The following is a 94723-nucleotide window of genomic DNA, read 5'->3' on the forward strand; positions in this document are numbered from 1 at the left end:
GTTGTCGCCGCCGTTCTGTTGCTCGTGTCCGCGCTCCACGCTGGGTTATGGGGAGTCCTGCGCGACAGGGAACCCGCGCCGGATTTCAAGGGCCTGGTGCCGAGCCTGTCCTATACGCCGTTCGAACCGGGCCATGTCGTCGATCTCAACGTCGACCCCGACAAGATTCGCGCGGACATGAAGAAGCTCTCGACCCTCACGCGAGCGATCCGTTCCTACTCCGCGACGGAGGGCAACGAGCTGGTGCCGCCGATCGCGGCCGAGTTCGGCCTCAAGGTTACGGTCGGCGCATGGATCGACAAGGACGAGGATCGCAACGAGCGCGAGATCAAGGCTGCGATCGAGCTCGCCCGCAAGAACAGCAACGTCGTCGGCGTCGTGGTCGGCAACGAGGTGATCTACCGCGGCGAGCAGAAGGTCGAAGACCTCATCCGGATGATCAAGAAGGTCAAGAGCGCGGTCCGCGTTCCCGTTACGACGGGCGAGATCTGGAACATCTGGCGCGATTTCCCTGACCTCGCCTCCAACGTCGACTTCATCGCCGCGCACGTGCTGCCCTATTGGGAAAACTTCCGTTCGGATCAGGCCGTCGACCAGGCCGTGGACCGCTACAACCTCCTGCGCAATCAGTTCCCGGGCAAGCGCATCGTGATCGCCGAGTTCGGTTGGCCGAGCGCAGGCTATAATTTGCGCAACGCAGACCCCGGTCCGTTCCAGCAGGCGGTGACCTTGCGCAACTTCGTCACCCGCGCCGAAGCGCTCGGCATGGACTACAACATCGTCGAAGCCATCGATCAGCCCTGGAAATTCTTCGAAGGTGGCGTCGGTCCCTATTGGGGCATCCTCAATGCCAGCCGCGAGCCGAAATTCGCCTGGACCGGCCCGGTGGAGAATCCCGATTACTGGAAGCTGATGGGCATTGCGCTCTTGGTCGGCGTGCTGCTGTCTCTACCGATTCTGCGGATCGAAAAGCCGACCGCCAGGCAGGCCTTCCTGCTGTCGGCGACCGCCAACGGCGTCGGCGCCTGGGCCGCGACCGTGTTCGCCTACTGGAACGGCCACTACTTCCTGTTCGGCTCGGCCTTCGCGCTGACGCTCGGCATGATCCTTCTCGTTCCGCTGGTCCTGATCGCGATGGCGCGCATCGACGAGATCGCCGCGGTCGCCTTCGGCCGGCCGCCGCAGCGCCTGATCGCCAAGGACAGGCCGGTCGAGAACGTGCCCGAGAATTACTGCCCCAAGGTCTCGATCCATATCCCGGCCTATTTCGAGCCGGTCGATATGCTGAAGCAGACGCTGGATGCGCTGTCGCGGCTGAACTATCCGAACTACGAATGCGTGGTCATCATCAACAACACGCCCGATCCCGCCTTCTGGCAGCCGATCCAGGATCATTGCCGCGCGCTCGGTGAACGCTTCAAGTTCATCAACGCCGAGAAGGTGCAGGGCTTCAAGGCCGGCGCGCTGCGCATCGCGATGGACCGCACGGCAGCGGATGCCGAGATCATCGGCATCCTCGATGCCGACTACGTCGTCGATCCCGACTGGCTGAAGGACCTCGTGCCCGCGTTCGCCGACCCGAGCGTCGGCCTCGTGCAGGCGCCGCAGGAGCATCGCGACGGCGACCTGTCGATCATGCACTACATCATGAACGGCGAATATGCCGGCTTCTTCGACATCGGCATGGTCCAGCGCAACGAGGCCAATGCCATTATCGTGCACGGCACGATGTGCCTGATCCGCCGCGCCGCGATGGACATGGCCGGCGGCTGGTCGAGCGACACGATCTGCGAGGATTCAGACCTCGGCCTTGCGATCCAGGAGCTCGGCTGGACCACGCACTACACCAACCACCGCTATGGCCAGGGCCTGCTTCCCGACACCTACGAGGCCTTCAAGAAGCAGCGTCACCGCTGGGCCTATGGCGGCCTCCAGATCGTCAAGAAGCACTGGCGCCAATTCCTGCCCGGCAAGAGCCGCCTGACGCCCGACCAGAAGCGCGAATACGGCCTCGGCTGGCTGAACTGGCTGGGCGCCGAAAGCCTCGGCGTGGTCGTGGCGCTGCTCAATCTCGTCTGGGTGCCGATCGTCGCCTTCGCCGACATCGCCATTCCCGACAAGATTCTGACGCTGCCGATCATCGGCGCCTTCATCGTCTCGCTGGCGCACTTCCTGTCGATGTACCGCGCCCGCGTCGCCATCAAGCCCGGCCAGATGCTGGGCGCCATGATCGCGGCGATGAGCGTGCAATGGACGGTGTCGCGCGCCGTGGCGCAGGGCCTGATCACCGAGCACATCGCCTTCGCCCGCACCTCGAAGGGCGGCCTGTCCAGGATGTCGATCGAGTTCCAGGCGTTCTGGGAGGCCGTGATCGGCGCCCTCCTCATCATCGGCGCCGGCGTCCTGATCGCCACCAACAGCTACAAGCAGATCACCGAGATCTACATCTTCGCCGGCGTCCTCCTGCTGCAAAGCCTGCCATTCCTGGCCGCGGTCGCAATCGCCGTCCTCGAGCTCAGCCGCATCAACTCGTTCCAGTTCTGGCGCGACAGCGCGATCCGGACCGCCGAGCTGATCGGCCTCCGCCCGGTGACGCTGCCTCCGGTGGGCGCGCCGCAGGCGGTGCCGAACGAGGTGCGGCGGGAGACGAACTGACGGGCACCCAGCCGGTTGAGACCTCGTGATGAAAAGTCACGTGCTCTTCGACGGGATGGCGGCCCGCCAATCGGGTTGAGAATTCCGGCCTAAGCCGTGGAGCCCGCAAGAAAATCCCCACTCCTGCCGAGACTTTCGGCAGCGCCCCGCACTATTGACCTGCGCAGCCGCTGCCCCTACACAGCGCAGGCCGAGAGCATGATCCGGAAACAGCCGGTTTTTCCTCGCGACGCTCATAGCGTAGCGGCAAGACATGCTTCTCGAATGTCCGAACACGATGGCGATCTCTTTGAAGCCATCAGCGGCCATGGGAGCGCGTAGCTCAGCCGGTAGAGCACGTGACTTTTAATCACGGGGTCCTGGGTTCGAGCCCCAGCGCGCTCACCAAATACAAGCAAGTATTTGCATCGCAACAAGAAGCACACTCGACAGGTTCACTTCTCCAGCGAGCAGGAAGCTCCCGGCAGCGGTGACTGTTCAATCACCCGGCGGCCTGTCTCGGCGCCGCTCCGGTCCAGATCGCGCTGCAGCGAGTGAATGTCGGCTCGCGAGTTCAAAGCGATGGTGGACAGGCACAACTTTTGCGATTATTCACTCATTGATTGCAGTTGGGGTTTGTTACTTTGTCCAGGTTGATCAGCGGCATGAGCTGGCGCCGCTATATCGCGTTTGGCGCGGCCAGCTTGACTTTCGGGCTTTTCCTCGCAGTTGCGATCTTGGCGGTTCTAGATCCGTTCGGACGCCTCCGGCTTAGCGAGGGCGATCAGTTCGGCTTCATCGAGGAGCGCCCCGTGATGGTATCCCGCGCGGTCGCCCCTCAATTCAACTCCGCGATCATCGGCAATTCCTCCTCAATGCCATTGATGCCTGAATCCCTGAGCACATCGACCGGCCAGAGGTTTGTGTCACTCTCGATTTCCGGCACTGCAGCTCCCGCTTCGATCGCAACAATGACGTTCTTCTTGGCTCAACATCCTGACGCCAAGATCATTGTCGCAGCGTTGCTTCCAGAGACATGGTGCGGAGCCGATTTCCAGGAGCATCGGCCCTTCCCGTATTGGCTCTACTCATCAGTGTCGCACTACTTGGTCGGCCTTGCCGGCGAAACGTCCTTCAAGCAGTTCGCAACGATATTCTCGAACCGTCAATCGATGAAAGCCGACGGTTACCGGCCGTGGATTGCAACGGACGGCTATCACCCATTTACCGGGCCATTTGTCCATCATGACATCGACACGGTACGGGCGATCCTGAGTGGCAATGCGAGGCCGGAGAAATCCTCCAATTCGACTGGCCGTTTTCCGGCAATCGAGCGTCTCGCCGAGGCCATCGGTCGCTCATCGCCGGCTTTCTTTGTACTCGTTTGGACACCGCGCTACGTCACCTACATTCCGCGGCCAGGAAGCGATGCCGACAAAACAGACCGTGAATGCAAGAGCACTCTAGTGCAGTCAACGTCAGATCTTCGCCATGTCAAGGTGCTCGACTGGTCTAGCGAGGATCGCCCAGAGAATCACAACGCCGCACACTTCTTCGATGCCATTCACTATCGACGGGCCTATGCGGCACTTATCGAGGACAGCATCGGGCTCGCTATTCCGACCGAACTCAAAGGGCCCTGAACTTGCTCTTCAATTCGTTCGGTTATCTCGCCGTCTTTCTTCCGTCAGCATGGCTCGTCTATGTCGCGTGCTGCAGGTGGCTTCCCAATTGGCGGCTTGAGATTCTACTCGCGCTATCGATGGTGTTCTACGGCTACTGGGATCCGCGCTTTATCCCTCTGATCGCGCTGTCCATCATCATTAACTGGCTCGCCGCGCGCTGGTTTGTCCGGACATCCCAGTCCTGGATCATCTATGGCGCAATCTGTGGCAACCTCTTGGCGCTCGCGGTATTCAAATATCTGAACTTTCTACTCGGCCTTCTGCCTATTCGATGGGTCGCCACTCCGAAGTTCGATATAGCGCTGCCGCTCGGAATCTCGTTTCTTACCTTCCATCATGTCATGTATCTGACGGATTTGCGGCGGAAGCTTGCACCACAATATTCCTTGGTCGAATATGGACTCTACATTGCGTTTTTCCCGCAGGTACTTGCTGGACCATTGGTTCGCTGGCGTGAAGTCATGCATCAGTTCGCGAGGCCTCTTTCGGGTGCCAATGAGCAATGGAAGCGCGCAGCAAACGGACTAATGCTGATCATTCTCGGTCTTTGCCAAAAGACCATGCTTGGTGACAACCTTGCAGCAATCGCCGATCCGGTCTTCAAGGCAGCAGAGACTTCGTCTGTTACACCCGTTGATGCTTGGATCGCGACTCTAGCATTCACCTTTCAGATCTTCTTTGACTTCTCGGGCTATACCGATATCGCGATCGGGTCCGCTCTACTGTTCGGCATCACCCTACCGCAGAACTTCGATGCCCCCTATCGCGCAACCTCACTACAGGATTTTTGGCGAAGATGGCATATGACGCTGTCTCGCTTTCTGCGAGACTATTTGTACATTCCACTAGGCGGCAATCGGCATGGCCTCGTTGTCCAGCTCTGGGCTCTTCTCGCAACCATGGCGCTCGGCGGCCTGTGGCATGGCGCCGGCCTCACCTTCATCGCTTGGGGCATCCTGCATGGAGCAGGGCTTGGAATAGACGTTCTTTGGCGACGGTCCAAATTGCCCATGCCAGCTATAATCTGTTGGCCGTTGACCTTTTTACTCGTTGTCTTCGGTTGGGTGCTATTCAGAGCTCAGCATTTTGACTCCGCGATACGCATCTACAAGGGATTGATCGGAAGCAGGAGCGTGGGCACCGATTCTCATCTAGATCCTATATTGCCTGCGATCGTCATTTGCATCGCGGCAGCGCTAGCCCTATTGCTTCCCAACACGTCCGATCTGGTATCCCGGGTTCAATCGAAGCCAGCGTACGCGGTCGCCTTTGGACTTCTTGCCGCCTGTGCAGTGCTGTCCTTGAACGGCAGCGAGAGTTTCGAGTTCATTTACTTTCACTTCTGAGATCATCACGCAGGGTGGTTGAACTCTTGCAAAACCCATCATTCGTTGCGATCGGCCGCCACTGCGACCGCGATCGGTTTATCTGAGCAATTCTCAAGACTGCGAATAACCAACCGAATTGCCAGCGATCGTTTCGCAGAAACTAAATCGATCCATCCAAGGCGGGTCCAACAGCTCCTTTGTGGCAAGAGAAGCGCCAATTTCCGATAGACTCCAGTAGTCGCCCCGAGATGACTCCCCGCAGCACGCGCCTATTGTGCCCTACCCTTCCAGGCATTTTGGCGATGATCTGCGCAGCGAAAGACAGTCCGCCCGTTCTGATCTGCTCCAAGTGCAGACGGCCGATGACGTTTTTGGCGACCCTGCCCGCAATCCTCACGCTTCCCGCGGAGCATGCCTACCAGTGCCGTCCGTGTCTGCGGGTGGACACCATCCGGCTGGCTTGAGACCGAAATGGCCGAGCGCGCGCCGGGCGCACCATGCTGTCGACTTGCCGCGCTCTGCCATTGCGTCGCACCCGCGGCTGCTCCCGGCCGCCCGAGCCCAAAATGCCGGAAGACAACGGGCCGGAAACGTGTAGGATTCCCCAAAACCGGAGGAACGGCATGTTTGAGATCAACGGTTTCGACACGGCGGGCGTCGTCAACCTGAAGCGGGCGTCACTCGCCGCGGCGCTCAAGAAGGCCAAGGAACTGGTTGAGGACGGCTGCTGGGACGTTCAGGTCGTTGATCCCAACGGCCGCGTCTACACCTCCTTCGAAGAGCAGGCCGCCTAATCCCGAGCGATCACCTGCCGTTATCCGCCTCGGCCGACGTTCGACGAGGCATTGCTCAACCAGCGCTGCGTCGCTCCAGACGGGGACCGCGAAGCGTGCCGGCGGGCTTGCATTCGCGTGCGGCCGATGCACCCTGTCATGGCGCGCGAGGACGATGCGCTGTTGCTGCCTCCACGGCACTGCATGATACGAGCGACAGCCCGACCTACGGAAAGAAGGCACGCATCGGCTCAGCTCCCATCGAGCAATCGTTCCATTATCTGATGTCCCGATCGGGGCACCACCATTGCCAGTCCACTGGTTTGGGCGCAGGCTCTCTGTAGGCGCTTTAAGACGCCTTACGGGAGAGAGACATGAAGGAAGCGGGCCTGGACGGCCGCCATCGCGACAAGGATGGCAGCATCAGCAAGAAGCACGGCAACACGCTGGTCGGCACATTGCGCAAGATCTACGGAAGGGGTTTTGCGGCCGGGTATCCCGATGCGACGCCACTCAGCGAGATCCTCGCCCAGCTGAACGAGACGTCGCTGAGCCAGTTGCGTCGCGATCACGACACCGGGCATTTGGCGCACAAGATCGATCACGCCGCGAAGTGACGAACTGCCAGACCTCACGGCCAATCCCGGGGCGACCTGGTCGATCAGGGACGTTGCGGTCGTCAGCTTTCCGGAGCCGCGGCCGGCACGGTCAACGGAGCGCCGCCAACGGAAACCGGCCCGAGAGGCCCGGCCGGACCGACGGGCCCAACTGGTTTGGGCTCCCGAACCAGCCGCTTGCGCATCGCGGCGGACAGTCCATAGCGGGCATTCGCTCTTCGAATGGAGGACGTGACGTCCGACATCATCGTGGCGCTTTGCAGCGCATCGACCTTCGCAATCAGCGTCGACAGCTGCGATGAGATCTTCTTCACATCGACCCGCTCGTCCGTGATGCTCTGTCGCAGCGACAGCAGCAGCATCGAATCCTGCTGCAGCATAACCGAGTTCTGGTCGGCTGCCTGATTGCTCTGTTGCAGCAACGCAGTGTGTTGCTGCTGGGCCGCCTGAATGTCCTTCAACGCAGCGACAACGGGATCCGGCTTTGGCTCGGACGCTTCCAGGCGCGGAAGCAGTTCGGCCAGGCGGCTGACGTTCAGCGAGGAAAAATCAGATGGCAAGGTATAGATGGCCGCCGCGCCGTTAATGGCCAGGGCACACACCGAAAAGGCCAGGATCGATTTGCGACTGGACCGCTTGACCGGCTCCGGAGCTTCGGGAGTGTCGGATTCAAGCGTTGACGCGGCGTCGGCCAGCGCGACAGCGTCGAGCTCTTCTGCGAAGCTTGCCGTTTCGAATGTCGCGGTCATTTGCGTTGACCCCAATGAGCGAGCAATAGGAAGCCGCCCCCTGGAACGCCCTCGCGACGCACCGTTTACGCAGCACCCATACACAACTGCCTAAAATTGTGAGCATTTTGAATTAATTCCACGTTAGCGACGTGGCCGGCCGACCCCGGCTGAATACGGAGGCCATCGCATCTGGACGCGATTTCGCCTGTGGCCATCCTTCGAGACGCCTGCCGTCGGCGGGCCCTCAGGATGAGGACCGCGTGGACGGCGCCAGTTTCAACGAGCACCGGTGCTGCTTAGCCTCATCCTGAGGAGCCCGCGCAAGCGGCGTCTCGAAGGACGAGGCGTGCACTCAGGTGGTTGCGACCAGCCTGTTTCCCGGATTCAAAACACGTTACGCCACCAGCACTTAGCTACTGTGCATGGGGTTGTTTTCGCAGTTTTTGATCCGCCCTACCCCTCGTCCAGCAGCTCGAACAGCTCCTCCACCCGCTCGAACGGCGCGTCCTGCATCTTGGCGTGATAGACGACGCGATCACCGTCGCGTTGCAGCGACTTGCCCCGCGATTTCTTCAAGCGTCCCGGCAGGAACGTCGCGGCCGCCGCCTCGGGGCCGACATCGAGGCGGATGATGCCGCGTCGCTTGCATTCGAACCTGAGCCTGGCTGCAGCGAAGAAGTCGCGCGCGACCTTCGGCAAAGGTCCGAAGCGGCGGGCGGTTTCCTCCTCGAGGTCTTCGAGGTCGTCCTCGTCGCTGCATCTTGCGGCGCGCGCATAGAGTTCGAGACGCACCGGCTCGGACTGCACGTAGGTCTCGGGCAGCATGTCCGCGACCGGAAGATTGAGGTCGGGCACCCACACCGCCTGTCCCTCGTCGAGCTTCTCCGAAGCCATCTTCAGGAGGTGGCTGTAGAGCACGGGCCCGAACACCTGGACGTGGCCGGATTGCTCCTCCGAAAACAAATCGCCGGCGCCTCGCAGATCCAGGTCGCGCTCGCTGATGGCAAAGCCCGCGCCGGGCCGGCTGAACTCCTCGAGCACGGCCAGCCGCTTCTCGGACTGCCCGGACTGCGTCTCGGTCAGGAGATGGGCGAAGGCGCGGATGCCGCCACGGCCGACGCGCCCGCGCAGCTGATGCAGCTGGGCGAGGCCGAACTTCTCCGGCCAGCAGACCACGATGGTGTTCGCGCGCGGAATGTCGAGCCCGCTCTCGACGATGTTGGTGGCGAGCAGGACGTCGGCCCTGCCCTCGACGAAGCTCATCATGCGATCGTCGATCTCGTCGGCCGCCAATCGGCCGTGCAGGCAGACGATGCGCAAGTCGGGCGCCACCGCCTGCACCCGCGCCAGCATCGGATCGAGATCCTGGATGCGTGGGCAGATCAGGAAGCTCTGGCCGTGGCGGCGCTGCTCGCGCAGCAGCGCGGAGGCAATCGCCGCGTCCGACAGCGGCGCGATCCGCGTCGCGACCGGCAGCCGGTGCACCGGGGGCGATGCGATCACGCTGAGGTCGCGGAAGCCGGCAAGGCCCGCGGCGAGCGTGCGCGGGATCGGCGTCGCGCTCATCATGAGCACGTGGACGTTCTTGGCAAGGCCCGCGAGCTTGGCCTTCTCGGCCGCGCCGAAATGCTGCTCTTCGTCGATGATGACGAGGCCGAGATCGTCGAACCTGACGTCCTTGCCGGTGAGCGCCTGGGTGCCGATCACGATCTTGATCCGGCCGCTGCGCAGGCCCTCCCTGGTCTCGCGCAGCTCCGCGCCCGAGGTCGCCCGCGACAAATTGCCGACCTCGATGCCGAATGGCGCAAAACGCTTCTGGAACGTTGCGACGTGCTGGCGGGCGAGCACCGTCGTCGGCACCGCGATCGCCACCTGCTTGCCCGACAGCACCACGGCGGCGGCCGCGCGCAACGCAACCTCGGTCTTGCCGAAGCCGACGTCGCCGCAGATCACCCGGTCCATGGGATGACCGGATGCGAGATCGTCGAGCACATCGGCGACCGCCTTGGCCTGGTCGCTGGTGGTGAAATAGGGAAACCGCGCGACGAACTTCTCGTAGGCCGATCCCGGCGGCACCAGCTTCTCGCCGCGCCGGCGGCGGCGCTGGCTGATGTGCTTGGCAAGCGCCTTGCCGGCGGCCTGGATTTCGCGCTCGGCCGAGGTGCGGCGGGCCCACCATGTGCTGCCGTCCGCCTTGTCGAGCGAAAGCTTGCCGAGCTCGGCCGCGTAAGGCCACATCAAGGCAAGATCAGGCGGCGGCACGAGCACGGCGTTGTCGCCGGCGAACTTCAGGCGGATCATCTCGCGCAGCGCGCCGCCGCCCGTGTTCACGGTCTGCAGGCCGTCGAGTACGCCGAGGCCGCGCTGGAGATGGATGACCACCGTGCCCTGCTCGGGCACGTCGGCATGCTCGAACGCCGCGCTCCAGGCGCGCGCCATCGGCTGCGGATGATGCGCCCGGCTGCCGAGCACGTCGGAGGCCGTCACCACGACGAGAGGCTTTTTCCCCGGCACGACGAAGCCCGCATCGAGATCGGCCAGCAGTGCCACCTCGCCGCTGCGCCCGCGCGTCGCCTCGTCCCAATCGTCACAGCGCTGCGCCTTGAGGCCGCTCATCCGCTCCATCACGCGCAGATCGTCCTCCTGCGCTGCGACGAGGATCAGTCGCGAGCCGGCGCGCCGCGTCTCCTCGACGAAACCACGCAGCGCCTTCCTAGCGGATGTCAGCTTCGAAAACTCCGGGATGGTCTGGAAGGACGAAGCGCGCGGCAGCACCTTCATGCCCCTGGAGAGCTGCTTCCAGTCGCGCCGTCCGAGATATTCGCGCTCACGCTCCGCACGCGGCGCGGCCTCCTCGATGGTATCGAACCAGCCGTCGGCGTGCACCGGGACGCCCGCATCGGCGATCCATTTGGCAGGCCCGCAATAGTCGAACAGGCTCGCGCGCCTGCTGCCTTTGCCGGCGAGGCCAAGTCGCTCCGACATGGGATCGACGAGAAGCTCCCTGGTCTCGAAGATGATCCTGTGCTCGTTCGGATCGAACGCCACGATCCGCTTTATCGCGCGATCCGAATGCTCGATCCGGAACGGCCCCAGCGCGCCCGCGGGGAATATCTCGAAGGTCTGCCCGTGGAACAGCGCCCCGCCCGGATAATCCGGCTCGTCCTCGAGGTCGTATCCCAAGGCTTCGAGGCGCGCCTCGAGGTCGCTCTCCGAGAAGGCGCCGCCTACCTTCAAGCTCAGGCTCAGGCGCGACAGGCTCGCCGGCGGCGGCAGGCGCTCCATCACGGCTTCCGCCGTCGAGACGAGAAACAGCGGCTTCTTGGATTTTGCGAGGCGCCTCAGGACGGAGGCCCTGCGTCCTGCGAGTTCGTGCGACGGCTCCAGCTGATCGAACGGCAAGGTGTTCAATCGCGGAAACACCAAAACCTCGCAAGCAGGGTCGAGCGCGTGAATGACACTGCCCAGCCGCTCCGCCCTGTTCTCGCTCTCGGCGAGAAAAACGATGCCGCTGCGTCCAGACTGTTTCCATTGGGCAAGCAGATGGAGAGCCAGCAGGCCGAGCGGCGACGCAGACGAGATCGTGCCGCGCTGCGCCGCTTTGCTCCTCCTCGGCGACGTCTTGCCAGGCAACGCCCTCTTCGGCGGCGTCTTCTTCGGGAGCGGCTTCTTCGGGAGCGTCTTGGCCACCCGCGCCTTTTTTGTAAGCCTCACTTGGATCCGTTTCTGGTCGTAAACCGTCGTCAACTGAACGCCAGCCGCCCATATTTCGATTCGGCGACTTCTCGCCCTGCATATGGGATTTGCCCCACGAACGCACGCCTGGTCGCAACGCTCGGCGTGGCGCTGCGATCCCGACATACGGGTTGTTTGATCAGGCTACGGATCGGAACTGGCGCGGCGTGGGATCTGCGTCGCGCGATGCGACGCCTGGCGCGATTGTAGACGTTCTGCGCGCAGGGGCCACGAAAAAGCCCCAGCGCTTGGAGCCACGCTGGGGCGTTTCGTTCAAAATGAATCGGTTAAGCAATGACCTCTTCATAACAGCGGATTCGCCGCGCGCTTGTGAGCTGGTTCACACGCCTTGCAACAGACAAACGACCTCGGGGGACCGAGGTCGCCAACCTTTGTGGGGAAGGTTTTCTCGCGGCCCGGGGGCTTTAGGGGGCTTGGGGGTTGGGCCGAGAGCCAGGATTCGACGCCTGCCGTAAGCAATCGTTCCAAACGCGCCGCCGGCACGCTCCGTCTGCCCATCAAGCCGGAGCGGGATACCGCGCCCCGGTTTGAGTGCGTACGCATCGCGCGCTACGATGGCCTCTTTCACGGAGGCTCATTTGAAACCATTCATTTTCTTCATCGCCGCCATCGCGTTGCTTGCGACCGCTCCCGCCCGCTCACAGCCGCTGGTCGACCCCAAGAAGGTCGCTCCCGAATTCCGCGAGGCGGCCGAGAAGCGCCGGGCCGAGCAGTTGCGCCAGCGCGAATGCGCGCTGAAGGCGGATCTCGAGAAGGTGCTGCCGAGAGACCGCACCGCTTTCCTGAACCATTGCCTGGAGACGATCGCGGCCAAGCAATAACAGCCGACAGCCTGTTTTCAACCGGGACCCTTCCGCCGCCGGCCGCGCGGCCGGCCGACGGCGCTTTGCCGCGCGCCGAAGGTATTCAAGCTTTCTTCAGACATTTGGGATCACCTGACGATCCATTTCAAAAGTCATTGTTGTCCGCGCATGAGTTCGGTCCAGATCCAGTGCACGCGGTGCAAGAACGTGTTTCGCGATCGCGCCGGGCGGTTGCAAGACGGCTATTCCAGGCAATGTCCGGGTTGCGAAGTGGTGCTGTTCTTCGCCGAGGACTCCCAACACCCCTTCATCAAGCGCGCGATGCGAAATGCGCGCAAGGCCCGCAAGGAGATGCGGGAGGCGGATGAGGCAAGACTAGCTGCTCCGGAGCCGCGCGTGGCTCGATCGAGGTCGTTCGCCGGACGGACGCGATCGGCGGAACGCGAGGACTAGCTCACCTGCGCTTCTGCTTCCTCGGAAACAGGCGGTCGCGGATATAGCGCGAGGTCGCCGTCAGACGGATGCCGCGCGGCTTCTGCCAGGCGGCACGGTCGATCTCCTTCTTGTCGCCGATCGCCAACCTGCCCTTGGCCGTCTTGGCAATAAAGATCGCGTCGCTCATCTTGCGGCCGGAGCGCTTGTTCCTCGCCTTCACTTCCTTCCAGAGGCTGATCCTGCCGAGCTTCAGCTTGGGCAGTTCCTCCCTGATCTCCCGACGCAGGCAATCCTTGTCGGACTCGCGCGCACGCTTACGGCCGCCCGGGAACATCCACAGGCCGTCCGACCGGCGCCTGACCAACAATACCTTGCCGCGCCTCGCTGCAACCAGCTTCGAAGACTTCGCCATCGCTGCCGTCAATGAAACAGAATCGTTCCAATCGTAACTTGTCTAGTCGAACAGACAAGTTTGCGACAGACTTTGATCACAGGCCCGCGCGCCGTCGGGACGTGACGAGACAGCGCGGGCAGATCGCGCCACTCCAGGCGAGATCAGCCCTCGCCCGCCCCTGCCCGATCCTCCGTACGGATCCACGCCATCATCATCTCCCAGGCCACCGACAGGATGATCGGCCCGATGAACAGGCCGACGATGCCGTGGGCGAGCGTGCCGCCGATCACACCGACGAAGATCACGATCGTCGGCGTGGTCAAGCCCCGACCCATGACGAGCGGCTTCAACATGGTGTCGATGAAGCCGACCAGGACGAGAAACACGGTGAGCAGAAGCGCCGTGGTGACGTCCTTGGCGGTCCAGATCCAGATGATCACCGGCAGCAGCACGAGGAAGGCGCCGATCTGCACGATCGAGAGCAGCAGCACGATGAAAGCGAGAAGGCCGGCGCTCGGCACCGCCGCAAGCTTGAAGCCGATGCCGGCGAGCAGCGCCTGCACGATCGCGACGCCAATCACGCCCTGGGCCACGGCGCGGATGGTCGCGCCCGCAAGCGACAGGAAATGCTCGGTCTGCTCGGGCACGATGCGAAACAGGAAGCCGCGCCCGGCCGCGACCAGCCTCGGCCCATGCGGAAACAAGAAGCCCGCCACGAACACCGAGACCAGAAACTGGAGCGTACCGACGCCGGCATCGCCCGCAAACGAAAGCAGCGGGCCCGCCAGCGGCTGGAGATAGGGCGCCACCTCGCGCACCACCGTACGGATGTTGGTGTAGGCCTGGTCCCAGAGGTCGTAGAGCCAGGGACCGACGAGCGGCCACGTCTTCAGCTGCTCGGGCGCTGCCTGAAGCGCCAGATCGCCGGTGCCGAGCTGCTGTGCCAGCTCGCGCACGCCGTCCACCGCGCTGATGCCGAGCCAGGTCGCCGGGCCGATGACGATGCCGAGCGTGATCAGGGTCAGGATTGCTGCTGCGGTCTTGGGCCGGCCGCCGAGGACCTTGGCGACCCAGCTGAAGGCCGGATAGAACGCGACGGCGAGCACGCCGCTCCACGCCAGGATCGGCACGAACGGGCGGATGATCAGGAAGGTCCAGATGATCAGCAGGGCGAGCAGGCCGAGCCGGATCACGAGCTGGATGACGTCCTCTCCGGTCAGGAGCTGACGGAGACTTTTCACGGGCACTGCCTTCCTTGCGGCATGAACGCAACTTCCGGTGCTTGCGAGGCCTAGCCGTTATTGCCAGCAACGCATCCGGCGTCAAGGCGAGTGGAACTGCCCGGGCCACGGTAGGGAGCAGTTCGGACCATTCCCCATGGCGAGACGGGCCCACAACGCGGCCGGCTTGGCTAACGCCGGTTAACCGGATTTCCCCGCGCCGGTTTACGCCGCTGCAAACGCCGCGTGACTACCGTGGATCGAGATCCCAAAAAGCATGCGGCGCAATGGCCAACACCATCTGGACGATCGAACAATTCACCTGTGCGGGATGCGGTATGGACTACACCGCGACCAGGGAGGAGCACAGCGAAACCCACGCCGGCAGCTTCAAATGCAGCATCTGCAGCGGCGTCGTGCACACCTGGTCCGGCAAGCATCATTTCTTCAGCTGGCAAGCCGTGAAGACACGGCCGCCCGTGTTCGGGAGGCGCTGGGCGGACGTCGAGTGGTAGGCCTGCCACCACCTGCCGCGGCTCATCCGGGACGGACCGGAGGATCGGCCCAATTGCACCGGCCGCGTTTGGACTCCATTCACCGATCGCCGCTAGATCAGGATGGATCCCTCGCGCCGAACAGCAATCATGGCCGACCTCAACGCCGTCCTTACCAGGCTCAACGACCGCCTGCTCCGCCTCGAGGGCGAGCTGTTCGTGCTGCGCTCGCTCGCGCGCGCCACGCTGACGGCGGGCGACGACCATGCGGCACGCATGCGCAAGCTGGTCGAAGCCGCAAAGATCGCGCTCGACGATGAGGCCAAGCGCCCCCTGGACAAGCCGACGCGCAAATATGTCGATGCAGCCACGGCGCTGGTGGAGGAGTTGCTGGTCGAGCCGACCCCGGCTCGGCCGCTGTTCACCGTGATCGACGGCGGCCGGCGCGACTGAGCGCGCCTGCCCTGGCACGGCGATCGGTTATCGCCCGTACATTCCGGGCGCGCGTGCGCCGTTCGGATAGCACTGCCCCTGCGAATAATTGTAATCGTAGCCGTGCGGACAAAGCCCGCCGCGCTGGCCGTGATACTCGGGTCGCCCATAGGCGCCGGGCGCACGCGCACCATTCGGATAACAGCTGCCGGTCGAGTAATTGTAGTCGTAACCGTGCGGGCACAAGCCGCCACGGCGCCCATAGCCCGGTCCGGTATCCCGGGTATAGACACCCGGTGCATGATGATCGTTGGGATAGCAGCGGCCGTTCGAGTGGTTGTAATCATAGCCGTGCGGACATTGTCCGCCTGGCCCCCCTCTGAACTGAACTTGCTCCACCATGGGCCCCGGCGATGCCGCAGGCACGGTTGCAAATGCAAGCAGGCCAGCCAGCGCAAGCTCGATCATGACGTCTCCTCCAAATCACGTGGACAAGCCTAGCAGGATTCGCGTCCCACGAAACGACCCAGGGATTGAGACATGGCCGGCCTGAACCATGCATGAACCGGTCTCGGACTGCGACGACGCGCCGTCCCCCGAGTGTAGCCCCGCTAGATCGCCGTGGAATTCTCCGCCTTGAGCCGGCTGAGGCCAGCCTCGATGATCGCGATCTCCTCGTCGATCTGGCCGATCGGCAGGCTGAAATCATAGCCGGATTTGCTCTTCAGATCGACCGCAAGCCGCTGCCGGTGCATCATCAGCTCGTCGAGTCCGCGGCGGTTCTTCAGCCGCACATAGCTGTCGACGATCTGCTCAATGGCGCTCGGCATGAAGTCTGTCCCGGCGAAAAGGCCCGCGCGGCGCACCCACGCCGGCGAGACATTTCAGTGTCGCGGTACGCAATACAAATCCGCGACGGATTCGTCGATACGCCAGGCTGGTTGAGATCGTGTTACCATTGGATGATTTCGCGATACGCGGCCATGAAAAGGCCGCTGACGATTGCGCCAGCGGCCAAAGCCGGGTTCAAAAACGGATGCGGGTTGAAATGTCGCCAGCCCCGGTGGGCACACTCTTACCATCCCACCCGGCCTCGCTCGGTTAAAAACGAAACACAGGAACCAACTTATCGGCCGCTTGCCGTCTCACCGGAACCGCGCGGCAACGCTAATCGGTGACGCAGAAGTATGTGCGCGGCAATCTGCGATAGGCGCTGTAGCGGTAGTACGGCCGGTAAGCATAGCCGCGATAGAGCGCTGGCGGCTCCTCGCCGTAATAGGCCCGGTGATAGAAATTGGTCACCGGCCCCCGTGTGCAGCGATAGGTGTCCCAGGTCGGCCCCACGAATGGCGCGATCCCGGTTTCGGGCGGCACGGCCGGGTACGGTCCGCCCGCATGGGCCGGGATGGCTGCAAGCAGTGTCGCGAAAAGGAAAAACCAGGCGCTTCGCATGCCCTCGCTCCCCAACCGGTGCAATGCCCGCCATGGAAGCACCGGAACGGCCGGCAACGCAATCACGGCGTTCATCGCGCGCCGACGGCCCGGCGCATTGTTGATAACCCGCGCAAATGGCGTCCGGGTGGTGACAGGGCGTCGGGACGTGTTATCGGGGGATGACGCAGTTGCGAAAGACCGGATCGGACACCCATGCGCATTACCCTCGTCGGCTCCCGCCATTTCGGCGTGACCACCTTGAACATGCTGCGGGAGCACGGCGTCTCGATCGTCCGGGTCGTGGTGGCCGATGCCGAGGATCGCCTTGCCGCGACCGCCACGGCGGCCGGCATCGAGGTCGTGGTCCAGGCCAACCCGAAGCTGGTGGTGGCCTCCGAGATTGCCCCCGATACCGACCTGATCATCACGGCGCACAGCCACGCCCGGATCGGCAAGGACGCGGTCGCCGCCGCCAAGCTCGGCGGCATCGGCTATCATCCTTCGCTGCTGCCGCGCCATCGCGGCAAGGCCGCCGTGGAATGGACCATCAAGGAAGGCGATCCGATCGCCGGCGGCACGATCTACCACCTCGCCGACCGCATGGACGCCGGCGCCATCGCCGCCCAGGACTGGTGCTTCGTCAAGAAGGGCGAGACGGCGCGCGAGCTCTGGGAGCGCGCATTGGCACCGCTCGGCCTCAAATTGCTGGCCGATGTGATCGACTATGCCAAGGTCCACAAGGCGCTGCCCGCCAAGATTCAGGACGAGCAGTTCGCGACCTCCGCACCAAGCCTGTCCTAGGCCCCTCTTCCGGCGTTTACCCTTAACGTGAAGGCGCGTTGATTCGGCTTCGAAAATTGCCGCTAAAAACCCAAATAAACCATTGTTCCCACATGAACAATTTTCGATTTGGCATCGCAACAAATTTCCGTCACATTTGGTCCAGATAAGCGGCAGCATATCAGACAGATTCAAGGACGGATTTATGCGTTTTGCTCGCATCGCGGTGTTCTGTGCCGCTTCAGTTTTCACCGGCACCCTCGCCGCTTCCGCCTTTGCCCAGACCCCCTATGACGGCAATTGGCAGGTCACGATCGTGACCAAGAGCGGCTCCTGCGAACCCACCGCGAGTTCCATGCTGACCGTTGCCGACGGCAAGATCACAGCGCCCGGCGCTAACGTTTCCGGCACCATCGGTAGCGGGGGACTTGTGAAAGTTTCGATCAATGGTGCATATGCTAACGGTCAACTCAGCGGCAACGCCGGATCGGGGAAGTGGAATGGAGCATCTGCAGGCATACCGTGCAGCGGGCGATGGGAAGCGTCGCGCCTATAAACCAATTGAGGCTGGCGCCCGGAACCGGCGGCTGCTGATTGCGGCCGCCGTTTTGTTTGTGTCCGCGTTCGCGAACACCGAAATTAATGCGCAGTCCGGCCCGTTCGCTCCGCTGGCGGGCAACTGGAGCGGCTCTGGCACTGTGACCCTGGACGACGGCTCGACCGAGCGGATCCGCTGCCGGGCCAAGTACGCCCCGATCGGCCCCACCATGGAGCTGTCGCTGACCTGCGCCAGCGACGCCTACAAGTTCAACTTTTCGGCCAACCTCAAGGCTGAGGGTAGTGCCATCGCCGGGAGCTGGTCCGAAGTCAGCCGCAATATCTCCGGTTCGCTGCAGGGACGTGGCGGCGGCGGCCATTACGAGCTGGTTGCCTCCACCGCCGGTTTCAATGCCAACCTCTCGCTGAAGACAAGCGGCAACAAGCAGAACGTCGCGATACGCGCGGACAGCCAGTTCCGCGGGGCGAACATCTCGTTGTCGAAGTAAGCCAGCAGTCGATCTGACAATCGATCCGGCGGCCCCGCCGGATCGATTTTTTATGCGGCCGGCACGAACGCTGTGACCTCGATCTCGACCTTGGCCCGCTCGTCCACGAGGCCACCGACGTAGAGTAGCGTCGAGGGCGGGATATTGCGTCCGAGCGTTTCCTTCCAGGCGGCACCGATGCCGGCGCCTGCAGCCTCATATTCGCTGCGGCTGGTCAGGTACCAGGTCAGGCGGACGATATGCTCGGGACCGGCGCCGGCCTCGCCCAGGAGCTGGATGATCCGCTTCAGCGCTGTCGCGACCTGCGAGGCCATGTCGGGTGCGTAATTGCCGGCCTCGTCGCCGCCGGTCTGGCCGGCCAGAACCACCCAGCGTCCCGGTCCTTCGACCACGACGCCATGGGAAAAGCCGCGAGGTTTCTTCCATTCGGCCGGCTGCAGGATTTGCATGAGCGGAGCTCTCCCTGTTTTCTCGTTGTTCGATGATGCCTAGCACGACACGCCGCATCGCGGCATCCATAGATTGACCATTGCAAACGGCTGCGATGTCGCCGATACCGGCCGTCCTTTCCGGCTTCCATCCTCCAGCATTTGCCCCAATGAGCGCGACACCGTCCAAAACGATGGCTGCCTTGTGGATGGCCGGCTGGCTGTCGCTGATGCTGGTCATGGCGGTTGCGGGGCGCGAGACCACGCGCGAGCTGAACGTTTTCCAGATCATGGAAGTGCGTTCCGTCATCGGATTCACGCTGCTCCTGCCGATCATCTACCGCGCCGGCGGCTTCAAGGCAGTCGCGACCCAACGCCTGCCGCAACACCTTGCACGCAACGGGGTTCATTATTTCGCGCAGCTCGGCTGGTTCTACGCATTGACGCTGATCGGAATCGGGCAAGTCGTCGCGATCGAGTTCACCATGCCGATCTGGACCGCCGTGCTGGCCGCAGCGTTCCTGTCCGAACGCATGACGATCTGGAAGATCGCCGCCATCGTGCTCGGCATCGTCGGCGTCGTCATGATCGTGCGGCCCGCCACCGGCGAGATCAATCCGGGCCAGTTGATCGCGCTCGGGGTCGCGATCGGCTTCAGCGTTTCCATGATTCTGGCGAAGTCGCTGACGCGGACCGAGAGCACATTATCGATCCTGTTCTGGATGATCGTGGTCCAGGCCGTCGTGGGCCTGCTGCCGACGCTCGCTGTGTGGGTCTGGCCGTCGCCTCGCCTATGGGGTTGGCTGTTCGTCATTGGGGTCTGCGGCACATTCTCACATTATTGCCTCGCCAGCGCGCTCCGGTACGCAGATGCGACCATCGTGGTTCCCATGGACTTTCTACGGGTTCCACTCACCGCAGCGGCCGGCTGGCTGCTCTATTCCGAGCGGCTCGACACCTGGACCGTCCTCGGCGCTGCATTGATCCTGTGCGGCAATCTCCTGAATCTGAAGCCGGCATCCGCGGTTCCCGTTCGCACATAGTGAACCTGGAGCGGCCTTGGGCGACAAAAACAAAGTGGCCGTGTGATTTGGATCACGTTGGGAAGCATTCCCATCGTGCACATTCTGCCACACAGCAGCGGTTTGGATGCGACCTACCTGCCGTTTTGGTGGCACGAAGTCGGGCACTTCGTGTAGGTTCGTTGCCAATTTGTTGCTGCCTGCAATTCGATTCTGTTGGGGATCTCAGATGCGCTATCTCACCCTCCTCGCTTCGCTGATGTGCATGGCCCTGTCGGTTGGTGCCGCGAAGGCCGACCGCCGCGTCGCCTTTGTCGTAGGCAACGGCAACTACAAGAACGTCGCCCAATTGCCGAACCCGCCGATCGACGCCAAGTCGATGGCGGCGACGCTGCGCAATGTCGGCTTCGAGGTGATCGAAGGATCCAATCTCAGCCGCGACCAGATGACGGAGAAGCTGCTCGACTTCGGCCGCAAGGCGCAGGGCTCCGACATCGCGCTGTTCTATTATGCTGGCCATGGCATCGCCGTCAGCGGCACCAACTACCTGCTGCCCGTCGACGCCGACATCAAGTCGGAGATGGACGTCAAGCTGGGCGCCGCCATCAACATCGACCTGACGCTCGAGCAGACCATGGGCGATGCCAAGGTCAAGCTGGTCTTCCTCGATGCCTGCCGCGACAATCCGTTCGCCGCCAAGATCAAGTCGAACTCGGCGACGCGCAGCGTCAACGTGCAGAGCGGTCTCGCCGAGATGAAATCCGGAGAAGGCACCCTCATCGCATTCGCCACCGGTCCCGGCCAGACCGCGCTCGACGGTCAGGAGGGCAACAACAGCCCGTTCACGCGTGCGTTGATCGACAACATCACCAAGCCCGGCATCGAGATCCAGCAGGCGATGACGTCGGTCCGCGCTCAGGTCAATGAAGAGACCCGCAAGGGTCAGCTGCCCTGGGGCCACACCAATCTGACCGGCTCTGTCTATCTCAACCAGGCCCCGACGATGCAGGTCGCCAACGCAGCACCGACCGCTACTGGCATGGTGCCGGCTTCGTCCGGCGGCTCGGACGGCGTCGAGCTCGAATACTGGCGCTCGGTGAAGGAGTCCAACAAACCGGAAGAGCTCAACGCCTATCTCTCCGCCTATCCGAACGGACAATTCAAGGCGTTGGCGCTGGCGCGCCTCGCGGCGATCAAGAGCGGCCCCTCGACCGCGACCCGCGCTCTCAACGCCGGCGTCGATCCCGCAACCTTCACCGATGAGGCGACCCAGGTCACCGAGGATCAGATCGGCCTCGACAAGAGCAAGCGACGCGACGTGCAGCGTCGGCTCACGGCCCTTGGCTTCGACACCCAGCAGACAGGTGCATTCAGCGACGAGACGCGATCGGTGATCAAGCGCTGGCAGACGGCGCGGGGTTATCCCTCGTCAGGCTACTTCAACAAGCACCAGCACAAGGCCCTGCTCTCCGAGATCGTGGCGGCCCCGGCGACCGCGAGCGATAGCAGCCAGAAGGCGGCCCGCCGCGCCGCTGCGCCCGCAGGCAGCAGCGCGCCGGCGCCGGCTCCCCAGCGCAGCAACCCCGGCGATGCTGCCGGTGCGGCCTTCGTGGGTGGCGTCGTCGGCGGCATGATGGGCGGCATGTTCCGCCGCTAAAGACGCGGCGCCCATCTCAGAACACAAAAGCCCGGCTCGCGCCGGGCTTTTTCGTTGATCGTTCTCGCAGAAGAGAGCTAGCGCTACTTCCCCGCAGCCTTTCGCAACGCCTCGTTGATCCGGTCCTGCCAGCCCGGGCCGCCGGCCTGGAAGTACTCCAGCACGTCCTGGTCGAGGCGCAGCGTGACCTGCTCCTTGACACCGGGAACGGCGTTCTGCTTGGGCGGTGCCACGGCGACCTTGGCCGTCACCTTCTTGAACGCTGCCTCCGCCTCGGTCCTGGCATCGCCGAGCGTGCGCGGCCGCCTCGGTGGTTGGTCCGCCATGTGCTAGATTCCCTCAAACAGAGCCGTCGAAAGATACCGCTCGGAGAAGGACGGCACGATAGCCAGGATGGTTTTTCCCGCAGCGTCCGGCCGCTTGCCAATCTGCAGCGCTGCCGCGATCGCCGCCCCCGAGGAGATGCCGCCCGGAATGCCCTCATGCCGCGCCAGCGCACGCGCGGTCTCGATCGCATTCGTCGAGTTGATCTTCACGATCTCGTCGATCACGGCGCGGTCGAGGATGTCAGGCACGAAGCCGGCGCCGATGCCCTGGATCTTGTGCGGCGTATGCTGGCCCCCTGACAGCACCGGGCTCTCCTCCGGCTCGACCGCGACGACGCGCAAGCCGGCCTTGCGCGGCTTGAGCACCTGGCCGACGCCGGTGATCGTGCCGCCGGTGCCGACGCCGGCCACGAAGAAATCGATGTTGCCGCCGGTGTCGTTCCAGATCTCCTCCGCGGTGGTGCGGCGGTGCACCTCCGGATTGGCGAGGTTCTTGAACTGCTGCGGCATCACCGAGTTCGGCGTCGTCTTCAACAGCTCCTCGGCGGCGGCGATCGCGCCCTTCATGCCTTGCGCCGCCGGCGTCAGGACCAGTTCGGCACCGAGAAAAGCCAGCATCTTGCGCCGCTCGATCGACATCGATTCCGGCATCACCAATTTGAGGCGGTAGCCGCGCGAAGCCGCCACGAAGGCGAGCGCAATACCGGTATTGCCGGAGGTCGGCTCGATCAGCACGGTGTCGGGCTTGATGATGCCCGCCTTCTCCATCGCGATGATCATGGCCGCGCCGATGCGGTCCTTCACGCTTGCGGCAGGGTTGAAATATTCAAGTTTTGCCAAAATGGTCGCATTCACGCCCTGCATGCCGGGCAGCCGGCGCAAGCGCACGATGGGGGTATCGCCGAAGGCCTCGACGATCGAGTCGTAGATCCGGCCGCGGCCGGGTTGGTGCGCTGCACCCGTGGTGGACGATGCGTCCATGGTGAACTCCCTGAGGCGACATGCTTCTGTCGCGAACGTTGCGCAGTTACCGACAGCTTGCGGCGACGCGCAAGCGACAATGCGGACGGCCCGGAATTCGTGGCAGGGCAAAACTGCGTGGGCAAGCGGGCTATCTGGCCTTCCGAGCGAGGCCCAAGCCTCGCCGCCAACCGGTTTCGTTGTCAATCCGTTCACGATTGCCGTGCTGAATTGCCGGGCCGGCGCGCAGCCTTCCGATCACCGCTTGCGCCCTAGCCAAATGTCGTCCCGGCAAGCGGCGTCCGCCGCGATCGGCCGATCACGGCCGGCGGGAGCGCAGAGAAGGCCTGATGCAGAGACGGCTGGCATTCATCGATACCCTGCGCGGCATCGCCGTCCTGGCGGTGGTGGTCCAGCATGCGCTCGAGGTCATCGTGCGGGAGCACCCGACCGGCGCCTATCACGCGTTCCTTCACAACGCGATCGGCTACTACATGAATTTCGGCCGGTTCGGCGTCGTGCTGTTCTTCTTCGTCAGCGGCTTCGTCATTCCCTTCAGTTTTCCGGCCAGCGCGTCGCCCGTGAACGACTTCGCGATCAGTCGCTTCTTCCGGCTCTACCCGGCCTACTGGGCCTCGATCGCGATCGGGCTGGTCACGATGCAGGCGGTCGCGTCCAATACGTATCCCCCGTCGCAGATCGCCGCCAACCTCACGATGCTCCAGTCCTTCCTGGAGGTCCCTCACCTCTGGGACTTCTACTGGACACTGACCATCGAGCTATTGTTCTACCTCGTCTGCATCGTTCTCTTCGCGGCAGGACTGCTGAACCGGCGGCTCACGGCGGTCGCGATCGTCGCTGCAAGCGCTGTTGTCGGGACGGCGGCGGCTGTCCTGGTTGAGGACAGAGCGGCCTGGGTGGTGATGGAGGTCGGACTGAACCTGTCGGCGATGTTCCTCGGCAAGGTCATTCGCGACACCGTCATCGGCGGAAGGCTGCGATGGCGGCATGTGGCTCTCTGCACGGCCCTCTACATCCTGTTCGCCATCACGCTGTCCAGCAAACGCTATGGCGGGATCTACCAGGACGATTTCTTCTACAGCTATTCGATCGCGGCAGCCTATGTCTGCGCGGCCGTCGTCTTCATCGCGTTTGCCGCATTCGGAGACAGGATGGCTTGGCGACCGATCGCGTTCGTCGGCGTCATCAGTTACTCGGTTTACCTGATGTCGCCGTTCGCCATGGAGTGGATTCACCACTACGCCTGGCCGGGCGACGGACCGCTGGCGTGGTTCGTCTTCGTCGCCGCGGTCGTGACCTCGTCAATCCTTGTCAGCTGCGTGACATACTCCCTCATCGAGAAACCCTGGATTTCGTTCGCACGCAGGCTCCGCTCGGACCGCAGCAAGGCGGTCGCGCTCGGGCCAGCTCTCGGCCGGCAGAGTGCGGCGCAGTAATTGCGCGTCATGTCGGGTGACGCGGCGGGGCGCATTATCGCAACGCACATGGATTGTTTGCGCTGCGATAACGAGGACGATTACGGCCAGCGAACACGTCGCGGTGACGGCAATTTTATAAAAGCCAGCGCTTTTGTGTTGCGACCTCGTCAAAGACTTCTGCTTATGTTAGACTTACGTCTTAAAGCAGGGAGGTCACCACGATGTCAGCAGTCGCTGAAGTGTTGCCGACCGTCGCGCCGAACCGCGATCCGCGTTGCAGCGAGTTGCCTACCTGTCCCGTCTGCGCCGACTCCATGGTCGCCGCCGAAGCATCCGCCTACGTCTCGGACCACGTCATCAGCTACCTCTGGACCTGCGACAATTGCGGATATGGCTTCGTGACCAAGCACGCCGTGAAGCAACGGTTCGTGTGCAATTGATCTAGCGCGGGGCGATGTCACCCCTCGCCCAGCCCTCGCGCGTACGCCGATAGAACTCGTCGAATTGTCCGTGTGCGATCGCCTCTCTGATGCCCTGCATCAGGAACTGGTAGTACGCGATATTGATCTCGGACAGCAGCATCGCCCCCAACGTCTCGCCCGCCTTGACGAGATGGTGCAGATAGGCGCGCGCGCAGTCGCGCGTTGACGGCCATGAGCTCTCCTCATCCAGCGGACGCGGATCGTCGGCGTGGCGCGCATTGCGAAGATTCACCTGACCAAAACGCGTGAAGGCGACGCCATGCCGGCCATTGCGCGTCGGCATCACGCAATCGAACATGTCGATGCCGCGTTTCACGGCTTCGAGGATGTCGTCGGGCGTGCCGACGCCCATCAGATAGCGCGGACGCTCTTTCGGCAGCACCGGCGCGGTCTCGTCGATCATCGCCAGCATCACCTCCTGCGGCTCGCCGACGGCAAGGCCGCCGATCGCATAGCCGTGGAAGCCGATCCCGACCAGTCCTTCCGCACTCGCATGACGAAGCTGGGGAATGTCGCCGCCTTGCACGATGCCGAACAGCATGTAGCCGTCGGGGGCGCTCTCGAAGGCGCGCTTGCTTCGCTCGGCCCAGCGCAGCGACAATTGCATCGCCCGGTCGATGTCGGCGCGCTCGGCCGGCAGCCGCACGCACTCGTCCATCTGCATGGCGATGTCCGAGCCGAGCAGGCGCTGGACCTCGATCGAGCGCTCCGGCGACAACTCGACCTTGGCACCGTCGATATGCGAGCGGAAGGTGACGGCATGCTCGCTGATCTTGCGCAGGTCCGCGAGCGACATCACCTGGAAACCGCCGGAATCCGTCAGCATGGGCCCGTTCCAGCCCGTGAACCGCTGCAAGCCGCCGAGCGCCGCGATCCGCTCGGCGCTGGGACGCAGCATCAGGTGATAGGTGTTGCCGAGCACGATGTCGGCGCCGGCATCGCGCACCTCGCGCCAGTGCATGCCCTTCATGGCACCGGCGGTGCCGACCGGCATGAAGGCCGGCGTCCGCACCACGCCGTGAGGTGTGGTCAGACGTCCGGTGCGCGCGGCGCCGTCAGTGGCGAGCAATTCAAAGTGATTGGGAAGGTCATTGTCTGGATTCATGGCGGTGCTTATTGCGTGTCGGACCAAGCCGATCAACCCGCCCAACGCACGCCGTGGCCGGCCTGTGCCTCAGGCTGGGACACAAAGTAGATATTCGCGCGGGACCCTTGATAAACAAAACGATACCGTGTAGTTTCATACTGGGGCTGAACGAGATGCCGTGGGCGAATTTGCCGGCGGCGGTCAAACTGTGATCGACAGCCTCCGACAATGCCGTTCCTGTCATGCTCGACCGACGTCTCCAGCCGCTCGCACGACTGGATCAGGCACACAATTGCCCGTCTGACCGGCCTTCTGGTCCTGACGTGCAGCCTGGCGCTCGCCGGTTGCACCTCCCTGCCCCGCACGCCTTATACCGCCGCCGAAGCCAGCACATCGCGCGTGCTCGATATCGACGGCCTCAGACGCTACGCCGACGACCCCGTCACCAAATTCAGCTTCGAGAAGGACACCGGCTCCGCAACGAAGTCCTATCTGGCGCTGTCCGGCGGCGGCGCCGATGGCGCCTACGGCGTCGGCGTCCTCAATGGCTGGAGCGCGGCCCGAACCCGCCCCACCTTTTCCGTCGTCTCGGGCGTGAGCACCGGCGGCCTGATCGCGCCGTTCGCCTTCCTCGGCTCGCAATACGACGACACGCTGAAGGAGGTCTATACCAGCGGCATTGCCGAGAGCCTGTTGAACGATCCGAGCATCATGCGCGTGCTGTTCGGATCCGGCCTGTTCGGCAACACGCGGCTGCGTGAGCTGGTGGCGCGCTATGTCGGGCCGGAGGTCATGGCGCAAGTCGCGCGCGAGAATGCCAAGGGCCGGAAGCTGCTGGTGGTGACGACCGATCTCGACACCCAGCGCACCGCGATCTGGGACATGGGCAAGATCGCCGCGGTCGGCACGCCCGAGGCGCTCAAGCTGTTTCGCGACGTGATGGCGGCCTCCGCCAGCATTCCCCTGGTGTTTCCGCCGATCATGATCGACGCCGAGGGCGAGGGTCGCAAGTTTCAGGAGATGCATGTCGACGGCGGCGTGACCGCGCCGGTGCTGACGCTGCCGGAGGCCCTGCTGTTCCAGGGCAGCCGGTTGCCGGGTAGCGTCAAGCTGGACATCTACATCCTCGTCAACAAGAAGATCGAACGCAATTTCGAGCTCGTCTCCAATGGCACCATCGACGTCGCCTCGCGCAGCCTGTCGGCGATCACCCAGTCGCAGACGCGCTCGATCATCTTCTCGACCTACGATTTCGCCAAGCGCAACCGTCTCGGCTTTCACCTCTCCTACATCGCGCGCGAATATCCGGCGCCGCCATCGGAAGGGTTCGACACCGCCTATATGCGGGCGCTCTATCAATACGGGTACGACAAGGCCGCTTCCGGTCAGGCCTGGAGCTCGACGGTGCCGTGAACGCCGGTGGCGGAACGAGGCCCTGCCGAAACCGTTGACGATACGGCCAATTCGGCCAGATTCGCGATGACGCCTCGGCTCCTGCGCGATATAGGTCGAATGACCATTGTCAGAAACGCGCAGGAATCATTTGGGCATGGGATTGACTGCGACCAAGACCAGACCGGCAGCGTCGCGCCGCGAGGTGCCGAAATCGCGCGGCGGCCGGCCGACGAAGACAGCCGCCATCGAACGCGACCAGCGGCTGATCGAGGTCGCCACCCGCCTGTTCCTGGACCGCGGCTTCGACGCGACCTCGCTCGACGCGGTGGCGGAAGCGGCCCGGGTCAGCAAGCCCACCGTCTATTCCCGCTACGGCGACAAGCGCGGCCTGTTTGCCGCCGTGCTGAGGCGCGAGATCGCGCGCTGGCTTGCCCCCCTCTCCGCCGCGGCGGAGACCCAGCTCAGCAGCCTTGCGGACATCTCGGTCGAGCAACGGCTGGTCGAGATCGGGCGCGAGATGCTGACTTTCACCTGCGGTCCCGATGCCGTCGCCTTCAGCCGCATGATGACGTCGCAGGCCATCAATTTCCCTGACATCGCCAAGCTCGGCAAGGAAGAAGGCTGGCTCAAGGCCGTCGCCACCACGGCACGCTTCTTCGACCTTCTGGTTGCGCAGGGCGCGATCGACGTCGAGGACACCACCATTGCGGCCGAGGTGTTTCTCGACGTGGTCGTCGGCCACACCCACCGCATGGCGACGTTCGGAACGGCCCTCGAGATGAAGGCCGCCGAAAAGCGCATGCGCGCCGCGATCAAGTTGTTCCTGGCCGGCGCGCTTGGGCCTTCCGATCGCGTCCAGGACACCAAGGCCACGCCACGTCGCCGCCCCACCCGCTGACAATTCCGTGAGGTGAGCGCTTTCACCACAGCGGACGCGATCGCGTCCATTGACCGAAATAAAACGATACGGTATGGTTTAGTTATGAGCGATACGGGCTGCTTTTTAACCAGCCCCAAAGGTGGCCCGTACCGCTGAGATCGCCGTGCCGGGTACAGCCCGGTGCGGCGCTCCGCGGCCGGCCGATGCCCAAGGCCGGCCGCGAATTCTTTACGATCATCCGGCACACGCGCTGGCCCGAGGGTTTCGAGCATGACGACAGTCAAACGATGGACCTCAGGACTGCTTGCGATCGCCTTGTCGGCGCACCTCCTCGCCGCACCCGCTCGGGCAATCGTGGCCACGAGCACGCCGACCACGCTTCGCAGCGACACGGATGGTGACGCCGAAGCGGACCGCCAGGCCGTCAGCCGCGAGATCGAGCGCTTTCGCGGCTCGTCGATCTCGATCAGCCAGGCCATGGCGATCGCGGAACGCCGCCACGCCGGCGCCATCACGGCGGATGTGAGTTTCGACGGAGCCTCCGGCGTACCGGTCTACCGCGTCAAGACGCTGCACAACGACCGGATCTGGCGCCACACCATCAATGCTTCGACCGGCGAGCTGGTCGGCGGCGAAGCCGCCCTGCCCCTCGCCGAGCTCGACCACGAGGACCGCGACAACCTCGCAGCGCTCGGCGCGATTAGGCACCGCCTCGCCGATGCCGTGCGGGTCGCCGAACGCGCGGCCTCGGGCAAGGCGATCAGCGGCGGGCTGGTGCGCGAACGCGGCCGGCTCAATTTCGCGATCGTCGTGATCAGCGGCGACGACCTCAAGGAGGTCATCCTGCAGCCGCCGGGCGCCAGAAAATAGCGACTGCCAAATAGCGGCTTCGGCCCCCGGCATCGGCCGGGGCGAAAAGCCATTGACGGCCGCAAGACTCTCCCGCATAAGTCGCCGCCATGTTCACGACCACCAAACGCACGACCAAAACCACCACGGCCTCAGGGGCCCGGGGAGGCGTGCGCGCGTAGTCGTCGACTAGAACGCAATCTGCTCTACCGAAGCCCCGCCCTCGATGGTCCGGGGCTTTTTTGTTGTCTAATTCGCAAATTCAATGGAGGACAAAGTGAGTAACGATCCTGTCGTCGCGATTGTCGGCGTCACCGGTGCGGTGGGCGCCGAATTCATCGCCACCATGGACAAGCGCGGCTTTCGCGTCGGTAAGCTCAAGGCGCTGGCGAGCGCCCGCTCCGCCGGCAGGACGGTATCGTTCCGCGGCCAGCCGGTCGTGATCGAGGAGCTGACCGAACGGTCTTTCGACGGTGTCGATATCGCCCTGTTCTCCGCCGGCGGCAGCATCTCCAAGAAGTTCGCGCCGATCGCGGTCAAGGCCGGCGCGGTCGTCGTCGACAACTCCTCCGCCTTCCGCATGGATCCGAACGTGCCGCTGGTGATCCCCGAGATCAATGCGAGCCGCATCCGCGACCACAAGGGCATCATTGCCAACCCGAACTGCGCGGCAATCACGGCGCTGGTGCCGCTGTGGCCGATCCATCAGAAGAACCGCATCAAGCGCGTCATCATCTCGACCTACCAGGCGGCGAGCGGCGCCGGCGCGGCCGCGATGGAGGAACTGGTCGAATCCACCCGCGCCAATCTCAACGGGCAGGTCTATACGCCCAGGGTGATGCCGCACCCCTATGCCTTCAACCTGTTCAACCACAACACCGCCGTCGACCCCGAGACCGGCTACAACGACGAAGAGACCAAGGTCATCAAGGAGACCCGCAAGATCTTCGAGGACGAGACGATCGCCGTCGGCGTCACCTGCGTGCGCGTGCCGGTGTTGCGCGCCCATTGCGAGGCCATCACGTTCGAGTGCGAGAATCCGATCAGCGAGGACCAGGTCCGCGCCATCATGGCGCAGGCCCCGGGCGTGAAGGTGGTGGACGACCGCGCCAAGAACTACTTCCCGATGCCGATCGACGCTTCGGGCCAGGACGACGTCCTGGTCGGCCGCATCCGCAAGGATCTCAGCGACCCCTCAGGGCATTCGATCTCGATGTTCGTGGCGGCGGACCAGCTCTTGAAGGGCGCCGCGCTGAATGCGGTGCAGATCGCCGAGCTCTTGCCGCAGCGGGTGATGGCGTAGTGGAAGGTGCGTAGGGTGGGCAAAGCGAAAGCGTGCCCACCACCTGCCTCGATCATGAAAAGATGGTGGGCACGGCGCTGTGCGCCTTTGCCCACCCTACGGCACCGCCCGAAACAACAGGCACGCATCTCCGTACGAATAGAACCGATACCCGTTCGAAATCGCGTGCGCATACGCCGCCTTCATCGTTCCCAGCCCGGAGAACGCCGACACCAGCATGAACAGCGTCGACTTCGGCAAATGGAAATTGGTCATCAGGACATCGACGGCGCGGAAGCGATAGCCGGGCGTAATGAAGATCGAGGTCTCCGCCGCGAACGGCTGGATGGTGCCGTCCTCGCGTGCGGCGCTCTCGAGCAGCCGCAATGACGTGGTGCCGACGGCGATGATGCGGCCGCCATTCCTTCGCGCGCTGTTGAGGCGCTCCGCCGTCTCGGCCGAGATCGTGCCCCACTCGGCATGCATCTTGTGGCCTTCGGTATCGTCGACCTTCACCGGCAGGAACGTGCCTGCCCCGACATGCAGCGTGATGCGGTTGAGGCCGACACCGCGCTCATGCAGCGCCCTCTCCAGCTCCGGGGTGAAATGCAGCCCGGCGGTCGGAGCTGCGACCGCGCCTTCGTTCGCGGCGAACATGGTCTGGTAGTCGGCGAGATCCTGATCGTCAGGCGTGCGCTTGGAGGCGATGTAGGGCGGCAGCGGCGGGCTGCCGAGATCGGCGATGGCCTGGTCCAGCGCGGACCCGTGGAACGAGAACGACAGCGTGACCTCGCCTTCGCTGCCCTTCGCCTCGACCTCGGCGTCGAGATGGCCGAGCAGGCACACCTTGCCTTCATTGCCGAAGCGGATGCGGTCGCCGGCGACAAGTTTCTTCGCGGGCTTCACCAGCGCCTGCCAGCGCGAGCCGTCGAGCCGCTTGATCAGCGTCGCCTCGATCCTGGGCTCGGTCTCGCGGCCGATGCGGCGGCCCTTGAGTTGCGCTGCGATCACCTTGGTGTCGTTGACGACGAGCTGGTCGCCCGCCTTCAGCCATTGCGGCAGGTCGGCGATGGTCCGGTCGCGCAGCGCACCGTTCTCCACGACCAGCATCCTTGCGGAGTCACGCGGGCTCGCCGGGCGCAGTGCGATACGCTCGGCGGGCAGGTCGAAATCGAACAGGTCGGTGCGCATGAGCAGGCTCAGAGCCGCACAGTCACTCCTCATCCTGAGGAGCGCGGAACGCGCGTCTCGAAGGATGAAGGCCCGCTGCGGCAGCTCGGCCTTCATGGTTCGAGACGGCGCGCGCGCCTCCTCACCATGAGGGGATGGGCCTATTCCTTGTCCGCGGCCATCCGCGCCTTGACGATCTTGTCGGGGTTCTGCACCGGCTCGCCGCGCTTGATCTTGTCGACGTTCTCCATGCCCTCGGTGACCTTGCCCCACACCGTGTACTGGTTGTCGAGGAAGCGGGCGTCGTCGAAGCAGATGAAGAACTGGCTGTCGCCGGAATCGGGGTTGGCGGCGCGCGCCATCGAGGTGGTACCGCGCACATGCGGCTCCTTGTTGAACTCGGCCTTCAGCTTCTTGCCGGAGCCGCCGGTGCCGGTGCCCTGCGGGCAGCCGGTCTGCGCCATGAATCCGTCGATCACCCGGTGGAACACGATACCGTCGTAGAAGCCTTCGCGCACGAGCTCCTTGATGCGCGCGACATGGCCGGGCGCGAGATCGGGCCGCATCTCGATGGTGACGGGGCCCTGCGTGGTCTCGAGGATCAGGGTGTTTTCGGTGGCGCTCATGCTCGTCTCTCTTGCGTTGAGGGTGAAGTCTTGTCAGGTGACGTTTTGCGGCTGCGGAACTGGATCGCGAATGGACGTCCCGCGGCAGCGCCCGCCATTGCATCGGTAAATGGCATCGGCGTGCAGCGTTGCAACGCCTCCATCACCGCGATCCGGTATTGCAGCCGGTCATTGTCGGAGGCCTCCGCGGATTCGTAGGAGATCCTCGGATGGCCCAGAATGTCGCCGGACCGGTTAAAGCTCACGACGACGGTGATGTCGAGTGGGCGGGCCCTGGAAGGCGGCGGGGGTTTCCAGCAGGTTCGTAGATGCCGGAAGATGTCCTGGATGGTGTTGACCTGCCCATCCTTGGCGGCCGCACCGGAGACGCCGAACAGCAGCAATGCGGCAACCAGCAGGAGCTTGTCGCCACAGCGCGCCATATCGCAATCTCCTATTTGATGTCGGAGGCGACCTGCACCTTCACCATCTTGTCCGGATCGGTCACGGCGCCGCCGGCGGAGCCGGGAGGTGCCTTCTTCAGCTTGTCGACGACATCCATGCCCTGCACGACCTCGCCGATCACGGTGTACTGGCCGTCGAGGCTGCCGCCGTCGGCGAACATGATGAAGAATTGCGAGTTGGCGCTATCGACGCTGTCGCCGCGCCGGGCCATGCCGACGATGCCGCGTGCAAAATGCACCTTGGAGAATTCCTGCTTCAGGTTCGGATATTTCGAGCCGCCGGTGCCGTTGAACTTCTCGCCGTCGCCGGTCTGCGCCATGAAGCCATCCATGACGCGGTGGAACGGCACGTTGTTGTAATAGCCCTCGCGCGCGAGCTGCTTGATCCGCTCGGCATGCTGAGGCGCGATATCGGTGCGGAGCTTGATGACGATACGGCCCTTGGTGCTGTCGATGACGATGGCGTTGGCCTTGTCGAGATTGGCGGGCAATTGCTGCGCCACCGCCGGCACCGCGAACAGAAGCGCGGCAAGAACTGCGAGAACTCGAATCATGACGACTCCGGATCAGAGATGAAGAGAAAGCGCCGTTAAGCGGCGAATTTTGCCTTGAGCTGTGCCGCAACCTGCGGCGGGACGAAGGCCGAGACGTCCCCGCCCATGCCGGCGATCTGGCGCACCAAAGTGGCGGTGATCGGGCGAACCATGGGAGAGGCCGGCAGGAAGACCGTGTGCACCTCGGGCGCCATGGTCCCGTTCATGCCGGCGAGCTGCATTTCGTAGTCGAGATCGGTGCCGTCACGCAGACCCCGGATCATGATGGTGGCACCGTGCTTGCGCGCCGCGGTCACCGCGAGATCGTCGAATGTGACCGCTTCGAGCACGCAGCCGGCCTGGGCCGCCAACGGCCCGCAGACGTCATGGAGCATCTGCAGCCGCTCCTCGGTGGCGAACAGCGGCTTCTTGCCGGGGTGGACCCCGATCGCGACCACGAGCCGGTCGCACAGCGAAACGCTGTGCCGGACCACGTCCAGGTGGCCGTTGGTGATGGGGTCGAAGGAACCGGGATAGAAGGCGATACGCGGCATGGCTCCCTCCTACCGCGCCCGGCCCGGCCCGGCAAGCCGGACCGGTTCCCTGGCCGACACAGGCGAATCTCCGCCAGCCCTGTCGGCAAGGGCCGGTTTGTTTCGTCCGCGGGGCAGCCACGAAACAAAACGGAGCGCGAACGAAACCATTTCCCGCGCCGGCGAAGACGTCCGGAAACTGGCCATGGTTACTAATCCGGCCAACGAATGACGGGCCGCACACTGGGCGTAGGCGGCCGCATCACAGGGGACTGTCAATGATCAAGACTCTTTCAGCGATCGCACTCTCTGCATCTGTTGCGGCCGCCCTCACCCTCCTGCCCGGCTTCGCTCCCTCCGTCGAAGCCAGCGTGCCGCAGCCGCTGGCCAAGAGCGACCGGCTCGACATCCGCGCCATCGGCAAAGATTGCTCGCAGCAGGCCTGGCCGAATTTCGAGGCCTCGTGCCTGCGCAAGGCCGGCACCAAGGCGAATGTCCGCGAGGCGCGCCTCGTGACCGCAAACCGCACCCCGTAGTCTGGTCTGTCAGGCCGGCGAATGTGAGAGGCGAATAGCGAATGTCGAGCAGAAACTGCTGTTCGCTACTCTCTCGCTATTCCCCATTCGCCCCGTTGCCGCTCTCCGCCTCTTCCGTGATGTGCTCGACCGACACCACGTGCTCGTCCTCGGCGGTGTCGAACACGATCACGCCCTGGGTCGAGCGGCCGGCGATACGGATGCCTTCGACCGGGCAGCGGATCAGCTGGCCCTTGTCGGTGACCAGCATGATCTGATCAGCCTCCTCGACCGGGAATGACGCCACCAGATTGCCGTTGCGGTTGTTGACGCTCATGGCGACGATGCCTTTGCCGCCGCGGCCGGTGGTGCGGTACTCGTAGGACGAGGTCCGCTTGCCATAGCCGTTGACGGAGACGGTGAGCACGACCTGCTCCTGCGCCGACATCTCGGCGTAACGCTCCTGCGCGAGCTGGAAGCTGCCGGAGGTTTCCTCGGCCTCGCCGTCCATTGCCGTGTCTTCGGTTCCGGCTTCGCCGGCTACCGCGCGACGCATCTTCAGATACGCCGAACGCTCGTCCGAGACGGTCTCGACATGGCGCAGGATCGCCATCGAAATCACCTTGTCGCCGTCGCCGAGGGCGATACCGCGCACGCCCATCGAGGTGCGCCCGGTGAACACGCGCACGTCGGTGACGGGGAAACGGATGCACTGGCCGCCGGCGGCGGTCAGCAGCACGTCGTCGCGCTCGGTGCAGATCTGCACGTCGACGATCGCCTCGTTCTCGTCGAGCTTCATCGCGATGATGCCGGAGCGGCGGACGTCGACGAAGTCTGACAGCTTGTTTCGCCGGACGTTACCGCCCGTGGTGGCAAACATCACGTCGAGGTTGCCCCAGGTCGATTCATCCTCGGGCAGCGGCATGATGGTGGTGATGCGCTCACCCTGCTCCAGCGGCAGGATGTTGATCAGCGCCTTGCCGCGCGCGTTCGGCGCCGCCATCGGCAGGCGCCAGACCTTTTCCTTGTAGACTTGGCCACGCGAGGAGAAGAACAACACCGGCGTGTGCGTGGAAGCCACGAACAGGCGCGAGACGAAATCCTCGTCGCGGGTCTGCATGCCGGCACGGCCCTTGCCGCCGCGGCGCTGCGCCCGGTAGGCCGACAGCGGCACGCGCTTGACGTAGCCGGCATGGGACACGGTGACGACCATGTCCTCGCGCTGGATCAGGTCCTCGTCCTCGACCTCGCCTTCCTGCTCGATGATGACGGTGCGCCGCGGCGTGGCGAACTCGGCCTTCACCTCGGCGAGCTCGGTCTTGATGATGCCCAGCACGCGGTCGCGCGAGCGCAGGATGTCGAGATAATCGGCGATCTCGCCGGCGAGCTTGTCGAGCTCGTCGCGGATCTCGTCGCGGCCGAGCGCGGTGAGGCGTTGCAGGCGCAGGTCGAGGATAGCCCTCGCCTGCTCCATCGACAGCCGGATCGTGCCGTCGGCGCTGATGCGATGGCGCGGATCGTCGATCAGCGTCAGCATGTCCTCGACGTCCCGTGCGGGCCAGTCGCGCGACATCAAGGTGTCGCGGGCGGTGGTCGGGTCGGGCGACGTCCGGATCACGCGGATCATTTCGTCGATATTGGCGACCGCGATCGCGAGGCCAACGAGGATATGCGCGCGATCGCGCGCCTTGGCCAGGAGATATTTGGTGCGCCGCGTGACGACCCGCTCGCGGAAGTCGACGAAGATCGTCAGCAGGTCCTTCAGATGCATGATCCGCGGACGGCCGCTGTCGAGCGCCACCATGTTGACGCCGAAGCTGGTTTGCAGCGGCGTGAATCTGTACAGCTGGTTCAGCACCACGTCCGGCACGGCATCGCGCTTCAACTCGATGACGACGCGGTAGCCTTCGCGGTCCGATTCATCGCGCAGGTCGCCGATGCCCTCGATCTTCTTTTCCTTGACCAGCTCGGCGATGCGCTCGACCATCGTCGCCTTGTTCACCTGGTAGGGAATCTCGGTGATGATGATCGCCTCGCGCTCCTTGCGGAAGGTCTCGATCGCGACCTTGCCGCGCATCATGATCGAGCCGCGGCCGAGGTGATAGGCTGAGCGGATGCCCTGCCGTCCGAGGATGACGCCGCCGGTCGGGAAATCCGGTCCCGGCACGATGTTGATGAGCTCGTCGATGGTGAGCGCGGGATTGTCGATCAACGCGACACAGGCGTCGATGACCTCGCCGAGATTGTGCGGCGGGATGTTGGTCGCCATGCCGACCGCGATACCGCCCGCACCGTTGACGAGAAGGTTCGGGAACTTGGCCGGCAAGACCGACGGTTCGGTCTCGTTGTTGTCGTAGTTGGGCTGGAAGTCGACGGTGTCCTTGTCGATGTCGGCCAGCAGAGCCAGCGCCGCCTTGGTCAGGCGGGCTTCGGTGTAACGATAGGCAGCCGGGGGATCGCCGTCGACCGAGCCGAAATTGCCCTGGCCGTCGATCAGCGGCACGCGCATGGAGAAGTCCTGCGCCATCCGGACCATGGCGTCGTAGATCGACTGGTCGCCGTGCGGATGATACTTACCGATGACGTCACCGACCACGCGGGCGGACTTGACGTACTTCTTGTCGGGCGTGTGCCCCTGCTCGTTCATCGAGAACAGGATGCGGCGGTGCACCGGCTTCAGACCGTCGCGCGCATCGGGCAGCGCCCGCGCCACGATCACGCTCATGGCGTAGTCGAGATAGGACTTCTTCATCTCCTCGAAGATGGAGACGGGGCGAATATCCGAGGGTTGCGCCGGCTGGTCGCCGGGCTTGTCGTCGTCGTCAGCCAAGGGGAAATCCGGTGAGATTTTATCTGGGAATCATATAGCGCATCGAGCCCCTGATAACCACCCTTGCGGGCTCCAGGGAAGCGCTTTTTCCGCTCATTTTTCCAATCACTTACGTCCCTACGGGCAGCTTCGCCGAGGGGCCTGGAACAGGCCTTCCGAAATCGCCTCTGCAGCTCGGCGATCGCGCGGCCCGCACGTCGACGAGCCTGTTTTGCGCTGGCGCCGTCCGAGTTCGACTCAAATATGAAGCGGGCCCGGAAATCCCGAGCCCTTCCTGTCGATTAGCAGGGTTTGCTGACACGAGGTGGAAGGCGCCGCTCTATCGGCCCTGCGCCACTCATTGTCCGGATCGTCCTCAGAACGGGATATCGTCGTCCATGTCGCTGTTGCGGCCACCGCCGCTGGCGGCAACGGGACGGCGCGGCGCGCTGCTGCCGGGGCCGGAGGAGCCGAAATCGCCGCCCGGCTCGTCGCCGAAGCTGCCGCCTCCACCGCCGCCGCGGCCGTCGAGCATCGTGAGCGTCGAATTGAAGCCCTGCAGCACCACCTCCGTCGAGTACTTCTCGACACCGCTCTGATCGGTCCATTTGCGGGTCTGGAGCGCGCCCTCGATGTAAACCTTGGCACCCTTCTTCAGGTACTGTTCGGCGACCTTGCAGAGGCCTTCATTGAAGATCACGACGCGGTGCCACTCGGTCTTCTCCTTGCGCTCGCCGGAGTTCTTGTCGCGCCAGGTTTCCGAAGTGGCGATGCTCAGATTCGCGATCGGCCGCCCGTCCTGCGTGCGGCGGATTTCAGGATCCTTGCCGAGATTTCCAACCAGAATGACCTTGTTGACGCTTCCCGCCATCGCCGCTCTCCACTCCGAATGCCACTAATTTGAAAAAGGCCGAGCGCGCCATCCGCGTTCCTCTGCGCCCTGTTGGGGCGAACCTATACGCTTGCAGGCGCCGCTCGGCCCGTCACCCCAAGGTTATCCCCACATATAGCACCGACGGGCAATTCGTTCCAGATTTGTTCTCGTATAAATCTCCCCAAAATGTGGAGACGGGATGGCGCTTAGATGGCGCTGCGATGGCGGACGAAATGGAACCAAATCGGGTTCCCGTGAATGGGCGAAACCACTTAACATTCATTAAGTTAAGCGCGGACCTATTGCTTCCAAACTGTTGCGCGCCGGGCACGGACTCTGCCGCCTAATCGGGCTATCGTTGTGCCTCGAATTGATGCAAATGGGCCTCGCGCCTGATAGTCCGCCTCGGGGAACTCTGAGAGGCGGATCGACTGGGGAGATTACAATGAAGAAGATTCTCGTTGGCTTCGCCGGCGCAGTTGCGCTGGCCCTCTCGGCTCCGGCCGGTGCTGCGGATCTCGGGGCCCGTCCCTATACAAAGGCGCCGGTCGCCCCCCCCGCTCCGATCTATACCTGGACCGGCTTCTACATCGGTGTGCAGGGCGGCGGCGGCTGGGGTCGCAGCGACGAGACCTTCTTCGGCGCTCCGAACGCTCCGGGCTTCGCTGGATCGCAGGATTACGATACCAGCGGCGGGTTCGTCGGTGGCGTGTTCGGCTACAACTGGCAAGTCAACAATGTCGTATTCGGTATCGAAGGCGACTACCATTGGGCCGACATCAACGGTCGTTCTGCGGAGATCAATGCCGGCCTGGGCGACACCTATTTCACGAGAATCCGCGGCTTCGGCGACATCAAGGGCCGTCTCGGCTACTCGACCGGCCCCGCTCTCTTGTTCATCAGCGGCGGCGCTGCAGTCGGCGACATTCAGCACCGCTATGATGGCGTTCCCGGAAACGTCTTCATCCAGAACAACACCCGCTGGGGTTGGACCGTCGGCGCCGGCGCGGAATACATGTTCGCTCCGAACTGGTCGGCCAAGGTCGAATACAACTACATCGACTTCGGCCGCAGCACGATCCAGTACACCGCCGTGCCTGCCAACCGTTCCGAGTGGAACGATACCGTTCACACCGTCAAGGCAGGTGTGAACTATCACTTCAATTGGGGCGGGATGGGCACCACCAGGTACTGATATCTCTCTGAAATCATTGAATCGAAGGCCGGCCTCGCGCCGGCCTTTTTCGTTTGGTGGCAAAGCAAATGAGTCAACTACGCTTACGTTTTGGGCGCCGTGTGGCTTTTTGGAGACACAACTTGCGGCTTTGCTGGTGTAAGTACGGCGTTAGTTGGACACGACGTCCGCTGCCCTTTCGATCGCGGAAGGCAACAATAGAAACTGGGACTGGGATTAAGTTGAAAATGAAAAAGGTTTTGTTGGCTTCGGCCTGTTTGTTCGCTCTGGCGGCCCCCGCTTCGGCTGCTGATCTCGCAGCCCGCCCCTACACCAAGGCTCCGGTCGCTCCGCTGGCTTCGGTCTACAACTGGACCGGCTTCTACCTCGGTATCGTCGGTGGCGGCGCCTGGGAAGACAGCTCCGGCGACCCGAAGATGAAGGGTGGCTTCGTCGGCGGCACCGCCGGCTACAACTGGCAGACCGGCAACGTCGTGTTCGGCCTCGAGGCTGATGCTGCCTGGGCTGACGTCAGCGCGTCCGCCACCGGTCCGATCCTCGTCCCCGGCTTCGGTGTTGCCACGGCGACTCTGAGCTCGAAGACGGATGCGATGGGCACCGTTCGCGGCCGCATCGGCTGGGCCGTCAACAACGTCCTGTTCTACGGCACGGGTGGTTACGCCTGGATCGACAACAAGCTGAGCGCCAGCGCTCTCGGCGTGACCATCTCCGACAGCAAGTTCCACTCCGGCTGGACCGTCGGTGCGGGCGTCGAGGCGTACTTCGCTCCGAACTGGACCGTCAAGGGCGAGTACCTCTACCGCAGCCTCGGCGGCGAGACCTACTTCTCGGGCACCCTGCCCACCGGCACGCTCGACTTCCACACCGTGCAGGTCGGCGTGAACTATCACTTCGGCGCCCCGGTGGTTGCGAAGTACTAAGCTTCACTCCAACGCTTCGCGTTGCGAAAGGCCGGCCTTGTGCCGGCCTTTTTGTTTGTGCGCGGCAACCCGCTTCGTGCTGGCGTTTTTGGCGAGATGTGGCGCGCCGGTGACACAACCTTCGGCTTCAATGGTGTAAAGCAATGGCATCGGTCGGATCATAGGGGGCCGCTGTCTTCCGCTTTTCGGAAGGCAAGAACGAAACGAAACTGGGGAATCGATATGAAGAAGCTTTTGCTGGCTTCGGCCGGTTTGTTTGCACTCAGCGCGTTGGCGCCGGCCTCAGCGGCCGATCTGGCGGCCCGCCCCTACACCAAGGCTCCGGTCGCGCCGGTCGCGATGTACAACTGGAGCGGTTTCTACATCGGCGTCAACGGCGGTGGCGCCTCGAGCCGCAACTGCTGGGATCTCAACGCTGTCCTCGGCGCGGCAATTCCGGTTGTCTCCGAAGGCTGTCACAACGCCACCGGCGGCGTCGTCGGTGGTCAGGTCGGCTATCGCTGGCAGTCGACCAACTGGGTCTTCGGCCTCGAAGCTCAAGGCGACTGGGCCAATCTCAAGGGATCGAACGCGAGCGCTCCCCTCGCCTTCGCGCCGATCGTCAATCAGACCCGAATCGATGCGATCGGCCTTTTCACCGGCCAGGTCGGCTATGCCTGGAACAACGTGCTCTGGTACGTGAAGGGCGGCGCCGCGGTTACCCATGCCAAATACGATGGTCTTCTGGGCGGCGTCGTCTTCGACAGCGCGAGCGAGACGCGCTGGGGTGGCGCAGTCGGCACCGGCATCGAATTCGGTTTCGCCCCGAACTGGTCTGTTGCCGTCGAATACAACCATCTGTTCATGGGCGGCCGCAATGTCGGGTTCACGGTCCTCGGCGTCAACGACCGTACCGACCGTATCAAGCAGGACGTCGACATGGGCACCGTCCGCCTCAACTACACCTTCGGCGGTCCCGTCGTCGCCCGGTACTGAAATCCCGATCGACCGACGTCACCTCGTCACGAAAGGCCGGCCTCGCGCCGGCCTTTTTGTTTCGGCGGGTGTACGTTCCCCAGCCCCGCTGCTGCCAGATGCCGCCAGCGCCCCAACAATCCGTTGACGATTCGCAACTCCCTCTGGAAATCCGAGCGCGTTCTTCCTACGTTCGCTGACAACCCCATCGGCGCCGATCCCGGTTCCGGGCGAAGCGCGCCTCTTTTGCTGGCGCGGTCGCGCACCCATGGGATTCCTTGAGGGCAACTCGGATGGATGAAGTGATCAAGGCGAAGCGCCAACAGCAGAACGCGGGGGCACACCTGCGCGCAATTACGATCCGCGGCGCGCGCGAGCACAACCTCAAGAACATCGACGTCGAGATTCCCCGCGACAAGCTGGTGGTGTTCACGGGCCTGTCGGGCTCCGGAAAATCCTCGCTCGCCTTCGACACGATCTACGCCGAAGGCCAGCGCCGCTACGTCGAATCGCTGTCGGCCTATGCGCGCCAGTTCCTGGAGATGATGCAGAAGCCCGACGTCGACCAGATCGACGGCCTGTCGCCGGCGATCTCGATCGAGCAGAAGACGACCTCGAAGAACCCGCGCTCCACCGTCGGCACCGTCACCGAGATCTACGACTACATGCGTCTGCTCTGGGCGCGCGTCGGCGTGCCCTATTCGCCGGCCACGGGCCTGCCGATCGAGAGCCAGACCGTCTCGCAGATGGTCGACCGCGTGCTGGCGCTGCCCGAGGGCACCCGCCTTTATCTGCTCGCGCCCGTCGTGCGCGGCCGCAAGGGTGAGTACCGCAAGGAGCTCGCCGAATGGCTCAAGAAGGGCTTTCAGCGCGTCAAGATCGACGGCACCTTTCATGAGCTCGCGGAAGCCCCGGCGCTGGACAAGAAGTTCCCGCACGACATCGACGTCGTGGTCGACCGCATCGTGGTGCGCGCCGACATCGGCCAGCGCCTTGCCGAGAGCTTCGAGACCGCGCTGAAGCTCGCCGAGGGCCTCGCCGTCGTCGAATTCGCCGACGCGCCGGCGGGCGCTGCGCCTGCGGAGGAAAAGGAAAAGAAGAAAACCGCAAAAATCCACGACAAGAGCGGACCCGAGCGCATGCTGTTCTCGGAAAAGTTCGCCTGCCCGGTCTCCGGCTTCACCATCCCCGAGGTCGAGCCGCGCCTGTTCTCGTTCAACAACCCCTACGGCGCCTGCCCCGCCTGCGGCGGCCTCGGCGTCGAGCAGCATGTCGACGAGGACCTCGTCATCCCCGACAAGGAGCTCGCCATCGGCAAGGGCGCGATCGCGCCGTGGGCCAAATCGTCCTCGCCCTATTACGTGCAGACGCTGACGGCGCTCGGCAAGCACTACAAATTCACGCTGATCACCAAGTGGAAGGACCTGCCTAAGAAGACGCAGAACGCCATCCTCCATGGCTCCGGCGAGGACGAGATCAAGTTCTCCTACGAGGACGGGGTGCGTTCCTACGACACCAAGAAGCCGTTCGAGGGCGTCATCACCAACATCAACCGCCGCTACCGCGAAACCGAAAGCGAGTGGGCGCGCGAGGAGCTGGCAAAGTATTTCCACGACGTGCCCTGCGAAGGCTGCAAGGGCTTCCGGCTCAAGCCCGAGGCGCTCTGCGTCAAGATCGGCGGCAAGCATATCGGCGAGATCTCGGAGCTCTCGGTCAGGAAGGCCGGCGAATGGTTCGAGACCGTGCCCGCTGCGCTCAACGCGCAGCAGAACGAGATTGCCGGACGTATCCTGAAAGAGATCCGTGAGCGCCTCACCTTCCTGCTCGACGTCGGCCTCAATTACCTGACGCTGTCCCGCTCCTCCGGTACCTTGTCCGGCGGCGAGAGCCAGCGCATTCGCCTGGCCTCGCAGATCGGCTCCGGACTCACAGGCGTGCTCTACGTGCTGGACGAGCCCTCGATCGGTCTGCACCAGCGCGACAATGCCCGCCTGCTCGATACCCTCAAGCGGCTGCGCGACCTCGGCAACACCGTGATCGTGGTCGAGCATGACGAGGACGCCATCCTCCTGGCCGACCACGTGCTCGACATCGGCCCCGGCGCCGGCATGCATGGCGGCAATATCATCGCCGAAGGCACGCCCGCCGAGATCATGCGCAACCCGAAATCGCTGACCGGCAAGTACCTGACCGGCGAGCTCGAGGTCGAGGTGCCGGAGCGGCGCCCGCCGAACCATCGCCGCACCATCAAGGTGGTGAACGCGCGCGGCAATAACCTCAAGAACGTCACGGCCGAAATTCCGCTGGGCCTGTTCACGGCGGTCACCGGCGTCTCCGGCGGCGGCAAGTCGACGCTCCTCCTCGACACGCTCTACCGCGCCATCGCCCGCAAGCTGAACAATGCCAGCGAAGGCGCTGCCCCGCACGACCGCATCGAGGGCCTCGAGCACATCGACAAGATCATCGACATTGACCAGTCGCCGATCGGCCGCACCCCGCGCTCGAACCCGGCGACCTACACCGGCGCCTTCACGCCGATCCGCGAATGGTTCGCCGGCCTGCCCGAGGCGAAAGCGCGCGGCTACGAGCCCGGCCGCTTCTCCTTCAACGTTAAGGGCGGCCGCTGCGAGGCCTGCCAGGGCGACGGCGTCATCAAGATCGAGATGCATTTCCTTCCCGACGTCTACGTGACCTGCGACGTCTGCAAGGGCAAGCGCTACAACCGCGAGACGCTGGAGGTGCTGTTCAAGGGCAAGAGCATCGCCGACGTGCTCGACATGACCGTCGAGGAGGCCGCCGAGTTCTTCAAGGCCGTGCCGCGCGTCCGCGAGACGTTCCAGACGCTCCACCGCGTCGGCCTCGACTACATCCACGTCGGCCAGCAGGCCACCACGCTCTCGGGCGGCGAAGCCCAGCGCGTCAAGCTCGCGAAGGAATTATCGAAGCGCGCCACCGGCCGCACCCTCTACATCCTGGACGAGCCGACCACCGGCCTGCACTTCCACGACGTCAAGAAGCTGCTCGAGGTGCTGCACGAGCTGGTCGCGCAGGGCAACACGGTCGTCGTCATCGAGCACAATCTCGAAGTCATCAAGACCGCCGACTGGGTCATCGACCTCGGCCCCGAAGGCGGCGACGGCGGCGGCGAGATCGTTGCCTGGGGCCCGCCCGAGGACATCGCCAAGGCGCCGCGGAGCTACACGGGCAAATTCCTGGAGCCGGTGCTGAAGAAGGCGCGGAAGCCGAAGCGAAGGAGCACGAGCGAGGCAGCGGAGTGACGACGCGATGCCGTACGGTTTTGAATTTGGAGATGATGGCGCATCTCCAGACGCTACCATACGTGCCAACGTCCCTCGGAACATCACGCACAAGACGGCGCTTCTAGTCACAATCGCGACACAGCTCAGATTTCCGAATTATTTTGGAGGAAATTGGGATGCGCTCGAGGAATGCATCTGTGATCTATCCTGGCTGCCAACCGGGCTGGTACTCGTAAAGCACGACGACCTGCCGCTCGTTGACGATGTGCGGAACGCAATTGTCTACGTTACCATACTGAACAGCGCCACCCGCAAGATGTCGAAATCGGAACAACATCCACTTTCGATCGTGTTTCCCGCCCAATATCGTGACCAGGTCTTGTGGCTACTTCGATCCAGCGAAAGCTCGTAGGTTAAAGACGTGCAGGCGGATTGGCGCTGATCTCGGAGGAAAACCTAGATGTCGGCCGGCCTCATTCAGACCTACGGCGCCTTTGCCCACAACAATGCCTGGGCGAACCATCGGCTGCTCACCGCCTGCGCCGCGCTGTCTCAGCCCGAGTTCGAAGCCCACCGCACCGGCTTCTTCCCGAGCCTCCAGCGCACGCTGAACCACATCTACGTCATTGATCTCTTCTACATTGATGCGCTCGAGGGCGGCTGGCTCGGGCCACAGGCCTGGGTGAACGAGGTGCCCCACCCCTCGGTTTCTGAGCTGAAGGCTGCCCAGGCCGCGATGGACAGACGCCTGCTCGCCATCTGCGACGCGCTCACGCCCGAGCTTCTCGATGGCCATGTCCGGATCAATAGAGACACGAGCGTCCAGATCGAACGTTGCGACCGGCTGTTGATGCACCTGTTTCAGCATCAGATCCATCATCGCGGGCAGGCGCATGCCATGCTGTCCGAAACCAGCGTCGCGCCGCCCCAACTCGACGAATTCTTCGCCGAAGGAGAGGCGCCGCTCAGGGCCGCAGAGTTCTCCGATCTCGGATGGACCGAGGCGACGGTGTGGAAAGCCTAGCGGTTTAATCTCCTCTCCATGCCCTACACCCTCGCCATCTTCGACCTCGACGGCACCCTCGCCGACAGCTTCCCTTGGTTCCTGCGCACCATCAACGATGTGGCCGATCGCTTCGGCTTTCGCCGCGTGACGGACGAGGACATCGAAGAGCTCAGGCATGCCTCGACGCGCGAGATCCTCGCCCGCCTCGAAGTGCCCCTGTGGAAGCTGCCGGCGATCGCGCGGCATGCGCGGCGGCTAAAGGCGGAAGCTGCTTCCGAGATCCCGCTGTTTGCGGGCGTCGAGGCGATGCTGCGGACGCTGGCCGATAGCGGCGTGCAGCTTGCGCTGGTGACCTCCGACAGTGAAGCCAATGCGCGCGAGAAGCTCGGCGAAGCGGCGGCGCTGTTTTCACATTTCGACTGTGCCGCATCGCTGTTCGGCAAGCCCGCGAAATTCCGCCGCGTCATCCGCCGTGCTGGAGCTGATCCGGCCCGCGTGATCGCGGTTGGCGACGAGGTGCGCGACATCGAGGCGGCGCGGGCTGTCGGGATCGGCTGCGGTGCGGTGTGCTGGGGTTATGCGGCGCCGGCGGCGCTGCGGGCGCTGGGGCCAGACCACGTCTTCGAGCGTATCGACGACATCGCGCCGATCCTGCTGAGCGGTGCCCTCGAGCCGAGAGATCGGACGCCGGCCTAGCTGCCCCGCGATGCTTCGTGCTTCTCCATCGAGATCGCGATCCGCTCCAGAAAACCGTTCATGCGCCGGGTCTCGGCGACCTGCTGCTCGTAGAGCTCGATCATAGTCACGCCGGACGATCCGCGCGCCTGCATTCCGTTCCGTCGCGAGAACCAGAACCAGAACCCGATCAGAAGCAGGAACGGCAGCCACGCCACGGCGAACTCGACCCATTTATCCATCGAAATGTCTCCGCTTCCTGCGCTGCGCACGATCCCGGCGCCAATGGAGACCATCTGTCGGCTCAGCCGGAGATCCGGTTCGACGCCGTGCTCCAACCGACATCATTGCGACCGGGAGCAGCTTGTCGATCGGGCTGGGGCCTCGACGATGCAGCAATTCGCCGCGTCCGTTTGCCGCTGCCCTCCCATTCTTCCGAACGAAGTCGTGATCGCGACCTGCCATGGAATCGACCAACTTACAAAATTACACTGAGTGCAATTATCAATGACATCTGGTGCGATCAAATGCAGGGTGCAAGCAGGTTGGGCAGCGACGCGTCCGCCCCCGGGAAAATGACGCGACGCCGCCTCGGTGCGATGCTGCTCGCGGTCGCAGTCACGGCAGCAGTCACCGCACACCCGGCGCAAGCGCAATCCGCCCCGCCCGCTCACATCGACTTCGACTGGGTCGATCCCGCGCGTGCGCGGCCCGTGCCGGCCCGCTTGCACTGGCCGACGGATGTTGCGCCCGGATCGCGCGTGCCGCTCATCGTCTTCTCCCATGGGCTCGGCGGTTCACGCAGAGGCTACAGCTATCTGGGGCGATATTGGTCGTCCCGCGGCGTTGCGAGCTTGCATGTTCAGCATACCGGCAGCGATTCCTCGCTCTGGGCAGGCAATCCCCTCGCCGTCGTCGACCGCTTGCAGCGCGCGGCTCACGAGAGCGAGGCGCTGGCGCGAGCGCGCGACCTGCACTTTGCCCTGGATCGCATGCTGTCTGGCCCCTATGGCGCCCGGATCGACCGTCGGCGCATCGTGGCGGCCGGGCATTCCTATGGCGCCAACACGGCCCTTGTTGCCGTTGGCGCCCGCGTGATGCGCGACGGAAGGTGGGTCGAGGCCCGCGACCCGCGCTTTACGGCCGCGATCGTCATCTCTGCTCCGCCATTTTATGGCGAAACCGATCTTGCCTCGGTCCTGGGCAAGATCACCGTTCCGAACCTGCACGTGACGGCGACGAACGACGTCATTCAAATCCCCGGATATCACTCGCCCACCACCGACCGACTGGCCGTCTTCAACGCCATAGCCACGCCCCGCAAGCTGCTTGCCGTGTTCGAGGGCGGCTCGCACAGCATCTTCACAGATCGCTCGTTCACGGGAGGCCCGGCCCTGAACCCGAAGGTGAAGGCCGCGACGGCTGAGCTCACTTTGGCGTTCCTCGACCTGGCCTATGACGGGAATCGGGAGACGCTGACGCGATGGAATGCGGATTGGCAGCCGATCCTGGCATTGGCTCCCGGTGCGGCGCCGCCGCAGCTTTCGGCTCCCCCGTCTCCGCGCATGGTGCGGGCAGCGGCCGGCCTCGTTCCGTCGCAATGAGATAGGTCGTCGTCGCTGCCTCGAGCAGAGCGACATGCCCCACGCTGCGTGGAGCGCTCTTCCGGATCGTAGCTCCCACTGAACCCGCGGGCTTGGACGCAAAGGCTTGGACGCAAAGGCTTGGGCGCAAAGGCTTGGGAGCAAAGGCTTGGGGTCGAACCGACCCACCTGCCGTTTTTTTGACGAACTACTCCGTCTTCCGCAAGAACGCGCCGAACGCGCGCGGGCCGTCGCCGGTCTTGATCTCGCCGATCACCTTCAGCTCAATCGCGTCGATGATGCTGAGCGTGTTGCTCTCCCAGCAGGCGACGATGATGCGCTTGCCGTCGGCGGTTGCGGCGATGCCTTCGGGATAGTCGCCGACATTGATGCGCTTGATCGGCTTCAGGCTCGCCAGGTCGAACACGCTGACGGTGCCGCCATACTGGTCAGTGACGAAACCCCGCCCTTGCGCGAGCGCCACTGCGTAGGGCCGCATCCCCGCCGGCACCCGGCCGATCTCGCGGCCTTGTGCGATGTCGATGACCGAAACGTCGTCGGAGCCGACATTGGCGGTGTAGGCGCGCCTGCCCTCGGCATCGATGGTGACGCCGAACGGACGCGTGCCGACCTTGATGGTCGCCTTGCGCTGCCGCGTCGCGGTGTCCACCACCGAGACGCTGTCATCGTCGCGGTCGGCCGAGAGCAGCAGCTTGCCATCCGGCGTCACTGCCAGCCCCGAGGGCGAGGCACCGACCGCGATGCTGGCGGCGACGCTGCGTGAGGTCGTATCGATCACCCGTACCGCGGCGGCGTACCAGTCGGCGACATAGACCGTCTTGCCATCGGGTGCGACCGCAATGCCGAGCGGCCCGCCGCCGACCTCGATGCGGCCGGCAACCTGCCGCCTAGCTGCGTCCACCACCGTCACCGCCTTGGCATCGGGGCTCGTCACATAGGCAAAGAGCCCGTCGGCGCTGACGGCCACGCCCGCCGGCTTGCCGCCGATCGGGATGGTCGCAACACCGCGCGCGCCAGCGAGGTCCACGACCATCAGATCGTCGCTGAGCTGGTTGGTGACGAACGCCTCTTCCGCGGACGCCTGCGCGATGCTGGCGGCGAGCGCCGCCAGAACCAGAATTCGCACGATCAGCTACCGCTCTCGATCTTCTTCTTGAGCGCCTCGAGGCCGGACTTGTACAGACCGCTCACCGCCTTCACCGCGGCCTCGTCGCTCAGTTCCGGCGGCGGATCGTTGTTGGGAAAGCCGCGGTAGAACGCGCCGGCCCATTCCAGCTTGGACTTGCCGTCGGGCGCCGGCGACACCGTCAAGGTCGAGGAATAATTGGTAACCGGCAGCACCTTCACGTCGACCTTGGTGATCCGGTACGAATAGCTCTGCATGTCGGGCTCGTATTTGTAGAGCTCCTCCTCGACCGTCGGGCCACCTGTCAGGGTCAGCGTCCGCGTCGCGCCGACCTCGTTGCCCTTCTGGCCTTCGGTCTTGGTGACGATCGGAAGCCAGCTCATGTCCTGGAAATTGGAGATCGCGGCCCACACCTTGGCCGGTGGCGCGCTGATCTCGATGGATTCCCGCACCTTCTGCCGGGTCGGCCCGTGCCCCCAGGCCGGGCCAAACGTCACCGTCAAGCCTGCCGTCCCAATTACAGCCAGCGCCGCAGCCACGGCTGCGCGCCGTCCCATCGTCACCCTCATCTCGTTTCCTCATACGTCCAGTTGATCACGCGCGACTTGGAATGCGCGCTGCGGTCATCCTAGCGCATTTTGGGGCCGAGGGGAGACCGGTTCATGGCACCGTTGCGGCGGCGTTCGGCCGAGCCCACAACCTGTTGCGCTGCCCGACGGGCAAAACACCCAACGAAAGGTCAATGCCTTCGTCGCAAATAATTCGCTTTACTAGAATTCGGAAATATCGCATATTTCGACTACCTCAACCCGGGCCGAGGGGCGGATCGCGATCGTCACGAACGCGGGTTGGGAGGTGGTGGACGCGGGCCGCGTCGCGCGCAGTCGGTTTGCAGGGCGGGTCACACCGTGAGCAGGCAACGCGCGCATACGACAGGTGCAGCCCGCGTACGGCAAAATCGTGTGGTCCTGGCGCCCGGGGTTCTGGCGTCAAGGTTTGCGGCGATGCGGCGGCCGACCGGCGCGCACATCGATCAGCCGCAAGGCGACGGGGGCAATAGTGCAACGCTCCCCGGGGAGCAACTGTGCTGAAGTAGACCGCCGATCGGCCGGCCTCAAGGCTGGCGCTGGACGCGCCACCGCCTTTGGCGGCTGACGGCCTTGACCCCGTCCGCTCGCCGGTCTGTCGGCTTGGCATGCGCTCGGTCGAGGACCGAGCGCGGTAGGGCGCGCTCGATCAGCTCACCGCAACGCGTAGCGGCTCGGATTCCATTTCTCGCCGCGGGCGATCATCGTATTGAGGATGACGATCAGCTTGCGCATGCAGGCAATGAGCGCAACTTTCGGCTCCTTGCCCTTGGCAATCAACCGTTGATAGAACGCCTTGAGCACCGGGTTGTTCTGGGTGGCTGCGCCGAGACAGGGCATGTAGAGGGCGTTGCGTACCCAGCGGCGGCCGCCCTTGATGTGGCGCTCGCCACGTCGCTTGCCACTATCGTCATCATAAGGCGCAGCGTCCAACAACGCGGCGGCGATCTCATCGCGAACCGTCCCGAGTTCCGGGAGCCCCGCAATGAGGACCGCAGAGGCCGTTTCGGCGAGGCCCGGCACGCTCTCGATGATCTCGGCGCGCGCGGCAAATGCCGGTGTGGCCTTGACCGTGACAACGATTGCATCTTCGAGCTTGGCAATCTCAGCATCCAGGCCCTTCAAGACGCGGGCGTGGGCTTTCTGCACCGCTCCCGGCACGGCGTGCTCGTTCTGGCTCTGCAAGCGGGTCTTCAGATCGATCACGGCTTTGCGTGCTTTGACCAGTGCCGCCAGCTCCTCGCGCGCCGCATCGTGGGTTTGGCTCGGCGCATCTTCAAACGTCTCAGCGAACCAGGCGATCGTGTCCGCGTCGATCGTATCGTTCTTGGCGAGCCGCCCCGCCGATCGGGCGAAGTTACGCACTCGCCGTGGATCGATGATCCGCACCGCGAAGCAGGCTTCGCGCAGCGCCTTGGCCCAGTCCCGCTCGTAGCCGCCGGACGCCTCCATCACCGCCCTGTCGACCTTGTGCTTGCGCAGCCAGGCGACCAGCTTGCGCCGTCCCTTCGCACCGCTCGGGAACGCTTGCCGTTGCGACAGCGAGCGAATGCATGCATCCACCTTGTCCTTGGCCACATCTATCCCGACGACAACGCGACCGTTCTGTGCCATCATCCACTCCCTTCCTTGCTCGGTTCGGGCTCGAAGCCAATGCAACTGTTCGGGTTGAGGAAGACACGCCGAATCCGTCCCACGCTCCCCGACAGGCTCTAGGCCTTTGAGCACGAACGGGCTCGGATCCAGCGACGGGCGGTTGGTCAGAACCGCCCGTTCGCACATCCTGGCAGATTTTGCGGACACAAGAGCACGACATAAGCCGTTCCAACCACTGCGCAGGGAAGGCCGGATGTTTCGGCTACACCTGTATGCCGCTGTGCAGCTTTCTCAAGCACACGCTTTCGCACAGTGGACCGTGGGTGCCAGCCGGCACCCGGCCTTCCCTGCGCCCTCGGCACTTTTGAGGGCGGCAAATGCCGCAAGGCTCGGGCGTAATACGCCGCGAGAACGGGAAGGTGTGCGCGTGAACTGGATTGGATGACGATATGGATTCGATGCTCATGCCCCGGACGCTGCGCAGCGCCCCCTTTGGCGATGCGCTGCAGAGCCGGGGCCCATGCAGCAGCGATATGCGCGGCCTCTGGGTCCCGGCTCTGCGCCGCAACGCTCGCGCATTGCAGCTTGTCCGGGACGCGACAGCGACTCCGGCGAAACGCCCTCCGACACACTCCCCTACTCTCCCAGCGTCGCCTCCACGAACCCGCGCGGGTCGTTGCAGAATTCCCGCATCAAGCGGTAATGGTCGGTCTCTTCCACGGTCACAGGCTCCAGGCCGTATTTCCCGAGCCGCAGCAGCCGGGCGTTCGGATAGGCCATCAGCATCGGCGAATGGGTCGCCATGATCACCTGGCAGATCCGGGACTCCTCCATGCGCCGGAGCAGCTTCAGGAATTCGAGCTGACGTGCCGGCGATAATGCCGATTCCGGCTCGTCGAAAATGAAGATACCCTGGCGCTGACAGCGCTCCTCGAAGAAGCGCAGGAAGCCTTCGCCGTGGGAATGCGAGAGGAAATCGGGACCGGCCTGGCCGGCGTCACGCGCGGCCTTGTCGAGATATCGCGCCACCGAGAAAAAGCTCTCGGCACGAAAAAACCAGCCATTGGTGATCTTCGGCAGCCAGCTTGCGCGCAGCGCCCTGGAGAGTTGACCACCCATCTTCTCGCGGGCTTCGGAGTGGTCGACCGGCATGTAGCCCTTGCCGCCTCCGGCATCGTCGTAGCCGGCAAGCGATGCGATGCCTTCGAGGATCGTCGACTTCCCGGTGCCGTTCTCTCCGACGATGATGGTGATGGCCGCGTCGAAGTTGAGCTCGAAATCATCCGGGAAGATCGGCAGGCAAAACGGATAGGCCTCGCGATCCCCAACCTGCAACGGGTCGAGCCAGACCCGCTTCAGATACGGCGCAGGCAAGTTGATGGTGCGATGACCCCTCCGGCTCATAACCGCCTCTCCGTCCGTTCCGCCAAAGACCCAAGAAAGAACATAACGGGAACAATGACGTTAGGCAATCGGCATGAATTCCCGGCGAAAGCCGCGACTGCACGGCTAATCCAGCGCCTCCAGCACCAGCTCCATCGTCATCAGCACGGGATTGTCGCCGTTGACCAGGCGCCCTTCCGCCAGGCCGCCGGTGTAGTCGACCAACGCGACGTCGAGCGCAGCCTCGGGCGCGCCGGAGGGCCCGGGCGCGATCAGCCCGGCCGTCACCGCAAGCTCGGTCGCAAACGGCTCGGTCACGCCGCCATGGATGAAGCGCGCGCCGATGGTCGAACCGACGCCGCCATGGATCTTCGCACGCGCGATGCCACGCGCGCGGCAGAACGCTTCGAGCGCGCCGGCAAAATCCTGGTTCGGGCGCAGCCGGAGCGCGAACGCGCGGCTCGTCGTGCGCGCGCCCGTACGCTCCGCGGGCACCGGCCCGAACAGCTTGAAATTGGTCTCGGGATCGGGCTCGGCGGTGAACGTCGCACCGTCGATACCGAAGGCCTCTACCTCGAACGGTTCGGCGACGACAGTCTGGTCGGGCAGCATGTGGCCACCACTGTCCCTGCCGTCGGCTTCCGTCCAGAGCCCATGGCAGTGAAAGAACGGCGCGCCGTCCCGCGTGCCGAGCGTCATGCTGCCGAGCCTCGTACGCGTCACGCCGCCGGGCCGGAACGTGTCGCTGTAAAACGCAGCGTTCTCACCGGTCTTCGACAGCGCCGGCATGACATAGGCGAACGGCCCGAGCGCGCCCTGCCGGAAGCTGAGCACGCCGTTCGTGAAACCTTCGGCCGCAAAGCCATGCCGTGCGGCTTCCAGCAGCGGCAGGCCCGCTTGAAGCATGAACGAGAAGGCACGTCCCCTCGCCTCCACCCATTGGATGCGTTCGGCGACAGGCGTGCCCGGCTGCTTGATATTCCGCATCGCCTGCGCTCAGCCAGCTTTCGTCTTGTCGAGATCGAGCAGCCCGCGCGCCTCGAGCTCGTCGCGCACCATGCGTTTTGGAATCTTGCCATAGCCGGATTTCGGCAGCGCCTCCCAGAAGAAGAACCGCTTCGGCATCTTGTAGCGCGGCACCTTTGGCGACAGGAATGCCGCCATCTCGGCCTCGCTCACCGGCTTCTGGCCGTCCCGCGCAACGCAAACGGCGACGCCGACCTCGCCCCAGGTCGCATCTGGCACGCCGAGCACGGCGACCTCCCCGACCGCGGGATGCGTCAAGATCTTCTCCTCGATCTCGCGCGGATAGATGTTGGAGCCGCCGGAGATGTACATGTCGGACGCGCGGCCGGTGATGTAGACGAAGCCCTCCTCGTCCATATGGCCGAGATCGCCGGTCCGGAACCAGCCGTTGCGGAATGCCTTCGCATTGGCTTCAGGGTTGTCGTAATAGCCGGCGAGCACCGCCGGCCCGATCACGCAGATCTCGCCGCTCTGGTTGGCCGCGAGTTCGCGGCCCTCGTCGTCCTGGATCGAAACCTGCATGCCGGTGCGCTCGAAACCGCAGGTGCCGATCTTGGCGTGCGGACCGTCCTCGGGATCGTGCAGCGCCGCCGGCAGCACGGTGATGTTGCCGGTGACCTCGCCAAGGCCGAAATATTGCACGATGACCTTGCCGAGCTTCTTCAGCGCGGTCTTCTGATCCTCCCGATACATCGGCGCGCCCGCATAGATCACGTGACGCAGCGAGGCGTGGTCGTATTTGTCGACGGCGGGGTGCTCGACCATCATCTTCAGGATCGTCGGCACGGTGAAGAGATTGGCGACCCGATGCTTTTCGATCAGACGGAAGGCCTCGTCGATGTCGAACTTCTCGGTCGGCAACAATACGGTGCAGACGCCGCGCGCGGTCTGCACCAGCTGGTGCACGCCGGCGCCATGCGAGAGCGGCGCCACCACCAGCGAGGCGTCCGCCTCGGTCACCCCGGGAGTGAGATCGGCGAGATGGTTGGTGACGACAAATCCCATCTGGCCGTGGGTCAGCACCGCCGCCTTGGAACGCCCGGTGGTGCCGGAGGTGAAGAAGAACCAGCAGGGATCGTCGTGCTCGACATCGGCATTCGCGATACTGGCGCCGGCCTGCGCGGCGATGGCATCAGCGACCGAGCGCTCGCCGAATCCGGCCTTGCCGTCGATGCTCCAGATGAACTCGAGCGCGCCGCGCTTCACCGCCGCGGCATGTTCAGGAAAATCGACATGGCAAAGGAATGCCTTGGCCCCGGAGGCCTCCGCGAGATAGGTGACCTCGTCCGGCATCAGGCGGAAATTGGTGGGCACCCAGACCGCGCCGAGCCGGAATGCCGCGAACATCGACAAGAACATCTCGTCGCCATTCTTGGAATGGACCAGGATGCGGTCGCCCTTCGCAATGCCGCGCGCGGCGAGCGCCGCGGCCAGCGCCGAGACCTGCGCATCGATCTCGCGCCAGGTCCAGGATCTGTCCCCCCAGACGAAGCCCGGACGAGACCCATGCCGCCGCGCGTTCTGGGTCAGCATGTAGGCGAGATTCATGACGCGGCGGGACATGCGCAGGGGCTGCATCGGGCTTCCTCTTCGAGGGCGGACGGCACGCGAGCTGCCCGCTCATTTCAGCCCATTTATCGCCATCGCCAGCGCCCCTGCAAGGCCGCCGGACGCACGGCTCCCCTACGGTTGCTTGAATGCGAACGGCGTCGTCGTGACGGTCCTGTGCTTGGCGCAGGCCTGCGGACCAAAGCCGCCGCAGAAGCTGCCATGCAGATCGAAGCGGATGCTGCGCGCAGCACCGCGCTTCGTGGGCGGGGCTATGATCCTGTAGCGAAGGACATGGCCGTCGAACACCTCGCGCATGCTGCCGTCCGGCAGCGTCACGAGGATCTTCATGACGCAACCGCCGGTTCCGCAATAGGTGGTCTCGCGATCTCCGCATTTGGTCTCGCCGAAGTCGACGATGTAGTCGTCGCGGCCGTCGCCGGTGAGATCGATCCTGCGTACCGTATCAGTCGCGAATCTCACCTCGCCGCCGTCCTGGCTTGTGCATTCCTCATTGGCGTAGCGCAGCGCCTTCTGCACGCCGGGTGGATAGTCGGCTGGATTGAACGTCTTTGCATCCTCGGCGCGCGCGGCAGAGGTGAACAGAGCGAGCATGAAGATCAGATAACGCATGCGGGTTGGTCGCCGGCGCGGCCGCAATCGTTCAGGGAATTTTAAACATGATCGGCGCACCTTCGTTCAGTTCTCGCGTACAGAGTGCCGCATCATGGTCAAAGCGCCTGCCTTCCTCCTGTTGTCGCTGGCGCTCGCCGGATGTGCCGTCGCGCCACAGGCGCATCTGGCGTCCGATCCCGCCTTCAAGCCAGCCCGTTATGCCTGGGATGGCGCCGGCGAGGATCCCAATCGTCCACATGCTACCTCACGACCAACGCGGACGGCGACCCGAGGCGAGCGAAGCAGCTCGCAAGCCGGTCTTCAGCCTTATTCGAAGGAGTGGTGGCAAGCGCAGGACGGCAGCGAGGCCGAGCATGATGCCAGGGTCAACCGCTCCCTGGTCATCTGCCAGGGTTGCCTGCGCCCGCAGCAGCAGCCCGAAGACTCCAGGCTCGCCAAAGCGGCCGATTGAACCGAACGACCTCAACATCGGAAACCGGCCTGCCCGACCGTGCGTCATGAATTGGTGCACGAGGCTGGCGTCTGGAAGGTCGACAACATGAGCGACGTCATCGATAACAAGGACCATTGCCGCTTCGAGCTCGCGGTGGAAGGCCATCTTGCGACCGAGCATTACAGGCTCGACGGCGACGTCATCACGTTCGAGCACACCGATGTGCCGAAGGAGCTCGGCGGCAAGGGCGTCGGCTCGAAGCTGGTACAAGGCGCGCTCGACCGGGTCCGTGCGTCCGGATTGAAGCTGATCCCGCAATGCCCGTTCGTGAAAGCATGGATCGAAAAGCACCCGGACTATGCGGATCTCGTCACGAGATAAGGGGGCAGGCCCGCCGCCCGTAGTCAGCAGGCCTGCCGCCATCTACGGACTATTGTCCGTGCTTGAGCATGTCACGATCGTTCAGATCCCAGTCCTGCCATAGCTGGAGTATGCCCAGCAGCACCACCACCGCGCCGAGGCTCGTGTGATAGATGCGGAGAAAACCGTCACCGGAATAGCCGAGCGCATAAGGCGAGGCGATGAGCCACAGTCCGACCAGGATCGTCATCACCTCCTGCCAGCGCTGCAAGGCGACATACTCGAGCTGGCTGATGCCAAATACGACCAGACCGATTGCGACCGTATTCAGGATCGCCGTCTGATGTCCGGCAATCCCCGGATCATGGATGGGAAACCACGGCGAAGCCACGATCGCCGCGCCGAGGAGCATCCCGCACCAGTCTTCCCATGTTCGATGAGTCTTCAAGAAACCAAAGTCCGACATCGTACCCTCCTACAAAGAGGCATACGTCTGCGGCTGGCAATCATGACACTCCGAATGTCTAGCGACCCTGCCGGCCGCATTCGGGCGTATGTCCTTGAGAGGACGTGGGAGCCGCCATGGAACTTGCAAGGGCGACGTCGGCAATTATTCGAGCCGACGTGATGTTCACAAGGAAGGTTTTTCATGCCGCACTGCAGCCAAAGGCATGCGCGTTTGCAGATATCTGCCGTGCGGCAAGCCCCCTTAACCGCGCCTTGCCAAGGACGGAGGCGGGCTCATAGATCAACGCGGAAGACGCACGCCGGAAGGATCTTGCATGGCCGCATCGGTACGAGACAACAAGGACAGGAGCCGCTTCGAACTGGATGTCGGCAGCGATATCGCCTTCGCCAATTACCGGCTGACGCCGACGGCGGTCATCATCACCCATACCGAGACGCCTCGTGCGCTCCGCGGCCGCGGCATCGCGTCCGAGCTGGTCAAGGGCGCGCTGGAGTTGATCCGGCGCGACGGCCGAAAGGTGATCGCCGGCTGCGGCTTCGTCGTCGACTATCTCGACAGGCATCCGGAGGACGCGGATCTCCTCGCCTGAAAGCAAAAGGGCCCGCGAGATCGCGGGCCCTTGCGGCACGACCTGTGGCCGGTCAGTGCTTGATCTCCGGCGGCAGCTTGCCGCCATTGGCGGCGAGCTTGGACATCACCTGCTTGTGCAGCCAGACGTTCATGCTGGCGGAATCGTTCATGTCGCCGCTGTAGCCGAGCTCCTTGGCGAGGTCCTTGCGCGCAGCGAGGCTGGAATCGATGTCGAGCGCCTTCATGAGGTCGACGATCGAGGTCCTCCATTCCAGCTTCTCGCCCTTGTGCGCGGCCACCGCCTTGTCGACGATCGCCGCGACATCGACCGCGGCCATAGGCGCGCCGGCCGGCGTCGACGATGCTCCCGGCGCCGCTCCAGCGGGCGAAGCTGCGCCACCGGCAGGCGCGGCGGAAGCCGGCTGGCTCCCGAAGATCGCGCCCATGATTTTACCGAAAATGCTCATATCTGCTCCCCGAAAAGGATCCGTTGGAAGGGCCTTGAGTGGCACTTATAGACCAAGTTACTGCGTTGTGCCCGCGAAGTTCTGCGAACCAGCGAGCAGCATCAGCTTATCTGCGGCGAAATGACGACCGAATGACGTCGTCAGGGTTGCGCTGCGGCATCGAATCTCACCCAAGCGTGAGGGACAGGACTCGGAAATCGGCGTACGCTTCGCGTTCAGCTCGCGATGCCTTCCGGAATTCGCGTCTGGTCGGACTCGCGAAACTCAAGAATGGCGGCCGCTCGCGCCGTTTGCCGGCGCCGGATTCGGCCGCTCGGCAAGGGAGCTAGCGACCATGGCCACACTCTACCAGGGCAATGTCCCCACAATGGCCCAGAGCGCGGATGCGGCTGGACCTGTCATTCGAACCATCCAGTTGTCCGATCTGCACGATGCGCTCCGGCGCGGCTGGGATGATTTCAAGGCCTTTCCGAGCCACGCCATCATTCTCTGCGTGATCTACCCGGTGCTCGGCCTCGTACTCGCCCGCGTGGTAATGGGCTATTCGGTGCTGCCATTGTTGTTTCCCCTCGCCGCCGGCTTCGCGCTGATCGGCCCCTTCGCAGCGCTCGGTCTCTACGAGCTCTCCAGCCGGCGCGAGCGCCATGAAGGAGCCAGTGCATGGGATGCCATGGAGGTGGTGCGCTCGCCCTCGTTCGGGGCGATGCTAGGTCTCGGCACATTGCTGCTCGCGCTATTCGTGACCTGGGTTGCAACTGCGCAGGCCATCTATGTCGCGGCGTTCGGCTATGAGGGCGTGACCGGGATCTCGGACTTCATGACGCGCGTGCTGACGACACAGCAGGGCTGGTGGCTGATCGTGGTCGGCTGTGGCACCGGCTTCCTGTTCGCGCTCGCCGCGCTCTGCATCAGCGCCGTGTCGTTCCCCTTGATGCTGGACCGCCATGCCGGCGCATTCGAGGCGATGAGCACCTCATTGCGCGTGGTCGCGAGGAACCCGGTGCCGATGGCGGCCTGGGGCCTGATCGTGGCGGTGCTGCTCGCACTCGGCACGATCCCGGCCTTCCTCGGCCTCGCCGTGGTGATCCCCCTGCTCGGCCATGCCACCTGGCATCTCTACCGCAAGGTGATCGTCTCGGAGCCCGGTGCACGGCCGGTGCCGCCCCCGCCGCCTCGTCCGCGCAAGCCTGCAGCCGACTTCCCCGCCAACCTCTTCCCCTGGCGTAACCGGCCGGAGCTCTGACGATATCGTGACATGCGATCCTGCCCCCGGCTCGGGCAGGATCGCGCTCTGTCGGACGCCTTGCTTTGGCCGCTGTTCCGACCGAGATTGCACCTGCCGGTCATACCGCTTCACGGAATTCATTGACTCGAATGACCTCGACGATTTCTCGTCTCGCTCTCGCAGCCCTCGCTCTCTCCGCCTCAATCCTGTCAGCCCAGCCAGCGTTCGCCGCGGTTGCCTGCGGCTCGGGCAATTTCGATGCCTGGCTTGCGGACTTCAAAACCGATGCGGCCGCCAAGGGCATCTCGCAGCAGGCGATCACGGCCGGGCTTGCCGGCGTGACGCTGGATCAGAACGTGATCAACCGCGACCGCTCGCAAAAGGTCTTCAGTCAGACCTTCGAAGAGTTTTCGGGTCGGATGGTGCCGCCCCGCTTGGAGCGCGGCTCCAACAGGATGAAGCAATACGGCTCAGTGCTGTCGCGCATCGAGCAGGCCTACGGCGTACCCGGCGAGGTGCTGGTCGCGATCTGGGGTCTGGAGACGGATTACGGCGTCAACACCGGCAAGTTCGCAACCATCCGCTCGCTGGCGACGCTGGCCTATGACTGCCGGCGCTCCGAGTACTTTCGCGCCGAGCTGTTGGACGCGCTGCGCATCGTCCAGCGCGGCGATCTCGCGGCTGCCGACATGAAGGGCGCCTGGGCCGGCGAACTCGGCCAGACCCAGTTCATGCCGTCGTCCTGGATGAAATACGCCATCGACTTCGATGGCAACGGCAAGCGCGACCTCCTGCACAATGTTCCCGACGTGCTGGCCTCCACCGCCAATTACCTCGTCGGCTATGGCTGGCAGAAGGGCAAGGATTGGCAGCCGGGCAGTCCGAATTTCGAGGTGCTCAAGCAGTGGAACAAGAGCGAGGTCTATTCCAAGACCGTCGCCTATTTCGCCAGCCAGCTTGCGCGCGCGCCCTGAATACTCGCCAAAGCATGATCCGGAAACGCGCGCAGCGGTTTTCGGAAGCGATCACGCTCAAACAACCACCTGAAGCGCGATGACGCTTCATCCTGATCGCATCGCGCTTCAGACAAACGCATAGGGCCGATCGCCCGGCGACCGGCCCTCTCCTCGCGACTACTTGACCATGGTAGCCTGCATCGCCTTGTTCAGATGCGCGCCGCACGCACCCATCTTGCCGTTGAGCAGCGAATCCTGCGCCGCCGCGATCTCCTTCTGCGCAACGAGCTTGCCGTCGCCGTCAGCCATGTTCTCGATCTCGGTCTCGGTCTTTTCCAGATTGGCCGAGCTGCAGCCGCCCACCGCTGCGCGCTTGGCGGCCTGGGCCGGCGCAACGGCGAACGCGACGGCGGCAATTGCGATAACCCCTAGTAACTTCGTCATGATGTTACTTTCCTTGTTCTTGAGACAGATCCAGCGACATTGCCGGACTCTGCGACAACACCTTCCTCCGGGCGCGGCAAGTTGCCGCAATAAATTCCTCGCGAGAATTGCGTGATGTTGCGCGCCGCGCAGAGGGTCATGCAGAAATTCTGATTTTCATTACCTGCAGGTAATGAACACTGCACGCTTGGCGAGTGTGCCCTGCACCGGATCACGCCCCGAATGCGGCGGAATCCTACTGTCTGCAAAAACATGATCTGAATTGATATTCAATTCAACAGATTCCGATACATGCGATTCGCGCATAGGTGATTTGGGTTTAGACGCTGGATCGAGTCCTTTGTCAGCGGATCAGAAAAGACATACTTCCCAAGAGACAAGGGGTCGCACTCCTGCATAACCCCGTGGATTTACGTCTATTTATGGCACCTTTGGTCGCACCTTGCCCGTTGTGTGGGCGGGAGCGCCTTCGAGTTAATCGTCCGTTACCGTCGCTATGCGCCCATAGCTTAGCTGCATCGCAACATAGGAACTTTCGCACTGCACTACTCTCCTCTATATTCATTTCAACGATGCAGCCCGGGCAAGGGCTGAATCGAACTACAGGAGACTACCAATGCTGCTCTCGCTCATCCGCATGATCCAGGCCTTCCGGGACTATCAGCGCAATGTTGCCGAGCTGTCCCAGCTCAGCGATCGCGAACTGGCCGATATCGGCCTCGATCGCTCGGACATCCCGCGCGTTGCCGCCGGTCAGTATCAGGGCTGATATCGTTCAGCCCTTCACCGGACGAACCGATAGCGCCCGCCTCGTGCGGGCGTTGTCGCATCTGGTGGCAGAAAACTCGATCTCGGCGATTCCACTGATCGCCGAAAAGCGCTACCTGTCCGCCCCATGACAGGACCCCTATCCAACATTGTGCACGTGATCGGCGCAGGCCTTGCCGGCTCGGAGGCAGCCTGGCAGGTCGCGAAAGCCGGCGTGCCCGTGGTGCTGCACGAGATGCGGCCGACCCGCATGACCGAGGCGCACCGCACCGACGGGCTCGCCGAGCTCGTCTGCTCCAATTCATTCCGCTCGGACGATGCCGCCAACAACGCCGTGGGCCTGTTGCATGCGGAGATGCGCCGGCTCGATTCGCTGGTCATGCGCGCAGCCGACGCCAACCAGGTGCCCGCCGGCGGCGCCCTCGCGGTCGATCGCGATGGCTTCTCAGCGGCCGTCACCAAGGCGCTGAACGACCACCCCCTGATCGAGATCGCACGCGGCGAGGTCGCAGGCCTGCCACCGGCCGAGTGGAACAACGTCATCGTCGCCACCGGCCCCCTCACCTCCGCCCCGCTGGCCGATGCCATCCGAGAACTGACCGACGAGAACGCCCTCGCCTTCTTCGACGCGATCGCACCGATCGTGCACCGCGAATCCATCGACATGTCGGTGGCCTGGTTCCAGTCCCGCTACGACAAGGTCGGCCCCGGCGGCACCGGCGCCGACTACATCAACTGCCCGATGACCAAGGAGCAGTATGACGGCTTCGTCGCCGCGCTGATCGCTGGTGAGAAGACCGAGTTCAAGGAATGGGAGACCAACACGCCCTATTTCGACGGCTGCCTGCCAATCGAAGTGATGGCGGAGCGTGGCCCGGAGACGTTGCGCCACGGCCCGATGAAGCCGGTCGGCCTCACCAATCCCCACGATCCCGCCACGAAGGCCTACGCCATCGTGCAGCTGCGTCAGGACAACAAGCTCGGCACGCTCTACAACATCGTCGGCTTCCAGACGAAATTGAAGTACGGCGAGCAGCAGCGCATCTTCCGCACCATTCCCGGTCTGGAGAAGGCCGAGTTCGCCCGCCTCGGTGGCCTGCACCGCAACACCTTCCTGAACTCGCCAAAGCTGCTCGACAGTCAGTTGCGCCTGCGCGCGCAGCCACGGCTGCGCTTTGCCGGCCAGATGACGGGCTGCGAGGGCTATGTGGAGTCTGCCAGCATCGGTCTGATCGCCGGTCTCTATGCAGCGGCCGACGCGCGCGGCGAAACCCTGGCGAGCCCACCGAACACGACTGCGCTCGGATCTCTGCTTGGCCACATCACCGGCGGCCATATCGAGACCGTCGAGCCGGGGACACGGTCGTTCCAGCCGATGAACATCAATTTCGGCCTGTTTCCGCCACTTGCGACCGCGCCGACCAAGAAGCCCGACGGCACGCGTCTGCGCGGCAACGAGAAGACGGTGGCCAAGAAGCAGGCCATGAGCGCACTCGCGCTCGCCGACCTCGATCGCTGGATCGCCGATCATCTGCGCATGGCCGCAGCCGCGTGAGTTTGCAATGAGCCTCCCCAAAGACGACGCCGCAGAGCTCTCGGCGCGCTGGACCGAGGGCGTACTGCTCAAGCGCGACGTGTTCTCGACCGTCGAGCGCGGCCGCTTCCGCGGCGAGAGCGGCGAGGTCGACGCGGTGCTGCGCCGGCTAGATGAAGTGCCGTGGTGGTCGTTCCTGCTGGCACGCCATCTGTTCGCCCGCGAGAAGCATGCACTCGCGCTCGCCAAAGGCCTCAACGTCGGTCCCGAGCTGCTCTGGGCCGGTCGCCGGGCGCTGGTGCGCGGCTTCGTCGACGGCGCCGCGTTGCATCTGGCAAAACCGCACGGTGACCTCGCCTATTTCCGTTCGGCCAAGGTGGCGCTGCGCCGACTGCGCCGCGCCGGCATCTGCCACAACGATCTTGCCAAGGAACAGAACTGGCTGGTCGGCCGCGACGGCCGCGCCTATGTAACCGACTTCCAGCTCGCGGCGTGCTTTGCGCGGCGCGGCCGGCTCTATCGCATCCTCGCCTATGAAGACCTTCGGCACCTGCTCAAGCACAAGCGCTCCTACGCGCCCGAGGCGTTGACTCCGCGTGAGCGAAAAATCCTCGCGAAGAAGTCGTTCGCGGCAAGCCTGTGGCTCGCCACCGGCAAGAAGGTCTACCGCGCCATCACCCGCGGCCTGTTCAACTTCACCGACCGCGAGGGCGGCGGCCGCAGGCTGGTCAACGATGCGCCGGTGCTGACCGAGTTGATCCGCAAGAACCCGGCCGTTCGCGACACCGCTATCGTCGCTTTTGCCGACCGCCGCTCCGGCGTCGGGCTCTATGCCTTCGTCGAGGCCGATCAAGCCACGCTCGAAGGCCAGTTGCGGACCGAGCTCACGGCAGCGAAGGGGCCGAAGCCGCCGGAACACATCCAGGTCGTGCACGCGCTGCCGCGCGATAGCAGCGGCAAGCCGCGGACCGAGATCCTGCAACTGGTCGCCATGAACCAGCTCGACCTGATCGAGCCCATGATGAAGAGCGACCAGGATCGCGCCTTCCTCAAGGACATCCTGGAACAAAGAAAAAACCTGCGCGACCGCTTCAACTTCGAAGCGGACCTGCCCACGAGCTGACAGGCTGCCGGCGCCTTGAAGCGTCCACATTGGCGATAGAGAAGCGGTCGAACGAAGGCGGACGTGGTGGGGTCATGGGCGGTCGGGGGACGATGATGCATCGTGTGGTTGGCGGTCTGGTCGCCGGCCTTCTGCTGCTGACAGTCGCGCCGGCACGAGCTGACTCCCCGGCCGAGTTGATCTCCAGCTTCCGCCTCAAGCACGGTGAAGTCCGCGTCGTCCGCGACGCCACCCTCGACCGCATCGCCATGGACCAAGCCCGCGCGATGGCCGCCAAGGACGATCTCAGCCACGACGCGCTCGGCCCGTTCAACCGCCGTGTCGCACCGGCCGGCGCCGGCCGCGCCGCCGAGAACATCGCCTATGGCTACGATAATTTCGAGAAGACCCTGGGCCAGTGGATCGACTCGTCCGGGCACCGCAAGAACCTGTTGCTGCGCAACGCCTCCCGCGTCGGCATCGCCAGCGCCAGGAACGCCAGCGGCAAGCGCACCTACTGGGCCATGGTGATCGCGGGCGATTACGAGCCGAAGGGCAAAGGCAAGAAGAAGGACAAGGAGCCCGTCGTTGCCGTGAAACGCGAGGCCGCGCCGGCAAGCAAGCCGAAGTCCAGCACCTGTCACATCAAGCTGCTCAGCCTCTGCATCTGAGGCAAGCCAGCATCAGCCGCGCCGCGCCGCCTCGATCGCCGCGACGTCGATCTTCGTCATCCCCATCATCGCGTCGAAGGCGCGCTTGGCCTCGGCCCCGCCGGCCGCCAGTGCCTCGGTCAGCACGCGCGGCGTGATCTGCCAGGAGATGCCCCATTTGTCCTTGCACCAACCGCAGGCGCTTTCCTGCCCGCCATTGCCGACGATGGCGCTCCAGTAGCGGTCGGTCTCCTCCTGATCGTCGGTGGCGATCTGGAACGAGAAGGCCTCATTGTGCTTGAAGACGGGACCGCCGTTGAGGCCGAGACAGGCAACGCCGGCCACGGTGAATTCGACGGTGAGCACATCACCAGCCTTGCCGGACGGGTAATCGCTGGGCGCACGGTGCACGGCACTCACCACGCTGTCCGGGAACGTCTCGGCATAGAAGCGGGCAGCCGCCTCGGCGTCCTTGTCGAACCAGAGGCAAATCGTGTTCTTCGCCATCGCAAGTCCTTTCCATTCCCCAGCGCATTACGCTCTATCAGCCCAGGGACCGGAATCAATGCCCAGCAGCACCTTCCGTTTGCCCGTCGCGCTCGCGTGCGTCATGGTGTCCAATTCCCGGAATCCAACGGCAGAGGCTCTCTCGTGATCGACATCGACCGAATTCGCGCCGACACGCTTGCCACCTCCCGGCTGGCATATCTCCACAACGCCGGCGCGGCACTCATGCCGACCCGGGTTGTCGCGGCGATGCAGCAGCATATCGATCTGGAAAGCGAGATCGGCGGTTATGCCGCGGCAGACCGGGAGGCAGCGCGGCTCGATGCGGTCTACGGCTCGGTGGCGCGCCTGCTGAATGCTGCGCCCGACGAGATCGCGCTCGTGGAGAATGCGACGGTTGCCTGGCAGATGGCGTTCTATTCGCTTTCGTTCGGCAAGGGCGATCGCATCCTGACCGCCGAAGCGGAATACGCCGCCAACTACGTGGCGTTCCTTCAGGTCGCCAAACGCACCGGCGCGGTCATCGATGTGGTGCCAAGCGATGCCAGCGGCGAGCTCGACGTCCACGCGCTCGAACGCATGATCGATGAGCGCGTCAAGCTGATCGCCATCACTTGGGTTCCGACCAACGGCGGACTGGTCAATCCCGCGGCGGCGATCGGCAAGATCGCACGGGCACGGGGCATTCCCTACCTGCTCGACGCCTGCCAGGCGGTCGGCCAGATGGAGGTGGACGTCGAGGCGATCGGCTGCGACATGCTGTCGGCCACGGGACGCAAATTCCTCCGCGGTCCGCGCGGCACCGGCTTTCTCTACGTCCGCAGGGCGATGCTGCAGCGGCTCGAGCCGCCGATGATCGATCACTTCGCCGCGCCCTGGGTCGCGCGCAATGAATATCGGCTGCGCGACGATGCGCGCCGTTTCGAGACCTGGGAGAACAATTACGCGGCGCGGCTGGGACTCGGCGCGGCCGTCGACTATGCCCTCGAGATCGGCATCGCTCCGATCGAGCAACGTTGCCGCCTGCTTGCCGGCCGTCTTCGCAGCGGCCTGGCGGCTCTTCCCGGCATCACCATTCGTGACCTCGGACGCGCGCCGGGTGCCATCGTCAGCTTCACGATGGACGGACACGAGGCGGACGCCATTGTCGCCAGTGCCGCTGCCGCCGCCATCACGATCGGCGCTTCCGATCCGCCGAGCACGCGCATCGATGCCGAAATTCGCGCGTTGCCGCATGTCGTGAGGGCGTCTCCGCACTATTACAACACGGAGGCCGAGGTCGACCGCCTGGTCGACCACATCGCGGGATTGGCGCGGCGGTAGTGGCGCGAGTCAGGCGCAGCGCGCGCTCAAGCCGGACGCGCTGAGCCTTGCCATGACCTCGTCGAGATGCGCGCTGTCGCGGGTCTCGATGACGAGCTGCAGCAACGTCGCCTTGGCCGGCAGGTCGGAGAACGTCCGCTGGTGCGAGACCTCGATGATGTTGGCACCGGCCTCAGCCAGCAGCGCCGCGACGGCGGCGAGCTGCCCGGGGCGATCAGGAATATCGAGCGAGAGCTGCGTCAGCCGCCCCTCGCGCGCCAGCTCACGCGTGAGGACGGATGCGATCAGCCGCGTGTCGATGTTGCCGCCGCTCAGCACGAGACCGACCTTCTGGCCGGCAAAGCGGGAGGGATCGGACATCAGCGCGGCGAGGCCGGCGGCGCCGGCGCCCTCGACCACCGTCTTCTCGATCGAAATCAGGGTCGCCACGGCGCGCTCGAGCTCGGCCTCGTTGACGAGCGCGATGTCGTCGACGAGGCGGCGGACGATTTCGGTGGTGATCTTACCGGGCGATTTCACCGCGATGCCTTCGGCGAGCGTATCGCCGCGCGCCGGCAGATTGCCGCCATGGATGGCGTTGTACATCGAGGGATAGAGCCAGGCCTCGACGCCCAGAACGCGCAGTGACGGCTTGATCGATTTCGCGGCAATGCCGATGCCGCTGATCAAGCCGCCGCCGCCGATCGGGACGACCAGCGTATCGAGCTCCGGCACCGCCCTCATCATTTCCAGCCCGACGGTACCCTGCCCTGCGATCACGAGCGGATCGTCGTAAGGGTGGACGAAGATCATGCCGCGGGCTTCGCCGTGGTGACGAGCGAACGCGGCCGCCTCCTCCAGCGTCGTGCCCGTCACGACGACTTCCGCGCCGTGATGCCTAGTGTTCTCGATCTTCACCATCGGCGTACCGATCGGCATGACGATGGTGGCGGGAATGCCGAGCCGCTTGGCGTGATAGGCAACGCCCTGCGCGTGGTTTCCGGCCGACATGGCGATGACGCCGCGCGCACGCTCCTCCGGCGACAGCGCGGTGAGGCGGTTGAGCGCGCCTCGCTCCTTGAAGGACGAGGTGAACTGAAGGTTCTCGAATTTGAGCCAGATGTCGCAGCCGCAGATGCTGCTCAGCGTGCGGCTGTAGCTGCAGGGCGTCTCGACGACCGCACCCCGGATGGTGTCGGCGGCGGCATGGATGTCGCCTGGCGCGACCGGAAAACCGCTCAGATCGGGCGACGTGCTTTGGGAGAACTCAGCCATGGGACAGCATAGAGCATCCGACGGTGCGAGGCGATATGCCAGCCGCTATTTGGTAAATTCCCGGGAACGTGAAGCCCGCCACAGCGTCCAGAGCGTGCCCAGCCGCGACGTCGGCTGCGGCGCGAACGGATTGCGGCCCGGGTGCGCCAGGCGCTTGAGATCGGCCCTCACCTGGCTGAGCGGCAGAAACGCCGGACGCACCGCGACCGGCACTTGCGCCAGCAGCGACAAGGCCGTGGTCAAATGCTGCTGCGCCTCGCCCGCGAGCTGCTCCAGCACGGCGCGCAGGTTCGGCGTGTCCTTGCCGGCAAACAAATCCTCCATCTGGCAGCCATGGCTCGCCAGCACCTGCTGCGGCAGGAACAGCTGCCGGTGCGATGCATCGCGCGGCAGGTTCGTGATGACCTGCACGATGCCCTGCGCCAGTCCCGCATGACGGGCGAGATGCTGGGCCGCCTCCGATGGCGGCCCCAGAACCTGCGCCGCCAGACCAAATAACGCCGAACAGGTGGCGGCCAGATAGCCCTCCAGCGCCGCCAGCGTCGGCATGGGGTCGTTGTAAAGGTCAAACTGGTGCTCGTCGACGAGCAGCGACAGCGGCTCGACCGGCAGGTTGAAATCACGGATCGCACGCAGCAGCTCGGCTGCGACCGGATTGCCCTCGGCACTGCCGTGGACCAGGCCGGAAAACAGGTCGGTCCACCATTGAAAGCGGATTTCGCCGGGCAAGGGTTGGCTCACCTGGTCGCGGACACGGACGATCTCGACATTGAAGGCGTAGAGCGCCAGCAATGCGCGGCGCTCGGCGGCGGGCGCGAACAGGGCCGCGGCATAGCGCGGAAAGTCATGGCTGCGCACGAGATTGGCGCAGAAGGCAGCCGAATCGGGCGGCGGCGCGGTGCTGCTCATGTGTTGTTCATGGCACCGCGATCAGCGCAGCGGCAACCCGCCGCCGTTCGCCGATCATGATGTTGTAGGTGCGCACGGCAGGACCGGTCTGCATCGTGTCCAGCACCACCCTCACCGCCTTGAGCGCCTGGCGCAGCTCCGGCGGCGGCAGCCAGACCCCGGTTCCGGTGCCGATCAGGAGCGTGTCGATGCTGTTGGCGGCCGTGAAGACCCGATCCAGCGAATAGCGGTCGATCTTCTGGGGATCCATTACGTCCCAGGCCCAGATCGCCTCCGGCAGGCAGAGCAGCGAGCCGCGATGCGACATGCCGGCAAAGGCGAAGCCGCCCTTGCCATAGGCTTCGATCGGCGCCGAGCGCGGGAAATGGGGAGCGTTGGGATCGCCGGCCATGAGCTTGGTCCGAATGAGCTTACTGCCCTCGCCAACTCGTGCGAGGGCATGCGGTTCGGATCATGCCTTGCTTTTCTTCGCCGGCGGAGCCTCTTCTTTCGCATCCTCGCGATGCTCGCCGACGCCGAGATAGATCAGGATCGGGGCCGCAATGAAGATCGACGTATAGGTGCCGACCAGCACCACGCCGAACATCATCACCGCGGTGAAGCTGTGGATCGCGTGACCGCCGAACAAGAGCAGCGCGAGCAGCGCCAGCGTCACGGTGACGTGGGTGATGATCGAGCGCGACAGCGTCGAGTTGATGGACTCGTTGAGAAGCTGCGGCATCGGCATCTTCTTGTAGCGGCGCAGCATCTCGCGGATACGGTCGTAGATGACGACGGTGTCGTTGAGCGAATAGCCGAGAATGGTGAGCAGCGCCGCGATGCTGGTCAGGTCGAAATCGACCTGACTGATCGACATGAAGCCGATCGTCAGCACGATGTCGTGGACGTTGGCGATCATGGCGCCCAGCGCGAACTGCCATTCGAACCGGAACCAGAGATAGATCAGGATGCCGAAGATCGCGAGCATCAGGCCGAGCATGCCGAAGGCCAGCAATTCGCCGGAGACGCGCGGGCCGACCACCTCGACGCGGCGATATTCCACGGAATCGCCAAGCGCGTTGCGGACCTTCTGCACGGCCTCCTGCTGGGCGGCGTCGCCACCCGGCTGCTCCGCGACGCGGATCAGGACGTTCTCGGGTCCGCCGAACTGCTGCAACTGCACTTCGCCGAGACGCAAGGCATCGAGCGTCGTGCGCATCGCAGCGATGTCGGCGGCGCCCGATTTTGCCTTCACTTCCAGCAGCGTACCGCCGCGGAAGTCGATGCCGAAATTCAGGCCATGGGTGAAGAACAGCACGATCGCGACGATCGACAGCGCGGCCGAGATCGGAAAACTGATGCGACGGAAGCGTGTGAAGTCGAAATGCGTATCGTCAGGAACGATGCGCAGCGACGGCAGCCAGCCGAACGCCGAGACCACGGTGAGGATGGCGATGAGGACGCCGAGCCCGATGAGAACGGTCTGAGTCACGATCAGGCTCCTAGATCGGCACGCTCTGCGGCCGCTTCCACCGCACCCACCAGGCAACGATCAGCCGGGTCAGGGTGAAAGCGGTGAACACCGTGGTGATGATGCCGATGCCGAGCGTCACAGCAAAGCCGCGCACCGGGCCGGTGCCGATGTAGAACAGCACCGCGGCAGCAATGAAGGTGGTGATGTTGGAATCGAGGATGGTCGCGAGCGCCCGTTTGAAGCCGGCGTCGATCGCCGAGATCGCGTTGCGGCCGCCGCGCAGCTCTTCTCGGATGCGCTCGTAGATCAGCACGTTGGAATCGACCGCGATGCCGACGGTGAGCACGATGCCGGCGATCCCGGGCAGCGTCAGGGTGGCATTGAGCAGCGACAACAGGCCGAAGATCATGGCGACGTTGATGGCCACCGCGATGTTGGCGAACACCCCGAACAGCCGGTAGGTCAGCAGCATGAAGACGATGACGAGGATCGAGCCGACATAGGCCGCCAGCTCGCCCTTCTCGATCGAATCCTGGCCGAGGCCCGGACCGACGGTGCGCTCCTCGACCACGGTCAGCGGCGCCGGCAGCGCGCCGGCGCGCAAGAGGATCGCAAGATCGTTGGCAGATTGCACGGTGAAGCTGCCGGAGATCTGCCCCTGGCCGCCGGTGATGGGCTCGCGGATGACGGGCGCCGAGATCACCTTGTTGTCCAGAACGATGGCGAACGGCAGCCCGACGTTCTCCTGCGTCGCCTGCGAGAACTTGCGCGCGCCCGAGGTGTTGAACTTGAAGCTGACGACCGGCTCACCCGTACGCTGGTCGAAGCTCGCCTGGGCGTCGGTCAGGTCGCCGCCGGCGACCAGCACCTGCTTCTTCACCACATAGGGGGTCGGTGGCGGCGAGGCGCTCATCAGCAGTTCGGATTCCGGCGGCACCCTGCCCGCCTGCGCCTGGTCCGGCGGCACGGAGGCGTCGACCATGCGGAATTCCATCTTCGCGGTCCGGCCCAGCAGTTCCTTCAGGCGGGTCGGATCCTGCAGGCCGGGGACCTGCACCAGGATGCGGTCGTTGCCCTGGCGCTGGATCACGGGCTCGACCGTGCCGAGCTCGTTGACGCGGCGCTCGACGATCTGGATCGACTGCTCGATGGTCTTGCGCAGGCGATCGAGCGTTGCGGCCTGCGGGACGTTCAGGCGGATCACCCCGCCGCCGGCATCGGCGACCTCGAGGTCGCGCTGACCGCTGGATCCCATCAGACCGCCCAGCGGCTGCGACAGCTCCCGCAGCTTGGCGAGCGCAGGCTGAACGTCGGATTCCTTGGTGATGCGAACCTCGACCGCGTCGTTGCGCACGGTGACACCGCCGGTGAAGCCGATCTTGGCATCGCGCAGCGTCCGGCGAACGTCGTCGCGGACCTGATCGAGCCGCTCCTTCTTCACGTAGTTGGAATCAACCTCGAGCAGCAGATAGGAGCCGCCCTGGAGGTCGAGGCCGAGCACGAGCCGACGCTGCGCCCAGGCTGGCCAGGTCTTGACCTGGGCCTCGGGAAAGAAGTTCGGGACCGCGCAGAGGCACACGATCAGCGCCGTCAGGATGATCCCGAGCGCCTTCCACCGCGTGAAATACAACATCGACTGGACCTGTCAGATCAGGAGACTTGAGATGCTCGCGGAAGTGCTCACTTCGACGCAGCGTCGTCCTTGGCGGCGTCCTTCGCGCTTTCCTTGGATTCCTTGGCCGGCTCGCCCTTGGCGCGCACGCCGGAGATCATCTGGCGCATCTGCCGCACCCGCACGCCGTCGGAAATCTCGAACTCGATCTGGTCGTCATCGACGACCTTGGTGACCTTGCCGACGAGGCCGCCCGAGGTCACGACGGTGTCGCCGCGGCGGATGTTCTTCACGAGGTCGGCGTGGTCGCGGACCTTCTTCTGCTGCGGGCGCAGAATCAGGAAGTACATGATCACGAAGATCAGGGCGAACGGCAGCAGCGACATCAACATGCTGTTGGTGTCGCCGGCGCCCGCGGCCTGGGCATACGCAGGAGTAATCAGCATTCGGACGATCCTCGTGAGAACGGGGGAAAGCCGGTCAGGCCCTCAAAGGCGACCGGCTCGGTCAAATTCGCGCGGACTATAGCGGCCATTGCCCCAATTGCAACGCTGCCAGACCGCCCTTTTAGCCACCTTGCGGCGAGTCCTCAGGCCCGATAAGGCTGCGTTCTCAGGAACTTCGGACATGCCCAAAAACCTCAGCAAAAGCCCGGCCGGCAAAGGCCCCCATACACCTGCCAGAAAGCCCGCCCGCGTCGCGGCAAATCGCCCCAAGGCGACGACCAGGGGTGCCCTCGAGGCAGCGCCCGACCTCTCCCAGGAGCGCATCGTCCGCGCGCTGGAGACCATTGCGGCGCACCTGTCCGCCCAGGGCAAGCCGGCCGTCTCCGCGGAGTCGTTCAAACAGGCGGATGCCTATGTCTGGCATCCCGACGGCCGCCTTGCGGCCGTGCCGCGGGTCAGCCGCGTCGAGTTGTTCCTGCTGAAGGGCGTCGACCGGATGCGCGACATCCTGATGGAGAACACCGAGCGCTTCGCCAACGGCCTACCCGCCAACAACGCGCTGCTCTGGGGCGCACGCGGCATGGGCAAATCGTCGCTGGTGAAGGCCGCGCATGCCAGCATCAACGCGGAGCGAAGGCCGGCCGGCAAGCTGAAGCTGATCGAGATCCATCGCGAGGACATCGAAAGCCTGCCCGCGCTGATGGAGCAGCTTCGGGCCTCCGCCTTCCGCTTCATCGTGTTCTGCGACGATCTCTCATTCGACGGCAACGACGCCTCGTACAAATCGCTGAAGGCGGTGCTCGAAGGCGGCATCGAGGGCCGACCCGAGAACGTCATCCTCTACGCCACCTCGAACCGCCGCCATCTGCTCGCACGGGAGATGATCGAGAACGAGCGCTCCACCGCGATCAATCCCGGCGAAGCTGTCGAGGAGAAGGTCTCGCTGTCGGATCGCTTCGGCCTCTGGCTCGGCTTCCACCGCTGCAGCCAGGACGAATATCTCGCCATGGTACGCGGCTATTGCAGCCATTTCGGCATTGAGGTCGACGACGAGGCGCTGGAGCGCGAGGCGCTGGAATGGTCGACCACCCGCGGCTCACGCTCGGGCCGCGTCGCCTGGCAGTTCGTGCAGGAGCTGGCGGGCCGGCTGGGCGTGAAGCTGACGGCGACGTAGCCAAAGCGAACGCGCGACCCCAACTGTCATTCCCCGCGAAAGCGGGGAATCCAGTACGCCGCGGCTTATCGGCTCAACAATAACTGTCTCTTGAATACTGGGTCGCCCGGTCAAGCCGGGCGACGACACTGTTCATACGGAGGCAACTTCGGCCTCACGCCCCGTTCAGGAATTGAAGCGGGTCAACCGGGCTCGATCCCTTGCGGATCTCGAAGTGGAGCTGCGGCGACGCCACTTCCCCGGATTGACCCGATTTGGCAATGACCTGACCGCGCTTGATGGTATCGCCGCGCTTCACCAGCAGCTCACTCGCATGGGCATATGCGGTGACGTAGCCGTTGGAATGCCGAACCAGGACCAGATTGCCGTAACCCTTCAGCTCGTTGCCGGAATAAGCGACGACACCATCTTCGGCAGCCTTGACCGGCGTCCCCTCGGGCACCGCGAGATTGATGCCGTCATTGGACTTGCCGTTTGTCTTGGCGCCGTAGCTCGTGACCACCTTGCCGCGCACCGGCCAGCGGAAGGTCGGCAGCGCGCTGGTGGTCTCCGCGGCCTTCGCCGGGGTCTCGGCGGGCTTCTCTTCGACGTTCGTCGTGGCCTGGGCCAGGCGCGCGCTCTGCACCGGTGCGGCAACGGCCGCCATCTTGGTGGCCGGCGCAGGAGCTGCGGCCACCGGCTGCAGCGTCCCCGCAACCGGCGCTGCCGCGACCGGAGCCGCAACGGCGGCGGTCTTGGCACCGGGCACGGTCAGCCTGGTGCCGAGCTTGAGCTTGGCTGAGGGATCGAGGCCGTTGGCACGGGCAAGCTCGGCCGACGAAATGCGGTTCTTGCGGGCAATGCTGGCGAGCGTGTCGCCATGATTGACGAAGTGGGTGCTCGGTGGCGCAGCCATGGCGGCAACCGGCTTCGCAGCGGGAGCCGCCGCGACCGGGGCCGGCGCAGGTGCCGTGGCCGGATGCGGGATGATGAGCTGCTGGCCGGGCGAGAGCGCGCGCGGGCCCTTGTAGCCGTTGGCGGCGAGGATTGCCTGCGGCGTGACGTGGTAGCGCTTGGCGAGCACGTCGAGCGTGTCGCTGGTACCGACGATGATCTTGGTCCCGCCAGCCGGCTGAGCGGCGGCGACGGAGCGCGGCGGCACGGTGGCCGTGGTCTCCAGATGCGGCTGCGCCGGAGGTGCGTAGGAGCTGACGCCGCGCCCGCCTCCGGACACCCCTCCACCTGACGCAGCGGGATAGGATTGCGGCGCGGAGACCGCCGGCGGCGGCAACGGCTGCGACTGATAATAACCGGGCTGCGTCTGCGGCCGCGAATATTGCGGCAGCTCACGCTGCTGCGGCGGCGCCTGCTGCACCGAACCGGTCTGGTCTGAGGCAAAGGGATTGGAGAAGTTCGACTGGGACAGCCGCGACGACATGTCGGCGCTGCACCCTGCGAAGCTGAAGGAAATCAGCGCCAGCACCGCGACCTGCGGTACGCGGCGCGAGTAAAGCAACTCGGCGACAACTGACATGGTTACTCACTCGTACGCAACAGAACTGGTGTTTTAAGTAAACACGCGCCGAGTAAATAACGGCTTAACCCTCCCAATAAGATGTTGGCGGCACAGCCAATCCGGAAATCTACAGCTCCCGCGCCACCCCGGGCAGCGCCGGCACGAAGCGGACCTCGACGAGTTCCTTGCGCTCGATCCCGGCTTCGCCGCGGGTCAGGCGGATCAGCGTCTGCACGCCCTGATGCGGGCCGACCGGCGCGATCAGGATGCCGCCGACCTCGAGCCGCTCGACCAGATTGTCCGGAAGCCGCTCCACCGCGGCGGTGACGATGATGCGATCGAACGGGCCGATATTGGGCGGCAGATTGAGGCCGTCGCCGAGCATCACCTCGACATTGTGACAATCCAGCTTTTCAAGCCGGGCGCGCGCCGTGTCCGCAAGCTTGCGATAGCGCTCGACCGTCAGCACCTGGCCGGCGAGCCGCGACAGCACCGCCGCCTGGTAGCCGGAGCCGGCGCCGATCTCGAGCACGCGGTGCTGCTTCCGGAGCTGGAGCTGTTCGGTCATATAGGCCACGACGAATGGCTGGCTGATGGTCTGTCCACAGGCGATCGGCAGCGCGCTGTCGCGGTAGGCGCCGTCGCGATCGGCCTCGTCGACGAAAAGCTCGCGCGGCACCTCCTCCATGGTTCGCAGCACCGCTTGATCGCTGATGCCCCGGCGTCTCAGCGTGAGCTGAAACATCATCTTTTCCGGCGGGTGCTGATTGGAGGTCATTGCCTGATTACGCTGTCTTGCCGGCCCCACGAGGCGCCAAGCCCGGACGCCAGAATCGTGTTCCTGCCTGGGAACTCATGATACTCTTCGCATGGCGCATTTGACCACCGACCGGCTTGCCAGAGGCGAGCCGCAATGACCATTTTCAGCCATCCGTTGGTCGAAACGCGCATTGCGTCAATTCGTGTTATCTGCGAACGTTTTTGGCAATGGGCAAGGACTCAATCATGACCGCGACAGGGCTTTCCGGCCGCTCTGTATTCCTCGTCGAGGACGAGGTGATGATCAGGATGATGGTCGCGGACATGCTCGAAGAGCTCGGCTACAAGGTCGCTGCCGAGGCCGGCGACATCACCGAGGCCATGCGGCTCGCTCAGGCGACCGAGTTCGACATCGCCATCCTCGACGTCAACGTCAACGGCAAGGTCATCTCGCCGGTCGCCGACGTGATCAAGGCCAAGGGCTGCCCGTTCATCTTTGCCACCGGCTACGGCTCCTCCGGCCTGCCCGAGCAGTACCGCGACCGGCCGGCGCTGCAGAAGCCGTTTCAGCTCGACGCCCTCGGCAAGACCATCGAAGCCGCGCTCCGCGGCGGATAGCCGCTATGCCCAATCCGTCACTTACTTCAACGTCGCGCCGAGCTCTTCGGAGAACGCCTCGTTGGTGCGGTCGAGCCTGAGCGGCGTGACCGAGACGTAGCGCTCGCGAAGCGCCGCGAGATCAGTGCCGTCGGCCGGCGTGTCCATCATCGCGGCGCGCTCGAAGCCGATCCAGAAATAGGGATTGCCCCGGCCATCCTTGCGCTCGTCGATCCGCAAGAAACCGAGATTGCGTTTGCCCTGGCGCGTGACGCGGACGCCCAGCACATCCTCCGGCGCGCAGGACGGGAAGTTGACGTTGATGACGGTGTCCTTCGGGATGCCGGCGGCGATCACCTTGCGCAGGATGTCGGGCCCGAACTTGCGCGCGGTATCCCAGGGCGGGCGCTCGCGGGTCTCGACGCTGAACTCCTGCGACAGCGCGAACGACGGCAAGCCCAGGATGGTACCCTCCAAAGCGCCGGCGATGGTGCCGGAATAGACCACGTCCTCGGCGACGTTACGGCCCTTGTTGACCCCGGACAGCACGATGTCGGGCAGTTTCGGCCCGAGGATATGGCGCGCCCCCATGATGACGCAGTCGGTCGGCGTGCCGCGCACGGCAAAGTGCCGTGGCCCGACCTCGCGCAGGCGCAAGGGATCGTTCAGCGACAGCGAATGCGACACGCCGGACTGGTCGAGCTCGGGCGCGACCACCCAGACATCGTCGGACAGCGCGCGCGCGATCTCCTCCACGACCTTGAGGCCGGGGGCGTGGATGCCGTCGTCATTGGTGCAGAGAATGCGCATGCGAAAGGTCGATTCCTGAAGGGGGTCTGAGCCGTCTTATCCGGCTCCGGCCGATCAGGCAAACCGGCTGCCAGGAGCCCTGGTGGCAGGTTCCGGCTTGAGCCCGTTACCGGCGGATGCGCCATTGCGGCAGGAAGCGTGCCAGCCGGCCCTCCGCACGCAGCTGCATCGCCGGTACGACCGGGCTCACCACGGGAGCCTCGATCACGCCGAGCGCCTCCAATTGCGCAACGAACGGGTCCAACTCGGGCGCCTGCGGAAAGCGTTCGCGCGCCACCGTCAGCGCCTTGTCGAAGTCTGCTATATTCACACCGGGCTTGGCCCGCCGGCTCTGCACGAGATCGTCGTCCCACAGCCGCGCGAGCTCGATGTCGAGCACACCGCGCAGGCGCTGGTCCACGGCCTGGATGCCGGCAGCCGTCACCGCCCATTGTCTGCCGACCCAGAAGATGTCGCGGTGCAAGGCCATGAACGGTGGGTTCGCGTGGACGGGCCGGCAGGATAGCCGCCCGTCCGATCTTCGCAACCAATCGTTTTTAGCGTTAGTCGCGCGCGATCACCTTCAGACCGCCCATATAGGGCTGCAGCACGTCGGGGACCGCGATCGAGCCGTCCTCCTGCTGATAGGTTTCCATCACGGCGATCAGTGCGCGACCGACCGCGGTGCCGGAGCCGTTCAGGGTGTGCACGAAACGCGGTTTGCCGTCCGGGCCGCGCGAGCGCGCATCCATGCGCCGAGCCTGGAAGTCGCCGCAGACCGAGCAGCTGGAGATCTCGCGGAACGCCCCGCCCTCGCCCTGGCCTGGCATCCAGACCTCGATGTCATAGGTTTTTTGCGACGAGAAACCCATATCGCCTGCGCAGAGCGTCATCACGCGATAATGCAGCCCGAGCCGCTGCAGCACCTGCTCGGCGCAGGATAGCATCCGCTCCAGCTCGTCCTTGCTGGTCTCGGGCGTCGTGATCGACACCAGCTCGACCTTGGTGAACTGGTGCTGGCGGATCATGCCCCGGGTATCGCGGCCCGCAGCGCCGGCTTCGGCGCGAAAGCACGGCGTCAGCGCGGTGAGCCGCATCGGCAATTGCTTCTCGTCCAGGATGGATTCCCGAACGAGGTTGGTGAGCGACACCTCAGCGGTCGGAATGAGGCCAAGGCGCTCAGTCTTGAGCCGCTCATGGTCAGGCGCAGCAAGCAACTCGCCCTTGATCGCCCAGAACTGATCGTCCTCGAATTTCGGCAATTGTCCGGTGCCGAACATCACCTCGTTGCGCACCAGGAGCGGCGGATTGATCTCGGTGTAGCCGTGCTCAGTCGTATGCAGGTCCAGCATGAACTGGCCAATTGCGCGCTCGAGCCGCGCCAGCCCCTTCTTCAGCACAACGAAGCGCGCGCCGGAGAGTTTTGCCGCCGCCTCGAAATCCATGTAGCCGAGCGCGGTGCCGAGATCGTCGTGGAGCTTCGGCGTGAAACCGTAGTTGCGCTTGTTGCCGTACACGTGGCGCTGCAAATTGCCGTGCTCGTCGACGCCATCGGGCACCTCGTCGAACGGAATGTTCGGTATCGCCGACAGCTCCTTCGTCAGCTCGTCGTCGGCAGCCTTCGCAGCCGCTTCGAGCTCCGGCATCGTGGTCTTGAGCTCGGCGACCTCGGCCATCAACGTCGCGGCGCGCGCCTCGTCCTTGGCCTTCTTGGCGTCGCCGATCTCCTTGGAGGCCGCGTTGCGCCGCGCCTGCGCCTGCTCAGAGGCCAGGATCGCCGCCCGCCGCTTCTCGTCGATCGCGAGCAACGAGGCCGACAGCGGCTTCAGACCCCGCCGAGCGAGGCCGGCGTCGAAGGCTTGCGGATTGTCGCGGATCGATTTGATGTCGTGCATGGCTGTCTTCCCGTCATGGCCGGGTTCATCCCGGCCATCCACGTATCTGCCGCCTTAGATCAAGTCGTGGATGCCCGGGTCAAGCCCGGGCATGACGAATCATGGGCTGTACGGCGCCATGATAGAGGGAAAGCGCCCTACTCTGCCGGATTGGCCGGCGTCGAGACATCGGTGCCGCTGGTCGCCTGCGCGGCTGCCGCCGCCTTCTTCTCCACGATCCCGACCGCGATGATCGAGCCCTCGTAGAGCGCCATCAGGGGAAACGCCAGGGAGCACTGACTGAGCACGTCGGGCGGGGTCAGCACGGCCGCGATGACGAAGGCGATGACGATGAAATAGCGGCGCTTCTCGCGCAGCATCTTCGAGCTCACGATGCCGATGCGGCCGAGCAGAGTCAGGATCACCGGGAGCTGGAAGGCGATGCCGAAGGCGAAGATCAGCGACATCATCAGCGACAGATATTCGCCGACCTTGGGCAGGAGCTGGATCTGCGCGGTCTCGTCGCCGCCGGCCTGCTGCATGCCGAGCGAGAACCGCACCAGCATCGGCAGCACGACGAAATAGACCAGTGCGGACCCCAGCACGAAGAAGAACGGAGTCGCGACCAGATAAGGCAGGAAGGCCTGCTTCTCGTGCTTGTACAGTCCGGGCGCCACAAATCCATAGATCTGCGTCGCGATGACCGGGAACGAGATGAAGCCGGCGCCGAACAGTGCGAGCTTGAGCTGGGTGATGAAATATTCCAGCAGCGCCGTGTAGATGAATTTCGAGTTCTCAGGGCCAGCGATCCACACGAACGGCCAGACCAGCACGTTGTAGATCTGCTTGGCGAAGAAGAAGCAGAAGATGAATGCAAGGCCGAAGCCGAGCAGCGCCTTGATCAGCCGCGAACGCAGCTCGATCAGATGGTCCATCAGCGGGGCTTTGCTGGCCTCGATATCGGCGTCGGTCATGACGCTTTGGCGTCCTTGATCGCTTCGGATGGCGCGGTGTCCTGCGCGACCGCTGCCTGCTCGACCTCACGGGTGATCGCGAGCGGCTCGTTCGCGGCCGCATGCGCCTCGGCTTCCATGAAGGTCGCCGGCGTCGGCGCTTCCGGCGGGGTGGGCGTCGTCGGCGGGTCGACGGCAGTCGTCGTGGACGTCTCGGCCGGCTTGTCGAGCGCATCGACGCGCAGCGCGTCGCTGACGTCCTTCTGGAGCGAGGTCAGCGGATTGAATCCCGTCGCGGCTTCCTTGACCTCGTCGAAGCTCTTCTTGAGGTCAGCCATTTCGGCCTCGCGCATCGCTTCCTGGAACTGGCCCTGGAATTCGGCGGCCATCTTGCGCGCTTTGCCCATCCACTGCCCGACCATGCGCAGCACGCCCGGCAGCTCTTTCGGGCCGATGGCGATCAGGGCCACGACCCCGATGAGGACCAGTTCACTCCACCCGATGTCGAACATGAGGTCTTCCGTTCACGCCAGCCGCAGCCGGCCCAACCCTCGCGCGCAGGATCGGGGCGCTGGCCGCGTCTTGCGTGCTTCTTTCGGCTCAGACGGCCTTGCTGCCGACGTCGGACCGTGCCGCGGTCGGCGCGGCATTGTTGTGCTCGATGGACTTGGCCGGCTCGGGCTTGTCACCGGACTTGTCGTCGTCCTGCATGCCCTTCTTGAATGCCTTGATGCCCTGCGCCACGTCGCCCATCAGATCCGAAATCTTGCCGCGGCCGAACAGCAGCAGGACCACTGCGATCACCAGGATCCAGTGCCAAATGCTGAGTGAACCCATCCTGCAACCCTCCAAACGCGCATGGCCGGGGGACCCGGCCGATCTTCACCGAAACGTAGGCTTGGCAGGGCTCAAAAACAAGGACCAAGGCAGTGCCAATTCGCTGTCGGCACTACGTAATCTTGCTAGTGTTAACTGGTCGCAGGAGCCCGCAAACAGCCGGGTGGTCACTCTTCGGTGCCACCCTCGCCGCCGCCTTCCTTGCCGCCGTCCGGCGTCTCTTCCGGGGCTTCGGGCTCGACCGCGGGCGCCAGCGCCAGATCGAGGTCGTCGCCCGGTTCCAGCGGATCCTCGTCCTCGCGGAGCTGCGGATCGTCAGAAGGCGTCGGCACGCTGAACCCGGTCGGCAGACGCGAATCCAACAGGCCCGTACCCTTCAGCTCCTCCAGACCCGGCAGATCGCCGAGCTGTTCCAGGGTGAACTGCGACAGGAAGTCCTCGGTGGTTCCGAAGGTCAGCGGACGGCCGGGTGTCTTGCGCCGTCCACGCGGCTTGATCCAGCCGGTCTCCAGCAGCACGTCGAGCGTGCCCTTCGAGGTGACGACGCCGCGGATCTCCTCGATCTCGGCGCGCGTCACCGGCTGGTGATAGGCAATGATCGCCAGCACCTCGATGGCCGCGCGCGACAGGCGGCGGGTCTCGGTGCTCTCCCGCGTCATCAGCCAGGCGAGATCGCCGGCGGTGCGGAAGGTCCATTTGTTGGCGACGCGAACGAGATTCACTCCGCGCAAGGAATAATCGGCCTGGAGCTGCTCGAGCGCGGCCTTGACGTCGACACCCTCGGGCATGCGCTTGGCGAGCGTCGCGGTATCCAGCGGTTCACTCGAAGCAAACAGCAGCGCTTCCAGCAGCCGCAGTTCCTCGGGACGTGCCTGGGTTTCGTTCTCCATCGGCTCGGCCTCTTCTACCCGCATTTCAGCCAGGCTTGCCATGGTCGCTTCTCCTTCTTGCACTTAACCGACCGGCGCATCAGACGCAGGAACTGCGTCCGGGACCGGTTTCGGGCGCCCCTTCCGGAAATAGATCGGCGCAAACGCCTCTTTCTGGTTCAGTTCCAGCTGACCTTCGCGCACGAGTTCGAGCGCGGCGGCAAAGCTCGAGGCGAACACCGTCGCGCGCTGCGTCGGGTCGGCGACGTGGCGGACCAGGAAATCGTCGAGCACGCCCCAATCGTCCTGCTCGCTGATGCTGCCGACCAGCCGCTCCAGCGTGGCGCGCGCCTCGGCGAGCGACCACACCGTGCGCTTGGCCAGATGCACGCTCGCCAGCACGCGCGACTGGCGCTGCGAGGCATAGGCGGTGAGCAAATCGTACAGCGTCGCCGTGTATTTCGGGTGCCTGATCTCGGCGATCTGCTCGGGCTCGCCGCGCGGGAAGATGTCACGCTGCAATTGCGGCCTGTTCATCAGCCGGTTGGCGGCCTCGCGAATGGCTTCCAGCCGGCGCAGACGGTTGGCAAGCGCCGTCGCCATCTGCTCCGCGCTCGGGCCTTCCGCACTCGGCGGCTCCGGCAGCAGCAGGCGCGACTTCAGGAAGGCGAGCCAGGCCGCCATGACCAGGTAGTCGGCGGCAAGCTCCAGCCGGATTTTTCGCGCGGCTTCGATGAAGTGGAGATACTGGTCCGCCAGCGCCAGAATCGAGATCTTGGCGAGATCGACCTTCTGCTGCCGCGCCAGCGCGAGCAGCAGGTCGAGCGGGCCCTCATAGCCCTCGACGTCGACCACCAACGCCGGCTCACCCTCGGCGAGCTCTGCGGGCCGCCCGGTTTCAAAGGATAGAATTTCTGCGGTCATGCGGATGCCGTGTTTGCCCGTGCGATCAATGCGTCCAGCTCAGTGCGCGCGGCCGCCCGGTCGAACGGCTGCGGCGGCCTGCGTGCGGCGAGCGCGGCGTTCGCCCGCTCCAGCGCCCTGCCGGACAGTTCCGGTGTCTGGCCGGCGACCTCGCGCATCTCCTCGATGTTGCCGTTGCAATGCAGGGCCACGTCGCAACGGGCCGCGAAGATGGCGCGGGTCCGTTCGGCAATATTCCCCGACAGCGCGTTCATCGACACGTCATCACTCATTAACAAACCCTGGAACCCGATTGCGCCGCGAATCACGTCAGCAATCATTGTCGCAGATGTCGTCGCCGGATGGGCGGGGTCGACCGCGCTAAACACAACATGTGCAGTCATGGCCATCGGCAGATCCGCCAGCGGCTTGAACGCCGCGAAGTCGGTCCGTTCCAGCTCGGCTCTCGGCGTATCCACCGTCGGCAGCTGGAAATGGGTGTCCGCGGTGGCCCGGCCATGGCCGGGAATGTGTTTGAGGACCGGCAGCACGCCGCCCTGCTCCAGCCCTTCGGTGACGGCACGCGCGATCGCCGCGACCTTGCCCGGCTCGGTGCCATAGGCGCGGTTCCCGATGACGGCATCGGCGCCGGCCACCGGCACGTCGGCCAGCGGCAGGCAATCCACGGTAATCCCGAGATCGACGAGATCAGCTGCGATCAGGCGGGCGCTCAGGCGCGCCGCGGTGAGCCCGAGGGCCGAATCAGTGTCGTACAAATTCGAGAATACGGCGCCCGGCGGATAGACCGGCCAGTGCGGCGGACCCAGCCGCTGCACCCGTCCGCCCTCCTGGTCGATCAGGACCGGCGCGTCAGCGAGACCTGCCGCCGTCCGCAATTCCGCAACCAATGCAGCGACTTGGACGGGCGTAGAGACATTGCGCTTGAAGAGGATGAAACCCCATGGGCGCTGGTCGCGGATGAACTCCCGCTCGGCGGCGGTCAGTTCGGTTCCGGATACGCCGGTAATGAAGGCCCGCGTGCTCATAACGGCCGATTAACCCTGACCCGCGAGGGGGTCAAGGAAACGGCCGTTAATTCCTCTGGACGAAGCAGGCGGACAGGCCTGCCGACTTCAGGCTGTTGCAGGCCTGCGTCGCCTCCTCAGCCGAAGCATAGGGCCCGGCGAAGGCGCGATAGACGACCCCCTTGCCCTTGTCGGTGAGGTCGACGCGCTTGATCACCGGCGAGCGGGAACCGAGCACGCTGCCATACTTGCTCTGAAGCACGCGATACGAGGCGGCGGCGCTATCCTCGCTCTGCTGCGAGGAGACTTGCACGATGTAGCCGCCACCACCGCTGCTGCTGGGCGCGATCTGAGTGGGGGCGGTCGCAGCCAGACGCTGCGGTGGCTCAGTCGCCGGCGCCGATTGCGGTGCCAGCGACATCGGCTGGTTGGCGCTGGCATTGGCGGAGGTTGGCGGATTGCGCGGCGCGGCCGGTGCGACGGGTGCAGCAACAGGCTTCGGTGCAGCCGTCGAGGGCGTGGGCCTGGCGGCGGCGGATTGCGGCGCGGCACTATCGGTCTGATCGCCCTTCACGGCTACGGTCCTGATCGCGCGCGGCGAATTGTTCGGCAGCGTGCCATTGCTGGCAGCCAGCCCCGCGCCCGGCGGCGGCGCAGCGGACGGCGACACGCTCGCGACCGACGGCGGGTTCGCATTCTGGTTCAGCGGCGGGAACACCACGCGGGGGCCGCCCGCCTTGGCTGCGACATCGACCGGCGCCTCTTCGCGCGGCACGATCTTCTCGGCGCCATCGCCGCTCGCCATGCGATCCGGCACCTTGGCCGACGAATCCGCCGGCGCAGGCACGATCTTGGTCGGGGTGTTGTCGGCCTTGATGATCGGCGGCTCACCGCTGCGGGGCGAACCGACATAGGTCTTGTAGGCAAAGGCTGCGCCCGTGCCGACGACGGCAAGCGCCAGGATCGCCGCGACCGTCATCATGCCGCCGCGCTGCTTCTTCGGCTCCTCGAGTTCGGGCTCGGGATAGTCGCTCTGATAGGCGTAGGGATCGTCCGGATAGGCCGGCTCACGCTGGTAGTCCTGCTCGCCTGCCTCGAGCCGACCATAGAGCGCATCGTCGTAGCGCGACGGATCGGGCTGCTGATATTGGCTCTGATCGGCTTGCTGCTGGTGGGCGTGATCCTGCGGCTGGTAAGCCTGCCCCTGATAGGCGTGATCCTGATAGGCATGCGGCTGATGAAGATCAGGCTCGGACGCAGCGGGCTGGGCTGAATAGCGATGCAGAGGATGGACCGGATTCACGGAGACGGGATAGTCAGGCTCCGGCACGGGTGCCGGCTGCGGCTGCACATTGGCGCGGCGCATCCATGAGGGCGGCCCGGGCGGAGTCTGCGAGGCCGGCTCGGCATAGTCCTGCTGGTCGTCGTCCTGGCGGTAATCGTCGTCCCGATAGTTCAGGGCCGGCGCTGCCGGTGGAGCAGTCGGCCGCGACTGCGCGGCGAAAGGATCGGTCTGTCCGATCAGGCGGGCCAGCTCAGCCAAGGGATCGCTTTCCGCCCTCCCATGCTGATCGCCACCGCGACCATAGTCATCGGAAGGAAACGGTCTGTCCTGATATCGTTCGGCCATCGTGATGATGCGTCCCTTCGGGAAAGCCGCGCGCCCCTCGACCAAGGCACGGCTTTCGACCCACAAGGCTTTCAACCAAGTCTAAGCGATCCGGCTTCTGCCGGTTACCCCCGAATTTCCCTTAAGTAGTTCGCCCCAAACTACCGCATCTCGTTCGGGGCATGGACGCCGAGGATGGCGAGGCCCGATGCCAGAACCGAGACGACGCCCTGGACCATGGCCAGCCGCGCCTTCGTTAGATCTGCATCATTATTGATAATGAAGCGTAAATAGGGCAAATCGCGCCCCTTCGTCCAAAGTGCATGAAATTCGCTGGCTAAATCATAGAGATAAAAGGCAATTCGGTGCGGCTCGTGGGCCGCCGCGGCGGCTTCGAGCATGCGAGGATATATTGCGAGGCGCTTGAGAAGTTCAAGCTCGACCGGGTCTGACAACCGTTCCACCGCCGACTCACTGAGCCAGGCGATGCGCTTGGCCGAATCCTCCGGCAGCTCCGGGAACACCTCGGCTCGCGCGTTGCGGAAGATCGAGTGGCCGCGGGCATGGCCGTACTGGACGTAGAACACCGGATTGTCGCGCGACTGTTCCATGACCTTGGCGAGGTCGAAGTCGAGCACCGCGTCGTTCTTGCGGTACAGCATCATGAAGCGGACGGCGTCCTGGCCGACTTCATCCACCACCTCACGCAAGGTGACGAAGTCCCCGCTTCGCTTGGACATTTTCACCGGCTCGCCATTGCGCAGCAACTTCACGAGCTGGACGATCTTGACGTCGAGCGATCCCTTGCCCGACGTGGTCGCCTTCACCGCCGCCTGCATCCGCTTGATGTAGCCGCCATGATCGGCGCCCCAGACGTCGATCATCTCGGCGAAGCCGCGGTCGAACTTGTTCTTGTGATAGGCGATGTCGGAGGCGAAGTAGGTGTAGGAACCATCCGACTTGATCAGCGGACGATCGACATCGTCGCCGTAGGCGGTCGCCTTGAACAGAAGCTGCTCGCGGTCTTCCCAATCCTCGACCGGGGCCCCCTTCGGCGGCGGCAGGCGGCCTTCGTAGATGTCGCCCTTGGCCTTCAGGAAATCGATGGTCTCGGCGACCTTGTTGTTGCCGGTCTCGATCAGCGAGCGCTCTGAGAAGAACACGTCGTGGCGGATGTTGAGGGCCGCGAGATCGTCCTTGATCTCGTCCATCATCATCGCGATCGCCTTGGCCCGGACGGTGGGCAGCCAATGAGCCTCGCTCATCGCGAGGAGCTTGTCGCCGTGCTCCTTCGCCAGCGCTGCGCCGACTGGCTTGAGGTAGTCGCCGGGATAGAGCCCTTCCGGGATCGCACCGATGTCCGCTCCCAGCGCCTCGCGGTATCTGAGGAAGGCGGAGCGGGCGAGCACGTCGACCTGGGCGCCGGCGTCGTTGATGTAATATTCGCGCGTGACGTCGTGGCCGGCGAACTGGAGCAGGCTCGAAAGGGCGTCGCCGAACACGGCGCCGCGACAATGGCCGACATGCATCGGCCCGGTCGGATTGGCCGAGACGTACTCGACATTGACCTTGGAGCCGCCGCGAACACGGCCGTAATCGGCGCCCTCGCGCAGCACCGTCCGCAGCGCCTCGGCCCAGGCGGCCGGCTTCAGCGTCAAATTGATGAAGCCGGGACCGGCGACGTCGACCTTGGCGATCAGCGCATCAGTGCGCAGCCGCTCGGCAATCCGCTCGGCGAGATCGCGCGGCTTTGCCTTTGCCTCTTTCGCCAGCACCATGGCGGCGTTGGTCGCCATGTCGCCATGCGAGGCATCGCGTGGCGGCTCGACGACCACGCGCGCGAAATCGATGCCCTCGGGCCAGTTGGCGTCCGCCGCAAGCGCGCGGCACGCGGCGTGCACGCGTGCAAGCACGTCGGCGAACAAATGCAGGGATGAGGATGTGTCGGGCATGGCCGCCGCCTAACGCAAATCCGGGGTCGAGTCAAAAAGCCGCTGGTGCTCGGTCAGGGCGAAACGGTCGGTCATCCCGGCGATGAAATTGCCGATCCGGCGGGCCCGGTCGCCCTCATTGTCCGCCTCTGCCCCCAGCAGCCATTCCGGCGGCAGTTCGCCAGGAGATTGCAGGTATTTCGCGAACAGGTCGAACAGGATCTGCTCCGCCTCCCCCATCACCCGCATCACCCGCTTGTGACGGTACATATGCTGGTACAGGAAGCGCTTGATGGCGGCCTCCTCCTCCGCGACCTCGGCCGGGAACGCGATCAGGGCCCTGCTCTGCCGGCGCACGTCCTGGGCCGACTGCGGCTTCACCGCGGCGAGATTCTTCTGCGCCTGCGCGAACACCGCGCCGATCAGGTGCGAGATCAGCTCGCGCACCAGTTCGGCGCCGCGCCTGAGGTCTTCGAGTTCAGGATAATGGGCGGAGGTCTCGGCGATGATCTCCGCCGTGAGCGGCATCACCTTGAGATCGTCGAGATGGAACAGGCCGGCGCGCAGGCCGTCGTCGATATCGTGGGCGTCATAGGCGATGTCGTCGGCGATGGCGGCGACCTGCGCCTCCAGTGAGGCGAAGCTCCACAATTCGAGGTCGTAGGTCTTGATGTAGTCGGCGATCCCGACGGGAATGCCGTGCTCGCGATAGCGCCCGACCGGCGCACCGCTGCGGTCGGTCAGCGGGCCGTTGTGCTTGACGATGCCCTCCAGCGACTCCCACGTCAGGTTCAACCCGTCGAACTCGGGATAGCGGTGCTCCAGCGAGGCGACGACGCGGAGCGTCTGGGCGTTGTGATCGAAGCCGCCGAAATCCTTGAGGCAGGCATCCAGCGCCCGTTCGCCGGCATGGCCGAACGGGGGATGACCGAGATCATGCGCCAGCGCCAGGGTCTCGGTGAGGTCCTCGTCCAGCCCGAGCTGCCGGGCCAGCGCGCGGGCGATCTGGGCCACCTCCAGCGAATGGGTCAGGCGGGTGCGGTAGTGATCCCCCTCATGGAACACGAACACCTGGGTCTTGTACTTCAGGCGGCGGAACGCGGTGGAGTGGATCACCCGGTCGCAATCCCGCCGGAACGGGCTGCGGGTCCGGCTCGGCGGCTCGGCGACCAGCCGGCCGCGGCTGCGGTCGGGGTCGCAGGCATAGGGCGCGCGGGGGGCTGCCATTCCGACGGACACGGCGAATTTAGTCCCTATCCATTTGATTCTGCGTATGGTGGCACTTAACTATGCCGAACGCGGGATACCAAATGAAATGGGTATGACGCCGGACGACGGGACTATCGGAGACCAGCAATGACGACTGCCGTGACCATCAGCGACCGGGCCGCACGCCGGATTGGGGAGATCCTCAAGGGCGAAGGCTCAGGCGCGATGCTGCGCATTTCGGTCGAGGGCGGCGGCTGCTCGGGCTTCCAGTACAAGTTCGACATCGACCGCGCCCGCACCGACGACGATCTCGTGATCGAGCAGGACAATGCGGTGGTGCTGGTCGATTCCGCCTCGCAACCGTTCCTGGAGGGGTCCCAGGTCGATTTCGTCGATGATCTGATCGGCGCCTCGTTCCGTGTCAACAATCCCAACGCCACGGCTTCCTGCGGCTGCGGCACGAGTTTTTCGATCTGAGCTCTTACGCGCCCGTGATCTGCCTTTCCTCGTCCGTCCACTCCACCACTGATGGCATCAGCTCCGGCTGGAGCGGCGCGTCCTCCGACATCACGTGGCCGTCCAGCGCACGCAGCAATGCCGCGACCAACGCCGGCTTGCGCAGCGGCTTGGCCAGGAAGTCGGACATGCCGGCCTCGCGGCAGATCCTGACGTCCTCCGGGAAGGCGTTCGCGGTCAACGCGATGATGGGCAAGGCCTCGAACCGCCCGCCTTGCGCGCGGATCGCGCGGGTGGCGGCGAGCCCGTCCATGTCGGGCATGCGCACGTCCATGAGCACGACATCGTAATTGCCTTCGGCGGCGGCCGTGACGGCCTCGGCGCCATCTGTGACGACCCGCAGATCGACGTCGAAGGCCCCTAACATCTTGCTCACGACCATGCGGTTGACCGCATCGTCCTCCGCGACCAGCACCTTCAGCGGCCGGTCGAGGCCGGCAATGCGAGCCTTGAGTTCATCGGCCTCGTCGCGACCGGGCACCAGATCGGATGCCTGCGTCGGGCTCCAGGGCAGCACCAGCGTGAAATGGAAGGTCGACCCCTCGCCCGGCGTCGAGGTGACGCCGATGGTGCCGCCCATCTGCTCAATGATGCGCCTGCTGATCGCAAGGCCGAGGCCGGTGCCGCCGAAGCGGCGGCTGATCGAGGCATCGGCCTGCGCGAAGTCGCTGAAGAGCTGACCGAGTTTTTCCGGGGCGATACCGATGCCGCTGTCGGTCACGGTCCATTCGACGGTCGCGAGCAGGTCGCGGCGCGCCCGGCAGGTGGCGGAGATCGTCACCTCGCCTTCGTCGGTGAACTTCACCGCGTTGGAGGCGAGGTTGAGCAGCACCTGGCGGATGCGCGCGACATCGCCGCGCAGCGTCGGCGGCAGGTTCGGATCGAGCTCGACCTTGACCGTCAGCCCCTTGCTCTTGGCACTCGCGCGCGCGACGTTTGCGACCGTCTCGACCAGCGTCTGCGGGGCAAAGTCGACCGCCTCGAACGCGAAGCGGCCGGCCTCGAGCTTGGACAAGTCGAGAATGTCGTTGAGGATGCGCTGGAGATTGTCGCCGGACTCGCGGATCGTGGTGACGGCCTCGCGCTGCTCCGGATCGAGCTCGGTCTCGAGCAGCATGCTGGCGAGCCCGAGCACGCCGTTCATCGGCGTGCGGATCTCGTGGCTCATCACCGCCAGGAAGTCGGATTTCGCACGGCTTTCGGCCTCGGCCTTTTCCGCGCGCCAGCGCTCGGTCACGTCGCGCCCGAAGCCGCGATAGCCGAGAAACTGTCCCTCGCGGTCATAGGCCGGCTTGGCGGTGAGCGACCACAGCCGCGCCTCGCCACCGGCGACGACCTTGAGGTTCATCTCGTGCAGCGGCTCGTTCTGCTCCATCAAGCCGACGACATTGTAGGCCGCGCTCTTGTCCTCCGGGCACAGCATGTCGAGCACGTCGGCGAAATGCGATCCCTTGAGCAGCGGCAGCGGCACTTGGGCGACGTCGGCGAAGCGCTGGGGCACGTCGATCAGATGCCCCTCGGCGTCGGTCTGCCACAGCCAGTCGCTGGCGTTCTCCTGAAAATCCTTCAGCAGCAGCGAGATGATCTCGGTCTGGTGCTCGAGCTCGAGCTGGGCCTTGAGATTGCCGAGGAAGAGATTGCCTTGCGAGACGATGTTGCGTGCCATGAAAAATGCGAACAGCAGCAGGAACACCGCTGTGATCAGATAGGGCCCGGTGCCGCAGAGCAGCAGCGCGCCGACGCAGGCGATCGTCATCGTGGCGAGATAGACGAGGCCGGCACGCGGGAATGTCGAGAGCGTGAAGGCGCCGCCCGACATCATGCCGACCATCAGGCAGGCCAGGAGCAGCTGGCTGGTCGGCTCGATGCGGCTGAACAGCGCCAGCGGCAGCGTGCCCCAGATCGCGGCGATGAAGACCGCCTGCCGCAGCATTTGCCGCGCAGCGCGGGGCGAGGCCTCCTGCAGCGGGCTGCGATGCGACCGGCGCCATGCGCGCACCGCGAGCGAGGCGGCGGTGGCGAGCGTCAGGCCCCAGATCGCGAGGAAGTCGTTCCAGCCCCGGCCCCAGAACAGGATCAGCACGATGACGACGCTCAGCATCGTCACCGCCATCGTCACCGGGATCAGCTGCGTCACCGTATCGATCTGCTTGGCGCGGATGCGGCGGATCTCGCGCTCGCTGAGACCGGCGGTCAGGCCGTCCTCGATCTCGAAGCCGCCGAGCCAGTACAGGAACGCGCCGATCAGGCCGTCATGCGGCGCAGTTCGTTTTGTCGATTTGTCCGGCCATCCCATCCGAGAACCTTTTTGGCATCAATGACCCAGCGCGCGCTTAAGCCGGGTTAATTTTGTGGGAGATTTTGCCGCGTCCTTGACGGCCACGTTGGCAGTTTGTTCTAACCATGGCCCCTGCCCGGAGCACGCCGACATGACCATCAGAGTTGCCACCTGGAACGTGAATTCGGTCCGGCAGAGGATCGACCTCCTGCTGACCTGGCTGAAGGAGTGCCAGCCGGACATCGTCTGCCTCCAGGAGATCAAATGCGTCGACGAGGCCTTCCCGCGGCTGGAGATCGAGGCGCTCGGCTACAACGTGGTCACGCACGGGCAGAAGACATTCAACGGCGTCGCCCTGCTCTCCAAGCTCCGCTTCGACGAGACCAAGTCGGGCCTCGCCGGCGACGACGAGGATGCGCATGCCCGTTTCCTCGAAGGCGTGGTGACGCTCAAGCGCGGGGTCCTGCGCATCGCCTGCCTCTATCTGCCCAATGGCAACCCGGTCGGGACCGAGAAATATCCCTACAAGCTCAAGTGGATGTCGCGGCTTCTTGACTATTCGAAGGAGCGTCTCAAGACCGAGGAGCCGCTGATCCTCGCCGGCGACTTCAACGTCATCCCGCATGCCCGCGACGTGCACAATCCCGCCGCCTGGACCGAGGACGCACTGTTCAAGACCGAGACCCGGGAGAGCTTTCAGTCCCTGCTCGGCCTCGGCCTCACCGACGCCTTGCGCGCCGTCACCGACGAACCGGGGCTGTACACCTTCTGGGATTACCAGGCCGGTGCCTGGCAGAAGAACCATGGCCTGCGGATCGACCATCTGCTGCTGTCGCCGCAGGCCAGCGACCGGCTCGCCAATGTCGGGATCGACAGCTATGTGCGGGCTTGGGAGAAGCCGTCGGACCACGTGCCGGTGTGGGCGGATCTCGATCTGGAGGCGGCGTAGGCCGCCTCGGGGGACTATTCCCTCCGGCCCTGCACCCACTGCTCCAGCATCTGCAGGGCCATGGCGCGGTCGTCGTCGGAGGCCTTGGCGAAGGCGCGGTTGTAGCTTTCCTTGATCCAGCTCTCTTCGGCACCGGCGCTGTCACGCGCCAAGGTGAGCCACATCAGGCCGCGCGCGGCCTGCCGCGGCAGGCGGTCGCCGTTGAACAGCATCTGACCGAGCAGCGCCTGGGCCTGGTGCTGGCCCTTCTGGGCGGCGAGGCCGAGCCAGCGTGCGCCGTAGCGGAAATCCTCACGCGAGGCGTCCGGCGTCTTCAGGTACAGGCGGGCGAGGTCGTATTGCGCATCGGCATTGCCGAAATAGGAGGCCGCATAGGAGAACATCTCCCGCGCCCGCTCCGGGTCCGACTTGACCTTCGAGTTCGGGATGCCGCTGAGATAATAGCGGCCGAGCGCGACGAAGGCATTGGCCACGATCTGCGCCTGCGGCGCCGAGGGGCTGTCCTCGGCATGCGCATTGGCGACCCGGCTGAAATATTCGAAGGCGCGCAGATCGTCCTGAGCGACGCCGTCGCCATTGGCGTACATGCGGCCGAGCTTCCACTGCGCGATGGGGTGGCCGCCCTCGGCGGCATATTGCAGCGCACTCAACGAGGTCTCCTGAGGCACGGCCGCCGGCGCGACCTTGCCGCGCACGGCCGCCGCGGTCCCCGGCAAGGTGGTCACGACCGGGAAAGCCGCGTCCTTCGGGTTGACCGGAGCACCGTCGAAGGCAAGCGCCGGCGCGGCCAGCGCGATGGCCCCCAACACAAACGCAACTGTGGCACGCCTAGATGTCCGCATAGCACTGTTTCTCGTGCGCGCCGCCCGGATGGGTCACTGCCCCCCCGACCGCTGGTCCAACCTGCTGAGCATATTTCCAGAGCGCACCCGACGTGTGGTTAGTCGCGCGAGCGCTCCATTTGGTTTTGCGCTGGGCGAGTTCGGCGTCGCTCAATTTTACGTTAAGGGTACCGGCAACGGCGTCGATCTCGATGATGTCGCCGTCCTCGAGCAGCCCGATCGGGCCGCCAATGGCGGCTTCCGGCCCGACATGGCCGATGCAGAAGCCGCGGGTGGCGCCGGAGAAGCGGCCGTCGGTGATGAGCGCGATCTTGCCGCCCATGCCCTGGCCGGTCAGCGCCGCGGTGGTCTGGAGCATTTCCCGCATGCCGGGGCCGCCCTTCGGCCCCTCGTAGCGGATCACGATGACTTCGCCTTCGCGGTAGGTGCGCTTCTGGACCGCCTCGAAAGCATCCTCCTCACGGTCGAAGCACCTGGCCGGACCGGTAAACCTGAGGTTGGACATTCCCGCGACTTTCACGATCGCACCTTCTGGCGCCAAATTGCCCTTCAGGCCGACCACACCGCCTGTGACGGTGATGGGCTTGTCTGCCGGGTGCACCACGTCCTGGTGCGGATTCCACTTCACGCTCTTGAGGTTTTCAGCGATCGTGCGGCCCGTGACGGTAAGGCAGTCACCGTGCAGGAAGCCGTTGTCGAGCAGCGTCTTCATCAGAAGCGGTATGCCACCTACTTCAAACATGTCTTTGGCGACATAACGGCCACCCGGCTTCAAATCCGCGACATATGGTGTCTTTTTGAAGATTTCGGCGACGTCGAATAAGTCGAACTTGATGCCGCACTCATGCGCGATCGCCGGCAGGTGCAGCGCAGCATTGGTCGAGCCGCCGGAGGCTGCAACCACGGCAGCCGCGTTCTCCAGCGCCTTGCGGGTGACGATGTCGCGCGGCCGGATGTTCTGGGCGATCAGGTCCATCACCTTCTCGCCCGCGGTCATGCAGAAGGCGTCGCGGATTTCATACGGTGCCGGCGCGCCGGCCGAGTAAGGCAGCGCAAGGCCAATCGCCTCGGAGACGGTCGCCATGGTGTTGGCGGTGAACTGCGCGCCGCAGGCGCCCGCCGAGGGGCAGGCCACGCGCTCGATCTCGTCGAGGTCCTCGTCCGACATGGCGCCGACCGAGTGCTTGCCGACGGCCTCGAACATGTCCTGCACGGTGACCTGCTGGCCGCGGAAATTGCCGGGCAGGATCGAGCCGCCATAGATGAAAATCGAGGGCACGTTGAGACGGACCATCGCCATCATCATGCCCGGCAGCGACTTGTCGCAGCCGGCGAGCCCGACGAGCGCGTCATAGGCATGGCCGCGCACGGTCAGCTCGACCGAATCGGCGATGCATTCGCGCGACGGCAACGAGGAGCGCATGCCGTCGTGCCCCATGGCGATCCCGTCGGTCACGGTGATGGTGCAGAACTCGCGCGGGGTGCCGCCGGCCGACGCCACGCCCTTCTTCACCGCCTGGGCCTGGCGCATCAGCGCGATGTTGCAGGGAGCGGCTTCATTCCAGCAGGAGGCGACGCCGACGAAGGGCTGGTGGATCTGGTCGGTGGTCAGACCCATGGCGTAGAAATAGGACCGATGGGGCGCGCGCGCAGGGCCTTCCGTCACGTGACGGCTCGGCAGCCTCTGCTTGTCAATCTTCGCGCTCATCGCAAACCAGTTTCCCCGGTCAACCCTTTCAGACCCGAAAAATCAGAGCCAAGATTTTAATCGACCTTGGGATTTCTCGTGACGTCGAGGACTGCCTGCTACCTCCAGAACTTAGAGCGATTTTATTCATGTTTGGGTGTGGCCAAAAAGCGGCGGTGATGCGAACCGCCGGTGATGACGGTTAAATCCGAGATGAGTGTTGCGGAGACAGCACAATCGTTACCGGGAAGACACGGATTTGCACACTCCAATACCTCACAAGGCAAGACAGTCCACAACCTTTGATTTCAAGGTCAGGAGAGCGCGCAAGCATCGTACTGAATGACGGAGATGCCCGCAGGTGAGTCGGCGACAGGGTCCAATGCCGTGACATGGGCCCCGGCTCAGCAGCGCACCGCCAAAGCGGCGCTGCGCTGCGTCCGGAGCTGAGTGACGCGCGCTCTCCCAACGACGCCCATTGTCTTGATCTCCTCGCGATGAATGAATGTGAGGCGGCAGCCTGTTCTCCAAGGGACGCTGTCATTCTCCGCGAAGGC

The 94723-nt window shown here is 64.5% G+C and carries 96 protein-coding genes and 1 tRNA gene (1 of these 97 only partly in view); 43 read left to right on the forward strand and 54 right to left on the reverse strand.

Annotated elements, in window-relative coordinates:
- From ACFDR6_RS12800 to ACFDR6_RS12825, 6 genes are all read left to right on the forward strand, one after another.
- Positions 1 to 2655 carry the 3' portion of a glycosyltransferase gene (locus ACFDR6_RS12800; protein ID WP_375858493.1) on the forward strand. Its footprint begins 6 nt before the window's first position, so only the last 2655 of its 2661 coding nucleotides appear in the window; its start codon lies off the left edge, out of view; the stop codon is at positions 2653 to 2655.
- A gap of 311 nt (positions 2656 to 2966) precedes the next feature.
- Positions 2967 to 3042 (forward strand) — tRNA-Lys (locus ACFDR6_RS12805).
- Positions 3043 to 3299: 257 nt separating this feature from the next.
- Positions 3300 to 4277 (forward strand): hypothetical protein, encoded by a 978-nt coding sequence (locus ACFDR6_RS12810; RefSeq protein WP_375858494.1) that lies wholly within the window; start codon positions 3300 to 3302, stop codon positions 4275 to 4277.
- A 119-nt stretch (positions 4278 to 4396) separates the two neighbouring features.
- Entirely contained in the window at positions 4397 to 5665 is a 1269-nt protein-coding gene (locus tag ACFDR6_RS12815) for an MBOAT family O-acyltransferase (RefSeq protein ID WP_375858495.1), read from the forward strand.
- 605 nt (positions 5666 to 6270) lie between these two features.
- The gene (locus tag ACFDR6_RS12820; RefSeq protein WP_375858496.1) at positions 6271 to 6441 is read left to right on the forward strand and encodes a hypothetical protein; all 171 of its coding nucleotides are present in this window, start codon (positions 6271 to 6273) and stop codon (positions 6439 to 6441) included.
- A 353-nt stretch (positions 6442 to 6794) separates the two neighbouring features.
- Positions 6795 to 7037 (forward strand): hypothetical protein, encoded by a 243-nt coding sequence (locus ACFDR6_RS12825; RefSeq protein ID WP_212084884.1) that lies wholly within the window; start codon positions 6795 to 6797, stop codon positions 7035 to 7037.
- 62 nt (positions 7038 to 7099) lie between these two features.
- Here the strand turns inward: ACFDR6_RS12825 and ACFDR6_RS12830 are convergent, their stop codons facing one another.
- Complete coding sequence (locus ACFDR6_RS12830) at positions 7100 to 7786, reverse strand: hypothetical protein (RefSeq protein WP_375858497.1); 687 nt, start codon at positions 7784 to 7786, stop codon at positions 7100 to 7102.
- Between the two features lie 435 nt (positions 7787 to 8221).
- Positions 8222 to 11326, reverse strand: coding sequence for a DEAD/DEAH box helicase (locus ACFDR6_RS12835; RefSeq protein ID WP_375858569.1), 3105 nt, complete (start codon positions 11324 to 11326; stop codon positions 8222 to 8224).
- A 776-nt stretch (positions 11327 to 12102) separates the two neighbouring features.
- Between ACFDR6_RS12835 and ACFDR6_RS12840 the strand changes: the two genes are divergently transcribed.
- Positions 12103 to 12345 carry a hypothetical protein gene (locus ACFDR6_RS12840; protein ID WP_317239424.1) on the forward strand — a complete coding sequence of 81 codons (243 nt, stop codon included), beginning with the start codon at positions 12103 to 12105 and terminating at the stop codon, positions 12343 to 12345.
- Between the two features lie 436 nt (positions 12346 to 12781).
- Here ACFDR6_RS12840 and ACFDR6_RS12845 read toward each other — a convergent pair whose 3' ends face one another.
- Entirely contained in the window at positions 12782 to 13174 is a 393-nt protein-coding gene (locus ACFDR6_RS12845) for an NUDIX hydrolase (protein ID WP_063203337.1), read from the reverse strand.
- A gap of 143 nt (positions 13175 to 13317) precedes the next feature.
- Positions 13318 to 14403 carry an AI-2E family transporter gene (locus tag ACFDR6_RS12850; protein WP_212084878.1) on the reverse strand — a complete coding sequence of 362 codons (1086 nt, stop codon included), beginning with the start codon at positions 14401 to 14403 and terminating at the stop codon, positions 13318 to 13320.
- A 260-nt stretch (positions 14404 to 14663) separates the two neighbouring features.
- Between ACFDR6_RS12850 and ACFDR6_RS12855 the strand changes: the two genes are divergently transcribed.
- Both ACFDR6_RS12855 and ACFDR6_RS12860 read left to right on the forward strand, forming a co-directional pair.
- Entirely contained in the window at positions 14664 to 14891 is a 228-nt protein-coding gene (locus ACFDR6_RS12855; protein WP_212084865.1) for a hypothetical protein, read from the forward strand.
- Positions 14892 to 15020: 129 nt separating this feature from the next.
- Entirely contained in the window at positions 15021 to 15323 is a 303-nt protein-coding gene (locus ACFDR6_RS12860; RefSeq protein ID WP_018317940.1) for a hypothetical protein, read from the forward strand.
- A gap of 27 nt (positions 15324 to 15350) precedes the next feature.
- On the opposite strand, the gene ACFDR6_RS12865 is transcribed toward ACFDR6_RS12860, so the two are convergent.
- From ACFDR6_RS12865 to ACFDR6_RS12875, 3 genes are all read right to left on the reverse strand, one after another.
- Positions 15351 to 15770 (reverse strand): hypothetical protein, encoded by a 420-nt coding sequence (locus ACFDR6_RS12865; RefSeq protein ID WP_212084863.1) that lies wholly within the window; start codon positions 15768 to 15770, stop codon positions 15351 to 15353.
- A 143-nt stretch (positions 15771 to 15913) separates the two neighbouring features.
- On the reverse strand, positions 15914 to 16132 hold the full coding sequence (locus ACFDR6_RS12870; RefSeq protein ID WP_212084861.1) for a hypothetical protein: 219 nt from the start codon (positions 16130 to 16132) through the stop codon (positions 15914 to 15916).
- A 337-nt stretch (positions 16133 to 16469) separates the two neighbouring features.
- On the reverse strand, positions 16470 to 16754 hold the full coding sequence (locus tag ACFDR6_RS12875; protein ID WP_212084859.1) for a hypothetical protein: 285 nt from the start codon (positions 16752 to 16754) through the stop codon (positions 16470 to 16472).
- A gap of 195 nt (positions 16755 to 16949) precedes the next feature.
- On the opposite strand from ACFDR6_RS12875, the gene ACFDR6_RS12880 reads away from it, so the two are divergent.
- The 3 genes from ACFDR6_RS12880 to ACFDR6_RS12890 all read left to right on the forward strand — a co-directional run bounded on the left by ACFDR6_RS12880 (position 16950) and on the right by ACFDR6_RS12890 (position 18562).
- On the forward strand, positions 16950 to 17537 hold the full coding sequence (locus ACFDR6_RS12880) for a formyltransferase family protein (RefSeq protein WP_212084857.1): 588 nt from the start codon (positions 16950 to 16952) through the stop codon (positions 17535 to 17537).
- A 184-nt stretch (positions 17538 to 17721) separates the two neighbouring features.
- Positions 17722 to 18072, forward strand: a complete 351-nt coding sequence (locus ACFDR6_RS12885) for a hypothetical protein (protein ID WP_249153255.1) — start codon at positions 17722 to 17724, stop codon at positions 18070 to 18072.
- Complete coding sequence (locus tag ACFDR6_RS12890) at positions 18017 to 18562, forward strand: hypothetical protein (protein WP_212084855.1); 546 nt, start codon at positions 18017 to 18019, stop codon at positions 18560 to 18562. Before ACFDR6_RS12885 ends, ACFDR6_RS12890 begins: the two co-directional genes overlap by 56 nt.
- A gap of 50 nt (positions 18563 to 18612) precedes the next feature.
- Here the strand turns inward: ACFDR6_RS12890 and ACFDR6_RS12895 are convergent, their stop codons facing one another.
- Complete coding sequence (locus ACFDR6_RS12895; protein ID WP_375858498.1) at positions 18613 to 19011, reverse strand: RidA family protein; 399 nt, start codon at positions 19009 to 19011, stop codon at positions 18613 to 18615.
- A gap of 149 nt (positions 19012 to 19160) precedes the next feature.
- Between ACFDR6_RS12895 and ACFDR6_RS12900 the strand changes: the two genes are divergently transcribed.
- Positions 19161 to 20033, forward strand: a complete 873-nt coding sequence (locus tag ACFDR6_RS12900) for a DMT family transporter (RefSeq protein ID WP_317239422.1) — start codon at positions 19161 to 19163, stop codon at positions 20031 to 20033.
- A 208-nt stretch (positions 20034 to 20241) separates the two neighbouring features.
- Positions 20242 to 21669 (forward strand): caspase family protein, encoded by a 1428-nt coding sequence (locus tag ACFDR6_RS12905; RefSeq protein ID WP_317239421.1) that lies wholly within the window; start codon positions 20242 to 20244, stop codon positions 21667 to 21669.
- A gap of 83 nt (positions 21670 to 21752) precedes the next feature.
- Here the strand turns inward: ACFDR6_RS12905 and ACFDR6_RS12910 are convergent, their stop codons facing one another.
- Complete coding sequence (locus tag ACFDR6_RS12910) at positions 21753 to 21995, reverse strand: BrnA antitoxin family protein (protein ID WP_212084846.1); 243 nt, start codon at positions 21993 to 21995, stop codon at positions 21753 to 21755.
- 3 nt (positions 21996 to 21998) lie between these two features.
- On the reverse strand, positions 21999 to 22976 hold the full coding sequence (gene cysK / locus ACFDR6_RS12915) for a cysteine synthase A (protein WP_375858499.1): 978 nt from the start codon (positions 22974 to 22976) through the stop codon (positions 21999 to 22001).
- A gap of 329 nt (positions 22977 to 23305) precedes the next feature.
- On the opposite strand from cysK, the gene ACFDR6_RS12920 reads away from it, so the two are divergent.
- Positions 23306 to 24412 carry an acyltransferase family protein gene (locus ACFDR6_RS12920; RefSeq protein ID WP_375858500.1) on the forward strand — a complete coding sequence of 369 codons (1107 nt, stop codon included), beginning with the start codon at positions 23306 to 23308 and terminating at the stop codon, positions 24410 to 24412.
- 203 nt (positions 24413 to 24615) lie between these two features.
- Complete coding sequence (locus ACFDR6_RS12925; protein WP_247527218.1) at positions 24616 to 24834, forward strand: hypothetical protein; 219 nt, start codon at positions 24616 to 24618, stop codon at positions 24832 to 24834.
- A 1-nt stretch (position 24835) separates the two neighbouring features.
- Here the strand turns inward: ACFDR6_RS12925 and tgt are convergent, their stop codons facing one another.
- On the reverse strand, positions 24836 to 25981 hold the full coding sequence (gene tgt / locus ACFDR6_RS12930; protein ID WP_375858501.1) for a tRNA guanosine(34) transglycosylase Tgt: 1146 nt from the start codon (positions 25979 to 25981) through the stop codon (positions 24836 to 24838).
- A 210-nt stretch (positions 25982 to 26191) separates the two neighbouring features.
- On the opposite strand from tgt, the gene ACFDR6_RS12935 reads away from it, so the two are divergent.
- The 4 genes from ACFDR6_RS12935 (at position 26192) to ACFDR6_RS12950 (ending at position 30390) form a co-directional block, all read left to right on the forward strand.
- On the forward strand, positions 26192 to 27376 hold the full coding sequence (locus tag ACFDR6_RS12935) for a patatin-like phospholipase family protein (protein WP_249153254.1): 1185 nt from the start codon (positions 26192 to 26194) through the stop codon (positions 27374 to 27376).
- A 136-nt stretch (positions 27377 to 27512) separates the two neighbouring features.
- Positions 27513 to 28256 (forward strand): TetR/AcrR family transcriptional regulator, encoded by a 744-nt coding sequence (locus ACFDR6_RS12940; protein ID WP_375858502.1) that lies wholly within the window; start codon positions 27513 to 27515, stop codon positions 28254 to 28256.
- Between the two features lie 252 nt (positions 28257 to 28508).
- A complete protein-coding gene (locus tag ACFDR6_RS12945; protein ID WP_375858503.1) occupies positions 28509 to 29108 on the forward strand; it encodes a PepSY domain-containing protein in 600 nt (199 codons plus the stop codon).
- Positions 29109 to 29352: 244 nt separating this feature from the next.
- Positions 29353 to 30390, forward strand: a complete 1038-nt coding sequence (locus ACFDR6_RS12950) for an aspartate-semialdehyde dehydrogenase (protein ID WP_375858504.1) — start codon at positions 29353 to 29355, stop codon at positions 30388 to 30390.
- Between the two features lie 96 nt (positions 30391 to 30486).
- On the opposite strand, the gene queA is transcribed toward ACFDR6_RS12950, so the two are convergent.
- The 5 genes from queA to coaD form a co-directional block, all read right to left on the reverse strand.
- Positions 30487 to 31560: a tRNA preQ1(34) S-adenosylmethionine ribosyltransferase-isomerase QueA gene (queA, locus tag ACFDR6_RS12955; RefSeq protein ID WP_375858505.1), complete on the reverse strand. Its 1074-nt coding sequence runs from the start codon at positions 31558 to 31560 to the stop codon at positions 30487 to 30489.
- A 140-nt stretch (positions 31561 to 31700) separates the two neighbouring features.
- Positions 31701 to 32165: a peptidylprolyl isomerase gene (locus ACFDR6_RS12960; RefSeq protein ID WP_212084822.1), complete on the reverse strand. Its 465-nt coding sequence runs from the start codon at positions 32163 to 32165 to the stop codon at positions 31701 to 31703.
- Complete coding sequence (locus tag ACFDR6_RS12965; RefSeq protein WP_375858506.1) at positions 32162 to 32587, reverse strand: UCP034077 family protein; 426 nt, start codon at positions 32585 to 32587, stop codon at positions 32162 to 32164. Before ACFDR6_RS12965 ends, ACFDR6_RS12960 begins: the two co-directional genes overlap by 4 nt.
- An 11-nt stretch (positions 32588 to 32598) precedes the next feature.
- Positions 32599 to 33162: a peptidylprolyl isomerase gene (locus ACFDR6_RS12970; RefSeq protein ID WP_317239412.1), complete on the reverse strand. Its 564-nt coding sequence runs from the start codon at positions 33160 to 33162 to the stop codon at positions 32599 to 32601.
- A gap of 35 nt (positions 33163 to 33197) precedes the next feature.
- Positions 33198 to 33695, reverse strand: coding sequence for a pantetheine-phosphate adenylyltransferase (gene coaD / locus ACFDR6_RS12975; protein WP_212084814.1), 498 nt, complete (start codon positions 33693 to 33695; stop codon positions 33198 to 33200).
- A gap of 257 nt (positions 33696 to 33952) precedes the next feature.
- On the opposite strand from coaD, the gene ACFDR6_RS12980 reads away from it, so the two are divergent.
- Positions 33953 to 34210 (forward strand): hypothetical protein, encoded by a 258-nt coding sequence (locus ACFDR6_RS12980; protein ID WP_317239411.1) that lies wholly within the window; start codon positions 33953 to 33955, stop codon positions 34208 to 34210.
- Positions 34211 to 34286: 76 nt separating this feature from the next.
- On the opposite strand, the gene gyrA is transcribed toward ACFDR6_RS12980, so the two are convergent.
- Positions 34287 to 37019: a DNA gyrase subunit A gene (gyrA, locus tag ACFDR6_RS12985; RefSeq protein ID WP_375858507.1), complete on the reverse strand. Its 2733-nt coding sequence runs from the start codon at positions 37017 to 37019 to the stop codon at positions 34287 to 34289.
- Between the two features lie 355 nt (positions 37020 to 37374).
- Positions 37375 to 37869, reverse strand: coding sequence for a single-stranded DNA-binding protein (locus tag ACFDR6_RS12990; protein WP_375858508.1), 495 nt, complete (start codon positions 37867 to 37869; stop codon positions 37375 to 37377).
- 448 nt (positions 37870 to 38317) lie between these two features.
- Between ACFDR6_RS12990 and ACFDR6_RS12995 the strand changes: the two genes are divergently transcribed.
- Both ACFDR6_RS12995 and ACFDR6_RS13000 read left to right on the forward strand, forming a co-directional pair.
- Positions 38318 to 39067, forward strand: coding sequence for an outer membrane protein (locus ACFDR6_RS12995; RefSeq protein ID WP_375858509.1), 750 nt, complete (start codon positions 38318 to 38320; stop codon positions 39065 to 39067).
- Positions 39068 to 39294: 227 nt separating this feature from the next.
- A complete protein-coding gene (locus ACFDR6_RS13000; protein WP_212084799.1) occupies positions 39295 to 39987 on the forward strand; it encodes an outer membrane protein in 693 nt (230 codons plus the stop codon).
- 3 nt (positions 39988 to 39990) lie between these two features.
- Here ACFDR6_RS13000 and ACFDR6_RS13005 read toward each other — a convergent pair whose 3' ends face one another.
- Positions 39991 to 40137 carry a hypothetical protein gene (locus ACFDR6_RS13005; protein WP_212084797.1) on the reverse strand — a complete coding sequence of 49 codons (147 nt, stop codon included), beginning with the start codon at positions 40135 to 40137 and terminating at the stop codon, positions 39991 to 39993.
- Between the two features lie 72 nt (positions 40138 to 40209).
- Here ACFDR6_RS13005 and ACFDR6_RS13010 point away from each other — a divergent pair, with 72 nt between their 5' ends.
- From ACFDR6_RS13010 to ACFDR6_RS13030, 5 genes are all read left to right on the forward strand, one after another.
- Positions 40210 to 40962, forward strand: coding sequence for an outer membrane protein (locus ACFDR6_RS13010; RefSeq protein ID WP_212084795.1), 753 nt, complete (start codon positions 40210 to 40212; stop codon positions 40960 to 40962).
- Between the two features lie 272 nt (positions 40963 to 41234).
- Positions 41235 to 44219, forward strand: coding sequence for an excinuclease ABC subunit UvrA (uvrA, locus tag ACFDR6_RS13015; RefSeq protein WP_375858510.1), 2985 nt, complete (start codon positions 41235 to 41237; stop codon positions 44217 to 44219).
- A gap of 7 nt (positions 44220 to 44226) precedes the next feature.
- A complete protein-coding gene (locus tag ACFDR6_RS13020) occupies positions 44227 to 44613 on the forward strand; it encodes a barstar family protein (protein ID WP_375858511.1) in 387 nt (128 codons plus the stop codon).
- Positions 44614 to 44661: 48 nt separating this feature from the next.
- Positions 44662 to 45225: a DinB family protein gene (locus tag ACFDR6_RS13025; protein WP_317239408.1), complete on the forward strand. Its 564-nt coding sequence runs from the start codon at positions 44662 to 44664 to the stop codon at positions 45223 to 45225.
- An 18-nt stretch (positions 45226 to 45243) separates the two neighbouring features.
- Entirely contained in the window at positions 45244 to 45903 is a 660-nt protein-coding gene (locus ACFDR6_RS13030; RefSeq protein ID WP_317239407.1) for an HAD family hydrolase, read from the forward strand.
- On the opposite strand, the gene ACFDR6_RS13035 is transcribed toward ACFDR6_RS13030, so the two are convergent.
- The gene (locus ACFDR6_RS13035) at positions 45900 to 46124 is read right to left on the reverse strand and encodes a hypothetical protein (protein ID WP_317239406.1); all 225 of its coding nucleotides are present in this window, start codon (positions 46122 to 46124) and stop codon (positions 45900 to 45902) included. The genes ACFDR6_RS13030 and ACFDR6_RS13035 overlap by 4 nt on opposite strands.
- Positions 46125 to 46457: 333 nt before the next feature.
- Between ACFDR6_RS13035 and ACFDR6_RS13040 the strand changes: the two genes are divergently transcribed.
- Entirely contained in the window at positions 46458 to 47486 is a 1029-nt protein-coding gene (locus tag ACFDR6_RS13040) for an alpha/beta hydrolase family protein (protein ID WP_317239405.1), read from the forward strand.
- 187 nt (positions 47487 to 47673) lie between these two features.
- Here the strand turns inward: ACFDR6_RS13040 and ACFDR6_RS13045 are convergent, their stop codons facing one another.
- The 7 genes from ACFDR6_RS13045 to ACFDR6_RS13075 all read right to left on the reverse strand — a co-directional run bounded on the left by ACFDR6_RS13045 (position 47674) and on the right by ACFDR6_RS13075 (position 55385).
- Positions 47674 to 48612 (reverse strand): YVTN family beta-propeller repeat protein, encoded by a 939-nt coding sequence (locus ACFDR6_RS13045; protein ID WP_212084776.1) that lies wholly within the window; start codon positions 48610 to 48612, stop codon positions 47674 to 47676.
- 2 nt (positions 48613 to 48614) lie between these two features.
- Entirely contained in the window at positions 48615 to 49181 is a 567-nt protein-coding gene (locus tag ACFDR6_RS13050; RefSeq protein WP_375858512.1) for an SRPBCC family protein, read from the reverse strand.
- A gap of 672 nt (positions 49182 to 49853) precedes the next feature.
- Positions 49854 to 50816, reverse strand: coding sequence for an IS110 family transposase (locus ACFDR6_RS13055; RefSeq protein WP_375858513.1), 963 nt, complete (start codon positions 50814 to 50816; stop codon positions 49854 to 49856).
- 615 nt (positions 50817 to 51431) lie between these two features.
- Positions 51432 to 52199, reverse strand: a complete 768-nt coding sequence (locus ACFDR6_RS13060) for an AAA family ATPase (RefSeq protein WP_375858514.1) — start codon at positions 52197 to 52199, stop codon at positions 51432 to 51434.
- 105 nt (positions 52200 to 52304) lie between these two features.
- Positions 52305 to 53165 carry a PCC domain-containing protein gene (locus ACFDR6_RS13065; protein WP_375858515.1) on the reverse strand — a complete coding sequence of 287 codons (861 nt, stop codon included), beginning with the start codon at positions 53163 to 53165 and terminating at the stop codon, positions 52305 to 52307.
- Between the two features lie 9 nt (positions 53166 to 53174).
- A complete protein-coding gene (locus tag ACFDR6_RS13070) occupies positions 53175 to 54782 on the reverse strand; it encodes an acyl-CoA synthetase (RefSeq protein ID WP_375858516.1) in 1608 nt (535 codons plus the stop codon).
- 105 nt (positions 54783 to 54887) lie between these two features.
- A complete protein-coding gene (locus ACFDR6_RS13075) occupies positions 54888 to 55385 on the reverse strand; it encodes a hypothetical protein (RefSeq protein ID WP_317239398.1) in 498 nt (165 codons plus the stop codon).
- A 94-nt stretch (positions 55386 to 55479) separates the two neighbouring features.
- On the opposite strand from ACFDR6_RS13075, the gene ACFDR6_RS13080 reads away from it, so the two are divergent.
- Both ACFDR6_RS13080 and ACFDR6_RS13085 read left to right on the forward strand, forming a co-directional pair.
- Positions 55480 to 55839: a hypothetical protein gene (locus ACFDR6_RS13080; RefSeq protein ID WP_375858517.1), complete on the forward strand. Its 360-nt coding sequence runs from the start codon at positions 55480 to 55482 to the stop codon at positions 55837 to 55839.
- Between the two features lie 87 nt (positions 55840 to 55926).
- The gene (locus ACFDR6_RS13085; protein ID WP_375858518.1) at positions 55927 to 56202 is read left to right on the forward strand and encodes a GNAT family N-acetyltransferase; all 276 of its coding nucleotides are present in this window, start codon (positions 55927 to 55929) and stop codon (positions 56200 to 56202) included.
- Positions 56203 to 56251: 49 nt separating this feature from the next.
- Here ACFDR6_RS13085 and ACFDR6_RS13090 read toward each other — a convergent pair whose 3' ends face one another.
- On the reverse strand, positions 56252 to 56647 hold the full coding sequence (locus ACFDR6_RS13090; protein WP_212084736.1) for an SPW repeat protein: 396 nt from the start codon (positions 56645 to 56647) through the stop codon (positions 56252 to 56254).
- Positions 56648 to 56963: 316 nt separating this feature from the next.
- On the opposite strand from ACFDR6_RS13090, the gene ACFDR6_RS13095 reads away from it, so the two are divergent.
- Entirely contained in the window at positions 56964 to 57239 is a 276-nt protein-coding gene (locus ACFDR6_RS13095) for a GNAT family N-acetyltransferase (RefSeq protein WP_212084734.1), read from the forward strand.
- 52 nt (positions 57240 to 57291) lie between these two features.
- Here ACFDR6_RS13095 and ACFDR6_RS13100 read toward each other — a convergent pair whose 3' ends face one another.
- Positions 57292 to 57687 (reverse strand): DUF3597 domain-containing protein, encoded by a 396-nt coding sequence (locus tag ACFDR6_RS13100; RefSeq protein WP_212084732.1) that lies wholly within the window; start codon positions 57685 to 57687, stop codon positions 57292 to 57294.
- A gap of 334 nt (positions 57688 to 58021) precedes the next feature.
- Here ACFDR6_RS13100 and ACFDR6_RS13105 point away from each other — a divergent pair, with 334 nt between their 5' ends.
- Both ACFDR6_RS13105 and ACFDR6_RS13110 read left to right on the forward strand, forming a co-directional pair.
- A complete protein-coding gene (locus ACFDR6_RS13105) occupies positions 58022 to 58930 on the forward strand; it encodes a DUF2189 domain-containing protein (RefSeq protein WP_375858519.1) in 909 nt (302 codons plus the stop codon).
- 131 nt (positions 58931 to 59061) lie between these two features.
- Entirely contained in the window at positions 59062 to 59886 is an 825-nt protein-coding gene (locus ACFDR6_RS13110) for a lytic murein transglycosylase (protein ID WP_212084728.1), read from the forward strand.
- A gap of 159 nt (positions 59887 to 60045) precedes the next feature.
- On the opposite strand, the gene ACFDR6_RS13115 is transcribed toward ACFDR6_RS13110, so the two are convergent.
- A complete protein-coding gene (locus tag ACFDR6_RS13115; protein WP_375858520.1) occupies positions 60046 to 60312 on the reverse strand; it encodes a hypothetical protein in 267 nt (88 codons plus the stop codon).
- Positions 60313 to 60928: 616 nt separating this feature from the next.
- Here ACFDR6_RS13115 and ACFDR6_RS13120 point away from each other — a divergent pair.
- The 4 genes from ACFDR6_RS13120 (at position 60929) to ACFDR6_RS13135 (ending at position 64387) form a co-directional block, all read left to right on the forward strand.
- Positions 60929 to 61081, forward strand: coding sequence for a DUF1127 domain-containing protein (locus ACFDR6_RS13120; protein ID WP_007590701.1), 153 nt, complete (start codon positions 60929 to 60931; stop codon positions 61079 to 61081).
- Positions 61082 to 61207: 126 nt separating this feature from the next.
- Positions 61208 to 62635, forward strand: coding sequence for a methylenetetrahydrofolate--tRNA-(uracil(54)-C(5))-methyltransferase (FADH(2)-oxidizing) TrmFO (gene trmFO / locus ACFDR6_RS13125; RefSeq protein WP_212084724.1), 1428 nt, complete (start codon positions 61208 to 61210; stop codon positions 62633 to 62635).
- A gap of 7 nt (positions 62636 to 62642) precedes the next feature.
- Positions 62643 to 63737 carry a serine/threonine protein kinase gene (locus ACFDR6_RS13130; RefSeq protein ID WP_375858521.1) on the forward strand — a complete coding sequence of 365 codons (1095 nt, stop codon included), beginning with the start codon at positions 62643 to 62645 and terminating at the stop codon, positions 63735 to 63737.
- Between the two features lie 95 nt (positions 63738 to 63832).
- On the forward strand, positions 63833 to 64387 hold the full coding sequence (locus tag ACFDR6_RS13135) for a CAP domain-containing protein (protein ID WP_317239392.1): 555 nt from the start codon (positions 63833 to 63835) through the stop codon (positions 64385 to 64387).
- 12 nt (positions 64388 to 64399) lie between these two features.
- Here the strand turns inward: ACFDR6_RS13135 and ACFDR6_RS13140 are convergent, their stop codons facing one another.
- Positions 64400 to 64873, reverse strand: coding sequence for a VOC family protein (locus tag ACFDR6_RS13140; protein WP_375858522.1), 474 nt, complete (start codon positions 64871 to 64873; stop codon positions 64400 to 64402).
- Between the two features lie 144 nt (positions 64874 to 65017).
- On the opposite strand from ACFDR6_RS13140, the gene ACFDR6_RS13145 reads away from it, so the two are divergent.
- A complete protein-coding gene (locus ACFDR6_RS13145) occupies positions 65018 to 66196 on the forward strand; it encodes an aminotransferase class V-fold PLP-dependent enzyme (protein ID WP_212084704.1) in 1179 nt (392 codons plus the stop codon).
- Between the two features lie 9 nt (positions 66197 to 66205).
- Here ACFDR6_RS13145 and ACFDR6_RS13150 read toward each other — a convergent pair whose 3' ends face one another.
- The 6 genes from ACFDR6_RS13150 to yajC are packed head-to-tail and all read right to left on the reverse strand — an operon-like array spanning position 66206 to position 71870.
- Positions 66206 to 67450, reverse strand: a complete 1245-nt coding sequence (locus ACFDR6_RS13150) for a threonine ammonia-lyase (protein ID WP_375858523.1) — start codon at positions 67448 to 67450, stop codon at positions 66206 to 66208.
- 45 nt (positions 67451 to 67495) lie between these two features.
- Positions 67496 to 68359, reverse strand: coding sequence for a phytoene/squalene synthase family protein (locus tag ACFDR6_RS13155; RefSeq protein ID WP_375858524.1), 864 nt, complete (start codon positions 68357 to 68359; stop codon positions 67496 to 67498).
- A gap of 7 nt (positions 68360 to 68366) precedes the next feature.
- Positions 68367 to 68750 (reverse strand): Mth938-like domain-containing protein, encoded by a 384-nt coding sequence (locus ACFDR6_RS13160; RefSeq protein ID WP_212084693.1) that lies wholly within the window; start codon positions 68748 to 68750, stop codon positions 68367 to 68369.
- A 60-nt stretch (positions 68751 to 68810) separates the two neighbouring features.
- On the reverse strand, positions 68811 to 69830 hold the full coding sequence (gene secF, locus ACFDR6_RS13165; RefSeq protein ID WP_212084691.1) for a protein translocase subunit SecF: 1020 nt from the start codon (positions 69828 to 69830) through the stop codon (positions 68811 to 68813).
- Positions 69831 to 69840: 10 nt separating this feature from the next.
- Positions 69841 to 71445 carry a protein translocase subunit SecD gene (secD, locus tag ACFDR6_RS13170; protein ID WP_212084689.1) on the reverse strand — a complete coding sequence of 535 codons (1605 nt, stop codon included), beginning with the start codon at positions 71443 to 71445 and terminating at the stop codon, positions 69841 to 69843.
- 47 nt (positions 71446 to 71492) lie between these two features.
- Entirely contained in the window at positions 71493 to 71870 is a 378-nt protein-coding gene (gene yajC / locus ACFDR6_RS13175; protein WP_212084680.1) for a preprotein translocase subunit YajC, read from the reverse strand.
- A gap of 181 nt (positions 71871 to 72051) precedes the next feature.
- On the opposite strand from yajC, the gene ACFDR6_RS13180 reads away from it, so the two are divergent.
- On the forward strand, positions 72052 to 73044 hold the full coding sequence (locus ACFDR6_RS13180) for an ATP-binding protein (protein WP_375858525.1): 993 nt from the start codon (positions 72052 to 72054) through the stop codon (positions 73042 to 73044).
- A 154-nt stretch (positions 73045 to 73198) separates the two neighbouring features.
- Here the strand turns inward: ACFDR6_RS13180 and ACFDR6_RS13185 are convergent, their stop codons facing one another.
- Together ACFDR6_RS13185 and ACFDR6_RS13190 are read right to left on the reverse strand one after the other, a co-directional pair.
- Positions 73199 to 74557 carry a peptidoglycan DD-metalloendopeptidase family protein gene (locus ACFDR6_RS13185; RefSeq protein WP_375858526.1) on the reverse strand — a complete coding sequence of 453 codons (1359 nt, stop codon included), beginning with the start codon at positions 74555 to 74557 and terminating at the stop codon, positions 73199 to 73201.
- 109 nt (positions 74558 to 74666) lie between these two features.
- Positions 74667 to 75317 (reverse strand): protein-L-isoaspartate(D-aspartate) O-methyltransferase, encoded by a 651-nt coding sequence (locus ACFDR6_RS13190; RefSeq protein ID WP_375858527.1) that lies wholly within the window; start codon positions 75315 to 75317, stop codon positions 74667 to 74669.
- A 227-nt stretch (positions 75318 to 75544) separates the two neighbouring features.
- On the opposite strand from ACFDR6_RS13190, the gene ACFDR6_RS13195 reads away from it, so the two are divergent.
- The gene (locus tag ACFDR6_RS13195) at positions 75545 to 75916 is read left to right on the forward strand and encodes a response regulator (RefSeq protein WP_008547195.1); all 372 of its coding nucleotides are present in this window, start codon (positions 75545 to 75547) and stop codon (positions 75914 to 75916) included.
- 21 nt (positions 75917 to 75937) lie between these two features.
- Here the strand turns inward: ACFDR6_RS13195 and surE are convergent, their stop codons facing one another.
- The 12 genes from surE to ACFDR6_RS13255 all read right to left on the reverse strand — a co-directional run bounded on the left by surE (position 75938) and on the right by ACFDR6_RS13255 (position 87924).
- Positions 75938 to 76705 carry a 5'/3'-nucleotidase SurE gene (gene surE / locus ACFDR6_RS13200; protein ID WP_212084672.1) on the reverse strand — a complete coding sequence of 256 codons (768 nt, stop codon included), beginning with the start codon at positions 76703 to 76705 and terminating at the stop codon, positions 75938 to 75940.
- A gap of 106 nt (positions 76706 to 76811) precedes the next feature.
- Positions 76812 to 77174 carry a hypothetical protein gene (locus ACFDR6_RS13205; RefSeq protein WP_212084670.1) on the reverse strand — a complete coding sequence of 121 codons (363 nt, stop codon included), beginning with the start codon at positions 77172 to 77174 and terminating at the stop codon, positions 76812 to 76814.
- 73 nt (positions 77175 to 77247) lie between these two features.
- Complete coding sequence (gene serS / locus ACFDR6_RS13210) at positions 77248 to 78579, reverse strand: serine--tRNA ligase (RefSeq protein ID WP_375858528.1); 1332 nt, start codon at positions 78577 to 78579, stop codon at positions 77248 to 77250.
- Positions 78580 to 78716: 137 nt separating this feature from the next.
- Positions 78717 to 79532: a twin-arginine translocase subunit TatC gene (gene tatC, locus ACFDR6_RS13215; protein ID WP_375858529.1), complete on the reverse strand. Its 816-nt coding sequence runs from the start codon at positions 79530 to 79532 to the stop codon at positions 78717 to 78719.
- A complete protein-coding gene (gene tatB / locus ACFDR6_RS13220) occupies positions 79529 to 80023 on the reverse strand; it encodes a Sec-independent protein translocase protein TatB (RefSeq protein WP_375858530.1) in 495 nt (164 codons plus the stop codon). Before tatB ends, tatC begins: the two co-directional genes overlap by 4 nt.
- An 88-nt stretch (positions 80024 to 80111) precedes the next feature.
- Positions 80112 to 80348 (reverse strand): twin-arginine translocase TatA/TatE family subunit, encoded by a 237-nt coding sequence (locus ACFDR6_RS13225; RefSeq protein WP_212084662.1) that lies wholly within the window; start codon positions 80346 to 80348, stop codon positions 80112 to 80114.
- 167 nt (positions 80349 to 80515) lie between these two features.
- Entirely contained in the window at positions 80516 to 81280 is a 765-nt protein-coding gene (gene scpB / locus ACFDR6_RS13230) for an SMC-Scp complex subunit ScpB (protein ID WP_375858531.1), read from the reverse strand.
- Between the two features lie 21 nt (positions 81281 to 81301).
- Complete coding sequence (locus tag ACFDR6_RS13235) at positions 81302 to 82141, reverse strand: segregation and condensation protein A (protein WP_317239380.1); 840 nt, start codon at positions 82139 to 82141, stop codon at positions 81302 to 81304.
- On the reverse strand, positions 82138 to 83166 hold the full coding sequence (gene nagZ / locus ACFDR6_RS13240; protein WP_375858532.1) for a beta-N-acetylhexosaminidase: 1029 nt from the start codon (positions 83164 to 83166) through the stop codon (positions 82138 to 82140). Before nagZ ends, ACFDR6_RS13235 begins: the two co-directional genes overlap by 4 nt.
- Positions 83167 to 83212: 46 nt before the next feature.
- Positions 83213 to 84775, reverse strand: a complete 1563-nt coding sequence (locus ACFDR6_RS13245) for an SPOR domain-containing protein (RefSeq protein WP_375858533.1) — start codon at positions 84773 to 84775, stop codon at positions 83213 to 83215.
- Between the two features lie 140 nt (positions 84776 to 84915).
- Complete coding sequence (argS, locus tag ACFDR6_RS13250; RefSeq protein WP_375858534.1) at positions 84916 to 86706, reverse strand: arginine--tRNA ligase; 1791 nt, start codon at positions 86704 to 86706, stop codon at positions 84916 to 84918.
- A 9-nt stretch (positions 86707 to 86715) separates the two neighbouring features.
- Entirely contained in the window at positions 86716 to 87924 is a 1209-nt protein-coding gene (locus tag ACFDR6_RS13255) for a deoxyguanosinetriphosphate triphosphohydrolase (protein ID WP_375858535.1), read from the reverse strand.
- A 117-nt stretch (positions 87925 to 88041) separates the two neighbouring features.
- Between ACFDR6_RS13255 and erpA the strand changes: the two genes are divergently transcribed.
- Positions 88042 to 88371, forward strand: coding sequence for an iron-sulfur cluster insertion protein ErpA (erpA, locus tag ACFDR6_RS13260; RefSeq protein WP_212084647.1), 330 nt, complete (start codon positions 88042 to 88044; stop codon positions 88369 to 88371).
- 4 nt (positions 88372 to 88375) lie between these two features.
- On the opposite strand, the gene ACFDR6_RS13265 is transcribed toward erpA, so the two are convergent.
- On the reverse strand, positions 88376 to 90706 hold the full coding sequence (locus tag ACFDR6_RS13265) for a hybrid sensor histidine kinase/response regulator (RefSeq protein ID WP_375858536.1): 2331 nt from the start codon (positions 90704 to 90706) through the stop codon (positions 88376 to 88378).
- Positions 90707 to 90839: 133 nt separating this feature from the next.
- Between ACFDR6_RS13265 and xth the strand changes: the two genes are divergently transcribed.
- Entirely contained in the window at positions 90840 to 91637 is a 798-nt protein-coding gene (gene xth / locus ACFDR6_RS13270; RefSeq protein ID WP_317239375.1) for an exodeoxyribonuclease III, read from the forward strand.
- Between the two features lie 14 nt (positions 91638 to 91651).
- On the opposite strand, the gene ACFDR6_RS13275 is transcribed toward xth, so the two are convergent.
- Together ACFDR6_RS13275 and ilvD are read right to left on the reverse strand one after the other, a co-directional pair.
- A complete protein-coding gene (locus ACFDR6_RS13275; protein ID WP_212084642.1) occupies positions 91652 to 92479 on the reverse strand; it encodes a tetratricopeptide repeat protein in 828 nt (275 codons plus the stop codon).
- Positions 92466 to 94187 (reverse strand): dihydroxy-acid dehydratase, encoded by a 1722-nt coding sequence (gene ilvD / locus ACFDR6_RS13280; RefSeq protein WP_212084640.1) that lies wholly within the window; start codon positions 94185 to 94187, stop codon positions 92466 to 92468. Before ilvD ends, ACFDR6_RS13275 begins: the two co-directional genes overlap by 14 nt.
- Positions 94188 to 94723 lie beyond the last annotated feature (536 nt).

It is taken from the genome of Bradyrhizobium tunisiense, assembly GCF_042263385.1.
GTDB lineage: Bacteria > Pseudomonadota > Alphaproteobacteria > Rhizobiales > Xanthobacteraceae > Bradyrhizobium > Bradyrhizobium tunisiense.

Bases quoted from the DNA above. Each gene is read 5' to 3' on its own strand.
- ACFDR6_RS13135 (WP_317239392.1), top strand. From the start codon at position 63,833: ATGCATCGTGTGGTTGGCGGTCTGGTCGCCGGCCTTCTGCTGCTGACA.
- scpB (WP_375858531.1), bottom strand. From the start codon at position 81,280: ATGGCAAGCCTGGCTGAAATGCGGGTAGAAGAGGCCGAGCCGATGGAG.
- ACFDR6_RS13035 (WP_317239406.1), bottom strand. From the start codon at position 46,124: ATGGATAAATGGGTCGAGTTCGCCGTGGCGTGGCTGCCGTTCCTGCTT.
- ACFDR6_RS12810 (WP_375858494.1), top strand. From the start codon at position 3,300: ATGAGCTGGCGCCGCTATATCGCGTTTGGCGCGGCCAGCTTGACTTTC.
- ACFDR6_RS13030 (WP_317239407.1), top strand. From the start codon at position 45,244: ATGCCCTACACCCTCGCCATCTTCGACCTCGACGGCACCCTCGCCGAC.
- secD (WP_212084689.1), bottom strand. From the start codon at position 71,445: ATGTTGTATTTCACGCGGTGGAAGGCGCTCGGGATCATCCTGACGGCG.
- ACFDR6_RS12980 (WP_317239411.1), top strand. From the start codon at position 33,953: ATGATCAAGACTCTTTCAGCGATCGCACTCTCTGCATCTGTTGCGGCC.
- ACFDR6_RS12940 (WP_375858502.1), top strand. From the start codon at position 27,513: ATGGGATTGACTGCGACCAAGACCAGACCGGCAGCGTCGCGCCGCGAG.
- ACFDR6_RS13225 (WP_212084662.1), bottom strand. From the start codon at position 80,348: ATGGGTTCACTCAGCATTTGGCACTGGATCCTGGTGATCGCAGTGGTC.
- ACFDR6_RS12910 (WP_212084846.1), bottom strand. From the start codon at position 21,995: ATGGCGGACCAACCACCGAGGCGGCCGCGCACGCTCGGCGATGCCAGG.
- ACFDR6_RS12925 (WP_247527218.1), top strand. From the start codon at position 24,616: ATGTCAGCAGTCGCTGAAGTGTTGCCGACCGTCGCGCCGAACCGCGAT.
- ACFDR6_RS13130 (WP_375858521.1), top strand. From the start codon at position 62,643: ATGAGCCTCCCCAAAGACGACGCCGCAGAGCTCTCGGCGCGCTGGACC.
- ACFDR6_RS13085 (WP_375858518.1), top strand. From the start codon at position 55,927: ATGAGCGACGTCATCGATAACAAGGACCATTGCCGCTTCGAGCTCGCG.
- ACFDR6_RS13005 (WP_212084797.1), bottom strand. From the start codon at position 40,137: ATGCCATTGCTTTACACCATTGAAGCCGAAGGTTGTGTCACCGGCGCG.
- ACFDR6_RS12990 (WP_375858508.1), bottom strand. From the start codon at position 37,869: ATGGCGGGAAGCGTCAACAAGGTCATTCTGGTTGGAAATCTCGGCAAG.
- ACFDR6_RS12870 (WP_212084861.1), bottom strand. From the start codon at position 16,132: ATGCCGAGCGCCATTGAGCAGATCGTCGACAGCTATGTGCGGCTGAAG.
- tatB (WP_375858530.1), bottom strand. From the start codon at position 80,023: ATGTTCGACATCGGGTGGAGTGAACTGGTCCTCATCGGGGTCGTGGCC.
- ACFDR6_RS13095 (WP_212084734.1), top strand. From the start codon at position 56,964: ATGGCCGCATCGGTACGAGACAACAAGGACAGGAGCCGCTTCGAACTG.
- ACFDR6_RS13025 (WP_317239408.1), top strand. From the start codon at position 44,662: ATGTCGGCCGGCCTCATTCAGACCTACGGCGCCTTTGCCCACAACAAT.
- ACFDR6_RS13080 (WP_375858517.1), top strand. From the start codon at position 55,480: ATGGTCAAAGCGCCTGCCTTCCTCCTGTTGTCGCTGGCGCTCGCCGGA.
- erpA (WP_212084647.1), top strand. From the start codon at position 88,042: ATGACGACTGCCGTGACCATCAGCGACCGGGCCGCACGCCGGATTGGG.
- ACFDR6_RS12920 (WP_375858500.1), top strand. From the start codon at position 23,306: ATGCAGAGACGGCTGGCATTCATCGATACCCTGCGCGGCATCGCCGTC.
- ACFDR6_RS13060 (WP_375858514.1), bottom strand. From the start codon at position 52,199: ATGAGCCGGAGGGGTCATCGCACCATCAACTTGCCTGCGCCGTATCTG.
- ACFDR6_RS13245 (WP_375858533.1), bottom strand. From the start codon at position 84,775: ATGGCCGAACGATATCAGGACAGACCGTTTCCTTCCGATGACTATGGT.
- ACFDR6_RS13185 (WP_375858526.1), bottom strand. From the start codon at position 74,557: ATGTCAGTTGTCGCCGAGTTGCTTTACTCGCGCCGCGTACCGCAGGTC.
- ACFDR6_RS12825 (WP_212084884.1), top strand. From the start codon at position 6,795: ATGAAGGAAGCGGGCCTGGACGGCCGCCATCGCGACAAGGATGGCAGC.
- ACFDR6_RS12885 (WP_249153255.1), top strand. From the start codon at position 17,722: ATGCGTTTTGCTCGCATCGCGGTGTTCTGTGCCGCTTCAGTTTTCACC.
- ACFDR6_RS12905 (WP_317239421.1), top strand. From the start codon at position 20,242: ATGCGCTATCTCACCCTCCTCGCTTCGCTGATGTGCATGGCCCTGTCG.
- xth (WP_317239375.1), top strand. From the start codon at position 90,840: ATGACCATCAGAGTTGCCACCTGGAACGTGAATTCGGTCCGGCAGAGG.
- ACFDR6_RS12855 (WP_212084865.1), top strand. From the start codon at position 14,664: ATGGCCAACACCATCTGGACGATCGAACAATTCACCTGTGCGGGATGC.
- ACFDR6_RS12965 (WP_375858506.1), bottom strand. From the start codon at position 32,587: ATGGCGCGCTGTGGCGACAAGCTCCTGCTGGTTGCCGCATTGCTGCTG.
- ACFDR6_RS12865 (WP_212084863.1), bottom strand. From the start codon at position 15,770: ATGATCGAGCTTGCGCTGGCTGGCCTGCTTGCATTTGCAACCGTGCCT.
- ACFDR6_RS13065 (WP_375858515.1), bottom strand. From the start codon at position 53,165: ATGCGGAATATCAAGCAGCCGGGCACGCCTGTCGCCGAACGCATCCAA.
- ACFDR6_RS13110 (WP_212084728.1), top strand. From the start codon at position 59,062: ATGACCTCGACGATTTCTCGTCTCGCTCTCGCAGCCCTCGCTCTCTCC.
- ACFDR6_RS12875 (WP_212084859.1), bottom strand. From the start codon at position 16,754: ATGCGAAGCGCCTGGTTTTTCCTTTTCGCGACACTGCTTGCAGCCATC.
- uvrA (WP_375858510.1), top strand. From the start codon at position 41,235: ATGGATGAAGTGATCAAGGCGAAGCGCCAACAGCAGAACGCGGGGGCA.
- ACFDR6_RS13275 (WP_212084642.1), bottom strand. From the start codon at position 92,479: ATGCGGACATCTAGGCGTGCCACAGTTGCGTTTGTGTTGGGGGCCATC.
- ACFDR6_RS13020 (WP_375858511.1), top strand. From the start codon at position 44,227: ATGCCGTACGGTTTTGAATTTGGAGATGATGGCGCATCTCCAGACGCT.
- ACFDR6_RS13190 (WP_375858527.1), bottom strand. From the start codon at position 75,317: ATGACCTCCAATCAGCACCCGCCGGAAAAGATGATGTTTCAGCTCACG.
- ACFDR6_RS13205 (WP_212084670.1), bottom strand. From the start codon at position 77,174: ATGGCCTTGCACCGCGACATCTTCTGGGTCGGCAGACAATGGGCGGTG.
- ACFDR6_RS12995 (WP_375858509.1), top strand. From the start codon at position 38,318: ATGAAGAAGATTCTCGTTGGCTTCGCCGGCGCAGTTGCGCTGGCCCTC.
- ilvD (WP_212084640.1), bottom strand. From the start codon at position 94,187: ATGAGCGCGAAGATTGACAAGCAGAGGCTGCCGAGCCGTCACGTGACG.
- ACFDR6_RS13115 (WP_375858520.1), bottom strand. From the start codon at position 60,312: ATGACGAAGTTACTAGGGGTTATCGCAATTGCCGCCGTCGCGTTCGCC.
- coaD (WP_212084814.1), bottom strand. From the start codon at position 33,695: ATGCCGCGTATCGCCTTCTATCCCGGTTCCTTCGACCCCATCACCAAC.
- ACFDR6_RS12860 (WP_018317940.1), top strand. From the start codon at position 15,021: ATGGCCGACCTCAACGCCGTCCTTACCAGGCTCAACGACCGCCTGCTC.
- ACFDR6_RS13105 (WP_375858519.1), top strand. From the start codon at position 58,022: ATGGCCACACTCTACCAGGGCAATGTCCCCACAATGGCCCAGAGCGCG.
- tatC (WP_375858529.1), bottom strand. From the start codon at position 79,532: ATGACCGACGCCGATATCGAGGCCAGCAAAGCCCCGCTGATGGACCAT.
- ACFDR6_RS13160 (WP_212084693.1), bottom strand. From the start codon at position 68,750: ATGGCCGGCGATCCCAACGCTCCCCATTTCCCGCGCTCGGCGCCGATC.
- trmFO (WP_212084724.1), top strand. From the start codon at position 61,208: ATGACAGGACCCCTATCCAACATTGTGCACGTGATCGGCGCAGGCCTT.
- ACFDR6_RS13100 (WP_212084732.1), bottom strand. From the start codon at position 57,687: ATGAGCATTTTCGGTAAAATCATGGGCGCGATCTTCGGGAGCCAGCCG.
- ACFDR6_RS12970 (WP_317239412.1), bottom strand. From the start codon at position 33,162: ATGATTCGAGTTCTCGCAGTTCTTGCCGCGCTTCTGTTCGCGGTGCCG.
- ACFDR6_RS12830 (WP_375858497.1), bottom strand. From the start codon at position 7,786: ATGACCGCGACATTCGAAACGGCAAGCTTCGCAGAAGAGCTCGACGCT.
- ACFDR6_RS12895 (WP_375858498.1), bottom strand. From the start codon at position 19,011: ATGCAAATCCTGCAGCCGGCCGAATGGAAGAAACCTCGCGGCTTTTCC.
- ACFDR6_RS12945 (WP_375858503.1), top strand. From the start codon at position 28,509: ATGACGACAGTCAAACGATGGACCTCAGGACTGCTTGCGATCGCCTTG.
- ACFDR6_RS13050 (WP_375858512.1), bottom strand. From the start codon at position 49,181: ATGAGGGTGACGATGGGACGGCGCGCAGCCGTGGCTGCGGCGCTGGCT.
- ACFDR6_RS13010 (WP_212084795.1), top strand. From the start codon at position 40,210: ATGAAGAAGCTTTTGCTGGCTTCGGCCGGTTTGTTTGCACTCAGCGCG.
- ACFDR6_RS12845 (WP_063203337.1), bottom strand. From the start codon at position 13,174: ATGGCGAAGTCTTCGAAGCTGGTTGCAGCGAGGCGCGGCAAGGTATTG.
- ACFDR6_RS13070 (WP_375858516.1), bottom strand. From the start codon at position 54,782: ATGCAGCCCCTGCGCATGTCCCGCCGCGTCATGAATCTCGCCTACATG.
- ACFDR6_RS13140 (WP_375858522.1), bottom strand. From the start codon at position 64,873: ATGGCGAAGAACACGATTTGCCTCTGGTTCGACAAGGACGCCGAGGCG.
- yajC (WP_212084680.1), bottom strand. From the start codon at position 71,870: ATGCTGATTACTCCTGCGTATGCCCAGGCCGCGGGCGCCGGCGACACC.
- cysK (WP_375858499.1), bottom strand. From the start codon at position 22,976: ATGGACGCATCGTCCACCACGGGTGCAGCGCACCAACCCGGCCGCGGC.
- ACFDR6_RS12960 (WP_212084822.1), bottom strand. From the start codon at position 32,165: ATGAGCGCCACCGAAAACACCCTGATCCTCGAGACCACGCAGGGCCCC.
- ACFDR6_RS13090 (WP_212084736.1), bottom strand. From the start codon at position 56,647: ATGTCGGACTTTGGTTTCTTGAAGACTCATCGAACATGGGAAGACTGG.
- ACFDR6_RS13195 (WP_008547195.1), top strand. From the start codon at position 75,545: ATGACCGCGACAGGGCTTTCCGGCCGCTCTGTATTCCTCGTCGAGGAC.
- surE (WP_212084672.1), bottom strand. From the start codon at position 76,705: ATGCGCATTCTCTGCACCAATGACGACGGCATCCACGCCCCCGGCCTC.
- ACFDR6_RS12815 (WP_375858495.1), top strand. From the start codon at position 4,397: ATGGTGTTCTACGGCTACTGGGATCCGCGCTTTATCCCTCTGATCGCG.
- ACFDR6_RS13120 (WP_007590701.1), top strand. From the start codon at position 60,929: ATGCTGCTCTCGCTCATCCGCATGATCCAGGCCTTCCGGGACTATCAG.
- ACFDR6_RS12900 (WP_317239422.1), top strand. From the start codon at position 19,161: ATGAGCGCGACACCGTCCAAAACGATGGCTGCCTTGTGGATGGCCGGC.
- argS (WP_375858534.1), bottom strand. From the start codon at position 86,706: ATGCCCGACACATCCTCATCCCTGCATTTGTTCGCCGACGTGCTTGCA.
- ACFDR6_RS13235 (WP_317239380.1), bottom strand. From the start codon at position 82,141: ATGACCGCAGAAATTCTATCCTTTGAAACCGGGCGGCCCGCAGAGCTC.
- ACFDR6_RS13155 (WP_375858524.1), bottom strand. From the start codon at position 68,359: ATGAGCAGCACCGCGCCGCCGCCCGATTCGGCTGCCTTCTGCGCCAAT.
- ACFDR6_RS12935 (WP_249153254.1), top strand. From the start codon at position 26,192: ATGCCGTTCCTGTCATGCTCGACCGACGTCTCCAGCCGCTCGCACGAC.
- nagZ (WP_375858532.1), bottom strand. From the start codon at position 83,166: ATGAGCACGCGGGCCTTCATTACCGGCGTATCCGGAACCGAACTGACC.
- ACFDR6_RS12820 (WP_375858496.1), top strand. From the start codon at position 6,271: ATGTTTGAGATCAACGGTTTCGACACGGCGGGCGTCGTCAACCTGAAG.
- ACFDR6_RS13055 (WP_375858513.1), bottom strand. From the start codon at position 50,816: ATGATGGCACAGAACGGTCGCGTTGTCGTCGGGATAGATGTGGCCAAG.
- tgt (WP_375858501.1), bottom strand. From the start codon at position 25,981: ATGAATCCAGACAATGACCTTCCCAATCACTTTGAATTGCTCGCCACT.
- ACFDR6_RS13040 (WP_317239405.1), top strand. From the start codon at position 46,458: ATGACGCGACGCCGCCTCGGTGCGATGCTGCTCGCGGTCGCAGTCACG.
- serS (WP_375858528.1), bottom strand. From the start codon at position 78,579: ATGCACGACATCAAATCGATCCGCGACAATCCGCAAGCCTTCGACGCC.
- ACFDR6_RS12880 (WP_212084857.1), top strand. From the start codon at position 16,950: ATGCGCATTACCCTCGTCGGCTCCCGCCATTTCGGCGTGACCACCTTG.
- ACFDR6_RS13000 (WP_212084799.1), top strand. From the start codon at position 39,295: ATGAAAAAGGTTTTGTTGGCTTCGGCCTGTTTGTTCGCTCTGGCGGCC.
- ACFDR6_RS13180 (WP_375858525.1), top strand. From the start codon at position 72,052: ATGCCCAAAAACCTCAGCAAAAGCCCGGCCGGCAAAGGCCCCCATACA.
- ACFDR6_RS12950 (WP_375858504.1), top strand. From the start codon at position 29,353: ATGGAGGACAAAGTGAGTAACGATCCTGTCGTCGCGATTGTCGGCGTC.
- ACFDR6_RS13265 (WP_375858536.1), bottom strand. From the start codon at position 90,706: ATGGGATGGCCGGACAAATCGACAAAACGAACTGCGCCGCATGACGGC.
- ACFDR6_RS13075 (WP_317239398.1), bottom strand. From the start codon at position 55,385: ATGCGTTATCTGATCTTCATGCTCGCTCTGTTCACCTCTGCCGCGCGC.
- ACFDR6_RS12890 (WP_212084855.1), top strand. From the start codon at position 18,017: ATGGAGCATCTGCAGGCATACCGTGCAGCGGGCGATGGGAAGCGTCGC.
- ACFDR6_RS13150 (WP_375858523.1), bottom strand. From the start codon at position 67,450: ATGGCTGAGTTCTCCCAAAGCACGTCGCCCGATCTGAGCGGTTTTCCG.
- queA (WP_375858505.1), bottom strand. From the start codon at position 31,560: ATGCGCACCGACCTGTTCGATTTCGACCTGCCCGCCGAGCGTATCGCA.